This is a genomic window from Natronococcus occultus SP4, assembly GCF_000328685.1.
In the GTDB taxonomy this organism is placed as follows: Archaea; Halobacteriota; Halobacteria; order Halobacteriales; family Natrialbaceae; genus Natronococcus; species Natronococcus occultus.
Map to the genome: position 1 here is coordinate 1 of NC_019974.1, position 111,198 is coordinate 111,198.

A 111,198-nucleotide genomic window follows, 5' to 3' on the forward strand; every position below is an offset into this window, starting at 1 on the left:
GAAAGAAAGACACGGGTGAAGATAGCGTTTACCAAACATACGTTATCGGTCATATGTGAGTTATCAGTTAACGTGCCAGTTGTGACGGGACGATTTGCCGAGACGACTACCGACGTTGGAGACGACGGGACCAGTTGTGAGGACGTCGGGAACCAAGCGACGGTGGATCCGAGAGACGAACGGTACGGATCGGTCGAACGGCAGACAGGACTTCCGAGTAGTACCGAGTTGGAATCGTCCGAGAAGGAACCGTTCGAGACGGGACGGAGTGTACCACTCACCCGTAACCTACCAGCACCCAACCTACCAGCACCCCCCACCCCTTCGTTTCAACTGGAACTGTCGAAAGGTGGGGGGTGGGGGAGGGGGTTCTCTAGTAGGAGAGGTTTTATGTAGATAGGCTATAAACAGTAACCGTACTAGATCCCAAGCGTATAGTGTTGCTAGAGTTTACTAGTTTTGTTGTAACGTTCCTAGAGTGTTCCTGACATCTCGTCGCCGGTCACGGCTGTCCGAACTATCCAACCGATAACTCTCAAACCCTCGGAATCGTGTCCAAGCGGATTTCTCGCTCTGGTATTCGTCTATCGGCCGAACGCTCACGCCCCCTCCTCCCCCACCCACCCCTCGTCGATCTCCAGTTGAAACGAAGGGGTGGGGGAGGTGTGAGCGACGCCTCACCCCCGTTTCCACTCGAAACTGGTCCCACGATCATCAAATTACATCTCACAATTGGCAGAATATAACAAGATGCTACTTCCCATTCTTGCCATCTTGTTCACCCTTTCCGTTAAATACTGTCATCCTTTCTGTCATATATATTTATACTTTCTCCAACATCCCTTCATACCGTATGGCCTCCGTCCGAGACGATTGCTTCGAACGATCGACCACGATGACTTCGAGTGATCGACCACGAGACAGGATCATGCTTGTCGAACCCCGGGCGCGTCGGTCGGTCGGTCGTCGAAAGCTGGCATCCCCAACCCAACCATTGCGGGACAGACCCGGTATCCGAGGACGCGATCGACTACGGCCCCCCAGCCCGAACGAGAACGACATCCTGAACGAGAGATCGGCTTTCGGAACGTTCGGCTCACCGAGCGTCGATTCTCCCCACGATTCGATTCCGGTTCGGTCCACCCAAAAAGAATTCCATCCTACGTGAGTGAAAGGGAAGAATTTAATATCGCGGTCTTCCTCTATTTCGTTTGCATCAACTGGACCCGGTCCGGGTTCTCGCCGCGGTTAATCGGCCGCGCTGGCCGTTCAAACGCTGACTTCCCGATTCCGGGCTCGGGTCTCCACACGAAACCAGGGGGTATCCCAACGACGGATGTCAGACGACAACTCAGAGCCGACACGAACCGAGGACGTCGAGACCGACGAGACGGACGGGTTCTCGACGAGCCTCGAGGAGACGGCGATCGGCGACGAGGAACCGAGCCAGGGACTGTTCGACGACCTCCTCAGCGGGGAACCGATCTTCGAGAACAAGGAGGTCCTGCGTCCGTCCTACACGCCCCACGAACTCCCCCATCGGACCGACCAGATCAACAAGATGGCGACGATCCTCGTCGCCGCGTTGCGCGGAGAGACGCCATCGAACATCCTGATCTACGGAAAGACGGGGACCGGGAAGACCGCGAGCGCGAAGTTCGTCAGCAAGGAACTCGAGAGCACCTCCCAGAAGTACAGCGTCCCCTGTGACGTCGAGTACATCAACTGCGAGGTAACCGACACCCAGTACCGCGTCCTCGCGCAGCTCGCGAACAAGTTCATCGAGAAAAACGAGGCCCGGATCGATCGGAAGGTCGACGCGCTCGAGGACCGGCTCGAGGCCCTCGAGGAGTACCACGAGGACGGTCGTTCCGAGACGACCGACGGCTCTCCGGACGACGCCGATCCGACGGACGACGTTTCGTTTGCGACCGATACCGAGCCGCAGTCTACGGGTTCTCCAGTCGAAACAGAGGGGTCAACCCCCTCTGACGACGACACCGGATCGACACACCCGCTCGCGTCCACGCCGTTTTCCGACCGCGAGGCAGTCGAAGACCGGATCGACGCCCTCGAGGAGGACAAGGAGTCGTTCCAGGAGGTACCGATGACCGGCTGGCCGACCGATCGGGTCTACAGCGTCTTCTTCGACGCCGTCGACTACGACGAGCGGGTCGTCGTCATCATGCTAGACGAGATCGACAAGCTCGTCGAAAAGAGCGGCGACGACACGCTCTATAACCTCTCGCGGATGAACTCCGAGCTCGAGAACTCCCGGGTGTCGATCATCGGCATCTCGAACGATCTCAAGTTCACCGACTTCCTCGATCCCCGCGTCAAATCCAGCCTCGGCGAGGAGGAGATCGTCTTCCCGCCGTACGACGCCAACCAGCTGCGGGATATCCTCCAGCACCGGTCTGACGTCGCGTTCAAGGGTGACGCGCTGTCCGAGGACGTGATCCCGCTGTGTGCGGCCTTCGCGGCCCAGGAACACGGTGACGCGCGCCGGGCGCTGGATCTGCTGCGGACCGCAGGCGAACTCGCCGAGCGATCTCAGGCCGAGACGATCGTTGAGAAACACGTCCGCCAGGCCCAGGACAAGATCGAGCTCGACCGGGTCGTCGAAGTCGTTCGGACGCTGCCCACCCAGTCGAAGCTCGTCCTCTTCGCGATCATCTTGCTCGAGAAAAACGGCGTCCACAGCATCAACACCGGCGAAGTCTTCAACATCTACAAGCGGCTCTGTGAGGAGATCGACGCCGACGTCCTGACCCAGCGTCGCGTGACCGATCTCATCAGCGAACTCGACATGCTCGGGATCGTCAACGCGGTCGTCGTCTCGAAGGGACGCTACGGCCGCACCAAGGAGATCAGCCTCTCGGTGCCGATCGACGAGACCGAGGCAGTCTTGCTGTCTGACTCCCGGCTGAGCAACATCGACGACGTCCAGCCGTTCGTTCAGGCGCGGTTCGAGAACTGAGAGATCGAATTTCTCCTCCACACCCCAACCCCTCCGTTTCCACTCGAGCGACGCGACCGACTACTGCCGACGCCGTCCCGCGGCCATCGCGGCTCCCGCTCCGGTCGCGGCCAGTCCCGCCGCGCCCGTGCCGACCGCGCCGACGTTCGACAGCGGTGTCTCGGTTCCGGTCGCGCCCGCGACGGTTTCGAGCCCGGGCTGGGGCGCGAGGACGCCGCCGAGGATCGAGTCGAACGTGAGCCGGACGTAGCCGAGCCACGGGATTCGGAACGACGCCTTTCCGGTGATCCAGTCGGGCTGGACGACGTCGGTGTTCGCTCCGCCGCGCTGGTACTGGTCGTAGTAGGGGTTCGCGTCGCCTTTCGTGACGAAGCCGTCGTGGGCGGCCGGGCAGGTCTGGAGCTGATCACAGCTCGCTCCGTCGACGTACTCCGGTTCGGCCTTGGTGTCGACCCAGTTCTCCCCCTCCTCGACCCAGAAGTGTGCGCGGTGTATCACGGGTGTTTGATGGGCCTGTCCGTTGGGTTCGAAGACGACGACGTCGCCGGCCATGCCGAACTTCTCGTGGTCCTCGCCGTCCTCGTGAGTGACGACGCCGGTGTCGCCGGTGGCGCCGTCACCGACGAACCGGTCGTCGGCGACGACGAAGATGAGGTCGCCGACCTCCATGTTCGGCTCCATGCTCCCGCTCTCGACGGCGACCAGCGGGGGCCAGACGCCGCTGATTCCGAACAGCAAGAGCCCGATCACCGCGACGATGGCGACGCTGCTCAGGACGTCACGTACCAGCACGACCGAGTCGTCGTCCGTTTTGAAAAACCAGCGCACCACGCCGTCGTCCTCGATCGAGACGTCGTCGCTCTCGGAGCCCGATCCGCCGTGTTGAACGACCGATCGGTCGGCTCGGGAGTCGCGGTCGACTCCGGGCTGGTCGCTCGCTCCCGACCCCGGTTCGTCGGGTCCGTCCGACCGGGTCTCGCTCGGGTCGTGGCGGTGTGGCTCGCCGGTGTCGTCGGTTCTCTCGTCGCCGGAATCGGGGCCGCTCATCGTCCCGTGGTATTCCGGGCCCGGCCATCAAGTTTCTGTTCATCGGACCGACGCGAACGCCGACCATCCGCTACCCTTTTGACGCCGCTCACGAATGCGAGGCGTGTGCCACTCGAGGGGCCCGCCCGGATCGTCAGCGAACTCACGAGTCGCGGCTACAACGCCGAACGCGAGGCCGTAACCCGGATCGCGTCGACCGAGGACCCGGCGGCGACCCTCGAACGCGTCCTCGAGGGACTGCCCGACGACGCGCTGGTCGTCCGTGCCGACCACGTCGAGTCCGTCCTCGGGACCGAACCGGCCTCCGACGGCGGGCAAACCGCCGAACGGACGAGCGCTCCGACCGACGACACCCCCATTTCAACTGGACCTGAAAACGCGCTATCGTCTCCGGTGGATGGCGGTACTCCAGTCGAAACGAAGGGGGTTGAGGCGGGGCGTGAAAGTACTGACGACGGAAGCGGTCGGTCCGCGGATCCGCTCGAGCGCTCGCTCGAGATCGTCGGCGATATGACCGGCGAGAGCACGGGGACCGGCGAGTACGGCGACTTCGTCTCGGTGTTCCGGGATCGGCTCGAGCGACTCGGCTCGAAGCTCCGCGGGCGAGTCAACCACCGACCCGCGACGGCGATCCAGTCGATGCCCGGAGGCAGCGAAGCCGCGATGGTCGGGCTGGTCAACGACGTCCGATCGACCGCCAGCGGCCACTGGCTGATCGAGCTCGAGGACGCCACCGGAACCTTTCCGTGGCTCGTAATGAAGGACCGCGAGTACGCCGATCTGGTCGACGAGCTCCTCTACGACGAGGTGCTGGCGATGGAGGGAACCCTCGCGGACGACTCGGGGATCGCGTTCGTCGACGCGATGTACTTCCCCGACGTCCCCCGGACTCACGAGCCCTCGACGGCCGACCGCCACGTGCAGGCGGCGCTGATTAGCGACGTCCACGTCGGTAGCCAGGAGTTCATGAGCGCGGCCTGGAACCGCTTTGCGGACTGGCTCCACACGCCCCATGCCCAACACGTCGAGTACCTGCTGATCGCGGGCGACATGGTCGAGGGCGTCGGCGTCTATCCGAATCAGGACGAGGAGCTCGATATTATCGACATCTACGAGCAGTACGAAGTGTTCAACGAACGCCTGAAGCAGGTTCCCGGCGACATCGAGATCGTCATGATTCCTGGCAACCACGACGCGGTGCGGCTCGCTGAGCCCCAGCCCGGCTTCGACGACGAGCTCCGGGAGATCATGTCAGCCCACGACGCTCGGATCGTCAGCAACCCCTCGACCGTCACGATCGAGGGCGTCTCGGTGCTGATGTACCACGGGGTCAGCCTCGACGAGGTGATCGCCGAACTCCCCGAGAAGAAAGCGAGCTACGACGATCCCCACCGGGCGATGTACCAGCTGCTGAAAAAGCGCCACGTCGCCCCGCAGTTTGGGGGTCACACCCGGCTCGCGCCCGAGGAAAAAGATTACCTCATCATGGAGGAGGTGCCAGACATCTTCCACACCGGCCACGTCCACAAGCTCGGCTTCGGGAAGTACCACGACGTCCTCGCGATCAACTCCGGCTGCTGGCAGGCCCAGACCGACTTCCAGAAGAGCGTCAATATCCAACCTGACGCCGGCTACGCCCCGATCGTCGATCTGGACTCCCTCGACGTAACCGTCCAGAAGTTCAGCTGACGCCGAGCCCCTGGCCGTACTCTGTCTCCCGGAGACGCCGATCCGCCGCTCGACGATCGATCCGCCCTATTTCGTCCCGCTATCGACGCCCACACCCACGTCCTCCCCGAGCGGCTGCTGGTGGCTGTCCGACGGTCGCTGCGCCAGCAAGCCGGCTGGGAGTTCTCGTTGCCTACCACACCGGCAGCGATCGAGGACGTCCTCCGCTCGGCCGGTTCGACGCCGGCGCGCGCGGGCTGAAGAGCCACTGTCCGGTCCAGGAGTGTCGCCCCGCGGAGCCGCGCCTCGAGCCCACCGCCGAGTACGATCGGCCGATCACCTACTACGGCGGGACGGCGCCGATGTTCGAGGACAGCCCCTACGTGGGCGCGGACGTGTTCGCCGAACTGCTCGATTCGCACCCCGAACTCCGGCTCTGCTGTGCCCACACGGGGACGTGCGAGGTCGATCGGTTCCTCGCGTTCGCGCGGGAGTACGATGGCGTTTCCCTGGATACGACGGTTGCGATGGCGAGGACGGCCCGAACGTTCCCTCTCCCTACCGCGAGGAACGAGCTGGCTTACTCGAACGGGACTTCTCGGACGAGACGATTCGCGAGATGTTCTTCGAGACGGCTCTCGAGTACCTGGACCTCGAGGCCGACGCGGTCGTCGCTCGAGACTGAACGGCGGGCTGTGGATCAGGACTCGAGGCGAAACCGGACCGTCGAGGCGCCGTCGAACCGCGGCCCCGAACCGCGGCGATCGAACCCGAGCTCCCGGGCCGCGTCCTCGATCAGCTCGGCGTCGGTCCCGATCAGCACCTCGACGGCCATCCCCTCGCGCTCGGCGAACCGGACCGGTTCGGCGAGCAGCCGCTTGCAGGCTTCGGGGGTCCCGTCGAGCTGGGTGACGTGGACCGTGTCTTCGCGGGCGTCGAAGCTGATAAAGCCCAGTAGATCCTCCGGATCCGAGCCGGCGTACTGGGACTCCGAGACGTCGGCGTTCGGATCGTGGGTGCCGTCCTCGGCGACCCGGACCGTCCGGTCGTGGACCAGGTTTCGCATCACGTCAGTCGGGGAGTCGGCGATCGCCGCAAGCGCGTCAGCATCGGCCTCGAGTGCGTCCCGTACGTTCATTGGCGTGTGGTAATGATACCCACAAACATAAATCCAGTTGGAAGCCGCGCACACTCGAACGGCTCCATTTCGCGTCGAGGCGGGGGAGAGATCAGTGGGGGTAAAAATGCGGACGATGAGACACAGTTATCTGCCCGCCCTTGCAACGACCTCGCATGAGTCGATCCACCAGGTTACTATCGGACCGTGAGGTGTCAGTATGCGCGTCGTAGCGAAGTTCGGAGGGACGAGTCTGGGCAGCGGCGATCGGATCAACCGTGCCGCGGACTCGATCGCCGCGGCCGTCGAGGACGGCCACGAGATCGCCGTCGTCGCCAGCGCGATGGGGTCGACGACCGACGAACTGCTCGACGAGATCACCTTCGAGACCGACGAGGCCGACCGCGCCCAGATCGTCAGTATGGGCGAGCGGACCTCGGTCCGGATGCTCAAGGCCGCGTTGACGGCTCGGGGCGTCGACGCCGTGTTCCTCGAACCCGGCAGTGACAACTGGCCCGTCGTCACCGACGAGCACGGCGAGGTCGACGTCGCGGAGACCCAGCGGCGCGCCCGCGAGGTCGCCGCCGAGCTCGACGAAACGGTGCCGGTGCTCACCGGCTTCCTCGCGGAGGGGCCCGACGGCTCGGTGACGACGCTCGGCCGCGGCGGCAGCGACACGACCGCCGTGATGATGGGCAAGTACATGGACGCCGACGAGGTCGTCATCGTCACCGACGTCGAGGGCGTTATGACCGGCGACCCGAACGTCGTCGAGGGCGCCCGCAACGTCGGCGAGATCTCCGTCGACGAGCTCCGTAATCTCTCCTTCCGGGGTGCGGAGGTCGTCGCGCCGTCGGCACTTTCCTACAAGGACGGCACGCTGTCGGTTCGGGTCGTCCACTACCAGCACGGCGACCTGCTGTCTGGCGGCACCAGCATCGAGGGCGAGTTCGAGAACCTCGTCGATCTCCGGGAGCGGCCGCTGGCCTGCCTGACCGTCGCGGGTCGTGCGATCCGCAACCAGCCGGGCGTGTTCAACCACCTCTCGGAACCCCTTAGCGAGGCCGATATCAACGTCGACGCCGTCGCCAGCGGACTCGACAGCGTCACCTTCTACGTCGACGAGGACGACGCCGAACGGGCCGAGAACATCCTCCACCGTGAGGTGATCGCCCGCGACGAACTCTCGAGTGTCACCGTCGACGAGTCGCTGGCGGTCGTTCGGGTCACCGGCGGCGAACTCCCCAACCAGCCGGGGATCGTCGGCGAAATCGTCAACCCGCTTGCTGAAGCCCGCATCAACGTCCACGACATCATCACGAGCGCGACCAGCGTCGCGCTGTTCGTCGACTGGGACGACCGCGAGGAAACCCTCGAGCTGACTCAGGGGCTCTTCTAGGCGCTCGAACCATCACCGTTTGGCAGGATCATGCTCAATGCACTTCTAGTATCCTCTCGAAGAACGAGGTATGCTAGAACTGGCAATCGTGTTTTTCGTCATCGCACTGATCGCCGCGGCCCTCGGCGCGGGCGGCGTCGCAGGAATGTCCATGGCCATCGCGAAGTGGCTCGTCCTCGCGTTCCTGGTCCTGGCCGTCCTGTCGCTGCTGCTGTGACGGACGACGAGTCTAACCACGTATCGCCGCGACGACCAACCCTTTTCCGCCGCTTCCGCACTCGAGAGCCGACGGCCCGCCGCGTCGAGGACGGACGAGCTGGCGAGCCCAGAACGGTCAGTCGGACCGACGCCGACTCCCCGCCCGACCTGTGGCGCTACTCGTCGTCGAGCAGGGTTTCGGTCTCGTACTCCTCGCGGAGCGTCTTCTTGTCGAACTTCCCGGTCGCCGTCTTCGGCACCTCGTCGATGCGGACGACCGCGTCAGGGGTCCACCAGTCGGGGTAGTCCTCGGCGACGAGCGACTGGACCTCGTCGTGGAGTTCGTCCTCGCTCATCCCTGCCGCTTCGGTCGGGACGACGAACGCGACGGGCCGTTCCTGCCACTTCTCGTGGGGTGCGCCGATAACCGTCGCCTCGCTGACGGCGTCGTGGGCCATGATGGCGTTCTCGAGTTCGACCGAGGAGATCCACTCGCCGCCGCTTTTGATCACGTCCTTCGCGCGGTCGACGATCTTTACGTAGCCGTCCTCGTCGACGGTGACGATGTCGCCGGTCTTGAGCCACGACCCCTCGAAATCGGCCTCGTTCGCGTCGGGACGTTTGAAGTACGAGTCGGTGACCCACGGGCCACGAACGTAGAGCTCGCCGAACTCCTCGCCGTCCCATTCGACCTCTTCACCGTCGTCGTCGACGACCTTGAACTCGAGGCCGGGGACGACCAGTCCCTGTTTGGCCTGCTTTTCGTACTGCTCCTCTTCGGGCAGGTCCTCGAGGTCGGCCTTGAGGTGAGCGACGGTGCCAAGCGGGGACATCTCGGTCATCCCCCAGGCGTGGACGACCTCGACGCCGCGGTCGTCGAACTCCCGGATCAGACTCTTGGGCGCCGCGCTGCCGCCGATAACGATCCGGTCGAGTGAGGATAGGTCGGCGTCGTGCTCCTCGATGTACTCCAGAACGCCGAGCCACACCGTCGGTACGCCCGCGGTGATCGTGACGCCTTCCTCCTCGATGAGCTGTACCAGGTCCGCGGGGTCGGGCGAGGGGCCGGGGTAGACGTGTTTCGCGCCTGCGGCGGTTGTCGAGAACGGCAGCCCCCACGCGTTGACGTGGAACATCGGGACGACCGGCATGATGACGTCGTCCTCGGCGATGCCCAGTCCCTGGGGAGTCAGCGTCATCATCGTGTGGCTCCAGAGCATCTGCTGGGTGTACTCGACGCCTTTCGGCTTCCCCGTCGTCCCAGAGGTGTAACACATACCGGCGGGGGCGTCCTCGTCGAGCTCCGGCCAGTCGTAGTCGGTTGTCCGGGCGCCGATAAAGGACTCGTAGTCGGTGATCGGCTCGAGCCCGGTTTCGGGAACCGACTCGCCCATCACGACGAACTGTTCGACGCTCTCGAACGCGTCGGGATCGTAGGCGTTTTCGAGGGGCTCGAGCAGCGACGGATCGACGAACAGCAACCGATCCGCGGCGTTCTCGACGATATACTGGATGTGCTCGGCCGGCAACAGCGGGTTGATCGTGTGGAGCTGTCGGCCGCTGTTTGGCACCGCGAAGTACGCCTCCGCGTGGCGGTGATGGTTCCAGCAGAACGTGCCCACGCGGGCGCCCTCCTCGACGCCGACGTCCTCGAGGGCGTTCGCCAGCTGTCGCGTGCGGTCGCCGTACTCCGTGTAGGTGTTGCGAACGATCCCGTCGTGCGTTCGCGAGACGACCTCCTGGTCGGGGTGCAATCGCTCGGCGCGCCAGAGGAACGGTCGCAGCGTCTGGTCGTAGCCAGCCATATGCGACAATTATTATCTATGCTTAATAATGGTATGTCTATGGTATGGTTAATTTACATTGTTTCAGACAACGTCCGTGTCCGCGAACTCGTTCGCTGGTGACGGTCTTCGGACGCCGAACGCCGAATCGATCCGCCGACGATCGATCCGACCCGTTCGTGAGCACGTTCTTTCACTCGAATTGAACTGCACGGCCCGCGTACCGGTCCCTATGGTCGGATACAAGTCGAAGGTCGCCGAGCAGATCCACCTTCCCTCGAGAGCGAAACGCGAGCGCGCCCTCGAGGACGCCGGGTACAACGTCTTCAACCTCGATTCGAAGGACGTCTTCGTCGATCTGCTCACCGACAGCGGGACGGGCGCGATGAGCGACGAGCAATGGGCGGCGCTGTTCCGGGGCGACGAGGCCTACGCGGGCTCGCGCAGCTTCGGCGAACTCGAGGACGCCGTCGCCGACGTGATGGGCTTTTCGCACGTCGTCCCGGCCCACCAGGGCCGAGGTGCCGAGAACGTTCTCTACGGGAGCCTCGTCGAGGAGGGCGACGTCGTTCCGAACAACACCCACTTCGACACCACGCGGGCCCACATCGCAAACCAGGGTGCCGACCCCGTCGACTGCCCGGTCGACGACGCCCGCGACCCCGCGGCCGACGGGCCGTTCAAGGGGAACACCTCGCTCGAGCGCGCCCGAGCGGTCGTCGAGGAGTACGGTCCCGAGCGGGTGCCGGTCGTCGTCCAGACGATCACGAACAACTCCGCGGCGGGCCAGCCCGTTTCCGTCGAGAACACCCGACGTGTACGCGAGTTCGCCGACGAGATCGGCGCGACGTTCGTGATCGACGCCTGTCGGTTCGCCGAGAACGCCTACTTCGTCACCGAACGCGAAGCGGAGTTCGCCGACGCCTCGGTCGCCGACGTCGCCCGCGAACAGCTCGGACTGGCCGACGCCGTCGTGATGAGCGGGAAGAAAGACGGGCTCGCCAACGCCGGCGGGTTCGTCGCCACCGACAACGAGGCGCTGTACGAGCAGTGCAAACAGCGGGCGATCCTCTACGAGGGGTTCCCGACCTACGGCGGGATGGCAGGCCGGGACATCGCGGCGATGGCCGTTGGTCTCCGGGAGGCAGTCGAGGAGGCCTACGTCGCCGACCGCGTCGAACAGGTCCAGGAGTTAGCCGACGCCCTCGAGTCGGTCGGCGTCCCGATCTACACGCCCGCGGGCGGACACGCGGTCTACCTCGACGCCGGCGCCTTCCTTCCCCACCTCGAACCCGAGGCGTTCCCCGGTCAGGCGCTGGTCTGTGAACTCTACCGGGAGGGCGGCGTGCGCGGGGTCGAACTGGGAAGTTTCGCGTTCCCCGAGGCCGACCGTCCGGAGCTAGTTCGGCTGGCGCTGCCCCGCAGAACCTACCACCGCGAACACCTAGAGCACGTCGCCGAAACCGCCGCCGCGGTCCTCGAGCGACGCGAGGACGTCTCTGGACTCGAGATCGTCGACGAGCCGGAGATGGAAGAGATCCGCCACTTCACGGCGACGCTCGAGCCGACGTCCTCGTCGCTTTGACGGTTCCAGAGACGAACCGAAACCGCAGCTACCGCGAGATGGCCGCTCGAGCGCGGTCGCGGAACGTCGGCTCCGGCTCGGGTTCGGACTCCTCGCCGAGCTTGCGCTTGGCAACCGACCGGACGCCCCGTCTGGCGGCCTCGGACTGGGCGGCGCTTGCCAGCCAGTCGGGAATCTGCGACTCGATCTCTTCGCGTTTTTCGGCCTTGAGCTGGCTGTACTTCCGGAGCGTGATTCCAACGCCGAGAAAGAGCGCGGCGTCGATCAGCTCCCGCCGGAACCGATTGCGGTCCTTGTACACCACGATCGCTTTCGCGAGCGAGAGGAGGCCGATCCCGATGTACAGCTTCGAACTCTTCGCCGGGTCTCCGCTGAGCATCCGTTGGAGCGCCATGCGACGGATCGTACCACGCTCTCCGTGTTAAAGCTCCGCCGGCACGGGACGGGTCACCGCTCGCCGTCGATCGCGGCGACCCCCCGGTGTCGACGGTCGTCAACTGGCTCGATTTCGAAACCGAGCCGTTCGTAGAACGGCCGCACCCCCTCGTCGAACCGCGCGGTCAGCCGTCGCTCGCGCTCGAGGGCGCGTTCGACCAGCCGCCGACCGATCCCCCGACCGCGGTGGCGACGGCGGACGCCGACGGCCGCGACGTGGGCGCCACGCTCGCGGGGCTCGAGGACGAGCGCGCCCAGAAGCCGTTCGTCGGTTCCGTCGGCTCCCCCCCGTCGGTCGCCGGCGACGAGGACGTCGCCGTCCCCGATCCGGCCCTCGACGTCGCCGGGCTCGAGCATCGCGGCGTCGAGGATGCGTCTGACCGGAAGCGCGTCCTCGGAGTCTGCCGTCCGAACGTGCATCGCTCGACCGTTCGTCGCTGCAGGGCAACAGTCCGTCGGTCGTCGTCGATCGCGGCGATCAGCCGCCCTTGATCAGCCGCAGCACCGTCACGCGCTCGCTCTCGACGGGCTGGTCCTCGGGAACGGGTCTGCCCTCGACCAGCACGCTCACCTCGTGGGGACTCAACCCGACCGCCCGGAGCAGGTCGGCGTAGGTCGGCTCGGGAGCCTCGGTCGCCACGTCCTCGAGGTCGAGTTCGTGGCTGTCCTCGCCCTTGACGTCGACGGTGACGCGCATAGTCGTCCTTGCTCGAGGGCGGACTTGAGCGCGTCGACTGCTGGCGTGTCCTCCTCAGTCGCTGGCGGGCTCGTCGGGACCGATCCGATCCCGCCGTTCGGGCTCTCGCGTCCTCGCGGTTCGGCGCCGGGCGTACAGCCCCCAGGCCAGTGCACCCAGGCCGAGCAGGAGAACCAGGAAGTCGACCAGTCCACCCAGGTACGGCACCTGCGAGAGGACGGCCCCACCGATCAGTCCAACGACGAGCGCCAGCCACCGGTTCTCGAGGTCGGCGTAGCTAAGCAGCCAGGCCGCGACCGCAAATCGGCCGTAGACGATCCCGATCCAGACGACGAAGGCGAACGCGAATCCGCCGACGATCGAGAACGGGATGCCGACGATCGTGATCGCGACGGCGACGAGCAGGATCGGCACCCCGACCAGCACGCCGAGTCCGACCAGTCCCGTTCGCACAGGGTCGGTCGAGACACGGTCGGCGACGCCGTCCGAGAACCGCGGGAACAGCGCGAGCAGGGCGGCCCCCAGCAGCAGGTTCAGCGCGAGGACGTACACCGACGCCAGCCAGGAGGCCAGTGGCTGCAGCGTCGGCGCGATATCGACCCCGAGCGTCGAGTCCTCGGTGATCGAGCCCGCGACGGCGTCGGTGTTGCCCTGCAGGTCGCCGTCGTAGCGCAGATCGCCCGCGATCTCGGCGTCCGAACCCAGCGTGATCGTCTCTGCGCCGATCGCCGCGTCGCCCTCGAGGACGCCGTCGATGACGGCGTTGCCGGCGCCGACGGTGAACTCCCCGCCGACGGTCGCGTCCTCGCCGACCTCGACGTTGCCGGCTCCAACGCCGACGTCGCCGTCGACGGTTCCGTCGATCGTCACGCTCCCCGCGGCGCCCTCGAGGCTGCCCCCGACCTCGCCGGTCTCGGCGATTCGGACGTCCCCACCGGCGGCCGAGACGTCGCCCGTCACCGTCCCCTCGACGACGACGGTTCCGGCAACGGCCTCGAGCTCGTCGATCGTTTCGTCCTCGGCGACGACGGCCGTCCCGCCAACGGTCGATTCGGACTGTGCGACCACCCCTGTCGGCACCGCGCCGAGGAGGACGACGACGAGCAGGACGATCGCGAGTCGCTTCCGTACGGACGTTTCGGACGCCATAGCGCACCTCTCACCGTGGAGGATGAAAAACACGGGACCCGCTCTCACGAGTTCGAGAGGGTTCGGCTCGGGGACGTCCTCGGGTCGGACGGCGGGATCGTACTGGCGCCTTGAGAACGGCCACGGCCTTCGGGCGATTTATCTGGCGGCTCCCCCTCGTGGTGGGTATGAGCGAGGCCGACGCCGAGGCGGCGGAGCCGACTCCCGGCAAGACCGAGGTCTGGATCGAGAAGTATCGCCCGGAGCGGCTCGACGAGATCAAGGGCCACGAGGACATCGTGCCGCGCCTCCAGCGGTACGTCGAGCAAAACGACCTGCCCCACCTCCTGTTTGCAGGTCCTGCAGGGACGGGAAAGACTACTGCCGCACAGGCCATCGCCCGCGAGGTCTACGACGACGACTGGCGCGAGAACTTCCTCGAGCTGAACGCCTCCGACCAGCGCGGGATCGACGTCGTCCGGGATCGGATCAAGGACTTCGCGCGCTCTTCTTTCGGTGGATACGATCACCGAATTATCTTCCTCGACGAGGCTGACGCCCTCACCTCAGACGCTCAGTCGGCACTCCGTCGGACGATGGAGCAGTTCTCGAGCAACACCCGCTTTATCCTCTCGTGTAACTACTCGAGCCAGATCATCGACCCCATCCAGTCTCGCTGTGCCGTTTTCCGGTTTACCGAGCTCACCGAGGACGCCCTCGAGGCCCAGATCCGCGAGATCGCGACGGAGGAGGGGATCGAAGTCACCGACGACGGCGTCGACGCCCTGATCTACGCGGCCGACGGCGACATGCGCAAGGCGATCAACGGGCTTCAGGCCGCGGCCGTGATGGGCGAGGTCGTTGACGAGGAGACCGTCTTCGCGATCACCTCCACCGCTCGCCCCGAGGAGGTCGAGGCGATGGTCGACCAGGCTATCGACGGTGACTTCACGGCGGCCCGGGCCGCCCTCGAGGACTTGCTGACCGAGCGCGGGCTTGCGGGCGGAGACGTGATCGACCAGCTCCACCGCTCGGCCTGGCAGTTCGACATTTCTGAGACGGCAACGGTGCGACTGCTCGAGCGACTGGGGGAGGTCGACTACCGCATCACCGAAGGGGCCAACGAGCGGCTCCAGCTCGAGGCGATGCTGGCCTCGCTGGCGCTGGAGAACGAGAACTGAGCGCGACGGTTGCGATCCGGTCGACACCCGAAAGCAGGGCCGTGAGGCGATCTACCTCGAATAACGGTTGCGGAACTATTTTACCCGCTGCGGGGCCAACAACTGTGTAATGAGTGAACTGGAGGAGGAGTACCGCCTCGAGTACTTCGAGGAGGAAGGGTTCGAGCGCAAGGAGTGTCCCTCCTGTGGCGCGCAGTTCTGGACGCGGGACCACGAACGGGAGACGTGTGGCGAGCCACCCTGTGAGGAGTACGACTTCATCGGGAACCCCGGATTCGACGAGGAGTACAGTCTCGAGGAGATGCGAGAGACGTTCCTCTCCTTCTTCGAGGGCCACGACCACGAGCGGATCGAGCCGTACCCGGTCGCGGCCAACCGCTGGCGCGACGACGTCTTGCTGACCCAGGCGTCGATCTACGACTTCCAGCCGCTGGTGACCAGCGGCGAGACGCCGCCGCCGGCGAACCCGCTGACGATCTCCCAGCCCTGTATCCGGATGCAGGATATCGACAACGTCGGGAAGACGGGCCGCCACACGATGGCCTTCGAGATGATGGCCCACCACGCGTTCAACACGCGCGAGGACGTCGAGGAGGACGAGTACGCCTACCACGGCGAGGTCTACTGGAAGGACCGAACCGTCGAGCTCTGTGATGGGTTCTTCGACTCGATGGGCGTCGATCTCGAGGAGGTCATCTACATCGAGGACCCGTGGGTCGGTGGCGGCAACGCCGGGCCTGCGATCGAGGTCATCTACAGGGGCGTCGAGCTCGCGACGCTCGTCTTCATGTCGATGGAGCAGGATCCGGAGGGCGAGTACGAGATGAAAGACGGCAACCGCTACAGCCCGATGGACACCTACATCGTCGACACCGGGTACGGGCTCGAACGGTGGACCTGGGTATCCCAGGGGACGCCGACCGTCTACGAGGCGATCTACCCTGACATGATCGAGTTCCTGAAGGAGAACGCCGACCTCGATCACACCGACGACGAGAGCGAGCTCGTCCACCGCGCCGCCAAGCTGGCGGGCCACATGGACATCGACGAGGCCGAGGATATGGAGACCGCCCGCGGGGAGATCGCCGACGAGCTCGGGGTCGACGCCGACGAGCTCGCCGAGCTGATGGAACCGCTCGAGGACATCTACGCGATCGCCGACCACTGTCGCACCCTCGCGTACATGCTCGGCGACGGGATCGTCCCCTCGAACGTCGGGACGGGGTATCTCGCGCGGATGGTGCTGCGCCGCACCAAACGGCTCTGTGACAACGTCGGCGTCGACGCGCCGCTGGACGAACTCGTCGACATGCAGGCCGAACGGCTGGCGTACGAGAACCGCGACACGATCCGCGACATCGTCCGTACCGAGGTCGAGAAGTACCGCGAGACCCTCGAACGGGGCGGCCGTCGAGTCGAGAGCCTCGCCGCGGAGTACGCCAAGAAGGACGCCCCCATCCCGACCGAGGAGCTGATCGAGCTCTACGACTCCCACGGCATCCAGCCCGACATGGTCGAGGAGATCGCCGCCGAGGCCGGGGCCGAGGTCGACGTTCCCGACGACTTCTACAGCCTGGTCGCACAGCGCCACGACACCGTCGAGGCCCTCGAGGAGGCCGAAAGCGACACCGACGCCCGATTCGAGGACCTCCCCGAGACGGAGAAGCTGTACTACGACGACCAGCAACGCACCGAGTTCGAGGCGGTCGTGCTGGACGTCTTCGAGCGCGAGGACGGGTACGACGTCGTGCTCGACCAGACGATGTTCTACCCCGAGGGCGGAGGCCAGCCCGCCGACACCGGGACGCTCTCGACCGACGACGCCACCGTCGAGGTCGAGGACGTCCAGATCGAGGACGGCGTCGTTCTCCACCGGACCGACGCCCACCCGGGCAAGGGCGAGTTCGTGAAGGGATACCTCGACGTCGATCGGCGCCAGCAGCTGATGCGCCACCACACGGCGACCCACATCGTCATCCACGCGGCCCGTCAGGTACTGGGCGATCACGTCCGTCAGGCCGGCGCCCAGAAGGGCGTCGACTCCTCGCGGATCGACCTGCGCCACTACGATCGGATCTCCCGCGAGGACGTCAAGGCGATCGAACGGGAGGCAAACGAGATCGTGATGGACAACGCTCCGGTGACCCAGGAGTGGCCCGACCGCCACGACGCCGAGGCCGAACACGGGTTCGACCTCTACCAGGGCGGAATCCCGCCGGGCGAGCAGATCCGGCTGATCCACGTCGACGAGGACGTCCAGGCCTGCGGGGGGACCCACGTCGCTCGCACCGGCGAGATCGGCACGATCAAGATCCGCTCGAGCGAGCGGGTCCAGGACGGGGTCGAGCGGCTGACGTTCGCGGCCGGCGAGGCAGCGATCGAGGCGACCCAGGAGACCGAGGACGCCCTCTACGGGGCTGCCGACGTCCTCGACGTCTCCCCCGAGGAGGTTCCCGACACCGCCGAGCGGTTCTTCGAGGAGTGGAAGGCCCGCGGCAAGGAGATCGAGGACCTCAAAGAGCAGCTCGCTGCGGCCCGCGCTGGCGGCGGTGGCGACAGCGAGGAGATCGAAGTCGGCGAGACGACGGCGGTTATCGACCGGATCGACGCCGACATGGACGAGCTGCGCGCGACCGCGACCGCGATCAGCGACGAGGGGAAGATCGCGATCTTAGGGAGCGGCGAGAGCGGCGCGCAGTTCGTCGTTGCCGTCCCCGACGACGTCGGCGTCAACGCCGGCGAGGTCGTCGGCGAGCTCGCCGCGAAGGTCGGTGGCGGTGGAGGCGGCCCGCCGGACTTCGCTCAGGGTGGCGGTCCGAACGTCGACGAGCTCGAGGACGCGCTCGAGGACGCGCCCGACGTCGTTCGACAGATCCTCGACGCCTGATCGGCGCCGAATCGCTTCATACGGGTGGCTGGAAGTCGTTTCCGGCGCAACCGCTGTCCTGGATCGCGGTCGCGCCGGGAACTCGGTACAGCAATCCGTCTCAGTCGTCGTCGCCGTCCTCGTCCGGGAAGATGCTCTCGGGCAGGTACGCCGAGACGACCCAGTTCGGGGCGTCGACGACCTCGTTGATTTTCAGGTCGACCGCGGCCGAACAGAGGATGTACGCCTCCCCGCGGGTGAGCCCCCGCTCCTCGTGGAGGTGATCGATCATGTGTCGCACCGCGAGCCGCGTCGCCTCCATCAGGTCGTCGGCGATCCCGGTCGTCCCGTACATCCGCTCGTCGCGCCCGGTCGGGGTGAACGGGCCGTCGGTCTCGAACTGGGGCTGTTCGATCTCGGCGTCTTTTTTCAGGTCGAACCGGGCGGTGACGAACATCGGCGCCTCGATCCCCGTCACCGACACCTCGCCGTCACCCTGTGCGGCGTGACAGTCCCCGATCGAGAACAGGGCGTCCTCGACCTCGACGGGGAGATACACCGTCGAGCCCGCGGTCATGTGTTTGACGTCCATGTTGCCGCCGACGCGACGGGGCGGGAGCGTGTCGTGTTCGCCGTCCTCGGCGGGTGCGATCCCGATCGTCCCCGGGAACGGGTCCAGCGGTACCTCGATCCCGTTCACGAAGTGGCCCACGTCGTCCTCGAGGTCCCAGACGTGAACCCCGGCCTCGGGGAAGTCCTCGGGGAGCAGGCCGAGCCCCATCTCGCCGGGGAGGAAGCCGGTGTACCCCCACCCTTTGTGCTGGAGGCTGAGTAACTCGACGACGAGGACGTCGCCCGGTTCGGCACCCTCGACGGCGACGGGGCCGGTCAGCGGGTGGACCGGGTCGAAGCTGACGTCCGCGAACTCGTCGGGGCTACACTCGATCGTCACCTGGCCGTCGACGGCGTCCCGACACTCGAATCGGACGACGTCGCCCGGCTCGACGGTGACCGCGGGCTCTAAGCTGTTGTCCCAGACGTGGTGGACGTTGTGGTCGGCGTCACTGAGCGTGTAGTCGACGCGGTGGCCGTGGTGTTGTTTCGCCATCTCATCTCACGGTAGAACGGTCCGGTAAATAAACGAGACGCTACCGGGGGTATAATAGAACTATTCTCATGGGCTTATTTCATCTCTATTTCTGTGAACCAGCCGCTACATAGGAACGCGTATGGAACGGAGCGGGTCGGAGAAGCGTACGCCGAGCGAAGCGAGGCGTTTCACCGACGGCGAGCCCGACGGGCGAGCCGTCGGCCTTTTTTCATCGAAGTTTTTTGCCGGGGGTTGAGGCTGGTGTCGCAGACGCCAGCCGATGCCCTCGGTAAAAAAGTTCGCTGTACGTACCGTTCGTCGGGTAGCCAAAGATGGGTATGCGAACCGTTCTATGATACCCCTGAGACGTTATCGGGAGTTACTTCGCGAGCCCGCAGTAGTCGATCGCCGACGTCGCGAGCGTCTGGGCGGTCTCGACCAGCGACGTGAGGGTGGTGTACTCGTCGACGCCGTGGAGGTTCGGCCCGTAGGGACCCGCCGTGACGACCGGGACGTCGTAGTAGCGCTGATAGAACCGCTCGTCGAGCGCGGCGTTCCCGCCGACGAAGGTTCCCGACTCGCCGGTGATCGACTCGGCGTTGTTCTTGACGATCTCGACGATCTCGGCGTCCCGGGGAACCTCGTGAGGTGCCGCGTTCCAGCCCGTCCACTCCACCGTCGGCGGGTTCTCGGACAGCCACTCGTCCCCGTCGGCGACGTCGGCGATCGCTCCCTCGATCGCCTCGCGAACCTCGGCACGGGTCTCTCCGGGCGGCCACCCCACGCGTCCCTTCAGGGTCACCTCTGCGGGCACCGAGGCGGGCCAATCTCCGCCCTCGACGACGCCCAGATTGATGTTCGTCACGTGGCCCTCGAGGTCGGGATCGGCGCCGTAGGCGGGCGGGAAGTCGATGGCCGCCTGCCGCTCGTCGTTTAGCTCCTCGAGGGCCTTCCGAACGAGGCAGGCTTTGTCGAAGGCGCTGACGCCCTGGTGACCCCAGGCGGCGTGGGCCTTCTTCCCTGGTACGGTGACGTCGAAGAACATCACCCCAGCGCTGGCGATGCCGACGTTCGGCAGGCCGAACGGCTCCGGGACGATCGCCGCATCGGGAACGTACCCCCGCTCGAGGACGGAGAGGAGGCCGCCAACCCCGCCCGCCTCCTCCTCGATCGTGCTCTGAACGTAGAGGTCGCCGGCGAGTTCGACGTCCTCGTCTTGCAGGGCGTCGACGGCGACGAGCATCGCGGCGAGCCCGCCCTTCATATCGGAGACGCCGCGGCCGTAGAGCTCGTCACCCTCGCGGCGCAACGTCCAGGGGTCGGACTCCCAGGCCGATTCGGGGTCGGCGGGAACGACGTCGACGTGCCCGGAGAGCGCGAGCGTGGGTCCGTCGCCGGTTCCCGAGAGAGTCGCTACCGCGTTCTCCCGCCCCTCGTAGCCGTGCTCCTCGTACGAGGACGTCCGGAAGAAACCGGGGTGGTCGGCAAGCGCCTCGGCGCGTGGCTCCCAGGTATCGACCTCGAGGCCGAGGTCGTCGAACGCCTCGCAGATCACCGCCTGTCCCCGCGGTTCGTGTCCCGTCACCGACTTCGCCGCGACGAGATCCTCGAGCAGCGCCAGCAGCTCGTCTGCCCGGTCTGCGATCGCGTCCTCGACTCGCTTCGTCGCCGTTCGTTCGTCCATGCGAGACGGTCGGCGGGACGAACGATATATGTACGGGCGACTCGGCTGGCACTGGTGAAAGCAATATATTACTACCATGATATATAAGCCGGAACATGGGCTTCCTACTTGCCTCTCTGTCGCATAGCTTTCTCAACACGTCCTCGACCGGCCTTCGAGAGATTCGAAACTACTATATACTTCTGATTCATGCTCTTCGTTATCATGGACCGCCGAACGTTCGTCCAGACAACGGGTGCAGTTGGGGCTGTGGGATTGACCGGATTAGCTGGATGTCTCGGTGACGAGGGCAACGGGGACGACGACTTCCCGTCAGAGTCGCTCACCTGGATGATTCCGTGGGGAGAGGGCGGCGGAACCGACACGTACGCCCGCCAGATGGCACCGCTGATGGAGGACCCGCTCGATCAGTCGATCGAGATCGACAACCGGGAGGGAGCCGGCAGCATGCTCGGAAGCGAGTGGCTCGTTGATCAGGATCCGGACGGCTACACGTTCGGGACCGTCAACCCGCCAGGCTGGTCGTTCACCTGGCGAGCCCAGGATGTCGACGGCTGGCACCCCGACGATCTCGAACCGATCGCCCACTCGGGGGTGTTCGGCTACACGATCATCATCAACGACAGCTACGACATCGAGACGTACGGCGAACTCCGGGACGCCTACGCAGACGACGAGATCAGCGGCTTCGCGTACCAGGGAGCCGGTAGCGACAGCCACCTGGTGACGCTGTTGCTCCAGAACGAGTACGACCTCAACGCCGACAACATCGTCCCCTACGACGGCGGTGGGCCGGTGCAGGAAGCGGTCCTGAGCGACGAGGTCCCGGCCGGGATCGCGACGAACACGTCCGCGATCTCCGCCGTCGAGTCCGGCGAGGCACGCGCCATCGTCAACCTGATGGACATCGATCTCACGGACACGTTCCCGGATATCGATCCGATCACGGAGTACGGCGACAGCCTGGCCTGGATCACGGAGTTCTACCAGGTGCAGGTCGCGCCGCCGGACACTCCCGAGGAGGAACGCGAAATTCTCATGGAGGCGGTCCAGGAGGCGACCGAGCACGAGGACACCCAGGAGTGGGAGGAAGAGACCGGAAACATCGTCGAGTTCGGTGACATGGACGACGCGGCGGACCAGTACGTCGGCAGCGTCGACGAGATCGAATCGCAGGTCGACGACACGATCGGTGGCTTCGACGAGTTCCAGCAGCAGGTCGAGGAGGCGGAAGACGAGGAAGAGTAGTCGGCGCCGAACCGGAACGACGAAGCGGTTCCCGAATCGAGACGCAGACTACGTTGCTTTCGACGCTAGCAAAAAGAGAGATGTCACGGAACGAATCTACTGTTATCGACGCTGCTCGCGGTTCCCGCGGCCGCCGTCGTACCGGAACCGGTGCCGACCGAGACGCGACCCACGCCGTTAGACGGGATCAGCCATGGAACAGGACGACACCGTAGGCTCGGTCGCGGACCGCGTTCGGAACCCACTCGAGACGGTGCTCGGCGAGCGGCCGACGATGGAACACGTCCTGTTGCTGTTGTTCCTCGTCGTCGGCGTCTACATGTATCAGGGCGCCTCTGAGTTCGCGCCGGACGCCCAGACGTTTCCCCGGCTCATGGCCGGCGGAACGGCCGTCCTGGCCTTCCTCCTGCTCGCCCGGAACTATCTGACCGTCGTCGGCCCGCTGGTCGGCGCCGGTCTCGGCGCGTACCTCGTGTACGACGGTGCCACCGCGTTTCTCGCCGACGACGGCGGGCTCGCGTCGCTCGTCGCGGGCGGTGTGCTCCTGGTCGTGGTCATCGGGTTCCGCGAGCGGTTCGGCGAGGCCCTCGAGTCTTTCGTCGCCGAACCGATGCAGGTGATGGGCGACGCCGACGCGACGGAGACGCCGGACGAGGACGTCGAGGAACCCGCAACCGTCGACGCCGACGAAGCGACCGCCGCCGATGCGCCGTCGAGCGACGCGGAGAGCGACTCGGCCGGGATGTACACCTACGAGATCGACGACCCGAAGGGTCCGGTCGTCACCGGAGTGCTCTGTATCGGCTACATGCTGCTGACGTTTACGATCGGGATGCTGTACGCGACCCCGATCTTCGTCGCCGCATGGGCGCTCTGGGCCCGGATGGACGTCCTCAGAGCCGTTGCGCTCACCGTGCTCGGCTTCGCCAGCGCCTACCTCTTCTATGCCCTGATCCAGGACGACATCGCCGAGGGGTGGCTCACCGGGTGGGAGCTCCCGGCACCGGACGACCTGCTCGGACTGTGGATCCACGCCGGTGACCTGCTCCAGTGGGGCGTGGTGCTTGCATGACCGTCGAATCCTTCGTCGGCGCGGTCGAAGCGCTGTTGACCCTCGAGACGATGCTCTGGCTGCTTGCCGGCGTCCTCATCGGGATCGTCGTCGGCGGGCTCCCCGGGCTCGGACCGCCGCTGGGGATGGCGATCATCCTGCCGCTGACCCTGCCGCTCGACCCCGCCAACGCGATCATCCTGCTGGTCGGAGTCTACAGCGGCTCGATGTACGGCGGCTCGATCGCCGCGATCCTGATCAACACGCCGGGGGTGTCCTCTTCGGCGGCGACGATGTTCGACGGCTATCCGATGTCACAGCAAGGGCGGGCGGCGACGGCGCTGGCTATCTCCGCGACTGCCTCCGCGCTCGCCGGCCTCCTGACGATCACAGTGTTGATCCTGTTCTCGCCGGCGCTGATCGAGATGGTACTTGCGGTCGGGACGCCGGAGCGGTTCCTCGTGGCGATCCTCGGGCTGGCGATGATCACCGTCGTCACGCGAGGATCATTCGCGAAGGGGATCCTCGCGGGCGTGGCCGGACTGCTGGTCACGACCGTCGGGATCGCGCCGATGTCGCTCGACCAGCGCTACAGCGAGACGATGTATCTCTACGACGGCATCGACTTCGTCGCCGTCCTGATCGGGCTGTTCGCGATCGCGGAGATGATGAAACTCGCCGGCCAGGAAGGGGGCATCGCCAAGGGCGAGGTCACGATCGACAGAGCCGGCATCACCGAGGGGATCACCTCGACGATCAACCACCCGATCACGGTGTTCAAGTCCGCGAATATCGGAATGATCGTCGGCGCGATCCCCGGCGCTGGTGCGACGGTGTCGAACTTCGTCGCCTACTCCGAGGCAGTCCGATCATCGAGCGATCCCGACTCCTTCGGCTCGGGCAACGAGATCGGCGTCATCGCCTCCGAGGCCTCGAACAACGGCACCGTCGCGGGGTCGCTCGTCCCCGCGATCTCCTTCGGTATTCCGGGGAGCTCCTCGACGGCCGTCCTCATCGGCGGACTGTTGATGCACGACCTCCGACCGGGGCCAAGCATGTTTGATCCCAGCGGCGAGCTGACGCTCACGTACACGATGTTGCTGGCGCTTTTGGTCGGCAACGTCGTTATTCTGCTGTTCGGGCTGTCGATGGTGACTCGGCTCGGGTACCTGACGAAGATCGACACGGACTACATCATCCCGATGGTTGTCGTCCTCTCCTTTTTGGGTACCTACGCGCTGCGGATCAACCCGATTGACATCCTCACCGTGATCGTCTTCGGCGTGATCGGCTTCTACATGGTGCGGTACAACTACTCGGTGATCGCGTTCGTCCTCGGGGTGGTGCTGGGCGATATCGCCGAGGAGAACCTCTACACTGCGCTCCAGCTGTCGGACGGCTCCTATATGATCTTCATCAACCCGTTCGAGTACGGCCGCTGGCTCTCCCTTATCCTCTCGATCCTGATCGTCGCGTTGGTCTTCGGGCCGTTCGTCAAGCGCTGGTGGGAGAACAGGCAGTCTGCCTGATCCCGCTTCCGGGCACCCCCGCGCCACGCGGTATTTTGTAGGTGTGAACCCTCGCCTCGTGCATGGACTTCGCGACGGCGTGGGACGCCGACCTGCGATCGTTCGCCGACGAACTCTGCCGGTTCGAGACGACGGCCGGAAACGAAGCTCCCGCCCAGGAGTGGCTCCACGAACGGCTCGCGGAGTGGGGGTTCGAGACCTACCGCTGGGAGGCCGACGCCGAGACGCTCGCCGCTCATCCATCCTTCCCGAGCGATCCCGCCGAGATCGAGACCGCCGACAGGCCAAGCGTCGCCGGCGTCCTCGAGTTCGGGGACCCCGACGCGGGGCGAACGCTCGTCCTGAACGGCCACGTCGACGTCGTGCCGGCGGGAAGCGGCTGGGAGGGCGACCCGTTCGAGCCCAGACGGGCTGACGGTCGGCTCACGGCCCGCGGCGCGGCCGACATGAAGTGTGGACTGGCAGCCTGTCTCTTCGCGGCCCGACAGCTCGAGGACGTCGACCCGAACGTCGACGGGCGGATCGTCGTCGAGAGCGTCGCCGGCGAGGAGGAGGGCGGGATCGGCGCGGCCGCCGCGGCGCGTTCGAACCCCTACCCCTTCTCGCGGGACGCGGCAATCGTCGGCGAGCCGACCGACCGTCGGCCGGTGGTTGCGACCGAGGGAAGCCTCATGAAGCGGCTCCGGCTCGCGGGGCGATCGGCCCACGCGGCGACGCGCTGGCGCGGCGAGTCGGTGCTGCCGGCGTTCGAACGGGTCCGGCAGGCACTCGAGGAGCTCGAGGCCGAACGGGCCGAACTGGTCTCCCACCCGCTGTACGAGGCGTTCCCGATCCCGTGGCCGATCTGTATCGGCCGCCTCGAGGCGGGCCGCTGGGCGTCGTCGGTCGCCGACGAACTCACCGCGGAGATCCGCGTCGGGGTCGCGCCGGGCGAGACCGTCGACGTGGTCGAACGAGAGGTCGATCGTCGGATCACCGAGGCCGTCGCCGAGACCGACGTCGACTGCGAGTGCGAGCGGTTCTCGATTCAGTTCGAGCCCGCCGAGATCGAGCCCGACGAACCGGTAGTCCGGGCGGTGCAGTCGGCGATGACGGCCCGCGGCCACGAGCGGACCGATCCTCGGGGTGTGACCTACGGCGCCGACAGCCGCCACTACGTCGCGGCCGGGATTCCGACGGTGCTGTTCGGCCCCGGGAGCGTCGAACAGGCTCACTTCCCCGAGGAGACGATCGCGTGGGATGACGTCCTCGAGGCCGGCGAGACGCTCGCCACGGCGGCCGAGGCGTATCTCGCGAACTGACGCGTCCGTCCTCGGGAACCGAAACCGTCCTGGGCCGCGAACGCTATCCCTCGAGTATGTCCACCGTCTCGAACGACGGCGTCTCGCTGTACTACCACCGCGAGGGCGAGAGCGAGGACGCGGGCGACCCCGTCGTCTTCGTCCCCGAGGCCGGCCTCGGGGGCTGGTCGTGGGGGTGGCAACACGCCGCGCTGACCGGGCCCTCCGAGACCGTCGTCTGGGATCTCCGGGGGACCGGTCGGTCCGACGCGCCGCCCGGCCCCTACGAGCTGGCGACGCTCGTCGCGGACCTCGAGGCAGTCCTCGCCGCCGTCGACGCCCGAAATGCTCACCTCGTCGGCGCGGGACTCGGCGGCGCGGTCGCCCTCGCCGCGGCCCGCGACTCGACGCGGGTCGCGACGCTGTCCGTGCTCGGCACTGCGGCTCGGGGTGAGGCGTTCGCCCTCGAGCCCCTGCTGGCCTCGCCCGACGACCGCGAGGCACTTCGGGACTCGCTCGAGGCGGGCCTCTCGGCCGACTTTCGTGAGGGGCAGCCCGACGTCCTCGAGGGGATCGTCGACTGGCGGGCCGACGGCGACGCCACCAGGGAAGGGTGGGAAGCGCAATTGGTTGCCCTCGAGGGGTTCGACGCCCGTGACTGGCTCGTCGAGGTGACCCAGCCCGCACGTGTCATCCACGGCACCGCCGACGAACTCGTCTCGCCCGAGGCGGGTCGCGAGCTGGCTGCCGGACTACCCCGCGGCGAGTTCGTCCCGCTCGAGGACGCGGGTCACCTCGTCGGGATCGAGCGCTCGCGGACGGTCAACGATCGGCTGCTGGGCTTTCTCGAGGATCGCTCGGACGGCGATCGGTGACGGCCGAGCGGAGGCTTGCGCTTGTCTCCCCGTGCTACTACGGTGTCGGCGGTCGAAGACGCCGTCGTGACTCTCTCGCTGGCTCGTCGCGCCGAGCGCGTCCCGGACCGAACGGCGATCGTCGACGCGTCCGAGGACCGCCTCTACGCGCCGGCCGAAACCGTCCACGAGGACCGCGTCACTTACGAGGAGCTGTCGACGGCTTCGGGTCACCTCGCCGGCGCGCTCGAGGACCGCGGCGTCGATCCCGGTGACACCGTCTGTCTGGTCACCCGAAACCGGGTCGCCTCGCTGGCCTTGCTCTTCGCGTGTCGTCGACTCGGGGCGACGTTCGCCCCGATCTCCCACCGGCTGACGCCCGCGACCGTCACCCGACCGTTCGACGTCCTCGAGCCCGCCGTCGTCGTCGGCGAGCGCGCCCAGCGGGACCTCATGCGCTCGATCTCGTCCGATCGAACCGTCTTCCTCGAGGAGCTCGCAGAAACCGACACGCCGGCCGTCGACGCCGGAACGGAGCGGGCCGACGACGCCACACCGCTGCTCGCTGTCCACGGCGAGGGCGGGACGGCGATCGCGACTCTCTCTGCGGAGACCGTCGAGTGGAACTGCATCGACGCCGTCCTCGAGTGGGGACTCTCCTGCGAGGACTCGGGGTTCGTCCTTGACCCGCTCTCGACGGCCGACGGGCTGTTTCGGACCGCGCTTCCGTTGCTGTACGCTGGCGGCCGTCTCCTGCTCGACCGGGCGTTCGACCCCGGTGACACGCTGACGGCGATCGACGACGGCGAGGTGACGGTCGTCTCGGGTCGACAGGTGCCGATCCGCGAGCTCGCGGCCGACGAGAACGCCGCCGCGCTCGCGGCACTCGAGCGCGCGATCTGTGCCCACGCCGTCGAGGAAGAGTCCGTCGAAACGCTGCTCGAACACGGCGTCTCGGTCTCGCGGGCCTACGGCCGCCCGGCGTGTCCGACGGCGACGAGCCGAAGGGTGTCCGGACCGACCGACGCCGACGCCGTCGGCACGCCCGTCTTCGACTGCGACGCGCGACTGGTCGACGACGAGGGGGACGTCCTCGAAGGGGAGGCGACGGGACGAGTGTGGCTCTCCGGCCCGGTGGTCGCCGACGGGTACGCAACACCTGCCGACGACCGCGACGACGACGAGATGGAGTCGGGGTTCGTCGACGGCTGGTTCGACACCGGCGAGCGGTTCCACCGGAGCGGCGACGGGAACTATCGCCGGACGTGAGGGCACTACCGACCCGTGACGACTCGATTCCGCGGTGGGTTCGAGGTCCCGGCAACGCCCGTCCGTAGCAGAAGGTCTTTTTCTCCCGAGCCGCCAGAGAGTGTTGATGAGTCAGCTTCGTATCGCCGTCCTGAACGCGGCTCACGAGGACGCGAACACGACACGGAACTTTCGACGCGAACTCGACGCCTCGCTGGCGGAGTTCGACGTCACCGAGGGGGAACTACCCGAGACGTTCGGCTTCGATGGGGCCGTCGTCACCGGGTCTCGAACGTCGGTCTACTGGGAGGAAGAGTGGATCGCGGCTACCAAGGAGTGGGTCGAGGAGGCCGTCGCCCGCGATATCCCGTTTCTGGGGATCTGTTGGGGTCACCAGCTGCTCGCGGACGTCCTGGGTGGGACCGTCGAGGATATGGGTGCCTACGAGGTGGGCTACAGCGAGATCGAACGCACCGGGGAGTCACGGCTGTTCGAGGGGATCTCGAGCGAGTTCACCGCTTTCACGAGCCACGCCGACGAGGTGTCGGCGCTGCCCGACGGCGCCGAACCGCTCGCCGAGAACGACTACTCCAACCACGGCTTCCGCAAGGACCGGGTCTTCGGCGTGCAGTTCCACCCCGAGTACGACCAGAAAACGGCCCGCGAACTCGTCCACCGCAAGGGGCTGTCGGACGAACGGCGTGACGCAGTGCTCGCCGAGATCACCGACGAGAACTACCAACAGGCCTGCGAGGCGAAGCTCGTCTTCGAGAACTACCTCGAGTACGTGGCGGAACTGCAGTCGGCCGAGGCCACTTCGAGCGGAGCAACGTCGGTGAGGGCCAGCTCCTCGGACTGACTGGTACGGTTTTGGCGGTTCGCTCGGTCTGCATCAGTCAGGGGTGATGACCGTGAACGCTACTGAAGTAGCGTCCGACACTCCCGTGTCGGGAGAACGAGAGTCAACTGACAAGCCCATTCCTTTAGGAGTGGGTAGCTGACCGACACGTACCAGTCGAAGGAGGAACTGATCGAATCGTTTCGCGATGGTTTCGAGCCGTTGCCCGACGACGAGATCGATCAGTGACTCTCCGGAACGGTAAATTCGGGCGTCGAGAGTACCGAATACGAAATCGACGACGTACTGTACAGCGATCGATGGTTTTCATCGACATGGCCATTTTCGTCGCTGTCCGGAACGACCGTGATCGACACCGCGACGCTGCGACAGAGGAACTGGAACCGTTCTAGCTGCTGGATTCGGTGCTCTCGAATCGTTTCCGACGAATCTCTTTGGTGATTGCCGACCCCACTTTGAGTGGCCCTCACAAATAGTATATAAACTTACCAAAAGTTGTATACTATTCGACAGGAATAATGTGTTCGGTCGGCGTACCGGTGGATAGAAACATGACGGATGAAACATCTGACAACCTCTACGATACTGACGGTAGCGAACTCTACGGCGACGCATACGATAGCGCTGAGAAGCCGATTTTCTCCAACGTTTCGTCGTTTCGGAACCTCCCGGTAACGAGGGATGTAGACGGCCTCGAGGACACCGATCCGGATATTGCAATCGTCGGTGCCCCATTAGACACCGGAACGACGGCTCGGCCGGGTGCGCGGTACGGTCCGCAGGCGATTCGAGCGGGGTTTACCGAGCCATCGCCACCATACTGTCACTTCAACGTCGAAACCGGTGTCGATCCGTTCGATACGCTCAAAGTCGTCGACAACGGTGACGTTGCGATCACCCCCCGGGGATACGCGTGCGAGTTTGGACGAGATCGAGGACCGGATCGAAGCGATAGCCGAGCGCGGTATCTGTCCGTTCGTCCTCGGTGGTGATCATTCGATCACCTACCCGAACGTGAAGGGGTGGGCCGAGGCAAACGGCTACGAGAACGTCGGCCTGATCCACATCGATGCACACGCGGATACCGGTGATGGTGAGGGGTTCGAATACGATCACGCGACGTTCGTTACCAATCTCGTCGAGAGCGGTCTCGTCGACGGAGAGAATTACACGTTGATCGGTTCCCGGGGGTTCTGGCCGCCCGACGCCTACGAAGACATGCGTGAGGCTGGGATGAATTGGTACACCGCTTCCGAGGTCGCACAACAGGAGACCACGGCGATCGCAGCAGAGGCAGTTGAACGAGCACAGGACGGAACGGATGCCGTCTGGCTCAGTTTCGACGTCGACGCCCTCGATCCGGCTTATGCACCGGGAACCGGAACTCCGGTGACGGGTGGGCTGACCTCCCGTGAAGCGTTCGCACTCGTTCGGACGATGGCGACGGAGTTCGACGCTGATTCCTTTGGATTCGACGTCGTCGAAGTCGCACCACAACTCGATACGAGCACCAGCGAACTGAACGGCGGGATCACTGCCAACTTCGCCAATCGCCTCTGTCTGGAGGTGATGGGCGGACTCGCACTCAGCGAGATGGGACTCGACAGTGGATCACCAATCAAGCCGGCAGACAGAGACGAGAACCCGTCATAACGAGACGGCTGGGAAGAACAGCTCTCAAGGGTCAGAACTGCGTATCTCGAGGTCAGATCGGATCTCAGAGATATTCCCGGCGTGTCCGCCCATCGAAACACCCACCTGTTCGATATCAGCCGTCGGGTTGGAAACGAACCTCCTCGCAACACCCGATACAGCGGTGAGACGGGTGTACCGGACCCTGGTGAAGCGACCGCCCCTCATAGACACCAGCGAGATGGTCGAGTGGAAATCCAACCGACTCTACTTGGGAGAGATCAGGGTAGTGTTCCGTTCACCCGCTCACTTCTGGGTGATGCCGCCAAAACGGTGACGCCTCGGAACTCGATTACAGAGATACAGGAGAAAGCCCACGACTTCAGTCGTGGGAGTAGTCACTATCCAAACGACCCTCGAGATCAGTCCGCCGCGACCTCGAGGCCCGCTTTCTCCCGCGCGTCGATCGCCTCGACGAGCAGCTCGGCGACGTCGACGACCTCGATGTGGTCCTCGAAGCCGCCGGTTTTGCGGCCGTCCTCGTACATCGTCATACACATCGGGCAGGCGACGACGAACTTCTCGATCCCCGAGCCGGCGTCGGTGTCCTCGAGGGCCTCCCGGAGTCGTTCCTCGCTGGGTTTGGGATCTTCCTCGAAGTCCATCCAGAGCCCACCGCCGCCCCCGCCACAACAGAACGAGTCGTCGCGGTTACGGGGCATCTCGTCGAGCGTACAGCCAGTCGCTGTGATGATCTCGCGGGGCGCCTCGTACTCGTCGTTGTACCGCCCCAGGTGACAGGGGTCGTGGTAGGTGACCGTGTAGTCGAGCTCCGTCCCGTCGAGATCGAGTTTCCCGTCCTCGACGAGCTCCTCGACGGCCTGGGTCCAGTGGAGGACGTCGATCTCGCCGTCTTCGTTCCACTCGTCCTCGTAGTCGAACGGCATCATCGGATCGTCGGCGAACTCCTCGAAATCGAGTTCCGGATACTCGTTTTTGAACGTGTTGTAGGAGTGGGGGTCCGTACAGACGATCTTGTCGAACGCACAATCCTCCCAGGTCTCGACGTGGTGGCCGGCGAGCTCGATGTAGAGGAACTCCTCGCCGACCCGCCGGATGTCGTTGCCGTCGTACTTCTCGTCATCGAAGAGGATGCCGAAGCTGACGTCGGCCTCCTGGAGGATGGTCGCCAGCGAGCGGGCGACCTTCTTGTTGCGCTCGTCGTAGCTGGGGTAGTCGCCGACGTACCAGAGGTAGTCGACCTCCTCCTCGCGAGCGTCGGTAACGTCGAACTCGAGGTCGTCGGCCCAGTCGGCCCGGTTGCGCTGGCTGTCGCCGAAGGTGTTGCCGTCTTGCATGACGTTCTGGAAGACGTCCTGCATGCTGGGAGCGATGTCGCCCTGATCGGTCATCTGGCGGTTGAGCCGGGTAAACGACTGGAGGTGTTCGATCTCGACCGGGCAGGCGTCCATACAGGCCATACAGGCCATGCAGGACTCCATCGTCTCGGTGTCAATCACCGAGGTCCCGCCGTCGGCAATGATCGGTTGCTCCTCGCCGCCCTCCGCGCGCTGCTCGCGGTACTTTTTGAGATCGAGGATGACGTTGCGGGGATCGAGCGGACGATCCGAGGCCTTGGCGGGACAGACGGCCGAACAGCGCCCGCACTTGGTGCAGGCGTCCTGGTCGAGCATCTCCTTCCAGGTGAAGTCCTCGATGGACTCGGCGTTGGTCGCGTCCAGATCGGCGGGAACGTTCGGCAGCCGCGTGCCGGCCTTCTCGTCGCGGGTGACGACGTTCGCGAACGACGAAAGCATGTGGAACGGCTTGGCGTAGGGGATCCACGCGATGAAGAAAAAGGCGATCAGCGAGTGGGACCACCAGGCCAGCCAGTGGAAGGTTTCGGCGTTGAAGCCGAACACGGCCAGCGTGACGTGGTTCGGGTCGGTCCCCGTTCCGGCGATCGTCGGCAGACCGATCGTCTGGAACAGCAAGGCAAGCCCCCAGCCGACGAAGCTGACGATCTCGTGATCCGGCATCCCTGTCGCGTAGATGCGCAGCCCCTCGAGCAGGAAGCCGCCGACGCCGAGGGCAAACAGCGTCCAGATGAAGATGTCGTCCTCGTTGGAGGTGTGGCGATCCCAGAGCCGCTCGTTGCGAACCCAGTATCGGCGGTACATCGCCATCCCGATCCCGACGACGAAAAGCAGCCCCATCGCGTCGACCATGAACTGGTAGGCGAGATAGAAGTCGCCGACCCAGAACGAACCCTGGAACGGTTCCCAGAAGTAGCCGTCGACGAACAGGATCGTCGTTGCGATCAGCAGGGTCAGAAAGCCCCACATAATGAAGGCGTGCATCAGCCCGCCGTAGAGGTCCCTGTCGAACTGCTTCTCGTTCGAGAGCACGATCTTCGTGCTCGAGACGATCCGGCTCGCGAGGTCGTCCAGGCGGGCGAACGAATCGTCGTCGCCAGCCGTATACCGCGTGAATCGTGTGTACACTCCGTAGAGGAAGACGAGGATCGTCACGGTCGCCAGGAGATAAAACAGCGCGTACTCAGTGCTACTGAGCCCCCAGTACGTTTCCCTCGTCGCCTCCGTCTGCGCGAGGACGTTCGTATTCTTCATATTCATTTACGTGCGGAGCCGTGACTTAACTCTTGTCACGGTGTTGTCCATCCCACCCCGACGGCGTCCTGCGTAAATTATCTACCGATTCTGAGTTCATCGTGGAGATATCTTTGAGCCCGGTCGAATCGTCTCAGCTCCGGTCTCCGCGTCCGGTGACGGCGACTCGGCCTGCCAACAGGCTTATATGGCCGCCCCCCGCGAGTGTCCACCCATGAACGACAAAACCGAAGAGCTCCGGGACATCTTCACCGACGTTACCGACGGCGAGGAAACCGTCACCGAGGCCCAGGAGAACGACCGAGGCTCACTCGAGAAGGACGAGCGAACGGACCGGGAACGACTCGAAAGCGTCGTCACGCAGATGAAAGAGCGCTACGGGTTCGAGGGACCGTTCTCGACCGACGAGTACATCGAGATCGCCGAAGGGTTCTACGACGGCCGTTCGGACGCCGACCTCGCCGACGAACTCGGCGTCGACGAGGACGACGTCTTCGAGGCGCGACTCTCCCTGCATCTCGTCGACGAGAACGACGCCGACGAGGTCGACCTCGTCGCGATCCGCGAACGCGAGGAAAACGACGCGACGCTTGCCGAGGAGTACGGTGTCGACGAAGAACGGATCGAACGCTACCGTCGAGTCGCCGCGGCCCAGGACGAGTCCCGCGCAGCCAACGACCGCTACCGCGACGAGTTCGACAGCGTCCTCGCCGACGCCGACCTCTCGGAGCGGATGGCCACTGACGTCCGCGAGGACGGCCTCGAGGACGCAACGGAGGGGATGGAGACGGACGTCGAGTTCTGATCGGTCGAGATTTTTATACCAGGGAGCGGCCAGACGGCTCGTGTCCCGACCACACGTTCCGTTCAGCGACCTGCGGACGGCAGCCTACTGCCCGCGGAAGTGTTACTACCAGCGTCGCCTTGATTCCGACGAGCGCGAGCCCCCGCCGGAGGTCGCGACGATCCGTGACCTCGAGCGGCGCTACGAAACGTTGCTCGAGACTGACAGCGAGCTCACGGACGAACCGATCGGCGTTTCCCCGTCGGCCTACCGCGACCGACTCGCCGCCACACAGGAGCGACTCGTCGCGGACGGCCACTGGGAACGGCTCCGCGAGCCCGCTGCCAGGGACGTCCTCGCCACCGGACGGCACTGTCGGGGGATCGTCCACAAGGTCCTCGCGGATCCCCTCGAGCCCGTCCTCGTCTCCCCGGGAAAACCGCCGGAGTACGGCGTCTGGGAGTCCCAGTCGGTCCACGCTGTCGCAGCCGCGAAGGCGCTGGCCTGGGAGCACGAACGGTCGGTGGAGAACGCCTGGCTCGAGTACCCCGCCTACGGAACGGTCCGTCAAATTTCGCTGACGACCCGCCGGAAGGCCCGCTACCGCCGAGCGCTGCGGACGGTTCGGGAGCTCGATGGGCCGCCGGCCAGGACCGACAACCGCTCGAAGTGCGAAAGCTGCGAGTTCGCCCCGGAGTGTGGCGTCAGAACCCGAACGCTGCGGTCACTGCTCGGGTTCGGCTAGTGGCTCTCGAGCCAGCGCTCGATCTCGTCGGCCCGCGCACCCCGCCGGTGGATCGTTCCGCTCGCGACGTCGACGACGGTGCTTTCGGTCCCCGGCGTCTCGCCGCCGTCGATAACGGCTGCGGCGCGGTCGCGGATCGTCGGCGCGAGCTCGTCGAGGCGGCGGACGCTCCCGCTTCCGCTTTCGTTCGCGCTCGTTGCGGTGATCGGCGTTCCGGCCCGTTCACAGAGCCGGAGCGCGACGGCGTGATCGGGGATCCTGATGCCGACGCGGTCCTGCCCTGCGGTCAGCTCGTCGGGGACGTCCTCGCGGCGCCGACAGAGGACGGTCACGGGTCCGGGTAGAAACGTCGCCATGAACTCCCGCTCGCGGGAGTTCGCGCGCACGTAGTCGAGCGCCGACGGTACCGACGAGACGGCCATCGAGATCGGCTTCGATCGATCGCGGCCCTTCGTCTCGAACACCCGCTCGACGGCGTCGGCATCGAGGGCGTTCGCACCGAGGCCGTAGACGGTCTCGGTCGGGTAGACGACCAGCTCGCCGCCCCGGATCGCCGCAGCGGCGTCCTCGAGTTCGGTCATATCAGTTACTCGGCTCGGCGACGGCAAAAACGCACCGTCAGTCGAGTCCGAGTTCGCTCTCGAGTTCGTCGTAGTTAGGGAACTCCGGCCACTCGTCGGCGACCCAGATCGCCTCGACGGCTCGGTCGGCATCGAGGACGACGAACGCGAGGCGGGGTTCGCTGACGCCGGCCATCCCGTCGAGGTCGTGAGCGAGGCCGTAGTCGTCGGCGACCTCGTTTGCGGGGTCGGCAACGATCCCGACCGGGAGGTCGTTCTCGTCGAGAAAGCGGGAGACGCCGTAGGGTGTCGAGGCCGTCACGCCGACGAACCGCTCGTCGCGATCGAGCCACCCTCGGTCGGCCAGCTCGTCCCAGACGTACTTGGCGACGAACGAGCCGATCATCGGTGTGAACACGAGGACGGTTCGGCCGTCGACCAGGCCCGCGAGCGAGCGGTCCTCCCAGAACTCGTCGGTGACAAGCGGTCTGGTAAAGTCGGGCGCCGTCTCGCCGGGTTCGATGTGATCGGTCGGCTCGAGTTCGACGACGTCGAACTCTGGCATCAGTCCTCACCTCCGGCGTCGGCCGCGGCCCCGGCTGGGGTCGCCGAGTCGACGTCCTCGCCGCCGTAGGTCGACTCGAGGTAGTCGACGATGTTGGCGCTCTCGGCCATCGTCACGCCGGTTTTGTGATCGACGATCGCCGGAACGGTCCGAACGCCGGCGACACGCTTGACGACGTCGCGTCGGGAGTGAAGCGGTTCGACGAACCGCGAGCGGTACTCGAGTCCGTGTTCCTTGAGAGACCGGGTGACGCGTTCGCAGAACGGACACGCCTGGAGCCGGTAGAACGTGATCGTCGGCTCGCCGTCGGTACTCGGCTGCTCGCTCATAGCCGTTCGTTCGGTCACCGACGGGGTAAACGTGTCGTCGGAGGGGTGGGAAGAATGGTAAACGGTTAACCGATCGGGTGGTAAGTCAGTACATCATGGCGTTGTCTTCGTTGCTCGCTGTCTACGAGGTTCCAGTCGTCGGCCTCGAACTCGATCAGACGACAGTCACGATTCTGGGCGTTCTCGCCGTTAGCGTGCTCATCGTCCTATCCGGCTTCTTCTCCTCGTCGGAGATCGCGATGTTCAACCTGTCGAAACATCGCCTTGAGGGGATGGTCGACGAGGGTATCGAGGGTGCGGAACTGGTCAAAACCCTCAAGGACGACCCCCACCGGTTGCTCGTCACGATCCTCGTCGGGAACAACATCGTCAACATCGCGATGACCTCGATCACGACCGCGCTGCTGGGGCTGTACTTCGGCGGCCTTGCGGCCGTTTTGCTCTCGACGCTCGGGGTCACCGCGATCGTCCTCCTGTTCGGGGAGAGCGTTCCCAAGTCCTACGCCGTCGAGAACACCGAATCGTGGTCGGTTCGGATCTCGAAGCCGCTGAAGGCCACCGAGTATCTGCTGTACCCGCTGATCGCTCTCTTCGACTATCTGACCCGGCAGGTGAACAAGCTCACCGGCTCGACGGGCGCGATCGAGTCGCCCTACGTCACCCGCGACGAGATTCAGGAGATGATCGAATCTGGCGAGCGCGAGGGGGTTCTGGAGGAAGAAGAACACGAGATGCTCACCCGGATCTTCCGGTTCAACCAGACAATCGTCAAGGAGGTGATGACTCCGCGGCTCGACATGACGGCGGTTCCGAAAGACGCCAGTATCGACGAGGCAATCGAGACCTGTATCCAGAGCGGACACGCCCGGGTACCGGTCTACGAGGGGAGCCTCGACAACGTCCAGGGAGTCGTTCACATCCGGGATCTCGTTCGCGATCTCAACTACGGCGAGGCCGAGACCGACGACCTCGAGATCGCCGACCTCATTCAGCCGACCTTACACGTTCCCGAGTCGAAAAACGTCGACGAACTGCTGACCGAGATGCGCGAAAACCGGATGCATATGGCGATCGTCATCGACGAGTTTGGCACCACCGAGGGGCTGGTGACGATGGAGGACATGGTCGAGGAGATCATCGGCGAGATCCTCGAAGGTGGCGAGGAACAGCCTATCGAGGAGATCGACGACGAGACGGTACTGGTCCGGGGCGAGGTCAACATCGAGGACGTTAACGAGGCCCTCGAGATCGAGCTCCCGGAGGGCGAGGAGTTCGAAACCATCGCCGGCTTCATCTTCAACCGTGCGGGACGACTCGTCGAGGAGGGCGAGGAGATCGAGTTCGACGGCGTCCGGATCACGGTCGAGGCCGTCGAGAACACCCGTATCATGAAAGCGCGGCTGCAGAAACTCGGCCACTACGAGGACGCTGACGACGAGGCCGACGAAATCGAGGAGACCGACGCGAACTAGCGGGCGTCGACGGCGGCGACGACCTCGCTTGCGACCCGCGGCGGCAGGACGACCCGTCGGGGGCCCTGGACGTAGCGGCCGTCGGGCTGTGCGTAGTCGAAGTTGACGATAGCGACGTCCCCGATCCGCCGGACCGACGCCCCCTCGATCACGTCGAGATCGATCGCCTGATCGGGGTCGTAGAGGTAGATCGTCCGCTCGTCGGGGTCGTAGGCGCCGACCGAGCGCAGGAACGAGGCGAGCAACAGCGCGACGAGCGCCAGCGGGAGCGACAGTGCGGCCAGACCGGTAAACGGTCCGGCGCCGATGCCGTCCAGCAGCCCCTGCTGGGCGACGACCCGACCGGCGATCATCAGCGAGCCGATGGCGACGACCATCGCCGTCGTCCCCAGAATTGCGTCTTTCAGCCGGGCGAGCGAGACGTCCCGATCGACCGAGATCGGCAGTCGATCGGCGATGCGCTCGAACTGTCGATCGGCGTTGCTCGAGAGGGCGAACGCGACGGCTGTGACGAGCACGGCGGCCAGCGCGGCGACGACGATCGACTGACCGCCGATCTGTCCGGCCATGTCGAACAGGCGCCAGAAGACGATGATGATGCTCACGGCGAAGAAGGTCCCGACGCCGAGTGACCACAGTAGACGGACGGTACGGGAGGTGTCGGGATCCCGTCGCCACTGAAGCGGTTCGGACGCGTCCATACCCGATCCTCGCTGCCGGTCGTGTAAAGGCTGTTCGGTGTCGGGCGCACGGCGGGCCGTCGACTCCCCGCGTGTGCCTCGTGGGCCGGGACCCACCTCAGAGCAGAACGGCCTCGACGGCGAGATAGCCCCCGAACGCGATGACGATCGATCCCGCAAGCGAGAGGACCCAGGCGAGGACGGTGTACCCCATCTTGCGCGCGCTGACGCCGCCACCGGAGCCGGCGGCGTAGCCGCTACCGATGATCGAGCTGACGATGATCTCGTTGAACGAGACGGGGATGCCGAACAGCACTGCCACCTGCGCGATGACAAACGACGGGATCAGCGCGGCGATCGAGCGCCGGGGGCCGAGCGAGGAGTAGTCCTGCGAGATCGCCTTGATCATCCGTGGCGCGCCGGTCCAGGAGCCGAGCAACAGCCCGAATCCGCCGCCGACGAGCAGGGCGAGCAACGGCAGTCCGACGTCGCCCGACAGCGGGATCAGCGGGCCGATCGCGAGCCCGACCTGGCTACCGCCGGCGGAGAACGCGACGAGCGCGCCGAGGATGAGCAGGAAGTGTCGCTCGCCACGTTCGAGGCCAATCCGGAGATCGAAGCCGATGGCAAGCGCCCAGACGGCGGCCATAAGCGTCGTCACCGCGGCGGCGCCGACGAGTTCGGGCCCCGGAAGCCAGCCCCCCGCGCTCTGGGCGATCGAGGCCCCGCCGTCGGGCGGTCCAAGGACGGCGAACTCGATGTTGGCGACGATAACTCCGACCAGGGCCGCCAGTGCGACGATGAGGTACTCCTCGGCGATCGGTTCGGCCCGCAGCGTTCGCGCGATCGCGTAGGCGATCCCCCCGCCGACGAACGGCGTCAGGACCCAGAGCGTGACGATTTCGGCGTACTTCGGCCAGGCGGGGTCGCCGCCCATCGCGAGCCCGGCGCCGACGACGGCACCCGTGACGGTGAACGCGGTCGCGATCGGATACCCCGCGAAGACGCCGATCGCAACCAGTCCCGCGGCGATGATCAGGGCAATCGTCGCGGCCGCCGGCGACAGCGTCACGCCGCCGATCAGCTCCGTTCCGACCGCCTCGGAGACGTTCGCTCCCTGCAACACCGCCCCTGCGAACCCGAGAATCCCGACGAAGAAGCCGGCCCGCATCACCGAGATCGCGTTGGCTCCGACTGCGGGGGCGAACGGGGTCGATCCACTCGATCCGGCGCCGATCGCCCAGGCCATAAACAGACTGGCGACTGCGGCGATCAGAAACGTCGCAACCGTCACCAGTTCGACCATCCGTCGAACACTACTCGAACCCCGTACAAGTGTGTGCCGACCTGGATTCGCCGTCCTCGCCCCCGAGCGTCGCCGTCGATACCGTTAGATGTTAAGTGGCTGGCCACCGATCGAAGCGTATCCATGCGTGATCAGCAGCGGAGATTCGACAGGCGGGAGTACCTGACGCTGGCCGGGGGAGCCGGGGTCGCCACGACGATCGGGCTGGCCGGCTGTCTCGAGGATGCCGAGACCGGCGATGATGACGAGGGCAACGGTGACGACGCGGACGATGGCGTCGACGACGCGGACGATACGGACGACGGCGAGCTCGAGACGATCGTCGCCGGAACGAATCCGGGCTTCGAGCCGTTCCAGATGAACGTCGACGGCGAGCTCGTCGGCTTCGACGTCGACCTGCTGGAGGCCGTCGTCGCCGAGACCGACGGCTACGAGCTGGCAGACGACTGGGAGGAGCTCGAGTTCGACTCCCTGATCCCCGCCCTCGAGAACGAGAACATCGACGTCATCGCCGCGGCGATGACGATCACCGAGGAACGCGAGGAGTCGATCTCGTTCACGGAGTCGTACTACAGCGCCGACCAGTCCGTGCTGGTCCAGTCCGGCGGCGACGTCGATCCCGACGAACTCGAGGACCTCGAGGGGCTCGAGGTCGGCGCCCAGTCCGGCACCACGGGGGAGGGCATCGTCGAGGACGAACTCGGCGACGACGTCGACTACACCTCTTATGACAACTACGTCCTCGCAGTCGAGGAGTTAGAGCGGGGCACCTTAGACGCGATCGTCATCGACGAACCGGTCGCCGAGTCGTTCGCCGACGATCGGGACGTCGAGGTCGCCTTCACGTTCGAGACCGGCGAGGAGTACGGGTTCGGAGTTCGCCAGGACGACGACGACCTCCAGGAGGCGCTCAGCGAGGGGATCGCCGCCGTCGAGGAATCCAGCGAGTACGACGAGATTACCCAGGAGTGGTTCGGGGAGTAGTCTGACCGGCTATGGAAGGTCTCGTCGCGCTGACCGAGCTCGCGGCAGCGCTGCCGACGGGGCAGCTCCTGCCCGTTAGCGAGGAGCAGGTCGGCCAGTATCTCGGGGAGGACTGGGAGTTCGTCTACCGGAACAGCGACTACCTGCTGTGGGGGACCGTCGTCACGATCCTCCTCACGCTGACCAGCATCCTGCTTGGCTTTCTCGCCGGCTTCCCCGCCGGTGCGATCGAGGCCTACGGGAGCGGCTACTCGCGGGCGTTCGTCCGGAAGTTCGGCGTCCTGCTGCGGGGGACGCCGATCCTGGTCATCATGATCTTCACGTACTTCGTGTTGCCCATCGAGATCGTCCTCGACGCCGCCCAGTTCGGACTGCGCTCGATCGAGTACGTCCTCGGGCCGACGCCGTTTACCGTGCCGACGGACGTCCCAGACGCCTTCATCGCGGCGACGATCGCGCTCGGCTTCCGGAGCGCGGCCTACCAGTCCCAGATCTTCCGGGGGGCACTCGGGAGCATCGACGAGGGACAGATGGAGGCCGCCCGCTCGATCGGGATGAGCCGCCTATCGGCGATCCGTCACGTGATCGTCCCCCAGGCGATGCGTCGCAGCGTCCCGGGCTTTCAAAACGAGTTTACGATCGTCCTGAAAGACACCTCGATCGCGTTCGCGATCGGGCTCGGCGAGCTGCTCAAACGCAGTCACGACCTATTCACCCAGCAGACGACTGCGGTACTCGAGGTCATCCTCTTTATCAGCCTGATCTACTTCGTGTTGACGTTCGGAACCAATCGCACGCTCGACTACGTGAGCAATCGCTTCGCAATCCCAGGTGAATCGTCGTGAGTGATCGTTCGAAGACGACCGACGGAACCGTCCGTGAACGCGGCGCCGACGCCTCCGAGTCGGCCCGCGGGACCGAACCGCTGTTGCGCATCGAGGACGTCCACAAGTCCTACGGCGACGAGGAGGTGCTCCGGGGGATCGACCTCGAGATCGACCGCGGAGACGTCGAGGTGCTGGTCGGCCCCAGCGGGAGCGGGAAGTCCACGCTGTTGCGGTGTCTCAACCGTCTGACCGAGGTCGACAGCGGACACATCTACCTCGGGGAGACGGAGGTCACTGCCCCCGATACCGACCCCAACGCCGTCCGCCAGCAGATCGGGATGGTGTTCCAGGACATCAACCTCTTCGCCCACCTCACCGCGCGCAAAAACGTCACGCTCGGGCTGCGGAAGGTCCGCGGGCTGAGCGCGGCGGAGGCCCGCCAGCGCGCCGACAGCGAACTCGACCGGGTCGGGCTGGCCGACCAGGCCGACTCCTACCCGGCTCAGCTGTCGGGCGGCCAGAAACAGCGCGTCGGGATCGCCCGCGCGCTGGCGATGGATCCCGAAGTAATGCTGTTCGACGAGCCCACCAGCGCGCTCGACCCCGAACTCAGCAACGAGGTCCTCGAGGTGATGCAAGGGCTGGTGGCCGAGGGGATGACGATGGTCGTTGTCACCCACGAGATGCGTTTCGCCCGCGGGGGCGCAAGCGAGATCACGTTCCTCGCCGACGGCGAGATCGTCGAACGTGGGCCGCCGGAGACGCTGTTCGAGAACCCCGAGCACGAACGAACGAAGCAGTTCTTCGAGAGCATCCGCCATGAGTAGCGACGCAGACGCCGATCGCGGAGGGCACGCGCGAGCATGAGCGTCGCCGACGCCCTCGGGATCGACGTCGGCCGACTCCGCGAGTCGACCGACGACCTCGGTCGGGTGGCGATGGTCGTCGCCGGGATCGCCTTCTGGGGGTGGCTGGTCACGCGCTGGCTCTACGACTGGACGCTCGGCCGCTGGGGTATCGGTCCCGGAGCGGGCGAGAACGTCCTCTCGCCGGCTCCGTTCGAACAAGCCGCAGCGGCGCTCGAGGGCTCCGTCGTCGCCCTCGGTCCGGTTAGACTCCCCGTCGACTGGCTCGCCACCCTCGTCGACGGGGTCGCGCTGGCGATCGACATCGCGCCCGCGCTGGCGACCGGCGCGTGGTATACGGTCGTCCTGACGACGGTCGCGATCGTGCTCGGCTTCTTTATCGCCGTGCCGATGGCCGTCCTGCGGGTCTACGGCGGCCCGTTCCGGTGGATCGCGCTGACCTACACCGAGCTGATCCGGGGGACGCCGCTTTTGGCCCAGCTGTTCGTGCTCTACTACACGCCGTACCTGGCGCTGTGGCTCAACGACGCCTCCGTCGTCGGCCAGGGGTTCGTCCCCGACTACGCGTTCTGGATCGCCATCATCGGCTTCACGATCAACGGCTCGGCTTACCAGGCCGAGTACATCCGAGGGGCCTTAGAGAGCGTCGACGAGGGCCAGCTCACCGCGGCCCGCGCGATCGGGCTCTCCAAACTGGAGGGGATCCGCCACGTCGTGCTCCCCCAGACGCTGCGGTACGCGATCCCCGCCTGGACGAACGAGCTGGTCTACCTGATCAAGTACTCCTCGCTGGCGGGATTCATTACCGTTCCAGAACTGTACTACCGGGCCAGCCGGATCGCGTCCTCGACGTTCGAGTACACGCCGATCTTTACGCTGCTGGCGCTGGTCTATCTGGGCATCGTGCTGTCGGCGACGAACCTGATGGACCGCGTCGAACGTCGCTACGCTGTTCCGGGAATCGGCCAGGCCGAGGGCCGACAGCAGGGTTAGTTCGTCGTCGACTTCGAGTTGTCCTCGGCCTCCGGCGGCGGCTCGGCGCCCTCGATCGCTTCGGCGGCCTCGGTGTCTTTCTCGACCTCGACGTGCCAGCGGTCGATCGAGTCCTCGAACTCCGCGAGCTGACCGGAGACGTCCTCCTTCAGAACGTCGTCGTTGACGTTGACCTCGAAGATGAACTGCTCGCCCTCGCCGCGGGTCGACTGCTGGATGTTCGCGCTGATGAGCTCGTTGTCGAAGTAGTACGGCGCGAGCTGGGTCATCACGTTCTGGTAGACCGTGTCCTCGACCCGCCGGAGCGCCTTGCGGCTCGCGGAGTCGGCCGCACGCGCGACGTAATCGATCGACTCCTTCCAGTCGTCGACTGCGGCGTCGGCGTCGTCTTTCTCTAAGTGTTCGTACGACTCCGACAGCTTCTCGCCGGCGGTCTTGATGTCCTCGTCGGGTTCTTTGCCCGCTCGCTCACCTTTCCCCTCTTCGACGCTGGCCTGGTCGGCCGTCTTCTCGCTGACGTCCCGCTCGAGCGTTTCGTGGGCTTTCGGGCGCCACTCGTCCCACTCCTCGAAGGCGCGGGCGAAGCTGGCACCGTAGTCGTGGTCGGGATCGTGTACGCCGGCCTTTCGCAGCGCACGCGTGATGCGCTCGCCGTGCTCGACGACGTCTCCCCAGTCGCCGCGAACCTTGAATCCCGAGATGCTCTCTTCCATTCGGCTGCGCGCTGCTATGCGTTGGACCGACATAAGTTTCGTCGCTGCATGGGATCGTCATTCTCGTGAGGTGCTGGCATACGCCCCGATCGTCCGTCGAGACGGACCGACACCGTGAAAATCCCGGCGCCCGCCCATTCAGGTAATGACGATCGAAGACCGGGAGAACGCGCATCTGGTCACGCACGCACTCGCAAAACACACGCTCTCGCAGCTTCGGGACGTCGAGACCGAGCAGGTCAGCTTCCGGAAGGGGCTTGTCAAGCTCGGTCGGATCTGTGGCTACGAGATCATCGACGGCCGAATGGAGACCGAGTACGTCGAGATCGAGACGCCCCTGGAGCCGACGATGGGCGAGCGGGTCCGAGGACTCGACGACGTCGTCATCATCAACGTCTTGCGGGCGGCGACGCCGTTCGTCGAGGGACTGCTGAAGGCGTTCCCGCGTGCCCGCCAGGGCGTCATCAGCGCGAGCCGCGACGAGGACGCCGGTCGCGGGGACGACGGCTCGTTCCCGATCACGGTCGACTACGTCAAGCTCCCCGAGATCACCGAGGAGGATACGGTGATCATCGCCGACCCGATGCTCGCGACCGGGAGCACGATGTGTACCGTTCTGGACCACGTCATCGAGAACTCCCCCGAACCCGAGAACCTGATCGTTCTCTCGGCAGTTTCGGCACCGGAGGGGCTGCTCCGGGTCGACGAGACCCATCCCGAGGCCGACCTGCTGACGGTCTCGATCGACGATCGCCTCGACGAGGACGGGTTCATCGTGCCCGGGCTGGGCGACGCCGGCGACCGGGCGTTTCGGACGACCTAGCTACAGGTGTCGATTCCGAGGAGTTCGTTGGCGGGACAGCGCTGGACGATCGCGGTCGCGAAAACGTCGCTGCCGGCGACGAACGCCAGCGTCCCGAGCGTTCGGTCGCGGTTCCGGTAGCCGACGACGAGCAGGGCGATTCCGACGACGATCCGCAGTATGCGATCGAGTCCGCCGACGTTTGGATTCATACGCGAGGCCACGCGGGCCAGACCCGTCACTCTGTTCCCTGCACCCCTCCGTTTCCGGTCGAGTCGTCCTCCAGTACTGCGATTCGGCCCGTCAATCTCGAGTCGAAACGGTCCCAAAGTGTTTCCGGTCGAGTCGTTCGATTCGGCCGAGCCAACTCTTACTCGCGCCGGCGTCGCTCGAGCGTTCGCAGCCGTTCGATCCGCGCCGTCGCCGGCGGATGCGTGGCCGGGCGCCAGCCTAGCAGCCGACGTGCGCCGGCCGCTGCCGGCGCGAGGAGTCGGGCGTGGATCCGCGTGCCGATCCCGATCACTGCCCGCTCGAAGCGGTTCGGCTCCCCGATCAGTTCGAACGACACCGAGGGGAAGAATCGCTCGACCCAGCTCTCGTCGGTCCCGTCGTCCGCGGTCGCTTCGAGAGCCAGCGACCGCGGCACGATCCCGAGAGTCGCGCTGGCGTCTACCCGCGCGTCCGTTCGGGGACGAGCGCCCTCACCGAGCGCCTCCAGTGCGCTCGCGAGCGCCGCCGGATTCCCGGTGAGACGGCTCGCGCCACGGTCGGCGGCGTACTCGCGGGTCCGCGAAAAGAGCCCGAGGACGATCGCGTTCGCACCCAGTACCGTCCGGGCGACCGCGCTTACGGCGAGGTAGACGACGCCGAGGACCAGGATCGGCACCGCGAAGACGACGACGCCGATCCCCGTGACGAGGGCAATCAGCACCGTATTCTCGAGGACGCGCCGGAGCAGTCGCTCGCGTTCGAGCAGCCGATCGCCGATCGCGACGGTCGCGGCGACGGCGGTGACGACCGGCAGATCGCGGTTCGCGACGTGGGCGATCTCGTGGGCCAGCGCGGCCTCGAGTTCGTCGTCGTCGAGCTCCTCGAGCAGCCCCGTCGTGAGGACGATCGTCGGCGACCGCTGGCGCCCGACGGTCAGACAGCCCGGCTCGGGGCGGTCGGCGACGGCCACCGACGGAACGGGGACGTCGGCCTGGGTCGCCAGCCGTCGGACCCGGCTCGCGACGTTTCGCGGCCCGTCGCCGCCGCCGTCGACGTCCTCGAGGTCGAGCCCGGAGACGGCCCGCCGCGAGCCGTACCGCGCCTGGACGGCGACGAGACCGACCGCGCAGGCGAGAACCGTTCCGACCGCGGCCGGGAGCCCCGGCTCTATCGCCGAGCGACCGCTGGCCGAGAGGACGGTGGCCCCGCTCCAGGCGATCGCCGCGATGAGGACGGCGTTGAGCCCCACGACCAGCGCGAGCGCGCCGGCGATCCGGAGCTGCAGCCGTCGGTCGGGCGCGAGCGGCATATAGCGATATTTCGAGTCAAAGAACAAACCGTTTTCCGCCACGTTCCGCTACTCGTCGGCTTCGTCCGCCGTCGCCGCGCTCGAGAGCCCCGCGTCCCGCTCGCGTTCGAGTGCGGGCGGCGCGTCGCAATAGCTCGAGTAGCCGTCGAACCAGCGGGCGATGCGCTCGATGCGGTCGACGACGTGACCCGGCTCGCCGCTGCGGGAGAGCTCGTGGCCCTCGCGGGGGTAGCGGACGAGCCGCGTGTCGACGCCGTGTTTCTTGAGCCCGAGGTAGAACAGCTCGGCGGTGTTGGCGGGGGTCCGGTAGTCCTGATCGGAGTGGACCACGAGCGTCGGCGTCTCGACGTCGGGGACGTGGGCGACGGGTGAGCGCTTCCAGAGGAACTCGGGCTCCTCCCAGGGGGTCGTCCCGAAGTCGCCCTCGAGGAGCTTGAACGCGTCCGTCGAGCCGTAAAACCCGGCCAGATCGTAGACGCCACGCTGGGAGACCGCCGCCGTGAAGCGGTCGGTGTGGCCGACCGTCCAGGCGGTCATGAACCCGCCGAAGCTACCGCCGGTGACGAACAGCTCGTCCTCGTCGACGTACTCGCGTTCACAGACGGCGTCGATGCCGGCCAGAACGTCGGTCAGCGTGACATCGCCCCAGTCGCGTTCGATAGCGCTCATGTGGTCCTCGCCGTACCCCGTCGACCCACGTGGGTTCGACCAGAAGACGACGTAACCCCGCGCGGCAAGCGTCTGGAACTCGTGCCACATCGTCCCCGCGGTCGTCCACTGGGAGTGGGGCCCGCCGTGGATCTCGACGACCAGCGGGTACGTCTCGTCGGGGTCAAAGTCAGGCGGCGTGAGGACCCAGCCCTGAACCGCCGTCCTCTCGCTCTCGAACCACACCTCCTCGGGCTGACGGACGGCCCGGTCCGCGAGGAACCCGTCGTTGAGCCGGGTCAGTCTGACCGTCTCGGCACCCCCACGGGTCGTGAGAAAGAGATCGCCGGGGTGGTCCCACTCGCTTTGGACGACGGCGACGGCGTCGCGTCCGACCGAGAACGACTCGACGGTGACGTCCTCGCCGTAGACCCGCGTCGGCTCCTCGCTCCCGTCGGCGGGAACCGTCCAGAGAACTTTCGAGCCCGTGTCGGGCGTCGTGAAGTACAGTGACTCACCTTCCGGATCCCACTCGAAGGTCGACTTGTGATCGACCGTTCGGTCGAGCGGCACCGTCGGCGTGGTCTCGGTCCCCGTCTCGCGGTCGTGGACCCGCAGTTCGGTCTGGCCGAGTGTCAGCCGCTCCTCCGGCGTGTACTCGAAGGCGACTCGACCGTCCGCCGTCGCGTCGAGCCCGCCGATCCAGCCCGTCGTCCGCGTGAATTCTGTGCGCTCGTCGGTCTCGACGTCGTGCTCGACGAGATCGTAGATCACCGAATCGTCGGGTTGGTCGCCCGCTTTCGTCGCGTAGTAGACGGTTCCGGCGTCCCCCCACGTCGGGCCGACGTAGTCGTCGTCGCCGTCGGTAAGCCGGGTGATCGCCGCACCCGTGTCGTCGCCGTCCGCGGGATCGACGGCTCCTTCGAGGGCTGCCTCGACCTCGAGGACGTAGACGTGGCTCCGTCTTCCGTCGACGTACTCCGTCCCGGCGCGGTAGATCATGCGGTCGATCACCCGCGGATCGGGCGTCTCGGGTTCGTAGTCGGGATCGACCGTGCGGTCGCGTCCGTCCTCGCGGTCGGCCGCAGTGACTCGCTGGGTGAAAAGCAGCCGCTCGCCGTTGGGGCTCCACTCGAGGTCGTCGATCCCGCCGACGACGCCGGTAAGCCGTCGAGCTTCGCCGCCGTCGGTCGGCAGGAGCCACAGCTGCTGGCGGTCGTCCTCGCCGCGGGTGCTGGCGAACGCGAGGAACTCGCCGTCGGGGCTCCAGCGGGGCTGGCCGTCGACGCCGTCGGCCGCGGTGAACTGTCGCGGCTCGCCGCCGCCGACGGGAACGACGTGGATCGTCGCCGCGGTGGTCTCCTCGTCCTCGGGGGTTCGGCGAACGAACGCGACCCGCTCGCCGTCCGGCGCGAGTCGCGGCTCCGTCGCGTGTACGATCTCGTGGTAGTCGGCCGCCTCGATCCGGTTCATGCCAACAGGCGCCGTGGAATCGGCGAAAGTATTTCGATTCGTAGGCGGCTCGACCGTCTGCCGAGGACGACGTCCTCGACGCTCGTCCGCTCCAAGCGAATACTGTTGTGGTTCTCAATCGTTCCGAACGTCGCGAGTGTACTTTCCGTCACCCTGGTCGTTCGGGCGCGAACGAACGGGAAAAATCCGAAGCAGCTATTAACGTATTCCTCATTATATATCCCGTATGGTTCGAGACATCAAGCGGCGCAAGTTCATTGCGCTCGGTGGGGCTGCTGGAATCGTGGGAGTTGCCGGTTGTATCGGCGAGGACGCCGAGGAGGCGGAGAACGGAGACGACGAAAATGGCGACAACGGCGAGGACGACCTCGAGGAGGCCCAGCCCGAGGAAGGCGGGGAAACGCTCTCGCTGCACGCCGGGGGGACCGAAGGGACCTACTACCCGCTCGCGGGTGACATGAAGTCGATCGTCGAGGATCAGACGCCACACGGCATTCAGGTGCAGTCGACGGGAGCGAGCGTCGAGAACGCGGCCAGCCTCGGCCGCGAGGACACCGAGCTCGCACTGGTTCAGAACGACATCACCTACTTCGCGTACAACGGCGTCGAGCTCGACGAGTTCGAGGATGAACCGCTCGAGAACATCCGCGGCATCGCCTCGCTGTACCCGGAGACGATCCACATCGTCACTCAGGAGGACTCGGATATCGAGACCGTCGAGGATCTCGAGGGCGCGTCGGTCAACACCGGTGACGCCGGCAGCGGGACGCAGGTCAACGCCCTGCAGATCCTCGAGTCGGCGGGCGTCGAGGAGTTCGACGAACAGAACACCGACTTCGGGACCGCGGCCGACCAGATCGGCGACGGCGACGTCGACGCCGCAATCACCGTGGGCGGCTACCCGCTGGGTGCGATCGAGGACCTCTCGGCGACCCAGGACATCTCGTTCGTCGAGATCACCGACGAGGCCCGCGACAACCTGCTCGACGACGCGGAGTGGCTCGCCGAGGACGAGATCCCCGGCGGCACGTACGACGGCGTCGACGACGACGTCGAGACGGTCTCGGTGCAGGCGATGCTGGCGACCCACGAGGGCGTCGACGCGGAGGTCGTCGAGGAGGTCACGGCGGCGATGTTCGACAACGTCGACGACTTCACGACCCAGTCCGAGTTCATCGACGTCGAGACCTCCCAGGAGGCGATGCCGATCGACCTCCACGAGGGCGCTGAAGCGTACTTCGACGAGCAGGACGTCGACGACGAGGACGCCGACGACGAGGACGCCGACGACGAAGACGAGGAGTAACGGCTCACAACGACGCACTCGGCCGACCGTCGGCACACCACCGTGGATCACCCGACCCGACGAACCGTCCTCGTTTCCGCGGTCGCGCTGTTCGGAGCGACGGCCGTTACGACCGCCTCGGTCGCCGACAGGACGCTGGTCGTCGCCGACGCCGAGTCGGGTGATCGACTGTTCGAGATCCCCGTCGATCAGGGCGATGCGGTGACGATCGCCTACACTCACAGCGTCGAGAAGACGCCGATCGAGGACGTCTACGTCGTCGAGGACTCGTCCCTGCGGGCCGATCGGTCGGTGTTTCATTCCTTCGGCGCGGGGTTGCCGACGAGCGACGTCGAGCGAACCGAGGAGGGGTACGTGGTCGAGGGCACCGAAACCCACGACGAGCTTCGGCTCGCACCCGGCGAGATCGCCGGCCACGAACTGCGTGTCGGGGAACGACGGTATCCGCTTGCGGAGGCTGCCGATGGTCGGGTCGTCCTGTTTCTGACCGACCGGGGGATCGGCGACGCCGTCACCGACGGTAACTCGAGCGAACGAACCGAAAGGATAACATCACCGACGGCGGCAAAAATCACTGGGACGAATTTATGAGCGTAGATAGGGGCGACGAAGCGGGACTCAGCGACGAGGAACAACAGGAACTCATGGAGGAGGTCCAGCGGCGCCGATCCCACCGGGGGCTGGCGGTCGTGGTCGTCGCCCTGATCGCGATCGCGTTCTCGACGTTCCAGATATGGATCGCCGCACGCGGGTACGCGTTCGGCGCCGAGCTGCCGGTGATCGGGGAGGTCCAGCTCGCTGCCCTCCAGCAGCTCCAGGTCAACGCGATCCACGTCGCGTTCGGGCTGGTGCTCGCGTTCCTGCTGTTCCCGACGAGTCGCGGCGAGGGGTTCCTCGCCCGACAGCTCGGCCGGATCGAACCGGCCGTCAGGAGCCGATTCGGCGACGACCACCCGCTCACGCGAGGCACCGCGAACGCCGCGGGCGCGACCAGGTGGGCGTTCCTCGATCCCGACATGGACCGGGTCGCCCCGGCCGACGTCGTCCTGGCCGTCCTCGCGATGATGCCGGCGTACTACACCGCGACGAACTACGACGAGATCCAACAGATCGCGGTCCACCGCTTCGAGGACACCCAGTCGCTGGGCGAGGTCTTCGCTCCCCTCGCCCCGATCGAGGCGGGGCTGACCGCGATCGGTATCCCGATGGCCGACGTCTCGGCCGCGTTCGTGCTGAGCGTCCTCGGGATGTTGCTCGTCCTCGAGGCGACCCGCCGGGCGCTGGGCCTCCTCCTGACGTCGCTCGTCGCCCTGTTTATCGTCTACGCCCGCTGGGGATACCACATTCCCGGAGATTCGGCGATCGGCGCGCTGTCGATCCAGCCCGACACGTGGGCTAACATCATGTACAACCTCTGGTATACGGTCGAGGCGGGGGTCCACAGCCAGCCGGTTTCCGTCAGCGTTCGCTTCATCTACATCTTCATCCTGTTCGGCGCCTTCCTCGAGATGAGCGGGGCCGGCCGCTGGTTCATCGATATGGCTTACTCCGCGACCGGGACTCGCAAGGGTGGTCCCGCGAAGGCGAGTGTCGTCTCAAGCGGGTTCATGGGGATGCTCAGCGGCTCGTCGATCGCCAACACGGTGACGACGGGGGCCTTTACGATCCCGCTGATGAAACGGTCGGGCTACTCGCCGGAGTTCTCCGGAGCAGTCGAGTCCTCGTCGTCCTCGGGCGGGCAGATGCTTCCGCCCGTGATGGGTGCTGCGGCCTTCCTCATCGTCGAGTTCACGGGGACCCCCTACGCCGACGTGATCATCGCCGCGACGCTGCCCGCACTGGCATTCTTCTTTGGGATGTGGGTGATGGTCCACTTCGAGGCGGTCCGGGGCGGAATCGGCGGGCTCCCTCGCTCCGAGCTGCCTGACGTCCGTTCGGCGCTGCGCAGCGGCTGGTTTTACTTCATTCCGCTCGTCCTGTTGCTGTACTTCCTGGTGATCGCCAGATACTCGATCAACCGCGCCGGCTGGCTCACGATCGTCGCCGTCGTCGCCCTGCTGGCGATCGTCGCCGCCTACGACGAACGCACCCGGGTTCCGCTACTGGCGACGCTCGCAGCGGCGTATCTCGCCCAGGCCGGCTCCTACGTGGTCTTCGGCGGCGGGCTCCTGGATACCGTCCAGGCGCTTGCCGGCCTCGAACCCGCCGGTGAACCGCTTGCGATCACCGACGCTGCGGTGGCCGCGATCGGCGACTTCGGCGTGATCGCGATCCTGGTCAGCGCCGTCTTTATCCTCCTGCGGCCCCGCGCCGACGCGCCGTTGCTCGATTTCGACCCCGAGGTCGACGCGGCGGCCGAGCGAAGCGCGAAGACGTTCAACCGGCCGTCTCTGGCGGGCAACCGGGGCTACCGGTTCGGTGCCTTCGTTCTGAAGTCGATGGATTCGGGGGCCCGAACCGCGACCACCGTCGTCGTCGCCGTCGCCGCCGCGGGGGTCGTCCCCGGCGTCATCAGCGTCTCCGGGCTGGGGCCGAACCTGGCCGCGCTCATCAGCGAGGTCAGCGGCGACTCGATGCTCATCCTGCTGACCCTGACCGGTGTCGCCGCGATCATCTTCGGGATGGGGATGCCGACGACGGCGATGTACATCATCCTGGTCGCGATGCTCGAGGCGCCGCTGGTCGAAGCCGGCGTTATCGTCCTCGCGGCACACCTGTTCGTCCTCTACTGGGGACTGATGGCCGACGTCACCCCGCCGGTCGCCGTCGCCGCCTTCGCCGGCGCTGGTGTCGCGAAAGCCGAGGAGATGAAGACCGCGGCGATCGCGTTCCTGCTGTCGCTGAACAAGGTGTTAGTGCCGTTCGCGTTCGTCTTCTCGCCGGGCATCCTGTTGTTGCGTGACGGCGAAATCATGGGCTGGGGAGACCTCACTGACCTGGGCTACGTCGTTCCGGATGTCGTGATTCCGGTCGTAGGGATGTTCCTCGGGGTCTACGCGCTCGGCGTGACGATCATCGGCTACCAGTACACCGAGGTCACACAGGTAAACCGCGCGCTGTACTCGATCGCCTCGATCCTGCTGATGGTCCCCGAGATTCCGCTGTTGCTCGTCGAGGGAATCCTCACGCTCGCGGGCGTCCCCTCGGCGCTGACGATCTTCGAAATTACCGCCTCGCTGCGCGGTATCGGCCTTGCGATGCTCGTGGGACTGAGCTATCGGAACCGCTCGCGGGCCGACCTCGAGGACGCCGACGCCGACACGGCCACCTCCGCGCCGGCAGCCGGCGACGCCTGAGCCGCGATCCCATCATTATTTCAACCAGTCCGGCGTAGTGGGTGGCATGTCCGACGCCAGCAAGCAGCCCGCCGATTCTTCGAGTCGCGGGTTCCGGACCGTTCTCGGTCTCTACCTCGGCGTCCTCGTCGCCGGCGTCGCCGCCTCGGTGGCGGCGACCCAGTCGGTTTCGGAGGCCGTCCTCGTCGCGGTCTTCGCCGGCGGCCTCGCGACCGGGGCGATCCTCGGGGTCGTCGCCGCGCGACTCGATGACGATCTCGCGATCCGTCTCGGACGGAGCCGACGCCGTCGCGCGCTGTTGTACCTGCCCGGGATCCCGGGCCTGCTCGGCGCGGCGGCCGTCGCCACGTCCTGGTCCCCGATCGCCTCGACGTTCGTCGCGACCGGGTCCTCGCTCTCCGTTCTCGTGGTCGGGTACGTCCTCGGCGGTATCGCCCGAAGCGAGTACGTGGAGGCAGTCACCGCGGGCGAGCCGACAGCCACCTGGAGCTGGACCCCGCCGGGCGGTGGCAAGGTCGATACGTTCGTCGCCCTCGCCTGGCTGTTCATCGCGTTCGCCAACGCCGTCGGTGGCAACTGGGCCGCCGCCGTCGTCTGGCTGCTGATCGCGGTCGGCTGGATCGTCGCCGGCGCTATCGAAGGTCGCTGGCAGACACGATGGGGAACCCACCCCGAAATTCGGGTTCACGATGACGGGCTCGTCAAGCGTCGTCCGTTCACGAAGACGTTCGTCCCCTGGGACGAGGTCTCTCACGTTCGGCTCCACGAGGACGAACTCGTCCTCGATCGCGGGCTGTTCGACGTCCGCCTCGAGCGCTCGGAGCTCGCCGAGCTCGAGGCTGCTCGGGAGACGATCGAACGGTGTATCGAGACCGCAGGCGCGGACGCACGGTCCGTACCGTAGCTACGCGAGGTCGGCTCGTCCGCTGGTCGCACTTTGGAGCCGATCCCGCAGCGCGTCGGCCTCCGCGACCGGAACCCGAACCTCGAACGTGACCTCGGCCTCGTAGTCGGCCTCGAACTCGAGGGCCTCGCTCTCGAGGACGCTGCGGACGGTCCCCGAGTCGTCGTACGCGACGGTGATCGTCACCCGCTCGTGGGGGCGCTGTTCGACGATCCCCGCGTCCTCGACGGCTTCTTTCACCGCCCGGGAGTAGGCCCGCACGAGCCCGCCGACGCCGAGGTTCGTCCCGCCATAGTAGCGGGTGACGACGACCACGCAGTTCTCGAGTTCTTGCTGGGCGAGGACGTTCAGCGCCGGCTTGCCCGCCGAGCCGGAGGGTTCGCCGTCGTCGCTCGAGTACTCCCGGAGAAACTCCCCGTCGGAGTCCGCCCGCACCCGGTAGGCGGGGACGTTGTGGGTCGCGTCCTCGTACTCCGTGGCGACGCGGTCGATGAACGCCTCGGCGTCGGCGACGGCGTCGACGGGCCGGACGTGGCCGAGAAACTCCGACCCCTGAACGACGAACCGCGCCGTCGCGGCGTCGGCGACGGTTCGGTACGTCTCGCTCACCCGGGTTCACCCCGGCTCCCTCCCGGATCGATCATGGAGGTCGTACTCCCGCTATCGAAAAGAGCTCGTCGGTCGCCGCGGGGCCGGTTCCGGATCCGCTACGTTATTGACCCTCGGTACGGTCTGTCACCGCATGGACGACGCGATCATCGACGAGACGCTCGTCGACGAACTCCGTAGCGCCTGTCGAACCACCGTCGGCGACGAGCTTCGCAGCATCACGTATCTCACCGAGGACGACGTCGAGCAGGTGTACCTGCGGTCGGATCTCGACCGGACCGCCGATCTGGTTGGGTTCGCCGAACACGAGCGACGCGGGTTCCACTCCCAGTCGGCCTACCGCAACACTCAGCTCGGCGAGTACCAGGCGACGATTCGGATGTTCGAGAACGGCTACCTGTCCCGCGTGATCCGTGGATCACACGGCGTCTGGGTGACGACGGACAACATGTCGATGGAGCGGTTCGAGGAGCTGACGAGCGCGCTCAGCGCCATCCTCGAGGACCACGAGCCGGCACCCTGACCTCACTGCAGTTCGATCTTGCGGACGAACTCGAGGTCGCGGATCTCGGTGATCACCGCACCCGGCAGATCCTGGTCCGTGACGAGATAGAGCCGGGGCTCGTCGGTAAACTCGGGGTCCTCGCTGATCGTCTGGCGGATCGAGATCCCGTTGTCGGCAAGCGTCCCCGTAATCCGGGCGACGATCCCCTCCTGGTCGGCGTCGTCGACCGCGATCGACAGCACCGTCAGATCGAGGACGGGCGCCAGATCCATCAGGCTGGGGACCTGCGAGATGTTCTGGAAGATCCGCCGAAGCTCGGGGTCCTCGAGAATAACGTCGGTCGTCGAGTCGACGACCCGTCGATCGACGCCGATCTCGCGTGCGATCCCCGTGTTCGGGATCTCGATGCCCCCGGAGACGACCCGGCCGTCGTCGTTGACGGAGAACCCGCGCTCGAGCAGCAGGCGGATCACCGCCTGCTGGCTCGGCGATCCCTCGAACTTCTCCATGATCTCGTCGAACATGTCCGTGCAGTACGCGGGCCGAGGTATAAGGATCGGTGATCGACGCCTGTCCGTGCTCGGAACGGGACCACCGCGGCCGCTACAGGGTTCCCTTCGTGCTCGGGGTTCCCTCCCGGCGGTCGTCGATCCGGGTCGCGTCGTCGAGGGTGCGCGCGAGCGCCTTGAACAGCGCCTCGACCTCGTGGTGGGCGTTCTCACCGTCGACCTCGAGATGCAGTGTCAGCCCGGCGTTCATCGCCAGCGATTCGCCGAAGTGGCGAGCCATGTCGCTCGTGAACTCGCCGATCGCGTCCTGAGAGAACTCCCCGTCGAAGTAAAACCGTGGTCGGCCGCTAACGTCGACGACGGCACCCGCGACGGCCTCGTCCAGGGGAACGCGGCGATCGGCGTAACGGACGATCCCCGTGCGATCGCCAAGCGCCTCGTCGAACGCCGTTCCCAGCACGATCGCGACGTCCTCGACGGTGTGGTGGTCGTCGATCTCGAGGTCGCCGTCGCAGCTGATCTCGAGGTCGAACAGCCCGTGTTTGGCCAGCGCCGTCAGCATGTGATCGAAGAAGCCGATCCCCGTCTCGACGTCGGCCACGCCGGTTCCGTCGACAGCGACGGAACAGTCGATGGTCGTCTCGCTGGTCTCGCGGCTCGCTGTCGCCGTTCGATCGCTCATGGTGAACCGATACCGCCGCCGGTACAAGGTGGTTCCGCTCGGCCCGGCGGCGCGGAACCGCCGCCGACGGGCACTCACTGAGAACGGGCCATAAAATCTCTAACTAGTTCTGGGCCGGTTTCGAAACGTCCGTTACGACACGGTGACACGATAAAATAGCGCTAATCAGCCCTAGTATTCTATTGTTTATATGACGGCTGTAGTGAATGTGTTGGGTACAAAGAGGTCGGTCACGCTCCCATGTCGAACCACTCCCCGCTCTCGAACGAATCGGTCGCCCCCTCCAACCCGGACGCCGGAGCGGAGCGGTACCACCGCCGGCTCGCCCGCTCGATCAAAGGCCCCGCCCAGTTCCTCGCGTTCTGGGCCGCGATCGCCCTGCCGTTCGTCCACCTCCCGCTGCTCGCACGCGGCCTCGGCGACCCCGACGCCGTACTGGCGTTCTCGTTGCTGCTTGGCTGTAACGTCGTCGCGCTCTACGTCGGTCACGACCACAACCGTGAGTGACCGCCAGCGACCGTCGCCGCCTCCGGAGCGGTTCCCGACCCTTGCGTTCGCGTTCCGAACTCATTATCTACCCGCCACCCACACCGTCGGACACGCGTGACCGTTCGTGTCGACTGGCGCTCGAGCTGTAGCCTCACCGGGACGGTACTCAAGTGGCTCGCCGTCCCCCTAGCCGCGCCGCTGGCGCTTGCGGTCTTCGACGGCGACGACCCCCTGCCGTTTCTCGTTGCGATCGTTCTTACCGGGGTGGTTGGAATCGCGCTCGAGACCCTCTCCGAGGAGCGCTCGCTCGGCCAGCGGGAGGCGTTTCTGATGGTCGCGATCACCTGGCTCGGGGTCGCCGCGGTCGGTGCCGTCCCGTTCGTCCTCGCCGGGCTCGCGGCCGGGCCCCAGTCGGCGTTCTACGGCGGCCTCGGCGGACCGGTCAACGCTCTCTTCGAGAGTATGAGCGGGCTGACGACGACGGGTGCGACCGTAATGAGCGGCTGGGACTTCGCGAACCAGTCGCGAGCGATCCTGCTCTGGCGCCAGCTGATCCAGTGGCTCGGCGGGCTTGGGATCCTGATCGTCGCGATCGGTCTGCTCTCGAGTCTGATGGTCGGTGGCGCCCAGCTGATGGAAACCGAGACCCAGACCCGGAACGTCCGCAAGCTCCGGCCCCACATCAGCGATACGGCCCGGCTCATCTGGGGGCTGTACGTCGGTATCACCGTCTTGGCGGCCGCGACGTTCTACGCGCTTCACCTGGCCGGGCTCGGACCGAACATGGATCCGTTCAATGCTGTCTCCCACGCGTTGACCAGCGTCGCTACCGCCGGCTTCTCGCCGGAACCCGGCAGCGCCGGCGCCTTCTCCCCGGCCGTCCAGTGGGCGATCATTCCGTTCATGATCCTGGGGTCGACCAACTTCGTCCTGCTGTACTACGTCACGCAGGGCGGCTACCGCCGTCCGTTCGAGTCCCAGGAGTTTCGCTTCTACATCGGCGCGCTCGGGGTTTTCTCTGCGCTGGTCGTGGCGATCCTCCTGCTCGATCCCGACGTGAATACGGGTCTCGAATCGACGATCCGACACGGACTGTTTAACGTCACGTCGCTGGTGACGACGACGGGCTACGCCTCGACGGACTTCGATCTGTGGGGGCCCGGCGCGAAACACCTCCTGTTTCTGTGTATGTTCATCGGCGGGATGGCCGGCTCGACGACCTGCTCGATCAAGTCGCTGCGCTGGCTGGTGACGCTGAAGGCGTTTCGCAGAAGCCTCTTCACGTCGGTCCACCCCGAGGCGATCCGCCCGCTCCGGCTCGGCGACGAGGTCGTCGACGAGGAGACGGTCCGGGACATCTACGCCTACATCCTGCTCACGCTCGTGATCTTCTTCCTGCTGACGATCTTCGTGGTCGTCGATGCGGCCCGCACCAGCGACCCCGTCGGCGAATTCGAGGCGATGGGCGCCTCGGCGTCGATCTTCCTCAATATCGGCCCCGCCTTCGAACGCGCCGGCCCGATGGACAACTACGCCGGCTTCTCGGTTACCTCTCGGAGCGTGATGGTGATCATGATGTGGATCGGTCGCATCGAGATCATCCCGGTGCTCGTACTACTGACACCAGCGTTCTGGAAATCGTAGCCGTCGACGGACGCGGTTCAGTCGTCGACCGCGGCCGTCGCTTCCTCGAGCGTAAACCGTCCCTCGTACAGCGCGCTCCCGACCACGACCGCGGCTGCGCCCGTCTCCTCGATCGCCCGTACGTCCTCGAGGGTCGCGACGCCCCCGCTCGCGATCACCGGGATCTCGGTCGCCGTGACCAGCTCCGCGACGGGCTCGGTCGCGACGCCCTCGAGCTGCCCCTCGACGTCAACGTTCGTAAAGAGGATCGCCGCGGCACCCAGCTCGGCGTAGCGTTCGGCGGCCTCGACGGGCGTGACGCCGGCGCCCTCCGTCCAGCCCTCGACGACGACCTCGCCGTCCTTGGCGTCGAGGCTGACGACCACGCTGTTGGGGTATTCCTCGCTGATCTCGGCGACGATCTCGGGGTTTTCGACGGCCGCGGTGCCGAGGACAACCCGGTCGACGCCGCGCTCGAGCAGGTCGGCAGCGTCGGCTGCGGTTCGGATCCCCCCGCCCAGCTGGGTGGGGACGTCGACGGCGTCGATCACGGCGTCGATCGCGTCGGCGTTCGCGCGCTCGCCCTCGAAGGCGCCGTCCAGATCGACCAGGTGGAGCGTCTCCGCGCCGGCGTCGACCCAGCGCTCGGCGGCCTCGACGGGCTCGCCGTAGCTCTTTTCGGTACCGCGCTCGCCCTGAACCAGCTGGACGACCTCACCGTCCTGGACGTCTACCGCAGGAATCACCTCGAACCCGTCGTCGCTCGCGTCGGCGGTCATACTCGAGTGCGCGGGGCCGAGGCGAGTAAAGGCGACGGTTCCGGCGACTGCCACCGACCGTCGATCCGCCGGCGTCGCTTCTCGCTTCAGTGACTCCTTTCGAGTCGGTGTGTCACCGCAGTCGTTCCTGTCGACGTCGCTGTTAGGGTAACCCCGAAGCTCCCGTCCGTTTCAGTATCACCGTGGCGTACAAAGAGAGTTCAACATCTACTTGAAGATACCACTCGCAGTACTCAACAATGGTCGAGACTCTTCTACTGATCGGGGTAATCGCATCGATCTTCGTCGGCTTCAACATCGGTGGCTCCTCGACCGGGATCACGTGGGGACCGTCGGTTGGCGCCGGAATCGTGACAAAGTCGACTGCGGCGGCGATCATGACGGTTTTCGTCTTTCTCGGCGGGATCACCGTCGGACAGAACGTCATGGAGACGCTCAGTGAGGGGATCATTACGATCGATCTCACGCTATCGGCGGGGGTCGCCGTCCTCTTCTTTATCGGACTGGGCATTCTCGTCGCCAACGTCTTCGGCGTCCCTGTTCCGACCTCGATGACGACCGTCGGCGCGATCGCCGGACTCGGACTGGCGACCGGGACGCTCAACTACACGACGATCGCCGAGATCATCTCGTGGTGGGTCGTGACGCCGATCATCGGCTTCTGGATCGGCGGGATCATCGGCCGGTACATCTATCCGGAGGTCAACCGTCGCGTACAGATCGAAAAGACCGACGGACCGCTGCTCACGCTCGAACGGGACGGAGCGATCCCGAAACCGGTACTCGGGCCGAACACGACCCCGTCGGAGGTCGCTACCACCGCCGTCGTCCTCGTTATCGGCTGTTACATGGCGTTTAGCGCCGGTGCGAGCAACGTCCCGAACGCCGCCGCACCGCTTGTCGGCGAGGCCGGACTGGAGGTAAACACCGCGGTCGTCATCGCCACCCTCGCGATCGGGATCGGTGCGTTCACCATCGCTCGCCGAACGATGGACTCGGTCGGCGGGGAACTGAGCGATATCCCGCTGCTTGCAGCGCTTTTCGTTATGGTGACGGCGTCGACGATCACGACGATCCTCTCCTATATCGGGATCCCGATCAGCCTCGTGATGGCGACGGTGATGACGATCGTCGGGATCGGCTGGGGTCGGGCGACCCGACCGATCACGTTCCGCGAGGCGGTCACTCGCGACACCGAGGCCCAGGAGCGCGATATCAAACTGGGCGCGATCGTCACCGAGGAAGAGAAGGATAAACCGGCGCCCCCGATCGGCGAAGCGGAGACCGAAGAGGTGCTTCACGGGAGCGACCTGTTTAACCCGCGAGCGGTGATCAAGTACGTCTCGATGTGGATCATCGGCCCCTCCATGTCGACGTTGCTTGCCTACGGTTTCTTTACGCTTCTTCCGGGTGTCGCCTAATCGACAGGAGACTTACATCATCGGCTGTCGTATCTCGGCCCATGCTCTCGCAAATTCTCGTTCCGATGGACGACTCTGACCCTGCCAGCCACGCCCTCGAGTACGCGCTCGATAACCATCCCGACGCCGAGGTCACCGTCTTGCACGTCGTCGGCGTTCCGTCGATGATGATGGGCGATGCGGTAGGGCTGACCCTCGAGGGCGACATCAGCGAGGGCGCTGCCGACCGCGCCGAGCCGGTGTTCGACCGCGCCCACGAAGTCGCCGACGAACGGGATCGAGAGATCCGGACGATCGTCGGCGTCGGGCATCCGGCTCGGAACATCATCGACCGCGCCGACGACTACGAGACGATCGTGCTCGGAGCTCACGGGAAGGATTGGAACCGTGCGACGCGTCGCTTTCTCGTTGGAAACGTCGCCGAGACGGTCTCGAAGCGGTCTCCGGTACCCGTGACGATCGTCCGCTAACGCGCGAAGCCGGTTCCTACTGGTTCGAGTCGTCCTCGACGGACTCCTCGACGATCTCTTCGACTTCTTCCTCTCTGGGACGCCGATCGACGCGTTCGTCGACGGCCTCGACCTGTGCTTGCACTTCGTCGACCTGTTTCTTGACAGTATCACCGACGGTCTCTTCGACCGTCTCCTCGACGGTCTGCTCGACCTGGGCCTGTACCTCGTCGACCTGTTTCTCGACGGTCTCGCCGACAGTTTGCTCGACAGTCTCGCCGACAGTCTGTTCGACGGTTTCGCCAACCTGTTTCTCGACGGTTTCGCCGACCTGTTTCTCGACGGTCTCACCGACGGTTTCTTCGACCGCCTGAGTCATCCAGTCGGGGTCGAACCGGGCCATCTTCCAGACGACGTGGACGACGTAGGAGGCAAAGACGCCAACGCCGAACGCGATCCCGATGTTGGTATCTAGTGTCGCGATCAGAACGATCGAGAGCGCGATCAATGCCCCGTAGGCGAGATCGATGGCTGCGTCGACTCGAATCGGATTCAGCATCGTCGACCGTCACCCGCCCACTCCAACCCGGCACCTTCCGATCGTGCGATGCCGCGATCGCATCGCTCGCGTCCCACCCAACGTTCGATCGATCGCCGATCCCTCGACTGCAGCCGGTTCCGGACGGTGGTCATACGCCCGGGGTTCGGCGCGCGAGCGGTTGAATCCTTTGGGATTCGGCGGCGAATCGGTCTTGGAACAGGCGCACTTTTAGGCTTCCTCTGAAAAGTATATCTGTGAGCGAATTACTGCTCGTTGTCGGGCTCCTCGTCGCAGCCTTCGTCGGTTACAACATCGGCGGCGCGACGACGGGACCCGCGTTCGGACCGGCCGTCGGCGCGAACGTGATCACGAAGCTCATGGCGGCTGCGCTGATGGCGGTCTTTTTCTTCCTCGGCGCGATCACCATCGGTCCGAACGTCGTCGACACGCTCGGCGAGGAACTGGTCACCGATACGGCGATCTTCACGATGCGGTCGAACGTCGCCGTCCTCTTTTTCATCGGCGGCGCGCTGTTCGTCGGCAACTACGCCGGCGTGCCCGCCTCGACGTCGATGACCGCCGTCGGGGCAATCGCTGCGCTCGGTCTCGCGACCGGCGAGCTCGACTTCGCCGTCCTCGGGGAGATCGTCGTCTGGTGGATCGTCGCTCCGATCATCGGATTCTGGGTCGCGGGCGTTGTCGGCCGGTACTTCTATCCGCGAATCAACGAGCGGATCGCCATCGAAGGCAACCGCGAAGGTCGCGAGATGATCACGCTCGATCGTTCGAGAACGGTCCCCCGTCTACAGTTCGGTGAGGGGGCCAACCGCCGCGAGATCACCGGCGCGTTCGTCGTCGTCGGGATCGGCTGTCTGATGGGCTTTTCCTCTGGGACGAGCAACATCGCGAACGCAATCGCCCCGATCTACGGTACCGGTGACGTCGACATGATCCCGCTGATCCTGATCGGGTCGGCTGCCGTCGCGGTCGGCTGTTTTACCATCGCCCGACGAACGCTCGACACGCTCGGCAACGACATCACCAACCTGCCGCTGACGGCCGCGATCGTGGTCGCGGTCATCAGCTCAACGATCGTCGTCGGCCTCTCCTGGATCGGTATCCCCGCTAGCTTCGTCGTCATCGCGACGATGAGTATTATCGGGCTCGGATGGGGCCGAGCCTCACGGACGACGACGATTTCGGACGCACGAGAGGGCGAAGAGACCCACGTCTCGGTTGGTGCACTCGCCGCAGAAGAGGAAGGCGAACAGTCACCAGAGATCGGCGAGGAAAACCCTGAGGATATCCCGAAAGCGTCGGATCTGTTCGACCCCTCGACGACAGCGCGAGTGATCCTCATGCAAAACGTCGTCCCGATCATCTCGACGGTCGGTGCCTACCTCACGTTTCGGTTTATTCCCGTGTTCGGGCTGTGATGGGTTTCGATCGCTCGCCCGCGCCCGAGAACCGCCGATTTTGGTAACTGAGGGTACAGGATCCGGCGCTGAGACCCCGTTAGTCAGTAAGACGCCTGCAGTAGCCGGCAGCGGGTCGGAACGAACAGCAAGCTATACCAAGGCGGGCCTCGAATCGCCGTGTGATGCCCACGGTAGAATACCTCAACTACGAAGTGCTAGACGACCAGGGCTGGGAAATGGACGACGACGACCTCTTCGAGCAGGCCGCAGACGCCGGCCTCGACGAGGAGGACTACGGTACGCTCGACGTCGCCGAGGGCGAGTACATCCTCGAGGCCGCTGAGGCACAGGGCTACGACTGGCCCTTCTCCTGCCGTGCCGGCGCCTGCGCGAACTGCGCAGCGATCGTCTACGAGGGCGAGATCGACATGGACATGCAGCAGATCCTCTCGGACGAGGAGGTCGAGGACAAGAACGTCCGTCTGACCTGTATCGGCTCCGCCGAGACCGACGAGGTGCAGATCGTCTACAACGCGAAGCACCTCGACTACCTGCAGAACCGCGTCATTTAACGACTCGGCCTCCGACTTTCCGTTTTGCTGTACGTGCCCGTAGCGGTGGTGCTCTCGTTCGACGAACCGGTCCCCTATACTTTCCTATGGGGAGAGTTTGGAAGCAACCTCTTCCGCGGCCGAAAAGATAACGCCGGAGCGCTCGAGAGTGGCGACCCGTGACACCGCTCGACGCCGCGACGGCTCCGGATCTGCTCAGGCTGTGTGCCGTTCCCGTCCTCGGCTGGGCCGCCGTGCGCGACGTCAGAACCAGGCGGATCCCGAGTACGCTCTGGATCCCGCTCGCGCTGCTAGGAGCCGTGCTGTTGGTCTGGGACGGACTGCTAGCTCGCGGCGTTAGTTCAACGATCTGGCAGTACGAGTTTCTCGTCCCGGCGGCGATCAGCCTCGGGTTCGTCGTCCCCTTCGCGTACCTGTGCTGGTGGGTCGGCGGGTTCGGCGCCGCCGACGGGAAGGCGCTGCTGGTGCTCGCCTTGCTGTTCCCGACGGTACCGCAGTACGCGGTCGGCACCTGGTCGCTCCCGGTCGCGACGGCACCCCTCGGGGCGTTTTCGTTTACCGTTCTGACCAACGCCGTCCTCGTCGCGCTTGTGATTCCGCTCGTGCTTGCGGTCCACAACGCGGCTTCCGGACGGTTCACGCGGCTCATGTTCGTCGGCAGACCCGTCGCCTGGGACCGCGTACCGACGACCCACGGCAAGCTGCTGTCGGCGCCCGACGAGGACGCGGGTGGCGGCCTCGACCTCGACGCCCTGCGGATGTACCTGCGCTGGCGCGGCCTGACGCTGGCCCAGCTTCGCGAGCGAGCCGACCGCGCCCGCGATCCCGCGACGCTGCCCGCGGAGCCGAATTCGCCGACCGACGGTGCCGTCGGCGCTCGTCCCCGCACCGACGGCGCCGGTGGGCTCGAGGACGCGGCCGACTCTCACGAGTACGACGACCCCTGGGGCGCGGCGGCGTTTCTTGACGATATCGACGGAACGGCGTACGGAACGACCCCGGCGGAGCTGCGAGAGGGACTCGAGACGCTCGCCGTCCGGGATCGGGTCTGGATTTCGCCGGGACTGCCCTTCCTCGTCCCGCTGTTTCTCGGGCTCGTGATCGCGCTCGTCTACGGCGACGTGTTGCTGGGAACCCTACTGTAGGGACCGTTCGTAGACCGGGACGAGGACGGTCCAGAACAGAACGATCCCTGCTCCGATCACGACGACCGACAGCCAGGGCCACTCGGCGCCGATCGGGAGCCCGCCGAACAGGAGGGCGACGGTTCCGACGAGCAACAGCGCCGAGAGGAGGACGCTCGCGAGTTCGATCGTCGCCGCGACGGGGTTCGCTCGCAGGCGAGCGCCGACGTCGGGAACTGTCATACCCGTAGCTCACACGGCAGGCCCAAAACCCTCACGGCGGTTCCGGATCAGATTCGGGACTCGATGTCGTCGGCGATCCCGTCGAGTTCGTCGTCCGCGAGGTCGGGCGCCTCGCCCGCGACGCCGTGGATCGGGCCGCCGCCGTCGCCCTCGAAGCGGGGGACGATGTGGCAGTGGACGTGTGGCACCTCCTGACCCGCGGCCTCGCCGTTGTTGAAGGCGACTGTCGAGGCGTCGGCGTCGACGCTCTCCTCGACGGCCGGCACCAGCCGGTGGATCGTCGCGTACAGATCCGTCGCGACGTCCCCGGGGACGTCGTTGAGCCGCTCGTACTCGTCTTTCGGGATCACCAGGGTGTGGCCCGGCGCCAGCGGGTTAGCGTCGAGGAAGGCGACGGTGGTCTCGTCCTCGTAGACGATGCGGGCGGGGATCTCTCCCTCGACGATCTGCGTGAAGATCGTGCTCATACGCCAGTGTGTGTCGGCTCGCCGTAAGAAGGTTACCGCTGAACAGCGTGAAAGCCCACGACTTCGGTCGTGGGAGGACGTCAGGATCCGTTGGTCGACACGGAGCGTATTCAACCCTGATTCTTATCACCCTGTGTTTGTTCCTTCCCGACACCGATCGCGACCGCCGAAGTGGGTTCCGTTCTATCCCTCGATCGCCGTCTCGCAGCACGGACCCCGTCGAACCGCCGATAGACGCCGTCGTCGAACGCACCATGAGCCACTTACCTAATCATGCGGACGATCTGGGGCTCGAGGACGGCCTCGAGGCGCTCCGTGCGGAGTCGGATTTCTCGGGCCCGATCGATCCGGCAGACGAGCACGACTCGTACGACCACCTCGCGCTCGTCCACGAGTCCCGCACCGAACAGCTCTCGACGGTGATCCCGTTCGTCGAACGCGGCCTCGAGCGCGGGGAGCGGTGTGTGTACGTCGCGGACGAAACCGAACCCACGGCGATTCTCGAGGGACTCCGGGACGCGGGCGTCGACGTCGACGCCGCGCTGGAATCGGGTGCACTGGCGGTCCACACCGCGGCGGACTCGTTTCTCCGAAACGGGTCGTTCGAGCCGGACGACGCGATCGCCGTTCTCGAGGACGCCATCGCGAACGCCACCGAGGAGTACGACGGGCTCCGGATCGCCAGCGAGATGACCTGGGCGCTGCACGACGCGTCCGTCGAGGCGCTCGTCGAGTACGAGAGTAAACTCAACCGTCTCCTGCCGAACGAGAACGGGATCGCGCTCTGTCAGTACGACCGCGAGCGGTTCCCGCCGTCGGTCCTTCGCGAGATCATCGAGACCCACCCTCATCTGATCTACGACGGAACGGTCTGTCAGAACTTCTACTACGCGCCGCCCGCGGAGGTTTTCGGCTCCGACGAGCCGGAGCGCGAGCTCGATCGAATGATGGGGACGCTGGTCGACCGCACCGAAGCCAGGGCCGAACTCCAGAAACGCCATCGACACCTCGTGCGCCAGAACGAGATCACGGCCGATCCCGACGCCTCGTTCGGCGAGCAGCTCCAGCGGCTGTTCGACCTCGGCTGCGAGCGGTTCGACCTCGAACTCGGCGCGATGGCCCGCGTCGATACCGAGCGCGACCGGTTCGAGGTCGAGTACGCCAGCGACGACCACGAGTATCTCGAGCCCGGCGTCGAGCTACCGCTCTCGGAGACGTTCTGTGCCGGCACCACCGGCGTCGAACCGTCGGAGTGTGTCGACGATCCGGAATCGGACGGGTACGGCGACGCGCGCGTCTACGAGGAGTTCGGGCTGCAGTCGTATCTGGGCACCTACGTCGAAACCGACGCCGGCGCCGACCGCACGTTCTTTTTCGTCTCGTCGGACTCGCGGGACCGTCCGTTCTCGGACGCGGAGCGGACGTTCCACCACCTGATGGCCCAGTGGATCGCCTACGAACTCGAGTACGAGGAGCGCGAGCGTGCACTCCAGGCGTCGAACGAACGGCTCGAGCAGTTCGCCTACGCGGCCTCTCACGACCTGCAAGAACCCCTGCGAATGATCACGAGCTATCTGCAGCTACTCGATCGCCGGTACGGCGACGACCTCGACGAGGACGCCGAGGAGTTCCTCGCGTACGCGGTCGACGGCGCCGACCGAATGCGCGACATGATCGAGGGGCTACTCGCGTACTCCCGGATCGAAACCAAGGGCGACCCCTTCGAACCCGTCGACTTGAACGCGGTGCTCGAGGACGTTCGCGAGGATCTCCAGCTCGCGGTCCGGGAGAGCGACGCCGAGATCACGGCCGAGGAGCTGCCCCGCGTCGAGGCCGATCCGGGTCAGCTGCGCCAGGTCTTCCAGAACCTGCTGGACAACGCGATCACCTACAGCGGCGACGATCCGCCGCGGGTCCACGTCGACGCGAGACGGCGGGGTGAGCGGTGGGTCGTCTCGGTCCACGACGATGGGATCGGGATCGAGTCCGAGAACAGCGAGCGGGTGTTCACCGTTTTCGACCGCCTGCACAGCCACGAGCAGTACGAGGGAACGGGGATCGGGCTCGCGCTCTGTCAGCGGATCGCCGAACGCCACGGCGGCGAGATCTGGGTCGATTCGGAACCCGGCGAGGGGGCGACGTTCTCGGTCGCGCTGCCCGCTGTCGGGGAGTCGCCGACCCCGTCGCGCTGATCGGCGCCGACTAGAACTGGATGTGGGAGCTCGAGCTCGGCCCCTCGTCGCCGTCGTCGTCGCTCGTCCCGCCCTCCCGGAGGAAGCTGACGTCGTCGTCGGTTAGATACACCGCTCCGTCCTCGACGGCGATCTCGACGTCGACCAGCGTCGTGTCCGCCGCCTCCCCGTTGTCGCAGTAACCCGAGCAGGTCTCGAACATCGAGCCGTGTTTCGGGCAGACGATCTCCCCGTCGCGGATCACGGCGCCGACGTCCTCGCGGTGGAGTCGCTGGTCCTCGTGGGTACACCGGTTGATCCACGCCTCGACGGGCTCGCGGTCGTCGTCGTGACAGGGGACGAGGATTACTTCTTCCTCGTCGCCCCGACCGTCCCGCACCGTAAACAGCCAGGAGCCGTCTTCGAGAACCGTTTCGACGCTCGTCAGTCGGTGGCGAACCGCCATACCCTCGCTTGGACGGCGGGTGGCTTAGGCGTCGGGGCCGCTCTCGACGAGTTCCTCGAGCGTCGCGCCGATTTCGGCGAGATACTCCTCGGGCTCGTACCCCATACGGACGATCCAGACGTCCTGATAGGACGGGTGGAGGATCGGAACGAGCCAGGTGTCGAGGGTCTCGCAGCGAACGGGCTCGAGGACGGCGTCGATGAACCCGTCGAGCACCCGGCCCTCGGCCGCCAGCACGGATTTCGTCGCGTGTTTGCCCGTCGCGAGGACGACGTCGGGCTCGAGGGTCTCGACCTCGGTCACCAGGTGGGCCCGGCAGTTCGCCCGCTCCTCGTCGGTCGGCTCGCGGTTGCTGGCCGAGGCGTCCTCGCTCGCGGTTTCACCGCTTTCAGTCGAGGAGCGTGGCTCCTCGCTCGCGGGAAAACACTTCACGGCGTTCGTGTAGTAGGCGTCCTCGTCGTAGCCGACCGTCTCGAGCATCCGTCGGATCCGTCGGCCGGAGTGACGGGAGGTGTAGGCCTTGCCCGTCCAGTTGCCGCCCTTCCAGCGGTCGGCGTCGGGGTTTCCGGAGCCGGGTGCCTCCCCGACGACCAACACGTCGGCGTCGAGCGGTCCCGTTCCCCACGAGATGCAGTTGCGGTTCTCCGCGAGGGCGGGACACCGCCGACAGCCGGGCTCGATGACGTTTCTCGAGTCGGGAAACGGCGGCTCGACTGGTCCGGAGTCGTCGTTCGAAGCTGGCACGGGTTCGCTCGGCGCTCGAGGGGGATAGGCGAGTCGGATCGGAACGGGCGAGGGACAAGCTTACCTTCGTCAGGCGGCTCTCGGAGGATAATGGCTTCCGAACTCGTTGCAGAATCGCTTTCGTTGCTACTGTACACCCTTGTTGCCGTCGTGCTCACCGCGGGCGGGCTCGCCGCCGAGTACGCGAGCGCCCAGCACTTCGGCTCCGGGGAGGCGATGGTCGCGGTCTGGCTCGCTGCCATCGGCGCGATCATGCTGTACGCCGGCGTCTACGGTATCGGCTATCAGAAGGTCCTGGCGTCGCTTCGTTCGAGCTAGGCGGTGTTGGCGAGCGCGGCCGCGTCGTGGACGAGTTTTCCCAACAGCGCGAGTCCGCTCCCGTAGTAACAGATCGTACCGGCGACGACGGTGAGCGTGCCGATCCCGTCGGAGAGCGCACTCAGCAGGCCCGGCGACGCGACGCCTCCGCTCGCCGTCGTTCCCGTTTCGATCAGCCACCACCCCAGCACGACGAGGACGACGAGTTGCACCACCGCCCGATCGACCAGCAGGCCGATCGCGTCCCGTGCCGCGAGCGATCGGGGGGTCGGTTCAGTCGCCATCGGATCGCTCCCCCGGGACGTCCTCGTGGCTGGATCCCCAAATCGCGGCGTCCCGCATCGCGAGCCGGGTACCGACGTACGACGCCGCCGTCAGAACGGCGAAGACGAACGTGAGCCCGATCAAACTGTTAATCGCCATGCGGAGTACAACAGTAATCCAACAGATAATATTTGTTCTACGTTCGGATGGCGAACGGAAAACCGACAGGGTCCGGAACGGACGCTTTCGCACCTCGCGTCGACGGTGACTGCGGGATCCGTCCTCGAGCTGGACCTGCAATATCGATTCCTCTTTACCGTCCCGTGCAATTACGTCTGGTATGAGCAGGTTCGACGAGGTCGACGACCAGTACGACCCCCACACCCTGGAACAGCGGGTGTTCGACTACTGGGACGACGTCGACGCCTACGAACAGACGGTCGAGCACCGATCCGACGGCGAATCCTTCTTCTTCGTCGACGGCCCGCCGTACACGTCGGGGTCGGCCCACATGGGTACGACCTGGAACAAGACCCTGAAGGACGTCTACATCCGCTTCCTGCGGATGCAGGGGTACGACGTCACCGACCGTCCGGGCTACGACATGCACGGACTGCCGATCGAGACCCGCGTCGAGGAACGGCTCGGCTTCGAGAACAAGAAGGACATCGAGGAGTTCGGCGAGGAGAACTTCATCCAGGAGTGTAAGGACTACGCCGACGAACAGCTCGAGGGACTCCAGCAGGACTTCCAGGACTTCGGCGTCTGGATGGACTGGGACGATCCCTACCGGACCGTCGAGCCCGAGTACATGGAGGCGGCCTGGTGGGGGTTCTCGAAGGCCGCCGAGCGCGGCTTAGTCGAGAAGGGCCACCGCTCGATCTCGCAGTGTCCCCGTTGTGAGACCGCTATCGCGAACAACGAGGTCGAGTACGAGGACGTCGAGGACCCCTCGGTCTACGTGAAATTCGACCTCACCGACCGGGAGGGGTCGGTCGTCATCTGGACGACGACCCCGTGGACGATCCCGGCGAACACGTTCGTCGCGGTCGACCCCGATCTGACCTACCAGGGCGTACGCGCCGAGAAAGACGGCGAGGAGGAGGTCATCTACGTCGCCGAGGACTGCGTCGAGGGCGTCCTCAAGGAGGGCCGCTACGACGACTACGAGGTCGTCGAGGAGTGCTCGGGTGAGGAGATGATCGGCTGGGAGTACGAACACCCCCTCGCCGAGGAGGTTCCCGGCCACGTCGACGTCGACGACGCCCTCCAGATCTACGACGCGGAGTACGTCGAGGCCGACCGCACCGGGCTCGTCCACTCCGCGCCCGGCCACGGTGAGGAGGACTTCCAGCGGGGACGCGAGCTCGGCTTGCCGATCTTCTGTCCGGTCGCCGGCGACGGCGTCTACACCGAGGACGCCGGCAAGTACGAGGACCAGTTCGTCAAAGAGGCCGACGAGGAGATCATCGCCGACCTCGAGGACAACGGGGCGATGCTCTCGGCCGACACCGTCCACCACAGCTACGGCCACTGCTGGCGCTGCGATACGGGGATCGTCCAGATCGTCACCGACCAGTGGTTCATCACGATCACCGACGTCAAAGAGGAGCTGCTTTCCAACATCGAGGACAGCGAGTGGCACCCCCAGTGGGCACGGGACAACCGGTTCCGGGACTTCGTCGAGGACGCCCCCGACTGGAACGTCTCCCGCCAGCGCTACTGGGGGATTCCCCTCCCCGTCTGGACGCCCGAGGACCGGGACGACGACGAGGACATGCTCGTCATCAGCGACCGCGAGGAGCTCGTCGAGCGGGTCGACCAGGAGATCGAGTACGATTCGGTCGACCTCCACAAGGACACCGTCGACGACCTGACGATCACCGAGGACGGCAAGACCTACACCCGCGTTCCCGACGTCTTCGACGTCTGGCTGGACTCCTCGGTAGCCTCCTGGGGAACGCTGAACTATCCCTCGGACGACAGCCGGTTCGACGAGCTCTGGCCTGCCGACCTCATCCTGGAGGCTCACGACCAGACCCGGGGCTGGTTCTGGTCCCAGCTCGGGATGGGCACCGCGGCGATCGGTGAGAGCCCCTACCAGGAAGTGCTGATGCACGGCCACGCGCTGATGCCCGACGGCCGCGCGATGAGCAAGTCCAAGGACATCCTGATCGACCCCCACGAGGCGATCGACAGCCACGGCCGGGACGTGATGCGACTGTTCTTGCTGTCGAACAACCCGCAGGGCGACGACATGCGCTTCTCCTGGGACGGGATGCAGACGATGGAGGACAACCTCCGGACGCTGTGGAACGTCTTCCGGTTCCCGCTGCCGTACATGCGTCTCGACGGGTTCGATCCCGGCGTTGCGACGGAGTCGCAACGAGGCGAAGGCGGCGAAGCCGCCGGAGCGACGACCCTCGAGGACGTCGACGACGACCTCGAGCTGATCGACGAGTGGGTGTTGGCCCGGCTGCAGTCGACGAAAGCCGAGATGACCGAGAGCTTCGAGGTGTACCGCCAGGACAAGGCCCTCGACGCGCTCCTCGAGTTCGTCGTCGAGGACGTCTCCCGCTTTTACGTCCAGGCGGTCCGCGAACGGATGTGGGAGGAAGACGACAGCGCCTCCAAAGAGGCCGCTTACGCGACGATCTATCGGGTCCTGCGGGAGACGGTCGCGCTGCTCGCCCCCTACGCCCCCTTCGTCAGCGACGAGATCTACGGCACCCTCACGGGCGAGGCCGAGCACGACACCGTCCACATGTGCGACTGGCCCGCCGTCGAGGAGTACTGGGTCGACGACCAGCTCGAGGACGACGTCGCCTTCCTGCGGGCGATCGAGGAGGCCGGCGCCAACGCTCGCCAGCAGGCCGGCCGCAAGCTGCGCTGGCCCGTCCCGCGGGTCGTCGTCGCTGCCGACGACGAGCGCGTCCTCGAGGCCGTCGAGCGCCACGCCGGCCTGCTCGAGGACCGGCTCAACGCCCGCGAGATCGAGCTCGTCTCGCCCGACGACCGCTGGGGTGAGCTGAACTACAGCGCCCAGGCCGACATGAGCGAGCTGGGTCCCGCCTTCGGTGACCGCGCGGGCCAGGTGATGAACGCGCTCAACGAGGCCCGGATCGACGAGCCCGACCTCGAGGCCCTCGAGGCAGCCGTGAACGACGTCCTCGAGGACGACGAATCGATCACCGAGGAGATGGTTTCGTTCGTCACCGAGACCCCCGAGGGCGTCGCGGGCACCGCGTTCTCGCTGAACGGCGACGACCGCGGGGTGGCCTACGTCGACGCCTCGCTGACCGACGACATCGAAAGCGAGGGGTACGCCCGCGAGGTCATCCGCCGGGTCCAGGAGATGCGCAAGGAGCTCGATCTGGACGTCGAGGAGCGGATCGTCCTCGACGTTGAGATCGACGACGACCGCGTCGCCGACCTCGTCGCCGAGCGCGAGGGCCTGCTCCGCGAGGAGGTTCGGGCAGACGAGCTCCGGACCGTCGAGGACGGCCACCGCAAGGAGTGGGAGGTCGAGGGCGTGACGATGGAGATCGCCGTCGAACCGGTTGCGGCGGCGGAAGCCTCGGGCTGATCGCCGTCGGAGACCGGTGTGAGAGGATAGCTACACCGCGTTTTTTCCGTCCGCGTTCGTCGTCGAAGCCGTTCGAGAAACCCTACAGCTCGGCCGCAATCGAGGGCGCGACCGAGACGGCGCTGTACTGGCGCTCGATCGTGTCGGTGCCGTAGATCGACTCGACGCCGGCCCGGGAGAGCTTCGTGACGGCGTTGCGAGCGAGCAGCGGGTGGACGCAGGTGACGAACACCCGGCCGACCCCCCGGTCGCCCAGCACGCCGACCGCCTCGCTCATCGTCGACCCCGTCGCGATGATGTCGTCGGCGACGACGACGTCCCGGTCGGCGACGGTGACGTCGCTGGGCGAAATCTCGACCTCGGTGCCCGAGAGGCGGTTCTTCTCGAAGTAGTCCACCTCGCCGGTTCCGTAGGCGTCCCGGACCGTCTCGGCGAGCTCGATCGCGCCGGCGTCGGGCGAGAGGAAGACGGGATCCGTAAGATCCTCGGGAAGGGGTTCGGCCAGCCGATCGGCGGCGTCGACGGCGGTCGCAGCGGGCTCGAAAAAGTCACAGATCGCGTCCTCATGTGGGTTGACGGTGAGCACGCGATCCGCTCCGGTCGAGACGGCGCGGGCGACCGCCCGCGCGGAGACCGGGTGGCCGGGTTCGAACGCCTCGTCCTGGCGGCCGTAGCCCATGTACGGCAGGACGGTTACGACCTCGTCGGCGCCGGCCTCCTGGACGGCGTCCTGGAGCTGGAGCACCTCGAGATGGGCGTCGCTCGAGGTCGTCGAGGCGACGACGATCGCCCGGTCGATGTCGCGGTCGGCGACGTCGGGAGCGGCCGCGAGCAGTTCGCCGTCGGGAAACCGGTCGTACTCGACGGTAGCGAGCGGTTCCTCGAGTTCGCGAGCGAGGACGCCGGCGAGCGCCTGTGAGGTGGATCCGCTGACGATCATACGTATCGCCACAGTGCGGCGGGTAAACCCGTTTTCGTTCTCCGTGTCGAATCCACCGATGGCGCGGCAGGATCCGAACGGCTACGGACGGGCCCGTCGTAGCCCCCCGTATGGCATCCGACGCGGTCGCCCGCATCGTCGAGGACGCCCTCGGTGCCGAACTGCGCGCGAGCAGCCGTCCCGACCAGGGGTCGGTCGCCGAGACGGTCGTTCTCGAACTCGCCGACGAGCCCGGGCGCGCGGTCTGCAAGCGCGGCGGCGCCAGCGTCTGGACGGGTGACGTGATCGAGCCGTCCGTCGTCGCTCGTGTCGGTCGCGAGACCCCGCTCCCGGTCCCCGACGTCCTCGCGTCGGGGACGCTCGCGGGCGGCCCCGACGAGCCGACGAACCGGTGGGCCCTCTACGAGTTCCTGCCGGGACGGAATCCGGGACTCGAGTACGCGACCCTCGAGCCCGCCGTTCGCCGACGCCTCGTCCGGGAGGCCGGCGAGCTGCTCGGCCGACTCCACGCGACGTCCTCGCTCGCGTTCGACCGCGTCTGCGGGCTCGCCCGCGAGGACGGGCGGCTTCGACCGCGCGAGCCCACAGGTTGGCACGCGATGGATCCGGGACCGGTGCTCGACGGGCTCCCGGTTCCACTCGCCGGGGATCCGGACTGTCGCCCGGTGTTGACCCACGGCGACTACCAGCCCTCGAACCTGCTGGTCGAGGACGACGGATCGATCGTCGGCGTCCTCGACTGGGGGAACGCCCACGTCACCCACGCCGAGTACGCGCTGGCCCGCGCCGAGGCCCGGTTTGTCGACGTGCACGCCCGAGCTCTCGATCGCGACGAACGCGCGCGACTCCGGACTGCGTTCCGGACCGGATACGCTCGCGAGGCTCGCCTCGAACCGGACGCGACGCGTCGACTCCGAACCTACAAGCTGCTCTGGCTCGCCCAGTCGGCGGCGAACTACGGGCGAATCGCTCGCGACGCCCGGGGGCGACGACAGCTGCGACGCCAGTGGCGGCGGCTGCTCGAAGGGTAGCTCTGTCGGCGGATTTATCCGTAATTTGCCCGAAGGGAGAGGTATGAACGATCGACGGACCGACGACCAAACGGTCGAGTCGACCGACACCGAGCGGTCGGCGCGGACCGAGGAGTCGGCCACCGAGCGACGCGCTCCACGCGAGTCCGAGGCCGAGGACGTCCCCTCGAGCCAGCCGCCGGATCGCGACCCCCAGCCGTCAGGGTCGGGGCCAGGACCGAGCGCCGATCCGGGTCGGGGGTGGGCGACCCTCGCGTTCGCGCTGGCGCTGGTCTCGCTGGTGACGGCGGGAGCGACGGCCGCGATCCACGAGCTGACCGTCGCCGCGACCGGCGCCGCCGTCCTCGGGATCGCGTTCGCCGCACTGGGGGCGGTTGCGCTGACCGACGGCAGCGGCGTGGCCGCGGGGCTGTCGGAGGGGTGGGCCGAACACCGGCTCTACGTCTGGTTCGCGACGGCGCTGTTCGGCGGGGGTGCCCTCCTCGGGGCCGCCCTCGTCGCCGCGGGGATCGACCTCTCGGAGCTGTTCCTCGAGCTCCTGACCGAGGAGTTCGGCGAGGAAGAGTTCGTCGACGACGAGCTCGCCGAGGGCGGCGGGATCGAGCTCTCGGCGACGTTCTTCCTCGTCCAGAACACGCCGCCGTTTCTGGCGGCGATCTTCGGCGCGCTCACGCTCGGGCTGGTGACGACGATCATCATGGTGTTTAACGGGATCATCGTCGGCAACATCGCGGTCGTCACCGGGCTCGAGGTCGGGTTCGGCCCCATCGTTGCCCTGCTTGCCCCCCACGGGATCTTCGAGCTGCCCGCGCTGTTTATCGCCGCCGGCGTCGGCTTCCGGTTTCTCCACCGGGCCGGCCAGCGGCTCGTCGGCTCGCGCGAGTCGCTGTTCACGAAGGCGTACGTCTACCGGACGACGCTGCTGGTCGCGTTCGGCTGGCTGTTGCTCGCGCTGGCGGCGTTCGTCGAGGCGTACCTGACGATCGTCATCGCGGAGGCGCTGTTCCCGGAGCTGGCCGAACCGTAGCCGTCGCTCGGCGGACGAAGATCGGCCTCGAGGACGGAACCGAGAACTGGGTCGAAAACGAACGGTTAGTCGACGAACTCGATCGCGTCGCCGAACTCGAGCGGGACCGACCCCTTCCGGTAGCCCTCGACGTAACCGTCGGGACGGGCGCGGTAGACGACTGCGGGACGGTGACGGAGGTCGGGCCGTTCGCCTCGCACGGCGGCCCAGGCGTCGTCCCGGAAGCTCGAACAGTCGACGAACAGGACGGCACCGCCGCCGTGTTCGGCGAGCTGGCCGTCGGTCTTCGTCTCGGCGGTGTCGCGGACGGCGGCGACGGGACCGGCCGCGACCCGGTTGGCCGGCGGCTGGGGACGGGTCACCTCGACGAGGCGGTTCGTCTCCTCGTCTTCGGCCCGGTAATCGAGCGAGTGTCCGGTCGTCACCTCGATCTCCGGAGTGACCTCGTAGCCCGCGTCGGTGAGGATCTTCGCGGCGATGAACTCACCCATCGCGGCGCTCATCCGAACGCGGTCGACGTGGTCGCTGGTACCGAGCTTCCCCGCCATGACGGACCGATACTCGTCTAACACGCCGGTCTTGAGAAACTCCTCGAAGAATCGCGTCGTCTCGCGACGGCCGGCGTCGGGGAAACCGGCGCCGTGTTCGCGGAAAAAGGCCCGCGTCGACTCGCGGCCGTCCTTGGACATGAAAACGGGCAGGAAGAACCACGAGAGGTACGGGTAGTCCTCGAGCCAGGGGTCGGTCTCGTGTAAGGTTGCGAGCAGCTCCCGCTGGCTCCACCGGGCGACGTGGTAGGGAATTTCCTGCCAGCCGAACTTGTCTGTCTTCCACAGCGCCGAGGGAGTCTCAGTGTTGCCCATCCAGTAGGCTTCCTCGCCGTTGCGAGCAAACAGTGCGAGGTCGCCGTTTTGCATCTCGAAGCGGTGTGTCTCCCAGTCCGCACCGATGTCGAATCGCGGGGCGACCGCCCGAGCACCGATGTTCGAGCGAAGCGGCCCCAGTATCTCCTGTCGAACTCGTTGCTCGCTCCAGCGGGCGGGCGAGTAACGAAAGCGAAGCGGCCGTGCCACGTCGATAGGTTGTGGCCGGGTGGGTATATACTGTTCGCTGACGGGACGACCGGGGTGTGGGTCACCGTTACATTGATAAGCGTCAGCTGCCTACAATGTGTATACTTACCATGTCAATGGGTGCCTATGATGAGGACGAACACGAGCGGCGCGAGGAGCAGGCCTCGCGGGTGGACGCGGATTTCGACGACGAGCGGACGATCTACCACGGAAAAGTCGAGTACGACGCCGGCGAATCCGCCGAGGAGCTGCTGAACAAGTTCGAGGAGATCAAGTCGGATTAGCGGATCGACCGGTCGCTCTCCTTCCTGGACCGTCGCTGGAGCAGTACCGACAGCGTCGCCACCGCGACGACGGCGATCACGTGGCCGACCAGCGCGGCGACCAGGATCGGGTGGTCGAGCACGAACGGGACGAACAGGAGCTGGACGCCCGCGAACGCCACATTGAGTCCGTCGATGCGGGCGTACTCCCGAGTCGTTTCGGGGCCGAACTCGTAGACGACCGCCCGCCAGAGTCCGGCGACCGTCGCCCACCAGCAGGTACCGATCCGGTAGACGACGTCCCACAGGATCAGCAGTAACAGGGCGACCGCCAGCGACGGCGGCTCGGGACCGAGGATCTCCGTCAGCAACGGCTGGTCGCTGGTCCGGGGGTCGGTGACGAACAGGTACGTAACCAGGAGCACGAACGATACCACCCCGAGGACGACCTCAATGTTCGAGCCGAACAGCACGCGCCGGTAGCCGTCGGGCGAGCGAAGCGCCCGAACCGAGCGGCTGTACCGGAGCATGAGCCAGCTGCCGACCGCCGCGACGAGGACGGCGACGGTCCCCGGAACGACCGCGTCCCACAGCCCATAGACGGCCGCGACGGCCAGCAGGGCGCCCTCGAAGACGGTAAACTGAATCCCGATCGCGAGCCGGTCCGAGAGCTCGACGCCCGGCAGCGCACCGACGATGCTCTCGTAGACCCACGTCTCCCCGTACTCCGGAGTCCGGCTCATTCCTCGAGCGGGCGCCCCTCGTCGGGCAGCCCGCTCTTGAGAGTGTCCCCGTCGAGGGTTCCCTCCTCGGCGAGCGCGCTGCGGACGGCGTCTTCGAACGGCGTCGGATCGACGCCGACGAGCTCCCGCAGCCGGTCGTCCTCGACGACCACCGGGTTGACCATCCCCTCGATCAGCCGGTGGGCGACCTTCGGGTCGACGTCCGTCACGAGGTCGACCCAGTACGCCGACAGCGTCGGCGTCAGTACCGGGACCGGGACGATCACCGGCTCCCAGCCCCTCGTGATCCTCGCGGTCGTCCGGAGCATCTCCCCGTAGGTGAGGACGTCCGGGCCGCCGATCTCGTAGGTCTCGCCCGCGGTCTCGGGACGCTCGAGGACGGCGAGCAGGTACGCGATCACGTCGTCGATGGCGATCGGCTGGCAGTCGACGTGGACCCACCGCGGGGTCACCATCACCGGGAGCCGCTTTGCGAGCTGGCGGACGATTCGGAAGCTCGCGCTCTCGGCACCGATGATGATCGCCGCCCGGAGCACGGTCACGTCGGCGCTGCCGGACTCGAGCTCGGACTCGACGAGTCGCCGGGAGGCCAGGTGTTCCGAGAGCGCCTCGTCCTCGTCGCCCAGCCCGCTGAGGTAGACGATCCGATCGAGGGCGGCGTTGGTCGCCGCCCGTTCGAAGTTCCGTGCGGCGCGGCGGTCCTGCCCGATGAGATCATCGTCGCCGCTCCCCATCGTGTGGATCAGGTAGTAGGCGGCGTCGATCCCCTCGAGGGCGTCCTCGAAACTCCCCTTCTCGAGGACGTCGCCCTCTGCGACGGTGATCCCGTCGTCGGGCGGATCGTACTCCGCGGCGTCCCGAACGAGTACCGTCACGTCGTGGTCGGTCAGCGTACGCAACGCGGCGACGAGCCGACTGCCGACGAAGCCGGTCGCGCCCGTTACGAGGACGTTCATACTGGTTCTACGATCGATCGCTTCTTAACCGATCGCGTTGCAGGCCCGTCGGCGTGCGGGAGGGGACTCACTCGAGGCCATCCCAGCCCGGCGTCCCGGGGGCGCCCCGCTGCTCTTCGATTCCGTGAGCGATCGACGGCGACGGCACCGAGCCGTCGGCGTTCGCTCGCCGACGTTCCCAGGCCTCGATCGCGGGGCCGACCCAGGCGTCCTCGCCGCCGTCATCCGCGCTTTCACCGTCGCTTTCGCCGGAGAGGGACTCGAGGGCTCGTTCGTACCCCCACTCGTAGTGGTGGTCCGACGTCGCGAGGGTGCCCGGACTGGAGGCAGCGGCGACGGCCAGACACTCCGCGCGGTCTGTCGCCCGCAGCTCGCCCGTGGCGAGCCGATCGAGGACGTCCGCGAGCTCCTCCGGGCGCGGGTGACAGAACAGCTTCGCGCCGACCGCCTGGGGGCCAAACAGGAGCTTGTCGGCGTCGCGGTGGGCCCGATCGAGCAGACGCTCGCCGTCGAACGCCGACTCGACGCGCTCACACTCCGTTTCCGCCCCGAGCGCGAGGTTACGCTCGGGGTAGACGCCGCACTCGTCGGGGTACCGGTCGGTACCGTGGATCCGACACTGCAGCGTCGTCGGATCGAGGAAGACGCAGGTCGGCAGCCAGGTCGCGTCCTCGCGACCGAAGGGCGCGACGGGTTTGGGCGGCTTCCGGAGCCCGACGAAGAAGGCGGGTCGACCAGCGACCGCGGCGACCCGGTGGTCCCCGACCGCGACGCCCTCGTCCTCGCCGACCGTCCAGAACCGCGGCGTCAGCGCCGCAGCTGCGCCACGCTCGAGGAAGGTTCGGACCTCGTCGCGGGTGAGCGCGGCGAAGTTGTAGCCGTCGTCGATCGGGCTGGGGTCGACGGCGGACCCCGCGTCGGGACCCGACCTGGCCGCTTGGCGTCCGTGGTCCGGATCGCTCCCGACGTTCTCGTCGAGCAGCGATCGCCAGTCGAGACAGCAGCTGGCACAGTCCTCGCAGTGCACCTCCATAGCCCCGGTACCGTCGGCGCGCCAATAACGGCTGTGCCGAGGGGAACGACTTTCACCGCGCGGGACCGATCGTCACGTATGGCGCGGGATACCTGCGACGGCTGCGGCCGAACGGTGACGGTCGCCGGCGGCATCGCCAACCTCTGGACGTTCGGCGAGGACGACGGCAGCGAGGGGACTGCGATGACCCTGGAGTTCGAGAACGGCTCGGACCATCTGTTGTGTTACCCGTGTATCGCGGCGTTGCCCGACGAGCCGACCGACGCGGACGTCGCGCGGCTGGAACAGGTCGACGAGGAAACGTCGCGACTCGAGTCGAGTTGAGTTGAGGCGGCGCCGGAGGACGAGGGGAAGCGAGCGTGTGACACACCACCACGACCGCGATCGTTCGTGCCGGCGCCGCGAGCGGAAGGGGTGGGAATTGAACGCCACGAGGCACGATGGCCGCCGCGGGCCTGGCGGCGCCGCGGTGCTCTACCGCTGAGCGACCCTTCCGCACTCGAGGTCGACGGGCGGATCCGTATTCGTAACCGACCCACTACTGGTTCCGTATCGCCTGCCTACGCCCCGATAGGCGGCGCCTTCTCGGGTTGTGGATCGCGAAACCGACGGCGGCTGCGGCATGCGAGACGGTTCGTAGCCTTTAGGACGCGACCGACCCGTGGGACGAACGGTGAACCCCGAGCGGATCTTCGAGGCTTTCCCCGCCCCGAGCTACCGCGGTGCCCAGGAGCAGGCGCTTCGCGACATCCGGGACGCGTTCGCGGCCGACAACGACGTCGTGCTGGTGCGGGCGCCGACGGGCAGCGGCAAGTCCCTGCTTGCCCGCGCGGTCGCCGGCTGCGCGCGGACCGTCGACGAGGCCGAGCCCAGCGAGGCCGCGGGCGCGTACTACACGACCCCGCAGGTCTCCCAGCTCGACGACGTCGCGGCCGACGACCTGCTCGCGGACCTGAACGTCATCCGCGGGAAGTCCAACTACACCTGTATCCTCCCTGAGGAGCGCGACACGCCGGTCAACCAGGCCCCCTGCGTCCGCGAGCGGGGGTACGACTGCTCGGTCAAACACCGGTGTCCGTACTTCTCCGACCGGGCGATCGCCTCGAACCGGAAGATTGCGGCGATGACGCTCGCCTATTTCATGCAGACCGCCGGCAGCGAGGTCTTCCGGCAACGCGACGTCGTCGTGGTCGACGAGGCCCACGGGCTCGCCGAGTGGGCCGAGATGTACGCGACGATCCAGCTGGGGCCACGGACGGTGCCGTTCTGGGACGAGCTGCGCGTCCCGGAGATCGACGGGCTCGACCGCGCCGCCAGGTACGCCGAGAACGTCGCCCAGATCTGCACCCGACGAAAGGACGAGCTGCTCGCCGAGGAGTCGCTCACCCCGCGGGAAGTCCGTCAGCGCGACCGACTCCAGGAGCTGATCGGCGAACTGGACTGGTTCGTCTCGGACTACCGGGATCCCGAGAGTCCGACGACGTGGCTGGTCGACCAGTCGGAGCCGCGTTCCGACACAAACGGACGCAACGGCGACGATTCCGGCAAGAAGCTCGGCGGCCCCCTGACGATCAAACCGATGAACCCCGAGCGGTACCTCCGCCACACGGTCTGGGACCGCGGGAACAAGTTCGCCCTGCTGTCGGCGACCATCCTGAACAAGGCGGCGTTCTGTCGGCAAGTCGGCCTCGATCCCGCCGATGTCGCGCTGGTCGACGTCCCTCACACCTTCCCCGTCGAGAACCGCCCGCTGTACGACGTCACGCAGGGAAAGATGACCTACGAACACCGATCGGAGACGACGCCGAAGCTCGCCCGGACGATCGTCCGGCTCATGCAGAAACACCCCGACGAGAAGGGATTAGTCCACGCCCACTCGTACGCTATCCAGGAGCGGCTGGTCGACCTGCTCCGGGATTTCGGCGTCGGCGAGCGGATCCGCGTCCACGACCGGGACGACCGCGACGCCATCTTGGAGGAGTGGAAAGCGAGCGACGACCCGGAGCTCTTCCTCTCGGTGAAGATGGAGGAGGCGCTGGATCTGAAAGGCGAGCTGTGTCGCTGGCAAGTGCTGTGTAAGGCGCCGTTCCTCAACACCGGCGACTCGCGGGTCGCCCACCGCCTCGAGGACGGCCAGTGGGCGTGGTACTACCGGACCGCCCTGCGGACGATCATCCAGGCCTGCGGTCGGGTCGTCCGCGCGCCCGACGACCACGGCGCGACCTATCTGGCGGACGCGAGCCTCCTCGATGTGTTCGACCGCGCCCGAACCGACATGCCTGATTGGTTCGCGGCCCAGGTCGATCGGATGGAGCGCCCGGTGCTGCCGGCGTTCGACCCGAACGCGGCCGTCGACGGCACGGGCTCGGGCGGTCACTCCTCGAGGACTCGATCCGGCGATGGCTCGAGCGCCCGTTCGAACGGCAACCGCGGCAGTTCACGGTCGCGATCCCGACGAGCGTCGGGATCGAGCCCGCTGGCGGACGTCTGGGAGACGGACGGGTAACGGTAGTTGGGTTGGAACCGGATCACGGAGCGGGAGCGGAGAGCGGCGTTTGGCTGATCGCTAGCTCGCCGCTGCATTAGCTTCCCGGCACGTGTTTGTTGGCAGGTCAGGGCAAGTATCAGCATGAGCATCGTCGCCGAGTTTTCGATAAAATCCGACGACTTCGCGCTGTGTCATTCCCTCACGGAAGCCCCGCAGATGATCGTCGAAATCGAGCAAGTCGTGGCGACGATGGAAGACAGAGTGATGCCGTACTTCTGGGTGAGCGGCGGCGACCACGCGGAGTTCGAGGACGCGTTCCAAAACGACGATTCGGTGACCGATATCGCCCGTATCGATCGAGCGGACGACGCCATCCTGTATCGCGCCGAATGGACGGAAAACGTCGAAACGATCGTGTACGCGTACGTCGAGCTCGGAGCGTCGATCCTGCAAGCGGTCGCGAGGGACAGAAACTGGGAGATACGGATGCGGTTCGACGACCGAGAGGGTCTCTCGCAGTTCGAAGACTACTGCGAGGAGAACGACATCTCGTTCGAACTGAACCAGCTGCAAGAGCAAGAACAGCCGATGGCGAGCGCACAGTACGATCTCACGACGAAACAGCGCGAAACCCTGGTAACCGCACTCGAGGAAGGCTACTACGAGGTTCCACAAGAGATCTCGATGCGCGAACTGGCGGACGATATGGGCGTCTCTCAGCAGGCCCTCTCGAAGCGCTTTCACGCTGCGCACAAGAACCTCATCACGAGTACGTTGACCTTCACCCATCCGGACGATCAGTAGTCCGTTCTGCGATTCGAGAACGACGTGGTCAATACAACCTGCGATGCTTTCCGTCAGAGATATCTCTATACTCGTGTGACTACTCCCCGGCAAACGCAGGAAACCGACGCCGACGGGACCGAGAGTCGGACGAAAGTAGCCGCACGGTGTAGCGAGTGCGGGAGCGTCTACTCGGCATGGATGTTTTCCGATAACACGGTCCAACCCATCGGTCTGCCGAGCGGCTGTGAGTGTGGCGCCTCCGAGTTTGAACCGATTTCGAAGTCAGCTACCCACGAGTAAACTCGCGGGCTTCAGCGTGGGACTCCCAGTGGAGCGGTGCGGGGAGTGAGCAGGGGAGTTCTCACGCCACACGAGGTGGCTTCAGTACCAGTTGTACCCTGTCTCGCGGACAGGTTCGGAACGTCCCTCCTTTCGTCCCGTCACGTCACACCGTGGTACCGTCCTCGCTGTTCTGGGCGACTGACACTACCCCTCCACGCCCTCCGTTTGTGGCTGGCGTGGAGCTACCGACAATGGTGACTGGAAATAACGTCACTATTGGGGAGTCGGCCTGCCACTGTAGCGTGGTTTGGTTCAGCAGTGACGGATTCATCCCACGGCTAACGCCGTGGGTCTTCTCCTGCATTTCGTATAAGGGCCACAATCGCCCGGAACGAGACGATCGGTTCGACAAGGATCCCGTATTCGGGAGGTAGCTTTCGAGCGGTACAGGACGGATCAGTGTACTCCCCTGTTCCCCGCACCGACCGCGAGTTTCATGGGTATCGCTGAACGGCGAAATTTCATTCCCGTCCCGAGAGCGGTTCGCCGTGAACCGTTCCGTGGGTTCGATCCGCGCTGGAAGGGTTCACGCCGACAGCCGCGCGCGGCCGTCAGAACGCCGCCGTCGCGCCCCAGGCGACCATCGAGGTCACCATGAGGACGACAAACAGGAGCGCGATAATCTGGTTTCGGTCCATACGTACGCGCAGTCAGCCCGACAGTAAGAATGTCACGCCCGGCTCACTCGCCGAACCGCGTTGACTCACGCCTCGTCGCCGAACCGCGCGTCGACGACGACGTGGGCGACGCCCGCGCTGTGACTCTTGACGCGTCGCGTGTCGAGCACCTCGAGCTCCCGGCCTGCGTCCTCGGCGGCCCCCTCCAGGCGCTCGAGCGGGCGCTCCCACAGCCGCGATTCGGGGGTCGCTTCGTGGTAGTGGACAACCCCACCGGGTACGAGCGCCTCGAGGGCGTCGGGGAGGAACTCGTGGGCCTCGTCGGCCCTGGCGCCGTTACCGTCGTCCGCCTCGGCGTCGTCAGCCGCGCGTCCGTAGTACCCCATCACAACCCTGTCGGCCTCGATCTCGCTCGCGACGTCCCGGCAGTCGGCCATGTAGGCGTCGACCCGGTCGTCGACGTCGTTCAACACGGCGTTTTCGAGGAGGTAACGGAAAGCGGTCGGGTTCAGCTCGGTCGCGGTCACCCGCGCGCCGGAGCGGGCCATCGGGAGCGTGAAGTAGCCGATGCCGGCGAACATGTCGAACACGTGCTCGTCGGGTGACCCGTTCGACTCGTCCGCTGATCGTCGATCCGCGCTCACGACCTCGCCCATCCGGACTCGTTCGGCCTGGTTACCCGGCGAGAACATCACCCTCGAGGGGTCGAGTCCGTAGCGGGTGCCGTGCTCGGTGTGTACCGTCTCGGTGTCCGTCTCGCCCGCGAGCAACCGAGTCCGGGGTTCGCGGTAGGTGCCCGCCGTCCCCTCGTTGGCGATCCCCTCGTCGGCCAGTACGCTGTCGGCCTCGCCGTGAAGCTCGAGCAAGGCCTCCGCGACGTCGGTCTCGTCGGGGCACTCGGTCGGGATCGTCACGAGGACGACCGAGCCGATCACAGCCCAGGAGCCGGGCGCGGCCTCGAGGTCGGCGTCGCTCCAGCCCCGCTCGGCCAGCAGGTCCTCGAGGTCCCGGCTCCGGAACTCGGGCTCGAGCTGGCGGACGACCTCGAGGACGCGGGTGTCGGTCGGTGGGTCGGTGATCGGGAGCGCGATCCGCTCGGGGACGTCGTCGTCGGCCGTCTCGCCCGCAGTGGAAGCCGTCTCGCTCCCGGTCCGACCCCTCTCGGCCGCATCGTCGACGCGCTCACCGTGGTCTCGGACCACGCCGCTGACCTCCTGGACGCGCCGGGAGTCGTCGTAGACCCCCTCCGCGCGCAGCGACTCGATGGCCGTCTCCGCCCGCTCTTTCTCGACGACGGCTGCCAGTGGCGCGTCGACACGCTCGAGCGACTCCGCCGCCGCGGTCGCGTCCGGGTCCTCAGGCATCGTCCTCGTAGGGATCGTAGTATCCGTCGTCGTCCTCGTCGCCCGTGTCGGGGTCGGGATCGGGCAGGATGTGAACCCCCTCGCGGCTCTTCAGGACGGGGACGGTCTCGGCCGCCGGCTCGAAGTACTCCGGCCGAGCGACGGTCTTGGCCTGGAAGGTGTCGGGATCGAGGACCTGGACGGCGTTGTCGTCCTCGACGGTGACGACGGTCGTCTCGACGGCCTCGCTGCGCTCGCCGAGCTTGCGGGCCTCCGGGGAGGCGCCCTCCTCGTAGTCGGCCTCGTAGCGCTCGCCCGTGGTCACGCGGATCCCCTTGAGGTTCCCGTGGGCGCTGCGGACGAGGACGGGTCCGCCATCGTCGTTCGCGAGGTCGATGATGTCGCCCGGCCTGTACGGCGGGAGTCGGATGGCGAAGGTGACCCGATACACCTCGTTGCCGTCCTCGTCCTCGGTGACCAGCGTCTCGGCGTCGTTGACGGTGCCCCCGAACTCCTCGACGGCCTTGTTGGCGATCTTCTTGCCGATCTTGTTGGTCGAGACCTTGATGTCGAGCCCGTCGTCGGTCTCGCTCATTTCGGTGACGAAGGCGTTGCGGTCGCCCGTCGCCTCCATGTCGGCGACGACCACGTTCGCGATCTCCTTGACCCGCTCGATCTCCTCGTCGGTCGGAGTCCGGTCCTCGGCGCGCAGCTGGACGATGCTGGCGTAGTAGTCGCCGGCGATCCGACCGCAGCGCTTGCAGGTCTGGCGGGCGATCTTCACCGGCACCATCACCTGCTCCTCGACGGGGGTCCCGCGGACGACCCCCGTGAAGTAGGCGTGCATCCGAATCGTGTTCTCGCCGACCTGCTCGGGGTCGACCTGCCAGGCGACGTCCTCGACGTCGACGTGGACCGCCAGCGCCTCGCTGACCTCCTCGATGGCGATGTCGGTGTAATCCTTCGCGCCGACGTCGACCCAGCGGTTCCCCCGGTGGACGGCGCCACAGCGGGCACAGACCTGCACGTCGATCCGGTCGGGTGCGTCGATGAACTCGAAGTCCTCGAAGTAACAACTATCGCAGAGCTCCACGTCGGCCCCGGGGCGGAGCGGATCGGTCGCCGCCTCGGCGTCGCTCGCCGATCGGTCGGGAACCGGATCCCCGCAGCGGGGACAGAACGCACGCGACTCACTCATTGTCCCCGCTTGGGGAGTGAGGATGTTAAGCGGTCCGCTCTTCGTACGGTCGCTGCTACTCCTGCTCTCGCTCCGAGACGGACTCGTCGACGGCGGTTCGTCGCAGCCACTCGAGGACGACGGCACCGCCGGCGATCCCCGCGCCCGTCGTGAAACCGGGTATCTCCTCGTCGTCGTCGTCGCCGAGCACCTCGTCGACGTCCTCGGGTTCGCCGTTGCCGTTTCCGTCGTCGGTGTCGTTCCCGCCGTCATCGCCCACGTCCTCGGGATCCCGGGTTTCGAACGTGTCGTTGCCGTTCTCGGGCTGGGTGACGTTGTCGCCGTCGGTCTCGTTTGCGTCGACGTCGTCGAACGCCGACTCGGCCCGGATCGCGAGCAGCCCGTCGGCGACGGCATAGAGGGTGTCGTCGGCGATCGCGAGATCGTGCGGGTGGGCCTCGGTCTCGATAGACCACTCGAGGATCCCGTCCTCGAGATCGAGCGCGACGATCCCGGCGTCCCCGTCCGGACTCCGGATGCCGACATACAGCTTCTCGTCGTCGGCGACGGGGGGACCGTAGATCGCCGACTCGAGCCCGGGGCGCCACTGCTCGTCGCCGCTTTCCCGATCGTAGCCGACGACGGCGTTCTCGGCCAGCGTGTAGATCCGGTCGTCGGTCGCGAGCGCCGGGGCGTACCCGTCGCCGATCCAGCGAAGGTCGCCGGTTTCGGTCTCGTAGACCGCGACCTCGTCGAGACCACCGACCTGGACCGCGACGGCGTCGTCGGTCGCGACGATGACCTGGTCGCGGAACCCGCCGTCGGCGGTAGCCCACCGGTCGGTACCGTCGTTGGCCTCGAGTGCGTACAGCGACCGCCCGTCGGTCGTGAAGACGGCACCGTCGGCGACAGCGACCGATTGGCTCACCAGCTTCCGTTCGTCGGGGCTGCGGCTCCACAGCCGCGCCCCTCCCTCGGTGTCGACTGCGTGGAGCGCGCCCTCGGAGACGACGAACGCCCGCCCGTCCGCGACGATCGGCTCCGAAACGTCGCCGTCGAACCCCTGTTGCCAGACGGTTCCGACCTCCCCCTCTCCGTCGACGAACTCGTCGCTTTCGAAGGCCAGGAGGTTCTCGCCGCCGACGTAAATCCGCCCATCGGCGATCGCCGGCGCCCCGGCCGCACCGACGTCGTCGCTCTCCGCGATCGGGTCGCCGTCCTCGGTGCTGAACGCATGGACAGCGCCGTCGATCGTCCGGTAGATAACGCCGTCGGCCACCGCGATCGACCCGCCGGCACCGGCCTGCTCCCAGTCGACGACGGCGGGGTCTTGCGGACCGCTCGTTCCGGCACTGTACCCGGTGTTTCCGGGGGTTCCGCGGCGAGCGGTCCAGCCTCGATCCGTCGACTCGCCTCGGTGCGTCCTCGTCCTGTCGTCGGCGGTTGCCGATCCCGACGCGAGGACGCCGGCGGCGACGAACCCGCCCGCCTGCAGCACCCGTCGTCTCCCATACCCCGTCATACGTGACAGTTAGTATCGATGCTCCGTCCCTATAAACCCGATCGCATCGATTCCGGGAAGACACCGTCCTCGGATCGATCGTTCGGGGACGGCGGGCGTCTGACGCCGCCGAACCGTCGCTCGGCGACGTCGGCGACGAGCCCGGCTCGTCGGAACGACCACGACGCCGCCTGGTGGTTTCCACGCGAAACGGAGGGGTTGGGACGGCGACCCGTGAGGATCGTCGACGCGTGCCGACTACTGACATCGGTGATACTTATTTCGCCGGAGGCCCTCGGATCGGGTATGGACTGGCAGCCGGACTGGGGGCTCCGCGCGCGGATGTTCGTGACGATGTTCTTACTGTTCGCGCTGTACATCGTCTTCGCCGGGGTGCTCACCGCCTACATGCAGGGCGGAATCGTGCTGTTCGCCCTCTTCTTCGGCGGGTTTTCGCTCGTACAGTACTACTTCAGCGACACTCTCACCTTGAAGAGTATGGGTGCGAAGACGGTCTCGGCCGACGAGTACCCGCAGCTCCACTCGTCGGTCGAACGGCTCTCCCAACAGGCCGATCTCCCGAAACCGAAGGTGGCGGTCGTCGACTCGAAGGTACCGAACGCCTTCGCGACGGGTCGGAACCAGAAAAACGCCGCCGTCGCGGTCACGTCGGGACTGCTGAACAGCCTGAACCAGGAGGAGCTCGACGGCGTCCTCGCCCACGAACTGGCCCACGTCAAGAACCGCGACATGATGGTGATGACGATCGCCTCCTTCCTCTCGACGATCGCGTTCATGATCGTCCGCTGGGGAGCCTTCTTCGGAGGCGGGGGACGAAACAAAAATCAGGGCGGGGTCATGGTCGCCATCCTCGTCTCGCTGGTCGTCTGGATCATCAGCTACCTCCTGATCCGGGCGCTGTCGCGGTACCGCGAGTTCGCGGCCGATCGGGGCGCCGCGGCGATTACCGGCAACCCCTCGGCGCTGGCCTCCGCACTGATGAAAATTTCGGGCGAGGTCGACAAGGTGCCCGACAAGGACCTCCGGGAGGAGGCCGAGATGAACGCCTTCTTCATCATCCCGATCAAGTCCGGGATCGTCGGCCAGCTGTTCAGCACCCACCCATCGACGGAGCGCCGAGTCGAGCAGCTCCGTGACCTCGAGCGCGAGATGGAGGGATTCTAAGAGGGCGCGCCCCTCACTCCGGGTATGGGACTACTGGACGGGATCCGCTCGCTGCTGGGCACGCGCGCCGAGTCCGACGCGAAACGCGACGCCGATCCCGACGATCTCTTCGGGATGAGCACCGCCTACCTCACGATGGAGGCCGACCTGGGCTACGACTCCGCGGACGTCGGCGCGCTCTGTTTCTCCGGCGTCGACTCGACCAGCTTCCGCGAGGCCGTCGACGAGGTCGAGGCCATCCTCGAGGCGGGCCAGGCGGACACCGGCACCGAGTTCTCCGTCTCGGCGGACGACCACGGCTACCACTGGGTCGTCCTCGAGGACTCGGATCCGGAGGATCTGATCACCAGCCTCCACTTCGCCGCGGATACGTTCATCGAACACGGCTACGGCTCGCGGCTGCTCGCGGCAGTGTTCGCCTACCGAAACGAGGACGGCCCGGCCTACTGGATCTACTCGTTCCGCCGGGGTCGGTTCTACCCGTTCGCACCCCGTCCCGGTCGGGAGCGGGATTCGAACGCGGAGTTCAAACTCGAGGCAACCCTCGACGGTGAACTCGAGATCGAACGCGAGAAAGAGTACTGGTACCCGCTCTGGCCCAGCGAGGGCGGGACCCACCCCTGGGAGTGAGTCCGTGGCGCCCGCTCCCCAAATTTGTTTGGGGTCAACGGTATTGCGTTCTCTCCCGTATCCGTGAGTACGGCAGGACGCCACGCCAACTGCGCCATACACCAGTTGTCGTCTCCACTGCGCCATACACGTCCTGTCGCACTCCCCCTCTTCCGCTTCCGTTCCCCCCTTTCCCGTGTCGAACCAGTTATAGGACCGGAATCGATACGCTCGATCCGTGAGCGACTGGAACCAGTTCAAACGGGATCCACAACACTCGGGTGTCCGACGCGACCTCGAGAGTCCTGACCGCGTCACGACGTCGTGGACGGTCGAACTCGCCGGGATGGCGGGCTCGCCCGTCCTCGACACCGACACCGTCTTCGTCGGGAGCGAGCGCGGTAACCTGTACGCGTTCGACCGCGAGACGGGACGCCGACGGTGGGTCTTCGAGGCGACCGACAGTATCGACGCGACGCCGGTCGTCACCTACGGCGGCGTCTACGCTGCGACCGACGACGGAACCGTTCACGCGCTCGATCCCGGCACCGGCGACCCGATCTGGCGAACCGAACTCCCCGCCGCGCTCGAGTCCGCCCTCGCGTTCGCGGACGGCCGTCTCTACGTTGCCCACGACGCGGGACTGTCGGCCGTCGACGGCGAAACGGGTGCCCTCGCCTGGACCCACGACACCGACTCGGTCGCGGCTGCACCGGCGATCGACCCCGATCGGCGGCGGGTGTACGTCGGGACCGACGACGGGCAGGTGTGCTGTCTCGAGGACGCGGGTGGCGAGGCCGAAGAGGCCTGGACCGCGCCGACCGACGGCGTCGTCGCGGCGCCCCCGACGATCGCCGACGGCCGCGTCTACACCGTCGACGACGACGGGACGCTGCTCGCGCTCGATACCGAAACCGGCCAGACCTGGTTCAGCTACGAGATCCGCGCGACGTTTACGTCCTCGGCGACAGTCCTCCCCGAGGAAGGGACCACCTTCGTCGGCGCCGACGACGGCTACCTCCACGTCACCGACACCCGCTTCGGTCGGCGCAAGGTTCGCGGCTGGCTGTTCTCGAAGAAGGGGATCGAACTCGACGGCGACGTCCTCGCGAGCCCGGTCGTCGCGGGCGACACCGTCTGCGTCGCCGACGCGACGGGATCAGTGTACGGCGTCTCAGCGACCGACTACGACCTCCTGTGGTACGTCGACGTCGAGGACCAGGTCGCGAGGACGCCCGCGCTGGCCCCGAACCGGCTGTACGTTCCCGCCGACGATCGACTGCTCTGTCTCGAGTGGTCGACCGACGAGTCGCGCTAACACACTCCGTGCGTCCTGTCGTCCCGTCCTCGTAGCCTGTTGCCTTCGCTTCTAAACTTTCACCCGGACTGTCCAGTCGACCCGGCGCCCGCCGGCACTTTCACTTTCACTTCCCTGTTAACGAGGCTTTATGGGGCGTCCGCCACAACGGGTGAGTAATGCCAGACGCAGACCTAGAGTCCCTCCCTGGTGTCGGACCGGCAACCGCAGACAAGCTCCACGAAGCGGGCTTCGATTCCTTCCAGAGCCTGGCCGTCGCCTCTCCCTCCGAGCTCTCGAACACGGCTGACGTCGGCGAGTCGACCTCGGCCGATATCGTCCGCGCGGCCCGCGACGCCGCCGACATCGGCGGCTTCGAAACCGGTTCGGCCGTCCTCGAGCGGCGCAACGAGATCGGCAAGCTGAGTTGGCACATTGACGAGGTCGACGACCTGCTCGGCGGCGGGATCGAAACTCAGTCGATCACCGAAGTGTACGGTGAGTTCGGCTCCGGGAAGTCCCAGGTCACCCACCAGATGGCCGTCAACGTCCAGCTTCCCAAGGAGGTCGGCGGCCTCCACGGGAGCGCGATGTTTATCGACAGCGAGGATACGTTCCGTCCCGAGCGGATCGACGACATGGTTCGGGGGCTGCCCGACGACGTCCTCCAGGCGACGATGGACGACCGCGAGATCGAAGGGACGCCCAGCGACGAGGACGCGATGGAAGAACTCGTCAACGACATCCTCGACAAGATCCACGTCGCGAAGGCGTTCAACTCCAATCACCAGATGCTGCTGGCCGAGAAGGCAAAGGAGCTCGCGGCCGAACACGAGGAGGCCGACTACCCCGTCCGCCTGCTCTGTGTGGACTCGCTGACCGCCCACTTCCGTGCGGAGTACGTGGGCCGTGGTGAGCTCGCCGAGCGCCAGCAGAAGCTCAACAAACACCTCCACGACCTCGACAAGGTCGGGAACCTCTACAACACGGCCGTCATCGTCACCAACCAGGTCGCCTCGAACCCCGACTCGTTCTTCGGTGACCCGACCCAGCCAATCGGTGGCAACATCCTCGGCCACAAGTCGACGTTCCGGATCTACCTCCGGAAATCCAAGGCCAACAAGCGGATCGTCCGCCTGGTCGACGCGCCGAACCTCGCCGACGGCGAGGCGGTTATGCGCGTCGAGGACGGCGGTCTGAAGCCCGAGTAGCGACTCCGAACGATCCTTCCGTCGACGTTCCGTAGAGCGCACAGGGAGCTTTCAGCTCCCCCGAATCACGCAGCTCCTGTCTCCGGAGCGAACGACCGATTTCAGTAGTCGGTCGGACGATTCGGTAGTTATCGAGGAACGCGGTCAGAAATTCCCTGAGGTGGCTCCGGAGGTTCTGTCGGGCGGTCGGTGCCGGGAAGTGTGATCCGTTGTTCCCCGCTTTTCGAACGACAGATTCCTCCCCTACTCATACGAACTGGTCGGTATCGGGCGCAAAACCGCTCAGTAACCGGATTGCGTACTGCCTCTTGCACGCTGCTTCTGACGACGGTTCGGGAGGTTGTCGCGTTGCGATACAGGGCAGGTGTTACGAGGACCCGGAAGCGCTGTTACGCCTCGGCTGTGCTGGATCGGTGACGGGTCCGAGCGAGGCCCTCGGGCGAGAAGCGAGCTTCAGTCCTCGGTCGAGGTCTTCTCCTTGTCGAGCTCGCCCCGGTAGATCTCCGCGCCGTCCTGGGCGACCTTCTCGGCCAGCACGGCGCATTTGACCCGCATCGGGGAGATGTCGACGCCGAGCATGTCGATGACGTCGTCCCGATCCATCTCCAGCAACTCGTCGACGGTCTTCCCCTGGAGTTCCTTCGAGAGCATGCTCGCGGAGGCCTGGCTGATCGCACAGCCGTCCCCGGAGAAGGCGACGTACTCGATCGTCTCCTCGTCGTCCTTGAGCCTGACGTCCATCCGGATCTCGTCGCCACACATCGGATTCTCGCCGACGTGCGTGAAGGTCGGATCCTCGAGCTCCCCGTAGTTGCGGGGGTTCTTGTAGTGATCGAGGATCTGCTGTCGGTACATATCGGAGCCCAGTCCCATCGTTGGAAACGCGTACGGCTGTGGGTTGTAAAAGGGTTCCGGGGAGTCGAGAGCTGCCGCTACGGAACTCGAGGACGTCGAAAACCGGATCGGATGCGAGAACATCCGGATCGTTCGGTCAGTTCGTCGGCGACCGTTCGTCGGGACCGTCGGTCGACCCCTGGTCGATCGGCGGGTTCAGGTAACAGACGTCGACGATGACGCCGACGCCGACGATCGCCGCGGCCGCGAGCGCGTACGGCACCGAAATGCCGAGTACGTTCGCGGCGACCAGCGCGATCACGAACGCGATCGGAATTCCACCGAGCGCGAGATCGTACCGGTTCGCCGCGGCGAGAACGTCGACCAGGGCGTCGAACGGATCCCGTCCGGGACGGCCGATAGTACTCTCGTGCATTCGTTCTCACCTCGGCACCTTCCCGTACGTAATCCACTCTAAAAACACTTGGTGTGTTTTTTGTTGTTTCGTACCGTCACGCCTCGCCGACCGTTTCGGCCTCGAAGCGTTCGAGATACTCGCGAACGAACGCTGCTCGCTCGGCGGCGAGCTCCCGTCCCGCGTCGGTGTACATCCGCTCGGGAAGCTCGAGGATCTTCTTGTGGAAGTGGTTGTACTGGCTCCGGCCGGCCGTCGTCTCGTCCTCGGCGGGGGGGACGGCAGGATCGTAGAGCGGACTTCCGATCACCGACCCGTGAGCGAACGCGCGGGCGATCCCGACCGCACCGAGGGCGTCGAGGTTGTCCGCGTCGGAGACGATCTCTGCCTCGATCGTCTCGGGCTCGACGTCGTTCGAGTACCGGTGAGCGCGGATGCAGTGTTTGGTGCGGTCGATCGTCTCCTCGCTTGCACCGACGTCCTCGAGAATCGCTTCTCCCTTTCGTGCGCCCCAGCGGGCGTGATCCTCGATCTCGCCGCGATCCTCGCGCTCGCGGCCGATGTCGTGGAGGGCGATGGCCAGCTGGACGCTGCGTTCGTCGACGGAAGCGGACTCCTCCGCGACGAGGGTTTCGGCCAGCGCCGCGACCCGCTGGACGTGGTGCCAGTCGTGGGCTGGCGGCGCGTCCTCGAAGTACGGGCGGGCGCGGTCGCGGACGGTCTCGAGCATACCGTCGCCTTTCGCTGACGCCGTGATAAGATCGACGACCCGCTCCCGTCCGATCCGCGGGGACGAGGACGCACTCCGCCGTCAGAACGTCTTCGGGCGGGGGTTCTCCAGCGGATACTCGACGTCGTCGGGGTAGGCGCTCTCGTCGGTTGGCTGGAGTTCGAGAGCGATACAGAATCGATCGAGCCCGATCTCGAGGCTCCCGAACAGGAGGAGTTCGACGACCTCCTGCTCGGTGAACTCCTCGCCCAGCTCCGCGAAAAAGTCGTCGGAGAGCCTGTGGGGGTCCGTCGAGAGTCCTTCGGCCAGCGAGACCGCGAGATACTCCCGGCGGGAGAGCCCCTCGGGATCGATCTCGCCGAAGACGGCGTCCTCCTTCGGTGCGACCGCGTCGCGTACCTCGAGGGTCCGAACCGTCGCACAGTAGGCACACTGGTGGGTTTCGGCGACCTTGATCCGCATCAGCTCAAGCAGCTCGGTGTCGACGTTCGCTCCCTGCCCGAACGACTCGAACGCCGCCACGATGTGGTCGAACAGCTCCGGGCAGTGGGCCATCGCGCCGAAGAACGCACTGTCGCCGTACCAGCCCGTCTCGGCGTCCTCGAGCAGTTCTCGGGTCCGGTCGTCGTCGACGTCCGCCGGCTCGCGCGGCTCGGGTCGGAGTGGCATAGCCCGGAGTTACCTGCGTGTCACGTTATATCTTATCGTGGACAGCACACCTCTCCCCACCCGGCGAACGACGTGAACCACTAAGGGGGTCGCGGCAGTGGCGTCTACCGATGACGTCCTCTCAACCCGACGGTTCGGCGGACGAGAACTCGCTTGCGCCCGCCGAGATCACGGAGCGGTTCGACGAACTCGAGCCCGGCGACGCGGTGACGGTGAACAACCGCGACCTGATCTACGAGGTGGTCGAGACCGACGACTACGCCGTCGTCGCGGAGGCCCCCGACGGCCACCGGGTGACGTTCTCCCAAAACCTCCAGTCGGGCGGCTGGACGGTCAACGAACCCGTCTTCGCCGTCGAACCCGTCGAGGAGTGAGGGAACCGCTCACGCCCGCTCGAGAAAGAGTTGGAACTCGAGCTCGTCCTTGTCGGCGCCGACGACGTCCGTCGACTCCTTCCGGAACGGCCTCTCGAGCGAGGTCTCGTCGGTGACCGACGACTCGCAGAGCCGATCCGCGAGTCGCTGGACGGCGCTTGCGCGCTCGCCGGGCGAGCGGAGGGCGACCCCGGCGTACTCCTCGAGCGGGAGCGCCGCGAGGCGTTCGCCGACCGCTTCGACCGTCGGGTCCTCGTCGACGGCGACACTCGCGAACTGCCGCGAGTCGTGGGTCAGCGTCTCGACTCCGTCCTCGGCGTGATCGGTCCCGCTCGTTCGGTCGAGCGCTGCCGCGCGGAGCCGCTCTGCGCGGTCGATCGCGTCCGATCGCCACTCCTCGATCGGTGCGTCGGGCTCGGCCCGTACCGCGTAGGCGCCGCGGTCGCCGTCGAACTCGAACAGTCCGTACGCGATCCCTAGTTCGAGCAGCCTCGAGGACGCCTCGCTCGACAGCTCCCGCTGTGCTTGCCCGAGGGTGAACGGCTCGCTCCCGTACCGATCGAGAGCCGCCGCGTAGAGCTCGAGGACGTCCTCGAGTCCCGGTAGCGTCCCCGTCATCAGTGTCCCATCGAGTGACCGACCGCCCACGGGTATCCCTCGGTGCTCCGTACCAGTCCGCCGGGGCCGTGATCGTGGTCGTGGTCGTGACCCGCGTCCTCGACCTGTGTGGCCATCGGAACGGCGTCGTCGATGCGGACGATCATGCTCGCGGCCTCGCCCGCGCAGGCGAGCGCCTGGCGCTTGACGTACAGCGGCTCGAGGACACCCTGGTCGGCCGCGTCGACGACGGACCCGGTCTCGAGGTCCAGCCCGGCCGTGTGGTTGCCGTCGTGGTGGGCGGTTCGCAGCTCCAGCAACGCGTCGGTCGGACGGATCCCGCTCGTCTCCGCCAGCGTCCGCGGGACCGTCTCGAGGACGTCGGCGAACGCCTCGACGGCGAGCTGTTCGGTTCCGTCGCGTCCGGCCGCGAACGACCGCAGCTCGCGGGCCAGCGCCACCTCGATGGCGCCGGCGCCGGGGACGACCGCCTCGTCCTCGACGGCGAGTTTGAGCGCGTAGAAGCAGGTGTCGAGGACGCGTTTCGTCTCGTCGGCGACGTGCTGGGTGCCGCCGCGGAACACGGCCGAGACCTGGCCGAGCTCCTCGAGGCCCGAGACGACCGTGACGTCGGTCGGTCCGAGCGAACGGCGCTCGACGCTCGCGGCCGTCCCGGTCGTCGCCCGCGTTAGGCTCCCGACGGGAACCGGTTTCCCGCCGGTGGCCCGCGCCAGCCGGTGGAGCTCGTCGCGCTGGGTTCGCTCGACCGCGAGGACGCCCTCCTCGGCGAGGCGGTACCGAACGGGGTCGTCGATCGCCTGCTGGCAGAAGACGACGTCGGCGCCAACACCGACGACGGTATCGACGTACTCCTCGTAGACGTCGCGTTCGTACTCCCTGAGCCGTTCGTACTCCTCGTAGGACTCGAGGTCGACGCGGCCGACGCCCTGCGGGGTGTCGATCGAGAGCGCCTCGTCGATCAGCGCGACCGTCGCGTCCCGGTAGCGGTTCGGGAGCGCTCCCTCGGGGGAGACGACGTCCGTCGAGGACGTCCCCATGTCGATCACGAGTCCGTCGATCACCGCCGAGTCGTAGAACGAACCACCCGGAATCGTCTTCCTGGTGAGTCGCTCGAAGCCGACGCGGCCGTCGCGCTCGATCGCCCGCACGGCCTTGACGGCCCGGTCGGCGACGAACGCGGTGCCCGACTCGTCCCACTTGCCCGTGACGGTCGTGCTGGCGATATCGCGCAGTCGCTCGTCGTTCTCGAGGTCGACGGAAACGGTCAGCTCCGACAGAGTCTCGACAGCCCGGGAGACCGCGAGGTGGTAGCCTTCGGTGATCTTCGCCGGCGAGACGCCCCGCTCGAGCAGCGACTCGGCCTCGTCGAGCAGCCCGCCTGCGAGGACGACCGCCGTCGTCGTTCCGTCCCCGACCGTGGTGTCCTGGCCCTGCGCAACCTCCAGAACGAGTGTGGCCGCGGGATGAGAGAGCGTCATCCGTTCGAGGATGCTCGCGCCGTCGTTCGTGATCGCTACCGTCCCGTCGTCGGTGATGAGCATCTTGTCCAGCCCGTTCGGTCCGAGCGTCGTCCGAACGATCTCCGCGAGGCGTTTCCCGGCCTCGAGGTTCTCCGCTCGGCTCGGGACGTCCTCGCGTTCACCCACCGCGAGTCGGTCGTGTGCCGCGTTACTCCCCGACATATCGTATCCGATCGTGAGTACTGACCGAACCGTAATAAATGAACCCGCACCCGTTCCGGATCGCCGCAATCTCCGCGTCGCAATGCGACGCCGTCGTCCGACCCGGACCTATCAACGACGCTGAATCAGCTATAACTGCGACCGAGACAATGGTGAACTCGTATCATGCCGGAAACCGTCTTCGAGGTCGATACCGAGTCACCGCCGGACGAACAGCCCGATCCGATCGTCAACCGCTGGCATCCCGACGTACCGCCGGTGTCGTCGATCGAACCCGGCGAGAAGGTTCGCGTCGAATGTCTCGACTGGACCGGCGGACAGGTGAACAACGACGACAGCGCCAACGACATCCGCGACATGGAGCTGGACCCGAACCACCACCTGAGCGGCCCCTTCGAGGTCGAGGGGGCCGAGCCGGGCGATATGCTCGTCGTCGACATCCTCGATCTGGGCGCCTTCCCCGACCACGAGTGGGGGTTCAACGCGATCTTCGACCGGGAGAACGGCGGCGGCTTTCTCACCGACCACTTCCCGGAGGCCCGCAAGAGCATCTGGGAACTCGACGGCGTCATGGCCAGCACGCGCCACATCGAGGACGTCCGGTTCCCCGGCTGTGCCCACCCCGGTATCCTCGGAACGGCGCCCTCCCACGAGCTGCTCGAGGAGTGGAACGAGCGCGAGCGGGCGCTCATCGAGCGCGGTCCAGACGACCCCACCGCGGTCAATCACGAGACCGGCGAGGCGGAACCGCCGCTTGCACTCCCGCCCGAACCCAACGACGTCCTGCTGGGCGATATGGACGACGAGCAGGTCGACGAAGCGGCGGAGAAGGCCGCGCGCACGATCCCGCCCCGCGAGAACGCGGGTAACTGCGACATCAAGAACCTCGGTCGCGGCTCGCGGGTCTACCTCCCGGTGTTCGTCGAGGGGGCGAACTTCATCGTCGGCGACCTGCACTTCTCGCAGGGCGACGGCGAGATCACCTTCTGTGGCGCGATCGAGTTCCCCGGCTGGATCGACCTCAAGGTCGACGTCATCAAGGACGGAATGGAGAAGATGGGCACCGACTACGCCATGTTCAAGCCCGGCTACATGGATCCGGACTTCTCGAACTACGTCGTCTTCGAGGGCTACTCCGTCGACGAGGACGGCACCCAGCACTACAAGAACGCCAACGTCGGGATGCGCCGGGCCTGCCTCGACGCCATCGACTACCTGACGAACTTCGGCTACTCCCCCGAGCAGGCCTACATGCTGCTGAGCACGGCGCCCGTCGAGAGTCGGATCGCCGGCATCGTCGATCTGCCAAACACCTGCGTCACGGTGTCGGTCCCCCAGGAGATCTTCGAGTTCGACGTCGACCCCGATCGGCTGGCCGACGGCGGCCCCGACGAGAGCCGTGGCGACGTCGCGAAGACGTCGTAGCCGCGCCGTCCTCGGCGTTTCGATCGATTCCGCCGAGTAGATTGGGTGGGGCCCGTCTGTTCGTCGTCTAGCGCTCGCGTCTTCGGAAATCCGTTCGGGAGCGGCGATCGAAGCAGCCCCTACTTAAACGAGTCACACGTGCAGCCGAAGAGTCGTGACCGTCCCGACCGACGTACCGAACGGCCGGCGGCGATCCACGCACTTCCGTGACACCGGACCCAGTGGTGAGTCGATCGCGCCGGCCCAACGACCACCATCGTTGTACTACCAGAGTCGTGGGTTGGACCCTCCAACCTACTCACTTTCTCGCGTCCGGAGCGTTCTCCTCGTCGAGGCCGGGATCGCCGGCGTCGTCGCGCGCGTCGACCCGGTGAGTGCGGCGACCGTCTGGACGGCCGTTCACTCCGATTCGCGCTCGAAGAGCTTGTCGGAGAGCCGTCGAATATCGTCGACGATCTCGTCGTCCTCGTCGAGCTTGTAGGTCACTCGGTCCTCGAGTTCGTCCGTCTCGACGACGACACCGTACGCGACGAGATCCGCCACGTGATCCTCGACCGAATCGGTCTCGACGCCCGCGATCCGGCTGATCTCGTTCACACTGAAGTGGGTGGTGGGGTCTTCCTCCTCGGTCAGCAGCGTTCCGATGATCTTGGTCTTCGGGTGGGATCCGAACACGTCGGTTAGCGGGATGTTCGTAACGATCGACTCGGGATCGCTGGAGTTCGTCTCCATAGTCGGTGTGATGACAGATCGATGGTTAAAGGTTGAGCGAGCGACTGCCGTCTCTGCTGGCATCCCCAGGTCGCAACCCTCCCGTGAGATCGGTGGATATCTGGGCTTTGTCCGCAGTCCGGTATCGCCCGACTTCGTCGGACGGAAAGGAGCTCCGTCTCTCGTTGCGCGAACTACCGTCTGGCCGTCGCTCGTTCACGTTGTTCGCTCGCGAGGACGTCGCTGAGGGCCGCGATCAGCTTGTCGACCTCCTCGCGGGCGAAGCGACCGGTGATCCTACGCGAACAGCTGTCGGGCGTCGTCGAGGGCCGCGACCAGCTTGTCGACCTCCTCGCGGGTGTTGTAGACGTAGAACGAGGCCCGGGCCGAGGCTGCGACGCCGAGCTTGTCGTGGAGCGGCTGGGTACAGTGGTCGCCCGCCCGGATCGCGACCGTGTGGTCGTTCAGGATCGAGGTGAGGTCGTGGGCGTGGACGCCCTCGACGTTGAAGCTGACGAGTCCGCCGCGGTCCTCGCCGGGCTCGGGACCGTAGATCTCGACGTCGCCCTCGTCCTCGAGCTGCTCGTAGGCGTAGCGGGCCAGCTCCTGTTCGTGGTCCCGAATCCGGTCCATCCCGATCTCCTCGAGCCAGTCGACGGCGGCGTGGAGGCCGACGGCCTCGGCGATCGGCGGCGTCCCGGGCTCGAACTTCCAGGGGAGCTCGCCCCAGGTCGAGTCCTCGAAGGTGACCTTCCGGATCATCCCGCCGCCGTAGAGATACGGCTCCATCGCCTCGAGCAGTTCCTTCTTGCCGTAGAGGACGCCGATCCCGGTCGGACCGGCCATCTTGTGACCCGAGAAGGCGTAGAAGTCGGCGCCGATCTCCTCGACGTCGACGGGCTGGTTCGGAACCGCCTGGGCGCCGTCGATAAAGGAGAGCGCGTCGTGTGTGTGGGCCAGCTCGGTCAGCTCGGAGACGGGGTTGATCGTCCCCAGCGTGTTCGAGACGTGGACCGCCGAGACGATGGCGGTGTCGTCGGTGATCAGCTCGCGGGCGTGGTCCATGTCGAGGCGACCGTTCTCGTCGACGCGGATGTACTCGACGCTGGCGCCCGTTCGCTTGGCGATCTGCTGCCAGGTCACCAGCGAGGCGTGGTGTTCCATCTCCGTGAGGACGACCTCGTCGCCGGGGCCGAGCTCGTTCAGCCCCCACGAGTAGGCGATCAGGTTTTCGCTTTCGGTCGTGTTCTTCGTGAAGATGACCTCCTCGCGGCCGCCGCTGGCGCCGATGAACTCCGCGACCCGGTCGTGAGCCGTCTCGTAGGCCTCGGAGGCCTCCTGGCTCAGGTGGTGGATTCCGCGGTGGACGTTCGCGTTGGACTCGCGGTAGTAGTCGCTCATCGCGTCGACGACCGGGTCCGGCGTCTGGGTCGTCGCCGCGTTGTCGAGATAGACGACCTGCTGGTCGTCGAACTCCCGCTGGAGAATGGGGAACTCGTCGCGGATGGCCTCGACGTCGAGCGCGAGGTTCTGGTGACTCATTACCTGTAGACTGGGTTCCCAGACAAAACACTCCTTCGGTCCGCCGACGCGACGGCGCGGCCGCTGGTCGGTTCTGGGTTCGAAGGGAAAGGGTGGGTGGTGGGTGGTGTGTCACGACAGGGAACGACTCTGGTGTGTGACTCTGGTGTGGTGGTAGGGCCCTGTCGTATTTCCACGTAGGACCGCCCCGTAAATACCGCTGACCCCAACACAGTTTGGTATCGGCCCGAACCGGTATCTGCTTGGCGCGTCGCGATCCCCCATCGAGAAGCCGTCAGCGGGTTCTTCGAGCCGATCGCTACATCCGCAGCAGCTGCGCGTGTCTGGTCTCGCCGACCTCGAGGACGTTCGCCTCGTCGATAAACCCCTCCTCGAGGGCGAGTTCGACGGCCCGCGTGCCGACGATGTTGGCGACGGTCGCCCGCGAGAGGCTGTCGACGGCCGCCGTCTCGTCGACGGCGTCGCCGCCGTAGAACTTCTCGGTGACTGTCAGGGTGATCTCGTCGCTCTCGAAGGTCTCGCCGAGGACGTCGGCGTCACAGACCGTCACGAGCAGCCCCTCCTGGGTCTCGCGTTCGTTGACGATCATGCCTCACTCGAGTTGCCACTCGTCGTCGGCCTCCGGCGCTCGACCGGGGTCGGTGACCTCGACGTCGTCTCGCTCGGGTGGACGGCGGCCACCCGCCTGCTGGCCGGTCATCTCCTCGCGCTCCTCCATCACGCGCTGTTCGGCCCGCTCGCGCATCTCGTTTGCCTCCTCGGCGATCTCCTCGGCCTCGTCGTACTCGCCGAGCTCCTCCAGGATCTCGGCCTTTTCTTCGAGGACCCGGGAGTTGCGCATCCCCAGTCGGATCGCGTTGTCGATACAGTGCAGGGCGTCCTCGGACAGCCCGCGCTCGGAGAGGAAAAAGGCGCGGTTGTACCACCCTTCGGCGAACCGCTCGTCGATCTCGACGGCGCGTTCGGCGTGTTCTAAGGCCTGGGCGGTCTCGCCGAACTCCCAGAGCGCGTAGGCAAGGTTCGTCTCGGCGGTGGCGGCGTGTTCGCTCTCTTCCTCGATCGACAGCCCCTCGCGGTAGGCGCCTATCGCCTCGTCGTACTCCTCGAGTTCGGCGTGGGCGACGCCCTTGTTCGTCCACGCCTCCTGCTCGATACGGTCGTCCTCGGCGAAGCGAGCAGCCCGCTCGAAGGCCTCGGTGGCCTGCTCGAAGCGGTTGATCTGCATGTAGTTGAGCCCGACGTCGAGCAGCTCGCTCGCGTCGACCTCGTCGCTGTCGACGCTGTGGCGGTCGAGCGTGTCGGTGACGACCCGGGAGTCGACGGGATCGACCTTCGCGGGGTCGACGCCCAGTTCGGGCGGGTCGAGGTCGAACTCGTCGTAGGCGTCGTCGAACCCCTCGCCTTCGGAGAACGGATGGTCGCGCTCGCCCTCTCGATCAGTCATTAGTTGAACCAGGCGGCGACGACTGTTAAGGCCTGCGACCCGGCGACGGCCCCGCTCGGGCCCGCTCGCTCCCGGCTACCGGAGCGACCCCGACAGCACTTTCGCCGCGACGAGGACGGGATCCCATGTCGTGTTAAACGGCGGTGCGTACGCCAGGTCGTAGTTCTCGAGGTCCTCGACCGCGGCGGCCTCGTGGATGGCCGCGACGACGGCGTGGCTGCGGTGGACCGCCCCCTCACCGTACTCGCTGACGAGGCTCGCCCCGAGCACTCGCCCGGTGTCGCGGTCGGCGGTCAACGTGACGGTGACGGTGCCGTCCTCGGGGTAGTAGCCCGCCCGCGAGTTCGCGTCGATCGTCTCCGTGACGGGGTCGAACCCGGCCGCACGGGCTGTCTCGTGGTCGAGGATTCCGGTTCGAGCCGCCTCGACGTCGAAGGCCTTGATCGCTGCCGTCCCCGCGACGGCCCCGCCAGTCGCCGGCTGTCCGGCGACGGTCTGGCCGACCGCACGACCGTGACGGTTCGCGGTCAGCGCCAGCGGGACGTACGTCGGCTCGCCGGTGACGGCGTGGGTTGCCTCGGCACAGTCGCCCGCCGCGTAGACGTCGGCGGCGCTGGTCTCGCGGTAGGGGTCGGTCGCGATCGCACCCGTCGGTCCGAGCTCGATCCCCGCGTCCTCGGCCAGCTCCGTCCGCGGGCGAACCCCCGTCCCGAGCAGCGCCATCTCGACGTCGATCCGTTCGTCGGCGGCGACGACCGTCTCGATCGCGTCCTCGCCCTCGAGTTCCTCGACTTCGCTACCGAGGTGGACGCGGACGTCCTGCTCGCGGAGATGGTCGGCGACGGCCTCGCTGGTCGCCTCGCTGAACGTCGGTAACAGGCGCTCGCCGCGCTGGAAGAGGTTGACCTCGAACCCGTTGGCAGCAAGCGCTTCGGCCATCTCGATGCCGACGTACCCGCCCCCGACGACCGCGACGGGACCCGTGCAGTCCTCGAGGTACCGGCATGCCGGCCCACGGTCGGGCTGCTGGAGCGTCTCGTCCTCGCGGGCTCTGGCGACGTACTCCCGGAGCTCCTCCCCGTCGCTCATCGACCCCAGCGTGTAGACGCCCTCGAGATCGGTGCCCTCGACCGGGGGTTCGGTCGCCGCGGCACCCGTCGCGAGCAACAGGGCGTCGTACGACTGCGTGACGGTGCCGTCCTCGCTCTCGGCGGTGACGGTTCGCTCGTCGGGATCGATCGCGACGACCTCGTGGCCCGTTCGCAGGTCGATGTCCCGCTCCTCGCGGAACTGCTCGGGCGTGACCGAGACCAGGTCCTCGAGCGACTGGATCTCCCCCTTAACGTAGTAGGGGAGCCCGCAGGCGCCGTAGGAGACCCACTCGCCCTTCTCGAAGACGACGACCTCCAGGTCGGGATCGTCGCGTTTGGCCTTGCTCGCCGCTGCCATCCCGGCGGCGTCGCCGCCGACGACGACGAAGGTATCGGACATGGCTCCCTGTTTCTCGCGCAGCCGCTTAAGTAAGGACCAGTCGCGGAATCTCGCCGCCTTCGGGGTGACCAGTAGCGTTGAGTACTGCCCCATCCAAACAGTGAGTATGCGACTGTTCGTCAGCGTCGATCTCCCGGACGACCTCGCGGCACCGGTCGCCGACCTCCAGGCGGAGTTCGCCGAGGCGAGCGGACTGAACTTCACCGACCCCGACCAGGCCCACCTCACGCTGAAGTTCCTCGGCGAAGTCGCGGAGGACCGCGTCCCCACGCTCTCGCGGGAGCTGCGGGCCGCAGTCGACGAGGCCGACGTCTCCCCCTTTACCGTTCGGTTCGACGGGCTCGGCGTCTTCCCCGATCTCGAGTACATCAGCGTCGTCTGGTTCGGTACCGAGGCCGGCGGGGCGGAGCTCACCCGACTCCACGAGGCGATCGAACAGCGAACGACGGCGATGGGGTTCGACGAGGAGTCCCACGACTTCACGCCCCACGTCACCCTCGCGCGGATGGAACACGCCGGCGGCAAGGAGCTGGTCCAGGAGCTCGTCAGCGAGCGCGACCCGACGATCGGCGAGATGCGCGTCGACGAGGTCCGGCTCACCGAAAGTACCCTGACCGAGGGCGGCCCCGAGTACGCGACCGTCGAGCGGTTTCCCCTCGAGTGAGCCGGGACGGCGCCGCGTCCGGCGAGATGGACAACATTTTAAGCCACCGCGGGCTACGTCCGGCTACTATGGGTAAGAAATCGAAGGGCCAGAAGAAACGCCTCGCCAAGCTCGAGAACCAGAACAGCCGCGTGCCGGTCTGGGTCATGATGAAGACCGACATGGAAGTCACCCGGAACCCGAAGCGACGCAACTGGCGGCGCAACGACACTGACGAGTAACCATGAGTGCAAGCGATTTCGAGGAGCGGGTCGTCACCGTCCCGCTGCGTGACGTCAAGAAGGGCGCCAACCACGAGGCCGCGGACCTGGCGATGCGACTGGTCCGAGAGCACCTCGCGAAGCACTTCGCGGTCGACGAGGACGCCATCCGACTGGATCCCTCGATCAACGAGGAGGTGTGGTCGCGCGGTCGATCGAACCCGCCACGGAAGCTCCGCGTCCGTGCGGCTCGCTTCGACGAGGAGGGCGAAGCGGTCGTTGAAGCCGAGGTCGCCGAGTAAACTTGCAACGACTCGCCTTCGCCGGATCGGCCTACGTCGGGGTCTTCGCCCGCGCGACCGACTCCTGTGTCCTCGTTCGCCCCGACGTCGACGACGACACCGTCGCCGACCTGACCGACGAGCTCGAGGTCCCGGCGGTCCAGACGACCGTCGGCGGCTCCTCGACGGTCGGCGTCCTCGCGACGGGCAACGAGAACGGGCTGCTGGTCAGCTCGCGGATCCTGGAGTACGAGCGCGACCGGCTCGAGGACGAGATCGAGCTCCCCGTCGCCGAGCTGCCGGGTAACCTCAACGCAGCCGGGAACGTCGTGCTTGCCAACGACCACGGCGCCTACGTCCACCCGGATCTGACCCGGGAGGCGATCCAGGTCGTCAAAGACACCCTCGAGGTCCCCGTCGAGCGGGGCGACCTCGCCGGCGTGCGAACCGTCGGGACCGCCGCCGTCGCGACCAACAGCGGGGTGCTCTGTCACCCCAAGGCGACCGACGAGGAGCTCGACGTCCTCGAGGACGTCCTCGACGTCCGGGCCGACGTCGGCACCGTCAACTACGGCGCGCCGCTGGTCGGCTCGGGACTGCTGGCCAACGAGGCCGGCTACGTCGTCGGCGAGGAGACGACCGGACCGGAGCTCGGTCGGATCGAGGACGCCCTGGGCTATCTCGACTGACGGCGACTCAGCTCGTTTTGTCGTACCACCGATATATCCAGCCCGTCAGCGTGAGCGCCACGATACCACCGACCGCGACGGCGCCGCCGAACAGCCACTGTCCGGTAAAGATCACGAGCAACAGCCCGACGCCGGTCGCCAACAGCCCGACGTGGGCGAAAAGGAGCGCACTCACGAACGCGAGCAGCGTCTCCGATGACATGTCGCTGAACGCCTCCTGAAGCTCCTCGCTCTCGTCGTCGTCCGAGTCGGTCTCGAACGGCGACGGATCGTCCTCTTCGAACGGCGACGGATCGTCCTCTTCGAGTTTCTCGAGTGGGTTGATCATGGTACGTTGACCGACAGCCACGCGCACAGGGTTGCGTCGCTCATTCGACCGGCTCGAACTGATGACGAACGACCTCGCTGTCGTCGTCCCACTCGAAGTCGTCGTGGGCCCGTTCGAGCAGCTTCCGGTAGGCCTCGAGATCGTCCATCCCCTCCGCGCGGGCGTCCTCGTCGGTGAGATCGCCCAGCGTCCGCTCGGTGACCTCCGTTACCTCGAAGGTCGTCTCCTCGATCGTGAACGTATCGCCGTCCTCGGCGTACTGGTGACCGCGGTGGATCTGGGTCACCTCGCCCTCGAGGGCTTGCTCTTGCATCCGTTCGTTGGGCAACAGCTCGCCGGGATCGAGTTCTGTCATGGTCGGGCGTACGCGAGCTCGAGTGAAACCGTTTGGCCCTTCGGAACCGTTGTCAGTATGAACAGTCTCCCTCAAGAACTATACTGCTGGCCGAACGATCGTTCAGTATGTTCGGCTCCGTTATCGACCGTGTTCGAACCGGCCTTCGGGTCGCGACGGCCTCGTTCGGCGTGCTCCGACGCGAGTACTGGCTACTCGTCTTTCCGGTGTTGTACGGACTCGCCTGGCTGATCGGTCTGGTCGGCCTGGTCGGCGGTCTCGTCGCCGCGCTGTTCGGGGTCGGCTACGGAATGGCGCTCGTCGAGGGGTTCGCGACCGTCTCGGAGGGCGAGGCAGAGACGATCCTTACCGGCGTCCTCGTCGCCGTCTCCGTGCTGTTCATGTTCGTCGCGACGTCCGTGGCGACGTTTTTCAGCGCGGCGCTGGTCCACTCGGTCGGCAGCCTCTTCGCGGGCGAATCGACGAGCGTTCGGGACGGGATCGCGGGTGCGTGGGACGCCAAGCGGACGATCCTCGCGTGGGGTGCCGTCGGAACGGTCGTCGGGCTGGTCTTTCGGGCCCTCGAGAGCCAGGAGGGGAAGCTCGCCCAGCTGGTCAGAGGGGTCGCGGGCTTCGCCTGGTTTGCGATGACGTTTTTCATCGTTCCCGTGATCGTCTTCCAGGAGGGTGGGGTCCGGGAGTCGACGCGAAACAGCGTCGAGCTCTTCCGTGAGACGTGGGGCGAGGTCGGCGGAACGACGCTCGGGATCGGGCTCGTGATCCTCCCGCTTGCGGCGCTTGTCGCCGGGCTCGGGATCGGTGCTCCGCTGATCGCCCTCGAGGAGCCTGGCGGGGTGTTGCAGTACACGATCGTTCCGACGCTGCTGGCGATCGGCGCGCTCCTGGTGGTTCACAACGCCGCGACGGCAGTCGCGAAGACGGCGCTGTACGAATACGCGACCGACGGCGAGCTCCCGCCGGAGTTCGACGGCATCGACCCCGACCAGCTCGTCAAGCCAAAACGCGGCTCGCGGACGTCGATGACGGGACCGTCGGGGCGGGAGCCCGGACAGATCTAGTCGCGGTCAGCGGACACGTAGCGCGCCGCTCCCCCCGCTGTTCCCGCTGCTCCGTGTTCATGGACTGCTTTCGACGGAAGGGAAGATTCTTCCGACTGCCCGCCGCAAAGAGAGGCATGGGACAACAGCAACTTCAGCAGCTCTCACAGGAACTTCAGGAGATCGAAGAACAGATCGAGACGCTCCAGGAGAACGTCCAGGAGCTCCAGCAGGAGAAACACGACGTCGACGAGGCCATCGAGGCGCTCGACACCCTCGAGAGCGACGCGACCGTGCAGGTTCCCCTCGGCGGCGGCGCCTACCTGCGGGCGACGATCGAGGACATCGACGAAGTGATCGTCGACCTGGGCGCCGACTACGCCGCGGAGTTCGAGGAGGACGACGCCGTCGACGCACTCGAGAACCGCAAGGACCGTCTCGACGACCAGATCGAGGACGTCAACGAGGAGATCTCGGAGCTCGAGGCCGAGAGCAGCGAGCTCGAACAGCAGGCCCAGCAGCTCCAGCAGCAGGCGATGCAACAGCAGATGCAGCAGATGGGACAGGGGCAGGGCCCGGACGAGTAGTTTAGCGGGTCGTACCCATGTTCGACAATCTGAAGGAGAAACTCGGAAGCTTCCGCAAGGACGCCGAGGAAGCCGCCGAAGAGAGCGTCGAGGACGTCGAAACGGCCGAAGACGCCGAGGACCTCGAGACGGAGACCGACGCCGACCGGGACGGGACCGAGGCGCCGTCCGACGCAACCAGCGAGGCCACCGAACCGGAGTCGACGAGCGACGTCTCCGAACTCGAGGAGGAGCCATCCGAGAACGGCTCCGAGCCAGCCGCGGCCGACACTGACGTCGAGAGCGTCGAAACGGGTGCCCCTGCCGAGATCGACGACGCCGATACCGTCGCGGCCGACGCGGGCACCGACGGAACGGCGACCGCGGATGTGGACGCCGAGCCGGACGACAGTGGCCTCGGGTTCGGTGCCAAGGCCCGGTCGCTGGTGAAAGGCGAGTTCATGATCGCCGAGGAGGTCCTCGAGGAGTCGCTCGAGGAACTCGAGATGGCGCTGCTCACGAGCGACGTCGAGATGGAGGTCGCCCAGGAGATCATCGACAACATCCGCAACGAACTGGTCAACGAGACCCGATCGTTTACCTCCTCGACCGAGGACGTCGTCGAGCAGGCACTTCAGGACGCGATCCGGGACGTGATCAGTGTCGGACAGTTCGACTTCGACGAACGGATCGCCGCCGAGGACAAACCCGCCGTCTTACTGTTTACGGGGGTCAACGGCGTCGGGAAGACGACGACGATCGCGAAGATGAGTCGCTACCTCGAACAGCGGGGGTACTCGACGGTGCTTGCCAACGGCGACACCTACCGTGCGGGCGCGAACCAGCAGATCCAGGAACACGCCGACGCGCTCGATCGGAAGTGTATCAGTCACGAGCAGGGTGGCGATCCCGCCGCAGTGCTGTACGACGCGGTCGAGTACGCCGAGGCCAACGACACCGACATCGTGTTGGCGGATACGGCCGGGCGGCTCCACACGGACGAGGGGCTGATGGATCAACTCGAGAAGATCGATCGGGTCGTCGATCCGGATCTGACGCTGTTCGTCGACGAGGCCGTCGCGGGCCAGGACGCGGTCAATCGGGCACGCGAGTTCAACGAGGCCGCCGAGATCGACGGCGCGATCCTCACGAAGGCCGACGCCGACTCCAACGGCGGTGCGGCGATCTCGATCGCCCACGTCACCGGAAAGCCGATTCTGTTCCTCGGTGTCGGACAGGGGTACGACGATCTGGAGCGGTTCGACCCCGACGAGATGGTCGAGCGGCTCCTCGAGGACGAGTAATCCGTCCTCGGCGCTGTCGTTTCTGGGGCCGTCGTGATCGCTTCTCGTATCCATCCTCCCAGAAACGATTGCCGGCATCTCCGACCCAGTTCGTCGCCCGGCGATCGAAAACTGCGACACTGGCTCCATACGTCAGGGACTCTCACACGTAGGTTGTCCTTCGGGGCAATCGTTGCCGGATCGAGCTAGCTCCGTCAGGGTTCGCCTGTTCGCGGAGCCGTATACGTATGGGATGTTACTACACGCCAAAGAATGGTTCCTCACGAGAGTCGAATCCGATCGCCGACTGGCGACACGTTCGTTCGAGGGTGGTCCGGATGAACACGACCGAGCGGTACAAACAGCAGAAACATCCGCTGGATGTCGTCGACGACGTCTACGAGTACGCCGCAGACGGACTGACGTTCGAGGAAATCGAGGATCGTGGCGGCGACGGCGAGTGGGAGCGTCTGAAGTGGGCCGGAATGTACGCCCAGAAGCAGGAGGGCTACTTCATGATCCGGACCAAGGTCCCGGGTGGCCACCTCACGCCCGAGCAGGCCGAGGTGATCGGCGAGTGTGCCACCGACTACGCCGTCGCGCCCGAGGCGTACGGCGGCACGGAGCAGAACGAGCTCTGGGGCGACGCCTACGTCGACATCACGACCCGCCAGGACATCCAGAAACACTGGATCCGGGTCGAGGACGTTCCCGAGATGTGGGACCGGTACGACGAGGTCGGCTTGACGACGATCCAGGGCTGTGGGGACTCCGCCCGGAACGTCCTGGGCTGTCCGGCCGCGGGGATCAGCGACCACGAGTGTTTCGACGCCCAACCGGTCGTCGACGCCGTCTCGGACTTTTTCACTGAGAACCGCGAGTACGCGAACCTCCCGCGGAAGTTCAAGCTCACGATCACGGGCTGTGCTCACGACTGCGCGCAGTCCCAGATCAACGATGTCGGGCTCGTACCCGCCAAGAAGGAACTGGGCGGCCAGCAGCTCTACGGCTTCCACGCCCGCGTCGGCGGGGGTCTCTCGGACGGTCCACGGATGGCCTCGGAGCTCGACGTCTTCGTTCGCCCCGAGGACGCCGTCGAGTTCTGTCGCGCGATCGCACAGACGTTCAAGGAGCTGGGCGACCGGACGAATCGGGGCGTCTGCCGGATGCGGTATCTCGTCGAACAGCTGGGGGCCGAAACGTTCGAGGAGGCGGTCCGGGACCGCTGTACGGTCGACTTGCCCGATGGCGGCCAGAGCCTCACCGTCGGCTATCAGGGCGACCACGTCGGCGTCC

Annotated in this window: 111 protein-coding genes and 1 tRNA gene (1 of these 112 only partly in view); 60 read left to right on the top strand and 52 right to left on the bottom strand. The window is 66.3% G+C overall.

The annotated features are described in order from the left end of the window. Positions 1-1,336 precede the first annotated feature (1,336 nt). The gene (locus tag NATOC_RS00005) at positions 1,337-2,980 is read left to right on the top strand and encodes a Cdc6/Cdc18 family protein (protein ID WP_015319344.1); all 1,644 of its coding nucleotides are present in this window, start codon (positions 1,337-1,339) and stop codon (positions 2,978-2,980) included. A gap of 60 nt (positions 2,981-3,040) precedes the next feature. Here NATOC_RS00005 and NATOC_RS00010 read toward each other — a convergent pair whose 3' ends face one another. Continuing rightward, a complete protein-coding gene (locus NATOC_RS00010) occupies positions 3,041-4,027 on the bottom strand; it encodes a S24/S26 family peptidase (RefSeq protein ID WP_015319345.1) in 987 nt (328 codons plus the stop codon). Positions 4,028-4,132: 105 nt separating this feature from the next. Here NATOC_RS00010 and NATOC_RS00015 point away from each other — a divergent pair, with 105 nt between their 5' ends. Both NATOC_RS00015 and NATOC_RS22705 read left to right on the top strand, forming a co-directional pair. Beyond that, entirely contained in the window at positions 4,133-5,716 is a 1,584-nt protein-coding gene (locus NATOC_RS00015; RefSeq protein WP_015319346.1) for a DNA-directed DNA polymerase II small subunit, read from the top strand. 436 nt (positions 5,717-6,152) lie between these two features. Further along, positions 6,153-6,380, top strand: coding sequence for a hypothetical protein (locus NATOC_RS22705; RefSeq protein ID WP_049888607.1), 228 nt, complete (start codon positions 6,153-6,155; stop codon positions 6,378-6,380). A gap of 15 nt (positions 6,381-6,395) precedes the next feature. Here NATOC_RS22705 and NATOC_RS00025 read toward each other — a convergent pair whose 3' ends face one another. Further along, the gene (locus NATOC_RS00025) at positions 6,396-6,833 is read right to left on the bottom strand and encodes a hypothetical protein (protein WP_015319347.1); all 438 of its coding nucleotides are present in this window, start codon (positions 6,831-6,833) and stop codon (positions 6,396-6,398) included. Positions 6,834-7,032: 199 nt separating this feature from the next. On the opposite strand from NATOC_RS00025, the gene NATOC_RS00030 reads away from it, so the two are divergent. Both NATOC_RS00030 and NATOC_RS20820 read left to right on the top strand, forming a co-directional pair. Next, complete coding sequence (locus NATOC_RS00030; protein ID WP_015319348.1) at positions 7,033-8,211, top strand: aspartate kinase; 1,179 nt, start codon at positions 7,033-7,035, stop codon at positions 8,209-8,211. A 70-nt stretch (positions 8,212-8,281) separates the two neighbouring features. Next, positions 8,282-8,428 (top strand): DUF1328 family protein, encoded by a 147-nt coding sequence (locus tag NATOC_RS20820; protein ID WP_005554807.1) that lies wholly within the window; start codon positions 8,282-8,284, stop codon positions 8,426-8,428. A gap of 157 nt (positions 8,429-8,585) precedes the next feature. Here the strand turns inward: NATOC_RS20820 and NATOC_RS00035 are convergent, their stop codons facing one another. After that, entirely contained in the window at positions 8,586-10,214 is a 1,629-nt protein-coding gene (locus NATOC_RS00035) for a long-chain fatty acid--CoA ligase (protein WP_015319349.1), read from the bottom strand. 211 nt (positions 10,215-10,425) lie between these two features. On the opposite strand from NATOC_RS00035, the gene NATOC_RS00040 reads away from it, so the two are divergent. Then, entirely contained in the window at positions 10,426-11,778 is a 1,353-nt protein-coding gene (locus NATOC_RS00040) for a tryptophanase (protein ID WP_015319350.1), read from the top strand. 28 nt (positions 11,779-11,806) lie between these two features. On the opposite strand, the gene NATOC_RS00045 is transcribed toward NATOC_RS00040, so the two are convergent. From NATOC_RS00045 to NATOC_RS00060, 4 genes are read right to left on the bottom strand one after another with little or no spacing between them, the layout of a single operon-like run. Then, entirely contained in the window at positions 11,807-12,172 is a 366-nt protein-coding gene (locus tag NATOC_RS00045) for a hypothetical protein (RefSeq protein ID WP_015319351.1), read from the bottom strand. A 53-nt stretch (positions 12,173-12,225) separates the two neighbouring features. Further along, complete coding sequence (locus NATOC_RS00050) at positions 12,226-12,633, bottom strand: GNAT family N-acetyltransferase (protein WP_015319352.1); 408 nt, start codon at positions 12,631-12,633, stop codon at positions 12,226-12,228. A 58-nt stretch (positions 12,634-12,691) separates the two neighbouring features. Beyond that, positions 12,692-12,910 (bottom strand): ubiquitin-like small modifier protein SAMP2, encoded by a 219-nt coding sequence (gene samp2 / locus NATOC_RS00055; RefSeq protein ID WP_015319353.1) that lies wholly within the window; start codon positions 12,908-12,910, stop codon positions 12,692-12,694. A gap of 54 nt (positions 12,911-12,964) precedes the next feature. Then, positions 12,965-14,059, bottom strand: a complete 1,095-nt coding sequence (locus NATOC_RS00060) for a bactofilin family protein (RefSeq protein ID WP_015319354.1) — start codon at positions 14,057-14,059, stop codon at positions 12,965-12,967. A 167-nt stretch (positions 14,060-14,226) separates the two neighbouring features. Here NATOC_RS00060 and NATOC_RS00065 point away from each other — a divergent pair, with 167 nt between their 5' ends. Together NATOC_RS00065 and alaS are read left to right on the top strand one after the other, a co-directional pair. Beyond that, a complete protein-coding gene (locus NATOC_RS00065; RefSeq protein ID WP_015319355.1) occupies positions 14,227-15,219 on the top strand; it encodes a replication factor C small subunit in 993 nt (330 codons plus the stop codon). 109 nt (positions 15,220-15,328) lie between these two features. After that, positions 15,329-18,106 carry an alanine--tRNA ligase gene (gene alaS, locus NATOC_RS00070; RefSeq protein ID WP_015319356.1) on the top strand — a complete coding sequence of 926 codons (2,778 nt, stop codon included), beginning with the start codon at positions 15,329-15,331 and terminating at the stop codon, positions 18,104-18,106. Between the two features lie 100 nt (positions 18,107-18,206). Here alaS and NATOC_RS00075 read toward each other — a convergent pair whose 3' ends face one another. Together NATOC_RS00075 and NATOC_RS00080 are read right to left on the bottom strand one after the other, a co-directional pair. Then, the gene (locus NATOC_RS00075) at positions 18,207-19,193 is read right to left on the bottom strand and encodes an acetamidase/formamidase family protein (protein ID WP_015319357.1); all 987 of its coding nucleotides are present in this window, start codon (positions 19,191-19,193) and stop codon (positions 18,207-18,209) included. A 361-nt stretch (positions 19,194-19,554) separates the two neighbouring features. Continuing rightward, positions 19,555-20,859, bottom strand: a complete 1,305-nt coding sequence (locus NATOC_RS00080; protein ID WP_015319358.1) for an ArgE/DapE family deacylase — start codon at positions 20,857-20,859, stop codon at positions 19,555-19,557. A 204-nt stretch (positions 20,860-21,063) separates the two neighbouring features. Here NATOC_RS00080 and NATOC_RS00085 point away from each other — a divergent pair, with 204 nt between their 5' ends. The 9 genes from NATOC_RS00085 (at position 21,064) to NATOC_RS00120 (ending at position 30,581) form a co-directional block, all read left to right on the top strand. Next, entirely contained in the window at positions 21,064-22,107 is a 1,044-nt protein-coding gene (locus tag NATOC_RS00085) for a Bug family tripartite tricarboxylate transporter substrate binding protein (protein ID WP_174299191.1), read from the top strand. Positions 22,108-22,300: 193 nt separating this feature from the next. Continuing rightward, positions 22,301-23,179: a hypothetical protein gene (locus tag NATOC_RS00090; protein ID WP_015319360.1), complete on the top strand. Its 879-nt coding sequence runs from the start codon at positions 22,301-22,303 to the stop codon at positions 23,177-23,179. Further along, complete coding sequence (locus tag NATOC_RS00095; protein WP_015319361.1) at positions 23,176-24,687, top strand: tripartite tricarboxylate transporter permease; 1,512 nt, start codon at positions 23,176-23,178, stop codon at positions 24,685-24,687. Before NATOC_RS00090 ends, NATOC_RS00095 begins: the two co-directional genes overlap by 4 nt. Positions 24,688-24,749: 62 nt before the next feature. Next, positions 24,750-25,988, top strand: a complete 1,239-nt coding sequence (locus NATOC_RS00100) for an ArgE/DapE family deacylase (RefSeq protein ID WP_015319362.1) — start codon at positions 24,750-24,752, stop codon at positions 25,986-25,988. Between the two features lie 56 nt (positions 25,989-26,044). Continuing rightward, positions 26,045-26,842, top strand: a complete 798-nt coding sequence (locus tag NATOC_RS00105; protein ID WP_015319363.1) for an alpha/beta fold hydrolase — start codon at positions 26,045-26,047, stop codon at positions 26,840-26,842. A gap of 42 nt (positions 26,843-26,884) precedes the next feature. Beyond that, positions 26,885-28,090, top strand: a complete 1,206-nt coding sequence (locus NATOC_RS00110) for an AMP-binding protein (RefSeq protein WP_015319364.1) — start codon at positions 26,885-26,887, stop codon at positions 28,088-28,090. Positions 28,091-28,196: 106 nt separating this feature from the next. Beyond that, positions 28,197-28,928 (top strand): type 1 glutamine amidotransferase, encoded by a 732-nt coding sequence (locus NATOC_RS00115; protein WP_015319365.1) that lies wholly within the window; start codon positions 28,197-28,199, stop codon positions 28,926-28,928. A gap of 551 nt (positions 28,929-29,479) precedes the next feature. Beyond that, positions 29,480-29,920 carry an arginase family protein gene (locus NATOC_RS23230; RefSeq protein WP_394296429.1) on the top strand — a complete coding sequence of 147 codons (441 nt, stop codon included), beginning with the start codon at positions 29,480-29,482 and terminating at the stop codon, positions 29,918-29,920. After that, positions 29,850-30,581, top strand: coding sequence for an agmatinase family protein (locus tag NATOC_RS00120; protein ID WP_281170476.1), 732 nt, complete (start codon positions 29,850-29,852; stop codon positions 30,579-30,581). The genes NATOC_RS23230 and NATOC_RS00120 overlap by 71 nt, the downstream gene beginning before the upstream one ends. Before the next feature lie 401 nt (positions 30,582-30,982). On the opposite strand, the gene NATOC_RS00125 is transcribed toward NATOC_RS00120, so the two are convergent. After that, a complete protein-coding gene (locus NATOC_RS00125; protein WP_015319367.1) occupies positions 30,983-33,190 on the bottom strand; it encodes a heterodisulfide reductase-related iron-sulfur binding cluster in 2,208 nt (735 codons plus the stop codon). Between the two features lie 214 nt (positions 33,191-33,404). Here NATOC_RS00125 and NATOC_RS00130 point away from each other — a divergent pair, with 214 nt between their 5' ends. Both NATOC_RS00130 and NATOC_RS00135 read left to right on the top strand, forming a co-directional pair. Then, positions 33,405-33,995: a hypothetical protein gene (locus NATOC_RS00130; RefSeq protein ID WP_015319368.1), complete on the top strand. Its 591-nt coding sequence runs from the start codon at positions 33,405-33,407 to the stop codon at positions 33,993-33,995. A 40-nt stretch (positions 33,996-34,035) separates the two neighbouring features. Next, on the top strand, positions 34,036-34,719 hold the full coding sequence (locus NATOC_RS00135) for a CRISPR-associated protein Cas4 (protein ID WP_015319369.1): 684 nt from the start codon (positions 34,036-34,038) through the stop codon (positions 34,717-34,719). On the opposite strand, the gene NATOC_RS00140 is transcribed toward NATOC_RS00135, so the two are convergent. From NATOC_RS00140 to NATOC_RS00150, 3 genes are read right to left on the bottom strand one after another with little or no spacing between them, the layout of a single operon-like run. Beyond that, positions 34,716-35,300: an L-threonylcarbamoyladenylate synthase gene (locus NATOC_RS00140; RefSeq protein ID WP_015319370.1), complete on the bottom strand. Its 585-nt coding sequence runs from the start codon at positions 35,298-35,300 to the stop codon at positions 34,716-34,718. The genes NATOC_RS00135 and NATOC_RS00140 overlap by 4 nt on opposite strands. Positions 35,301-35,337: 37 nt before the next feature. Beyond that, positions 35,338-35,844 carry a redoxin domain-containing protein gene (locus tag NATOC_RS00145; protein ID WP_015319371.1) on the bottom strand — a complete coding sequence of 169 codons (507 nt, stop codon included), beginning with the start codon at positions 35,842-35,844 and terminating at the stop codon, positions 35,338-35,340. Then, a complete protein-coding gene (locus NATOC_RS00150) occupies positions 35,844-36,173 on the bottom strand; it encodes a glutaredoxin family protein (RefSeq protein ID WP_015319372.1) in 330 nt (109 codons plus the stop codon). Before NATOC_RS00150 ends, NATOC_RS00145 begins: the two co-directional genes overlap by 1 nt. 95 nt (positions 36,174-36,268) lie before the next feature. Between NATOC_RS00150 and NATOC_RS00155 the strand changes: the two genes are divergently transcribed. Further along, positions 36,269-37,645 carry a hemolysin family protein gene (locus NATOC_RS00155; protein ID WP_015319373.1) on the top strand — a complete coding sequence of 459 codons (1,377 nt, stop codon included), beginning with the start codon at positions 36,269-36,271 and terminating at the stop codon, positions 37,643-37,645. Here the strand turns inward: NATOC_RS00155 and NATOC_RS00160 are convergent. Together NATOC_RS00160 and NATOC_RS00165 are read right to left on the bottom strand one after the other, a co-directional pair. Continuing rightward, complete coding sequence (locus tag NATOC_RS00160) at positions 37,642-38,346, bottom strand: hypothetical protein (RefSeq protein ID WP_015319374.1); 705 nt, start codon at positions 38,344-38,346, stop codon at positions 37,642-37,644. The genes NATOC_RS00155 and NATOC_RS00160 overlap by 4 nt on opposite strands. Before the next feature lie 97 nt (positions 38,347-38,443). Next, entirely contained in the window at positions 38,444-39,631 is a 1,188-nt protein-coding gene (locus NATOC_RS00165) for an inorganic phosphate transporter (RefSeq protein ID WP_015319375.1), read from the bottom strand. A gap of 123 nt (positions 39,632-39,754) precedes the next feature. Between NATOC_RS00165 and NATOC_RS00170 the strand changes: the two genes are divergently transcribed. The 4 genes from NATOC_RS00170 (at position 39,755) to NATOC_RS00185 (ending at position 43,301) form a co-directional block, all read left to right on the top strand. Next, a complete protein-coding gene (locus tag NATOC_RS00170; RefSeq protein ID WP_015319376.1) occupies positions 39,755-40,615 on the top strand; it encodes a transporter substrate-binding domain-containing protein in 861 nt (286 codons plus the stop codon). An 11-nt stretch (positions 40,616-40,626) separates the two neighbouring features. After that, on the top strand, positions 40,627-41,460 hold the full coding sequence (locus tag NATOC_RS00175; protein ID WP_015319377.1) for an amino acid ABC transporter permease: 834 nt from the start codon (positions 40,627-40,629) through the stop codon (positions 41,458-41,460). 80 nt (positions 41,461-41,540) lie between these two features. Further along, the gene (locus NATOC_RS00180; RefSeq protein WP_157224660.1) at positions 41,541-42,269 is read left to right on the top strand and encodes an ATP-binding cassette domain-containing protein; all 729 of its coding nucleotides are present in this window, start codon (positions 41,541-41,543) and stop codon (positions 42,267-42,269) included. 36 nt (positions 42,270-42,305) lie between these two features. After that, a complete protein-coding gene (locus NATOC_RS00185; protein WP_015319379.1) occupies positions 42,306-43,301 on the top strand; it encodes an amino acid ABC transporter permease in 996 nt (331 codons plus the stop codon). Here NATOC_RS00185 and NATOC_RS00190 read toward each other — a convergent pair. Further along, positions 43,298-44,014, bottom strand: a complete 717-nt coding sequence (locus NATOC_RS00190) for a DUF5828 family protein (RefSeq protein ID WP_049888608.1) — start codon at positions 44,012-44,014, stop codon at positions 43,298-43,300. The genes NATOC_RS00185 and NATOC_RS00190 overlap by 4 nt on opposite strands. Before the next feature lie 145 nt (positions 44,015-44,159). Here NATOC_RS00190 and upp point away from each other — a divergent pair, with 145 nt between their 5' ends. Further along, positions 44,160-44,837 (top strand): uracil phosphoribosyltransferase, encoded by a 678-nt coding sequence (upp, locus tag NATOC_RS00195; protein ID WP_015319381.1) that lies wholly within the window; start codon positions 44,160-44,162, stop codon positions 44,835-44,837. Here upp and NATOC_RS00200 read toward each other — a convergent pair. The 3 genes from NATOC_RS00200 to NATOC_RS00210 form a co-directional block, all read right to left on the bottom strand. Next, positions 44,834-45,028: a YgaP family membrane protein gene (locus NATOC_RS00200; RefSeq protein ID WP_015319382.1), complete on the bottom strand. Its 195-nt coding sequence runs from the start codon at positions 45,026-45,028 to the stop codon at positions 44,834-44,836. The genes upp and NATOC_RS00200 overlap by 4 nt on opposite strands. A 158-nt stretch (positions 45,029-45,186) precedes the next feature. Continuing rightward, complete coding sequence (locus NATOC_RS00205; RefSeq protein WP_015319383.1) at positions 45,187-46,335, bottom strand: M48 family metallopeptidase; 1,149 nt, start codon at positions 46,333-46,335, stop codon at positions 45,187-45,189. Positions 46,336-46,383: 48 nt separating this feature from the next. Then, a complete protein-coding gene (locus tag NATOC_RS00210; RefSeq protein ID WP_015319384.1) occupies positions 46,384-48,456 on the bottom strand; it encodes a S9 family peptidase in 2,073 nt (690 codons plus the stop codon). A gap of 226 nt (positions 48,457-48,682) precedes the next feature. Between NATOC_RS00210 and NATOC_RS00215 the strand changes: the two genes are divergently transcribed. From NATOC_RS00215 to NATOC_RS00230, 4 genes are read left to right on the top strand one after another with little or no spacing between them, the layout of a single operon-like run. Next, on the top strand, positions 48,683-49,762 hold the full coding sequence (locus NATOC_RS00215; protein WP_015319385.1) for a TAXI family TRAP transporter solute-binding subunit: 1,080 nt from the start codon (positions 48,683-48,685) through the stop codon (positions 49,760-49,762). 42 nt (positions 49,763-49,804) lie between these two features. Further along, positions 49,805-50,353 carry a DUF1850 domain-containing protein gene (locus NATOC_RS00220; protein WP_015319386.1) on the top strand — a complete coding sequence of 183 codons (549 nt, stop codon included), beginning with the start codon at positions 49,805-49,807 and terminating at the stop codon, positions 50,351-50,353. Continuing rightward, positions 50,350-53,058 carry a TRAP transporter permease gene (locus NATOC_RS00225; RefSeq protein ID WP_015319387.1) on the top strand — a complete coding sequence of 903 codons (2,709 nt, stop codon included), beginning with the start codon at positions 50,350-50,352 and terminating at the stop codon, positions 53,056-53,058. Before NATOC_RS00220 ends, NATOC_RS00225 begins: the two co-directional genes overlap by 4 nt. Before the next feature lie 46 nt (positions 53,059-53,104). Next, positions 53,105-53,962, top strand: coding sequence for a PH domain-containing protein (locus tag NATOC_RS00230; RefSeq protein ID WP_015319388.1), 858 nt, complete (start codon positions 53,105-53,107; stop codon positions 53,960-53,962). Here NATOC_RS00230 and NATOC_RS00235 read toward each other — a convergent pair whose 3' ends face one another. Beyond that, positions 53,963-54,571: an IMPACT family protein gene (locus NATOC_RS00235; RefSeq protein ID WP_015319389.1), complete on the bottom strand. Its 609-nt coding sequence runs from the start codon at positions 54,569-54,571 to the stop codon at positions 53,963-53,965. It abuts the gene before it with no gap. 133 nt (positions 54,572-54,704) lie between these two features. Between NATOC_RS00235 and NATOC_RS00240 the strand changes: the two genes are divergently transcribed. Continuing rightward, on the top strand, positions 54,705-55,094 hold the full coding sequence (locus tag NATOC_RS00240) for a DUF7522 family protein (protein WP_015319390.1): 390 nt from the start codon (positions 54,705-54,707) through the stop codon (positions 55,092-55,094). Positions 55,095-55,096: 2 nt separating this feature from the next. Here the strand turns inward: NATOC_RS00240 and NATOC_RS00245 are convergent, their stop codons facing one another. Beyond that, on the bottom strand, positions 55,097-55,600 hold the full coding sequence (locus NATOC_RS00245) for a regulator of amino acid metabolism, contains ACT domain (protein ID WP_015319391.1): 504 nt from the start codon (positions 55,598-55,600) through the stop codon (positions 55,097-55,099). Between the two features lie 79 nt (positions 55,601-55,679). After that, the gene (gene hisB / locus NATOC_RS00250; protein ID WP_015319392.1) at positions 55,680-56,267 is read right to left on the bottom strand and encodes an imidazoleglycerol-phosphate dehydratase HisB; all 588 of its coding nucleotides are present in this window, start codon (positions 56,265-56,267) and stop codon (positions 55,680-55,682) included. A gap of 240 nt (positions 56,268-56,507) precedes the next feature. Between hisB and NATOC_RS00255 the strand changes: the two genes are divergently transcribed. Together NATOC_RS00255 and NATOC_RS00260 are read left to right on the top strand one after the other, a co-directional pair. Beyond that, entirely contained in the window at positions 56,508-56,774 is a 267-nt protein-coding gene (locus NATOC_RS00255; protein WP_015319393.1) for a hypothetical protein, read from the top strand. A gap of 96 nt (positions 56,775-56,870) precedes the next feature. After that, positions 56,871-58,400 (top strand): TrkH family potassium uptake protein, encoded by a 1,530-nt coding sequence (locus NATOC_RS00260; protein WP_015319394.1) that lies wholly within the window; start codon positions 56,871-56,873, stop codon positions 58,398-58,400. Positions 58,401-58,417: 17 nt separating this feature from the next. On the opposite strand, the gene hisA is transcribed toward NATOC_RS00260, so the two are convergent. Next, positions 58,418-59,158 carry a 1-(5-phosphoribosyl)-5-[(5-phosphoribosylamino)methylideneamino]imidazole-4-carboxamide isomerase gene (hisA, locus tag NATOC_RS00265; protein WP_015319395.1) on the bottom strand — a complete coding sequence of 247 codons (741 nt, stop codon included), beginning with the start codon at positions 59,156-59,158 and terminating at the stop codon, positions 58,418-58,420. 239 nt (positions 59,159-59,397) lie between these two features. Between hisA and NATOC_RS00270 the strand changes: the two genes are divergently transcribed. Both NATOC_RS00270 and NATOC_RS00275 read left to right on the top strand, forming a co-directional pair. Further along, complete coding sequence (locus NATOC_RS00270; protein WP_015319396.1) at positions 59,398-60,579, top strand: inorganic phosphate transporter; 1,182 nt, start codon at positions 59,398-59,400, stop codon at positions 60,577-60,579. Positions 60,580-60,620: 41 nt separating this feature from the next. Further along, entirely contained in the window at positions 60,621-61,049 is a 429-nt protein-coding gene (locus NATOC_RS00275; protein ID WP_015319397.1) for a universal stress protein, read from the top strand. A 16-nt stretch (positions 61,050-61,065) separates the two neighbouring features. Here NATOC_RS00275 and NATOC_RS00280 read toward each other — a convergent pair whose 3' ends face one another. Beyond that, entirely contained in the window at positions 61,066-61,587 is a 522-nt protein-coding gene (locus NATOC_RS00280; RefSeq protein WP_015319398.1) for a hypothetical protein, read from the bottom strand. 236 nt (positions 61,588-61,823) lie between these two features. On the opposite strand from NATOC_RS00280, the gene NATOC_RS00285 reads away from it, so the two are divergent. The 3 genes from NATOC_RS00285 (at position 61,824) to NATOC_RS00295 (ending at position 64,704) form a co-directional block, all read left to right on the top strand. Beyond that, positions 61,824-63,005: an inorganic phosphate transporter gene (locus NATOC_RS00285; RefSeq protein ID WP_015319399.1), complete on the top strand. Its 1,182-nt coding sequence runs from the start codon at positions 61,824-61,826 to the stop codon at positions 63,003-63,005. Positions 63,006-63,169: 164 nt separating this feature from the next. Then, complete coding sequence (gene fer, locus NATOC_RS00290) at positions 63,170-63,559, top strand: ferredoxin Fer (protein WP_015319400.1); 390 nt, start codon at positions 63,170-63,172, stop codon at positions 63,557-63,559. 158 nt (positions 63,560-63,717) lie between these two features. After that, a complete protein-coding gene (locus NATOC_RS00295) occupies positions 63,718-64,704 on the top strand; it encodes an A24 family peptidase (RefSeq protein ID WP_015319401.1) in 987 nt (328 codons plus the stop codon). On the opposite strand, the gene NATOC_RS00300 is transcribed toward NATOC_RS00295, so the two are convergent. Beyond that, entirely contained in the window at positions 64,696-64,926 is a 231-nt protein-coding gene (locus NATOC_RS00300; protein ID WP_015319402.1) for a hypothetical protein, read from the bottom strand. The genes NATOC_RS00295 and NATOC_RS00300 overlap by 9 nt on opposite strands. A 47-nt stretch (positions 64,927-64,973) precedes the next feature. Further along, the gene (locus NATOC_RS00305; RefSeq protein WP_015319403.1) at positions 64,974-65,393 is read right to left on the bottom strand and encodes an HIT family protein; all 420 of its coding nucleotides are present in this window, start codon (positions 65,391-65,393) and stop codon (positions 64,974-64,976) included. 254 nt (positions 65,394-65,647) lie between these two features. Between NATOC_RS00305 and NATOC_RS00310 the strand changes: the two genes are divergently transcribed. Continuing rightward, on the top strand, positions 65,648-67,585 hold the full coding sequence (locus NATOC_RS00310) for an MEDS domain-containing protein (protein WP_015319404.1): 1,938 nt from the start codon (positions 65,648-65,650) through the stop codon (positions 67,583-67,585). Positions 67,586-67,595: 10 nt separating this feature from the next. Here NATOC_RS00310 and NATOC_RS00315 read toward each other — a convergent pair whose 3' ends face one another. Both NATOC_RS00315 and NATOC_RS00320 read right to left on the bottom strand, forming a co-directional pair. Beyond that, on the bottom strand, positions 67,596-68,030 hold the full coding sequence (locus tag NATOC_RS00315; RefSeq protein WP_015319405.1) for a Rieske (2Fe-2S) protein: 435 nt from the start codon (positions 68,028-68,030) through the stop codon (positions 67,596-67,598). Between the two features lie 24 nt (positions 68,031-68,054). Next, positions 68,055-68,774: a uracil-DNA glycosylase gene (locus NATOC_RS00320; protein ID WP_015319406.1), complete on the bottom strand. Its 720-nt coding sequence runs from the start codon at positions 68,772-68,774 to the stop codon at positions 68,055-68,057. A 90-nt stretch (positions 68,775-68,864) separates the two neighbouring features. Between NATOC_RS00320 and NATOC_RS00325 the strand changes: the two genes are divergently transcribed. Continuing rightward, complete coding sequence (locus NATOC_RS00325) at positions 68,865-69,092, top strand: hypothetical protein (RefSeq protein ID WP_015319407.1); 228 nt, start codon at positions 68,865-68,867, stop codon at positions 69,090-69,092. On the opposite strand, the gene NATOC_RS00330 is transcribed toward NATOC_RS00325, so the two are convergent. Together NATOC_RS00330 and NATOC_RS21630 are read right to left on the bottom strand one after the other, a co-directional pair. Then, a complete protein-coding gene (locus NATOC_RS00330) occupies positions 69,089-69,376 on the bottom strand; it encodes a hypothetical protein (RefSeq protein ID WP_015319408.1) in 288 nt (95 codons plus the stop codon). The genes NATOC_RS00325 and NATOC_RS00330 overlap by 4 nt on opposite strands. Beyond that, positions 69,366-69,515: a hypothetical protein gene (locus NATOC_RS21630; RefSeq protein ID WP_015319409.1), complete on the bottom strand. Its 150-nt coding sequence runs from the start codon at positions 69,513-69,515 to the stop codon at positions 69,366-69,368. The genes NATOC_RS00330 and NATOC_RS21630 overlap by 11 nt, the downstream gene beginning before the upstream one ends. A 181-nt stretch (positions 69,516-69,696) precedes the next feature. Here NATOC_RS21630 and ileS point away from each other — a divergent pair, with 181 nt between their 5' ends. Further along, the gene (gene ileS, locus NATOC_RS00335; RefSeq protein WP_015319410.1) at positions 69,697-72,942 is read left to right on the top strand and encodes an isoleucine--tRNA ligase; all 3,246 of its coding nucleotides are present in this window, start codon (positions 69,697-69,699) and stop codon (positions 72,940-72,942) included. A gap of 82 nt (positions 72,943-73,024) precedes the next feature. Here the strand turns inward: ileS and NATOC_RS00340 are convergent, their stop codons facing one another. After that, positions 73,025-73,882 carry a ribose-phosphate diphosphokinase gene (locus tag NATOC_RS00340; RefSeq protein WP_015319411.1) on the bottom strand — a complete coding sequence of 286 codons (858 nt, stop codon included), beginning with the start codon at positions 73,880-73,882 and terminating at the stop codon, positions 73,025-73,027. Between the two features lie 110 nt (positions 73,883-73,992). Between NATOC_RS00340 and NATOC_RS00345 the strand changes: the two genes are divergently transcribed. Together NATOC_RS00345 and NATOC_RS00350 are read left to right on the top strand one after the other, a co-directional pair. Further along, on the top strand, positions 73,993-74,913 hold the full coding sequence (locus NATOC_RS00345) for a phosphotransferase family protein (protein WP_015319412.1): 921 nt from the start codon (positions 73,993-73,995) through the stop codon (positions 74,911-74,913). A 43-nt stretch (positions 74,914-74,956) separates the two neighbouring features. After that, a complete protein-coding gene (locus tag NATOC_RS00350; protein ID WP_015319413.1) occupies positions 74,957-75,940 on the top strand; it encodes a stage II sporulation protein M in 984 nt (327 codons plus the stop codon). 65 nt (positions 75,941-76,005) lie between these two features. Here the strand turns inward: NATOC_RS00350 and NATOC_RS00355 are convergent, their stop codons facing one another. Continuing rightward, positions 76,006-77,013: a DUF5784 family protein gene (locus tag NATOC_RS00355; RefSeq protein ID WP_015319414.1), complete on the bottom strand. Its 1,008-nt coding sequence runs from the start codon at positions 77,011-77,013 to the stop codon at positions 76,006-76,008. A gap of 110 nt (positions 77,014-77,123) precedes the next feature. On the opposite strand from NATOC_RS00355, the gene NATOC_RS22120 reads away from it, so the two are divergent. Beyond that, positions 77,124-77,297 carry a DUF5786 family protein gene (locus NATOC_RS22120; protein WP_245549669.1) on the top strand — a complete coding sequence of 58 codons (174 nt, stop codon included), beginning with the start codon at positions 77,124-77,126 and terminating at the stop codon, positions 77,295-77,297. Here NATOC_RS22120 and NATOC_RS00360 read toward each other — a convergent pair. From NATOC_RS00360 to NATOC_RS00370, 3 genes are all read right to left on the bottom strand, one after another. Continuing rightward, positions 77,294-78,019 carry a DUF7530 family protein gene (locus NATOC_RS00360; RefSeq protein ID WP_015319416.1) on the bottom strand — a complete coding sequence of 242 codons (726 nt, stop codon included), beginning with the start codon at positions 78,017-78,019 and terminating at the stop codon, positions 77,294-77,296. The two genes, NATOC_RS22120 and NATOC_RS00360, sit on opposite strands and share 4 nt — an antisense overlap. Then, positions 78,016-78,975, bottom strand: coding sequence for an NAD(P)H-binding protein (locus NATOC_RS00365; RefSeq protein ID WP_015319417.1), 960 nt, complete (start codon positions 78,973-78,975; stop codon positions 78,016-78,018). Before NATOC_RS00365 ends, NATOC_RS00360 begins: the two co-directional genes overlap by 4 nt. A gap of 67 nt (positions 78,976-79,042) precedes the next feature. Next, positions 79,043-80,008 carry a zinc/iron-chelating domain-containing protein gene (locus NATOC_RS00370; RefSeq protein ID WP_015319418.1) on the bottom strand — a complete coding sequence of 322 codons (966 nt, stop codon included), beginning with the start codon at positions 80,006-80,008 and terminating at the stop codon, positions 79,043-79,045. Between the two features lie 78 nt (positions 80,009-80,086). On the opposite strand from NATOC_RS00370, the gene NATOC_RS00375 reads away from it, so the two are divergent. Next, positions 80,087-80,332, top strand: coding sequence for a DUF7561 family protein (locus NATOC_RS00375; protein WP_015319419.1), 246 nt, complete (start codon positions 80,087-80,089; stop codon positions 80,330-80,332). Between the two features lie 82 nt (positions 80,333-80,414). Here NATOC_RS00375 and NATOC_RS00380 read toward each other — a convergent pair. Then, positions 80,415-80,503, bottom strand: a tRNA-OTHER gene (locus NATOC_RS00380). 178 nt (positions 80,504-80,681) lie between these two features. Between NATOC_RS00380 and NATOC_RS00385 the strand changes: the two genes are divergently transcribed. Next, positions 80,682-82,514 carry a helicase C-terminal domain-containing protein gene (locus tag NATOC_RS00385; RefSeq protein WP_015319420.1) on the top strand — a complete coding sequence of 611 codons (1,833 nt, stop codon included), beginning with the start codon at positions 80,682-80,684 and terminating at the stop codon, positions 82,512-82,514. A 123-nt stretch (positions 82,515-82,637) separates the two neighbouring features. Next, positions 82,638-83,300 (top strand): helix-turn-helix domain-containing protein, encoded by a 663-nt coding sequence (locus NATOC_RS00390; RefSeq protein WP_015319421.1) that lies wholly within the window; start codon positions 82,638-82,640, stop codon positions 83,298-83,300. Between the two features lie 1,027 nt (positions 83,301-84,327). On the opposite strand, the gene NATOC_RS00395 is transcribed toward NATOC_RS00390, so the two are convergent. The 3 genes from NATOC_RS00395 to NATOC_RS00405 are packed head-to-tail and all read right to left on the bottom strand — an operon-like array spanning position 84,328 to position 88,283. Beyond that, positions 84,328-85,605: a class I SAM-dependent methyltransferase gene (locus NATOC_RS00395; RefSeq protein ID WP_015319423.1), complete on the bottom strand. Its 1,278-nt coding sequence runs from the start codon at positions 85,603-85,605 to the stop codon at positions 84,328-84,330. Beyond that, complete coding sequence (locus NATOC_RS00400) at positions 85,598-86,782, bottom strand: 60S ribosomal export protein NMD3 (RefSeq protein WP_015319424.1); 1,185 nt, start codon at positions 86,780-86,782, stop codon at positions 85,598-85,600. The genes NATOC_RS00395 and NATOC_RS00400 overlap by 8 nt, the downstream gene beginning before the upstream one ends. A gap of 55 nt (positions 86,783-86,837) precedes the next feature. After that, positions 86,838-88,283 carry an outer membrane protein assembly factor BamB family protein gene (locus tag NATOC_RS00405; RefSeq protein ID WP_015319425.1) on the bottom strand — a complete coding sequence of 482 codons (1,446 nt, stop codon included), beginning with the start codon at positions 88,281-88,283 and terminating at the stop codon, positions 86,838-86,840. Positions 88,284-88,568: 285 nt separating this feature from the next. On the opposite strand from NATOC_RS00405, the gene htpX reads away from it, so the two are divergent. The 4 genes from htpX (at position 88,569) to radA (ending at position 92,564) form a co-directional block, all read left to right on the top strand. Continuing rightward, positions 88,569-89,447 carry a zinc metalloprotease HtpX gene (gene htpX / locus NATOC_RS00410; RefSeq protein WP_015319426.1) on the top strand — a complete coding sequence of 293 codons (879 nt, stop codon included), beginning with the start codon at positions 88,569-88,571 and terminating at the stop codon, positions 89,445-89,447. 24 nt (positions 89,448-89,471) lie between these two features. Next, positions 89,472-90,077, top strand: coding sequence for a PspA-associated protein PspAB (gene pspAB, locus NATOC_RS00415; protein ID WP_015319427.1), 606 nt, complete (start codon positions 89,472-89,474; stop codon positions 90,075-90,077). A gap of 217 nt (positions 90,078-90,294) precedes the next feature. Continuing rightward, on the top strand, positions 90,295-91,374 hold the full coding sequence (locus NATOC_RS00420; protein WP_015319428.1) for an outer membrane protein assembly factor BamB family protein: 1,080 nt from the start codon (positions 90,295-90,297) through the stop codon (positions 91,372-91,374). 158 nt (positions 91,375-91,532) lie between these two features. Continuing rightward, positions 91,533-92,564, top strand: a complete 1,032-nt coding sequence (radA, locus tag NATOC_RS00425) for a DNA repair and recombination protein RadA (RefSeq protein ID WP_015319429.1) — start codon at positions 91,533-91,535, stop codon at positions 92,562-92,564. 453 nt (positions 92,565-93,017) lie between these two features. On the opposite strand, the gene sufU is transcribed toward radA, so the two are convergent. From sufU to NATOC_RS00445, 4 genes are all read right to left on the bottom strand, one after another. Then, the gene (sufU, locus tag NATOC_RS00430) at positions 93,018-93,437 is read right to left on the bottom strand and encodes a Fe-S cluster assembly sulfur transfer protein SufU (RefSeq protein ID WP_015319430.1); all 420 of its coding nucleotides are present in this window, start codon (positions 93,435-93,437) and stop codon (positions 93,018-93,020) included. Between the two features lie 118 nt (positions 93,438-93,555). Continuing rightward, positions 93,556-93,834: a hypothetical protein gene (locus NATOC_RS00435; protein WP_015319431.1), complete on the bottom strand. Its 279-nt coding sequence runs from the start codon at positions 93,832-93,834 to the stop codon at positions 93,556-93,558. A gap of 76 nt (positions 93,835-93,910) precedes the next feature. After that, positions 93,911-94,543 (bottom strand): HD domain-containing protein, encoded by a 633-nt coding sequence (locus NATOC_RS00440; RefSeq protein WP_015319432.1) that lies wholly within the window; start codon positions 94,541-94,543, stop codon positions 93,911-93,913. Positions 94,544-94,624: 81 nt separating this feature from the next. Beyond that, complete coding sequence (locus NATOC_RS00445; protein ID WP_015319433.1) at positions 94,625-95,212, bottom strand: carboxymuconolactone decarboxylase family protein; 588 nt, start codon at positions 95,210-95,212, stop codon at positions 94,625-94,627. A gap of 110 nt (positions 95,213-95,322) precedes the next feature. On the opposite strand from NATOC_RS00445, the gene NATOC_RS00450 reads away from it, so the two are divergent. Further along, positions 95,323-95,586: a hypothetical protein gene (locus tag NATOC_RS00450; RefSeq protein ID WP_015319434.1), complete on the top strand. Its 264-nt coding sequence runs from the start codon at positions 95,323-95,325 to the stop codon at positions 95,584-95,586. A gap of 9 nt (positions 95,587-95,595) precedes the next feature. Here NATOC_RS00450 and NATOC_RS00455 read toward each other — a convergent pair whose 3' ends face one another. Both NATOC_RS00455 and thsA read right to left on the bottom strand, forming a co-directional pair. Further along, on the bottom strand, positions 95,596-96,204 hold the full coding sequence (locus NATOC_RS00455) for a hypothetical protein (protein WP_015319435.1): 609 nt from the start codon (positions 96,202-96,204) through the stop codon (positions 95,596-95,598). Beyond that, entirely contained in the window at positions 96,204-97,886 is a 1,683-nt protein-coding gene (gene thsA / locus NATOC_RS00460; protein WP_015319436.1) for a thermosome subunit alpha, read from the bottom strand. Before thsA ends, NATOC_RS00455 begins: the two co-directional genes overlap by 1 nt. A 165-nt stretch (positions 97,887-98,051) precedes the next feature. Between thsA and fmdA the strand changes: the two genes are divergently transcribed. Beyond that, the gene (fmdA, locus tag NATOC_RS00465) at positions 98,052-99,311 is read left to right on the top strand and encodes a formamidase (RefSeq protein ID WP_015319437.1); all 1,260 of its coding nucleotides are present in this window, start codon (positions 98,052-98,054) and stop codon (positions 99,309-99,311) included. 399 nt (positions 99,312-99,710) lie between these two features. Here fmdA and NATOC_RS00470 read toward each other — a convergent pair whose 3' ends face one another. From NATOC_RS00470 to NATOC_RS00490, 5 genes are all read right to left on the bottom strand, one after another. Next, complete coding sequence (locus NATOC_RS00470) at positions 99,711-100,043, bottom strand: hypothetical protein (protein ID WP_015319438.1); 333 nt, start codon at positions 100,041-100,043, stop codon at positions 99,711-99,713. A gap of 276 nt (positions 100,044-100,319) precedes the next feature. Then, positions 100,320-101,564, bottom strand: coding sequence for an aminotransferase class V-fold PLP-dependent enzyme (locus tag NATOC_RS00475; RefSeq protein WP_015319439.1), 1,245 nt, complete (start codon positions 101,562-101,564; stop codon positions 100,320-100,322). A 298-nt stretch (positions 101,565-101,862) separates the two neighbouring features. Continuing rightward, complete coding sequence (locus NATOC_RS00480) at positions 101,863-102,153, bottom strand: DUF424 domain-containing protein (RefSeq protein WP_015319440.1); 291 nt, start codon at positions 102,151-102,153, stop codon at positions 101,863-101,865. Between the two features lie 3 nt (positions 102,154-102,156). Then, on the bottom strand, positions 102,157-103,008 hold the full coding sequence (locus NATOC_RS00485; RefSeq protein WP_015319441.1) for a tetratricopeptide repeat protein: 852 nt from the start codon (positions 103,006-103,008) through the stop codon (positions 102,157-102,159). A gap of 75 nt (positions 103,009-103,083) precedes the next feature. Next, positions 103,084-104,499 carry an FAD-dependent oxidoreductase gene (locus tag NATOC_RS00490; RefSeq protein ID WP_049888863.1) on the bottom strand — a complete coding sequence of 472 codons (1,416 nt, stop codon included), beginning with the start codon at positions 104,497-104,499 and terminating at the stop codon, positions 103,084-103,086. Between the two features lie 106 nt (positions 104,500-104,605). On the opposite strand from NATOC_RS00490, the gene thpR reads away from it, so the two are divergent. The 4 genes from thpR (at position 104,606) to NATOC_RS00510 (ending at position 106,333) form a co-directional block, all read left to right on the top strand. Then, the gene (gene thpR, locus NATOC_RS00495) at positions 104,606-105,163 is read left to right on the top strand and encodes an RNA 2',3'-cyclic phosphodiesterase (protein WP_015319443.1); all 558 of its coding nucleotides are present in this window, start codon (positions 104,606-104,608) and stop codon (positions 105,161-105,163) included. Positions 105,164-105,231: 68 nt separating this feature from the next. After that, on the top strand, positions 105,232-105,384 hold the full coding sequence (locus NATOC_RS00500) for a 50S ribosomal protein L39e (RefSeq protein WP_015319444.1): 153 nt from the start codon (positions 105,232-105,234) through the stop codon (positions 105,382-105,384). A gap of 2 nt (positions 105,385-105,386) precedes the next feature. Further along, entirely contained in the window at positions 105,387-105,665 is a 279-nt protein-coding gene (locus tag NATOC_RS00505; RefSeq protein WP_015319445.1) for a 50S ribosomal protein L31e, read from the top strand. A gap of 2 nt (positions 105,666-105,667) precedes the next feature. Then, positions 105,668-106,333, top strand: coding sequence for a translation initiation factor IF-6 (locus tag NATOC_RS00510; protein ID WP_015319446.1), 666 nt, complete (start codon positions 105,668-105,670; stop codon positions 106,331-106,333). A gap of 7 nt (positions 106,334-106,340) precedes the next feature. On the opposite strand, the gene NATOC_RS00515 is transcribed toward NATOC_RS00510, so the two are convergent. Then, positions 106,341-106,661: a DUF7322 domain-containing protein gene (locus NATOC_RS00515; RefSeq protein WP_015319447.1), complete on the bottom strand. Its 321-nt coding sequence runs from the start codon at positions 106,659-106,661 to the stop codon at positions 106,341-106,343. Between the two features lie 40 nt (positions 106,662-106,701). Beyond that, a complete protein-coding gene (locus tag NATOC_RS00520) occupies positions 106,702-107,016 on the bottom strand; it encodes an ASCH domain-containing protein (protein ID WP_015319448.1) in 315 nt (104 codons plus the stop codon). Positions 107,017-107,123: 107 nt separating this feature from the next. On the opposite strand from NATOC_RS00520, the gene NATOC_RS00525 reads away from it, so the two are divergent. The 4 genes from NATOC_RS00525 to NATOC_RS00540 all read left to right on the top strand — a co-directional run. Then, positions 107,124-108,074, top strand: coding sequence for a DUF6159 family protein (locus tag NATOC_RS00525; RefSeq protein ID WP_015319449.1), 951 nt, complete (start codon positions 107,124-107,126; stop codon positions 108,072-108,074). 116 nt (positions 108,075-108,190) lie between these two features. Next, on the top strand, positions 108,191-108,640 hold the full coding sequence (pfdA, locus tag NATOC_RS00530) for a prefoldin subunit alpha (RefSeq protein ID WP_015319450.1): 450 nt from the start codon (positions 108,191-108,193) through the stop codon (positions 108,638-108,640). 17 nt (positions 108,641-108,657) lie between these two features. Beyond that, complete coding sequence (gene ftsY / locus NATOC_RS00535) at positions 108,658-109,923, top strand: signal recognition particle-docking protein FtsY (RefSeq protein WP_015319451.1); 1,266 nt, start codon at positions 108,658-108,660, stop codon at positions 109,921-109,923. 317 nt (positions 109,924-110,240) lie between these two features. After that, positions 110,241-111,198, top strand: the 5' portion of a protein-coding gene (locus tag NATOC_RS00540) for a nitrite/sulfite reductase (RefSeq protein ID WP_049888609.1). 728 nt of this gene lie beyond the right edge of the window; the window shows 958 of its 1,686 coding nt (coding positions 1-958); the start codon lies at positions 110,241-110,243; its stop codon lies off the right edge, out of view.

What these genes read in the sequence shown, in the direction of transcription:
- NATOC_RS00005 (WP_015319344.1), top strand. Translation starts at nt 1,337, where the DNA reads ATGTCAGACGACAACTCAGAGCCGACACGAACCGAGGACGTCGAGACC.
- NATOC_RS00010 (WP_015319345.1), bottom strand. Translation starts at nt 4,027, where the DNA reads ATGAGCGGCCCCGATTCCGGCGACGAGAGAACCGACGACACCGGCGAG.
- NATOC_RS00025 (WP_015319347.1), bottom strand. Translation starts at nt 6,833, where the DNA reads ATGAACGTACGGGACGCACTCGAGGCCGATGCTGACGCGCTTGCGGCG.
- NATOC_RS00030 (WP_015319348.1), top strand. Translation starts at nt 7,033, where the DNA reads ATGCGCGTCGTAGCGAAGTTCGGAGGGACGAGTCTGGGCAGCGGCGAT.
- NATOC_RS20820 (WP_005554807.1), top strand. Translation starts at nt 8,282, where the DNA reads ATGCTAGAACTGGCAATCGTGTTTTTCGTCATCGCACTGATCGCCGCG.
- NATOC_RS00035 (WP_015319349.1), bottom strand. Translation starts at nt 10,214, where the DNA reads ATGGCTGGCTACGACCAGACGCTGCGACCGTTCCTCTGGCGCGCCGAG.
- NATOC_RS00040 (WP_015319350.1), top strand. Translation starts at nt 10,426, where the DNA reads ATGGTCGGATACAAGTCGAAGGTCGCCGAGCAGATCCACCTTCCCTCG.
- NATOC_RS00045 (WP_015319351.1), bottom strand. Translation starts at nt 12,172, where the DNA reads ATGGCGCTCCAACGGATGCTCAGCGGAGACCCGGCGAAGAGTTCGAAG.
- NATOC_RS00050 (WP_015319352.1), bottom strand. Translation starts at nt 12,633, where the DNA reads ATGCACGTTCGGACGGCAGACTCCGAGGACGCGCTTCCGGTCAGACGC.
- samp2 (WP_015319353.1), bottom strand. Translation starts at nt 12,910, where the DNA reads ATGCGCGTCACCGTCGACGTCAAGGGCGAGGACAGCCACGAACTCGAC.
- NATOC_RS00060 (WP_015319354.1), bottom strand. Translation starts at nt 14,059, where the DNA reads ATGGCGTCCGAAACGTCCGTACGGAAGCGACTCGCGATCGTCCTGCTC.
- NATOC_RS00065 (WP_015319355.1), top strand. Translation starts at nt 14,227, where the DNA reads ATGAGCGAGGCCGACGCCGAGGCGGCGGAGCCGACTCCCGGCAAGACC.
- alaS (WP_015319356.1), top strand. Translation starts at nt 15,329, where the DNA reads ATGAGTGAACTGGAGGAGGAGTACCGCCTCGAGTACTTCGAGGAGGAA.
- NATOC_RS00075 (WP_015319357.1), bottom strand. Translation starts at nt 19,193, where the DNA reads ATGGCGAAACAACACCACGGCCACCGCGTCGACTACACGCTCAGTGAC.
- NATOC_RS00080 (WP_015319358.1), bottom strand. Translation starts at nt 20,859, where the DNA reads ATGGACGAACGAACGGCGACGAAGCGAGTCGAGGACGCGATCGCAGAC.
- NATOC_RS00085 (WP_174299191.1), top strand. Translation starts at nt 21,064, where the DNA reads ATGGACCGCCGAACGTTCGTCCAGACAACGGGTGCAGTTGGGGCTGTG.
- NATOC_RS00090 (WP_015319360.1), top strand. Translation starts at nt 22,301, where the DNA reads ATGGAACAGGACGACACCGTAGGCTCGGTCGCGGACCGCGTTCGGAAC.
- NATOC_RS00095 (WP_015319361.1), top strand. Translation starts at nt 23,176, where the DNA reads ATGACCGTCGAATCCTTCGTCGGCGCGGTCGAAGCGCTGTTGACCCTC.
- NATOC_RS00100 (WP_015319362.1), top strand. Translation starts at nt 24,750, where the DNA reads ATGGACTTCGCGACGGCGTGGGACGCCGACCTGCGATCGTTCGCCGAC.
- NATOC_RS00105 (WP_015319363.1), top strand. Translation starts at nt 26,045, where the DNA reads ATGTCCACCGTCTCGAACGACGGCGTCTCGCTGTACTACCACCGCGAG.
- NATOC_RS00115 (WP_015319365.1), top strand. Translation starts at nt 28,197, where the DNA reads ATGAGTCAGCTTCGTATCGCCGTCCTGAACGCGGCTCACGAGGACGCG.
- NATOC_RS23230 (WP_394296429.1), top strand. Translation starts at nt 29,480, where the DNA reads ATGACGGATGAAACATCTGACAACCTCTACGATACTGACGGTAGCGAA.
- NATOC_RS00125 (WP_015319367.1), bottom strand. Translation starts at nt 33,190, where the DNA reads ATGAAGAATACGAACGTCCTCGCGCAGACGGAGGCGACGAGGGAAACG.
- NATOC_RS00130 (WP_015319368.1), top strand. Translation starts at nt 33,405, where the DNA reads ATGAACGACAAAACCGAAGAGCTCCGGGACATCTTCACCGACGTTACC.
- NATOC_RS00140 (WP_015319370.1), bottom strand. Translation starts at nt 35,300, where the DNA reads ATGACCGAACTCGAGGACGCCGCTGCGGCGATCCGGGGCGGCGAGCTG.
- NATOC_RS00145 (WP_015319371.1), bottom strand. Translation starts at nt 35,844, where the DNA reads ATGCCAGAGTTCGACGTCGTCGAACTCGAGCCGACCGATCACATCGAA.
- NATOC_RS00150 (WP_015319372.1), bottom strand. Translation starts at nt 36,173, where the DNA reads ATGAGCGAGCAGCCGAGTACCGACGGCGAGCCGACGATCACGTTCTAC.
- NATOC_RS00155 (WP_015319373.1), top strand. Translation starts at nt 36,269, where the DNA reads ATGGCGTTGTCTTCGTTGCTCGCTGTCTACGAGGTTCCAGTCGTCGGC.
- NATOC_RS00160 (WP_015319374.1), bottom strand. Translation starts at nt 38,346, where the DNA reads ATGGACGCGTCCGAACCGCTTCAGTGGCGACGGGATCCCGACACCTCC.
- NATOC_RS00165 (WP_015319375.1), bottom strand. Translation starts at nt 39,631, where the DNA reads ATGGTCGAACTGGTGACGGTTGCGACGTTTCTGATCGCCGCAGTCGCC.
- NATOC_RS00170 (WP_015319376.1), top strand. Translation starts at nt 39,755, where the DNA reads ATGCGTGATCAGCAGCGGAGATTCGACAGGCGGGAGTACCTGACGCTG.
- NATOC_RS00175 (WP_015319377.1), top strand. Translation starts at nt 40,627, where the DNA reads ATGGAAGGTCTCGTCGCGCTGACCGAGCTCGCGGCAGCGCTGCCGACG.
- NATOC_RS00185 (WP_015319379.1), top strand. Translation starts at nt 42,306, where the DNA reads ATGAGCGTCGCCGACGCCCTCGGGATCGACGTCGGCCGACTCCGCGAG.
- NATOC_RS00190 (WP_049888608.1), bottom strand. Translation starts at nt 44,014, where the DNA reads ATGGAAGAGAGCATCTCGGGATTCAAGGTTCGCGGCGACTGGGGAGAC.
- upp (WP_015319381.1), top strand. Translation starts at nt 44,160, where the DNA reads ATGACGATCGAAGACCGGGAGAACGCGCATCTGGTCACGCACGCACTC.
- NATOC_RS00200 (WP_015319382.1), bottom strand. Translation starts at nt 45,028, where the DNA reads ATGAATCCAAACGTCGGCGGACTCGATCGCATACTGCGGATCGTCGTC.
- NATOC_RS00205 (WP_015319383.1), bottom strand. Translation starts at nt 46,335, where the DNA reads ATGCCGCTCGCGCCCGACCGACGGCTGCAGCTCCGGATCGCCGGCGCG.
- NATOC_RS00210 (WP_015319384.1), bottom strand. Translation starts at nt 48,456, where the DNA reads ATGAACCGGATCGAGGCGGCCGACTACCACGAGATCGTACACGCGACG.
- NATOC_RS00215 (WP_015319385.1), top strand. Translation starts at nt 48,683, where the DNA reads ATGGTTCGAGACATCAAGCGGCGCAAGTTCATTGCGCTCGGTGGGGCT.
- NATOC_RS00225 (WP_015319387.1), top strand. Translation starts at nt 50,350, where the DNA reads ATGAGCGTAGATAGGGGCGACGAAGCGGGACTCAGCGACGAGGAACAA.
- NATOC_RS00230 (WP_015319388.1), top strand. Translation starts at nt 53,105, where the DNA reads ATGTCCGACGCCAGCAAGCAGCCCGCCGATTCTTCGAGTCGCGGGTTC.
- NATOC_RS00240 (WP_015319390.1), top strand. Translation starts at nt 54,705, where the DNA reads ATGGACGACGCGATCATCGACGAGACGCTCGTCGACGAACTCCGTAGC.
- NATOC_RS00245 (WP_015319391.1), bottom strand. Translation starts at nt 55,600, where the DNA reads ATGTTCGACGAGATCATGGAGAAGTTCGAGGGATCGCCGAGCCAGCAG.
- hisB (WP_015319392.1), bottom strand. Translation starts at nt 56,267, where the DNA reads ATGAGCGATCGAACGGCGACAGCGAGCCGCGAGACCAGCGAGACGACC.
- NATOC_RS00255 (WP_015319393.1), top strand. Translation starts at nt 56,508, where the DNA reads ATGTCGAACCACTCCCCGCTCTCGAACGAATCGGTCGCCCCCTCCAAC.
- hisA (WP_015319395.1), bottom strand. Translation starts at nt 59,158, where the DNA reads ATGACCGCCGACGCGAGCGACGACGGGTTCGAGGTGATTCCTGCGGTA.
- NATOC_RS00270 (WP_015319396.1), top strand. Translation starts at nt 59,398, where the DNA reads ATGGTCGAGACTCTTCTACTGATCGGGGTAATCGCATCGATCTTCGTC.
- NATOC_RS00275 (WP_015319397.1), top strand. Translation starts at nt 60,621, where the DNA reads ATGCTCTCGCAAATTCTCGTTCCGATGGACGACTCTGACCCTGCCAGC.
- NATOC_RS00280 (WP_015319398.1), bottom strand. Translation starts at nt 61,587, where the DNA reads ATGCTGAATCCGATTCGAGTCGACGCAGCCATCGATCTCGCCTACGGG.
- fer (WP_015319400.1), top strand. Translation starts at nt 63,170, where the DNA reads ATGCCCACGGTAGAATACCTCAACTACGAAGTGCTAGACGACCAGGGC.
- NATOC_RS00300 (WP_015319402.1), bottom strand. Translation starts at nt 64,926, where the DNA reads ATGACAGTTCCCGACGTCGGCGCTCGCCTGCGAGCGAACCCCGTCGCG.
- NATOC_RS00305 (WP_015319403.1), bottom strand. Translation starts at nt 65,393, where the DNA reads ATGAGCACGATCTTCACGCAGATCGTCGAGGGAGAGATCCCCGCCCGC.
- NATOC_RS00310 (WP_015319404.1), top strand. Translation starts at nt 65,648, where the DNA reads ATGAGCCACTTACCTAATCATGCGGACGATCTGGGGCTCGAGGACGGC.
- NATOC_RS00315 (WP_015319405.1), bottom strand. Translation starts at nt 68,030, where the DNA reads ATGGCGGTTCGCCACCGACTGACGAGCGTCGAAACGGTTCTCGAAGAC.
- NATOC_RS00325 (WP_015319407.1), top strand. Translation starts at nt 68,865, where the DNA reads ATGGCTTCCGAACTCGTTGCAGAATCGCTTTCGTTGCTACTGTACACC.
- NATOC_RS00330 (WP_015319408.1), bottom strand. Translation starts at nt 69,376, where the DNA reads ATGGCGACTGAACCGACCCCCCGATCGCTCGCGGCACGGGACGCGATC.
- NATOC_RS21630 (WP_015319409.1), bottom strand. Translation starts at nt 69,515, where the DNA reads ATGGCGATTAACAGTTTGATCGGGCTCACGTTCGTCTTCGCCGTTCTG.
- ileS (WP_015319410.1), top strand. Translation starts at nt 69,697, where the DNA reads ATGAGCAGGTTCGACGAGGTCGACGACCAGTACGACCCCCACACCCTG.
- NATOC_RS00340 (WP_015319411.1), bottom strand. Translation starts at nt 73,882, where the DNA reads ATGATCGTCAGCGGATCCACCTCACAGGCGCTCGCCGGCGTCCTCGCT.
- NATOC_RS00345 (WP_015319412.1), top strand. Translation starts at nt 73,993, where the DNA reads ATGGCATCCGACGCGGTCGCCCGCATCGTCGAGGACGCCCTCGGTGCC.
- NATOC_RS00350 (WP_015319413.1), top strand. Translation starts at nt 74,957, where the DNA reads ATGAACGATCGACGGACCGACGACCAAACGGTCGAGTCGACCGACACC.
- NATOC_RS22120 (WP_245549669.1), top strand. Translation starts at nt 77,124, where the DNA reads ATGTCAATGGGTGCCTATGATGAGGACGAACACGAGCGGCGCGAGGAG.
- NATOC_RS00360 (WP_015319416.1), bottom strand. Translation starts at nt 78,019, where the DNA reads ATGAGCCGGACTCCGGAGTACGGGGAGACGTGGGTCTACGAGAGCATC.
- NATOC_RS00365 (WP_015319417.1), bottom strand. Translation starts at nt 78,975, where the DNA reads ATGAACGTCCTCGTAACGGGCGCGACCGGCTTCGTCGGCAGTCGGCTC.
- NATOC_RS00370 (WP_015319418.1), bottom strand. Translation starts at nt 80,008, where the DNA reads ATGGAGGTGCACTGCGAGGACTGTGCCAGCTGCTGTCTCGACTGGCGA.
- NATOC_RS00375 (WP_015319419.1), top strand. Translation starts at nt 80,087, where the DNA reads ATGGCGCGGGATACCTGCGACGGCTGCGGCCGAACGGTGACGGTCGCC.
- NATOC_RS00390 (WP_015319421.1), top strand. Translation starts at nt 82,638, where the DNA reads ATGAGCATCGTCGCCGAGTTTTCGATAAAATCCGACGACTTCGCGCTG.
- NATOC_RS00395 (WP_015319423.1), bottom strand. Translation starts at nt 85,605, where the DNA reads ATGCCTGAGGACCCGGACGCGACCGCGGCGGCGGAGTCGCTCGAGCGT.
- NATOC_RS00400 (WP_015319424.1), bottom strand. Translation starts at nt 86,782, where the DNA reads ATGAGTGAGTCGCGTGCGTTCTGTCCCCGCTGCGGGGATCCGGTTCCC.
- NATOC_RS00405 (WP_015319425.1), bottom strand. Translation starts at nt 88,283, where the DNA reads ATGACGGGGTATGGGAGACGACGGGTGCTGCAGGCGGGCGGGTTCGTC.
- htpX (WP_015319426.1), top strand. Translation starts at nt 88,569, where the DNA reads ATGGACTGGCAGCCGGACTGGGGGCTCCGCGCGCGGATGTTCGTGACG.
- pspAB (WP_015319427.1), top strand. Translation starts at nt 89,472, where the DNA reads ATGGGACTACTGGACGGGATCCGCTCGCTGCTGGGCACGCGCGCCGAG.
- radA (WP_015319429.1), top strand. Translation starts at nt 91,533, where the DNA reads ATGCCAGACGCAGACCTAGAGTCCCTCCCTGGTGTCGGACCGGCAACC.
- sufU (WP_015319430.1), bottom strand. Translation starts at nt 93,437, where the DNA reads ATGGGACTGGGCTCCGATATGTACCGACAGCAGATCCTCGATCACTAC.
- NATOC_RS00435 (WP_015319431.1), bottom strand. Translation starts at nt 93,834, where the DNA reads ATGCACGAGAGTACTATCGGCCGTCCCGGACGGGATCCGTTCGACGCC.
- NATOC_RS00440 (WP_015319432.1), bottom strand. Translation starts at nt 94,543, where the DNA reads ATGCTCGAGACCGTCCGCGACCGCGCCCGCCCGTACTTCGAGGACGCG.
- NATOC_RS00445 (WP_015319433.1), bottom strand. Translation starts at nt 95,212, where the DNA reads ATGCCACTCCGACCCGAGCCGCGCGAGCCGGCGGACGTCGACGACGAC.
- NATOC_RS00450 (WP_015319434.1), top strand. Translation starts at nt 95,323, where the DNA reads ATGACGTCCTCTCAACCCGACGGTTCGGCGGACGAGAACTCGCTTGCG.
- NATOC_RS00455 (WP_015319435.1), bottom strand. Translation starts at nt 96,204, where the DNA reads ATGACGGGGACGCTACCGGGACTCGAGGACGTCCTCGAGCTCTACGCG.
- thsA (WP_015319436.1), bottom strand. Translation starts at nt 97,886, where the DNA reads ATGTCGGGGAGTAACGCGGCACACGACCGACTCGCGGTGGGTGAACGC.
- fmdA (WP_015319437.1), top strand. Translation starts at nt 98,052, where the DNA reads ATGCCGGAAACCGTCTTCGAGGTCGATACCGAGTCACCGCCGGACGAA.
- NATOC_RS00470 (WP_015319438.1), bottom strand. Translation starts at nt 100,043, where the DNA reads ATGGAGACGAACTCCAGCGATCCCGAGTCGATCGTTACGAACATCCCG.
- NATOC_RS00475 (WP_015319439.1), bottom strand. Translation starts at nt 101,564, where the DNA reads ATGAGTCACCAGAACCTCGCGCTCGACGTCGAGGCCATCCGCGACGAG.
- NATOC_RS00480 (WP_015319440.1), bottom strand. Translation starts at nt 102,153, where the DNA reads ATGATCGTCAACGAACGCGAGACCCAGGAGGGGCTGCTCGTGACGGTC.
- NATOC_RS00485 (WP_015319441.1), bottom strand. Translation starts at nt 103,008, where the DNA reads ATGACTGATCGAGAGGGCGAGCGCGACCATCCGTTCTCCGAAGGCGAG.
- NATOC_RS00490 (WP_049888863.1), bottom strand. Translation starts at nt 104,499, where the DNA reads ATGTCCGATACCTTCGTCGTCGTCGGCGGCGACGCCGCCGGGATGGCA.
- thpR (WP_015319443.1), top strand. Translation starts at nt 104,606, where the DNA reads ATGCGACTGTTCGTCAGCGTCGATCTCCCGGACGACCTCGCGGCACCG.
- NATOC_RS00500 (WP_015319444.1), top strand. Translation starts at nt 105,232, where the DNA reads ATGGGTAAGAAATCGAAGGGCCAGAAGAAACGCCTCGCCAAGCTCGAG.
- NATOC_RS00505 (WP_015319445.1), top strand. Translation starts at nt 105,387, where the DNA reads ATGAGTGCAAGCGATTTCGAGGAGCGGGTCGTCACCGTCCCGCTGCGT.
- NATOC_RS00515 (WP_015319447.1), bottom strand. Translation starts at nt 106,661, where the DNA reads ATGATCAACCCACTCGAGAAACTCGAAGAGGACGATCCGTCGCCGTTC.
- NATOC_RS00520 (WP_015319448.1), bottom strand. Translation starts at nt 107,016, where the DNA reads ATGACAGAACTCGATCCCGGCGAGCTGTTGCCCAACGAACGGATGCAA.
- NATOC_RS00525 (WP_015319449.1), top strand. Translation starts at nt 107,124, where the DNA reads ATGTTCGGCTCCGTTATCGACCGTGTTCGAACCGGCCTTCGGGTCGCG.
- pfdA (WP_015319450.1), top strand. Translation starts at nt 108,191, where the DNA reads ATGGGACAACAGCAACTTCAGCAGCTCTCACAGGAACTTCAGGAGATC.
- ftsY (WP_015319451.1), top strand. Translation starts at nt 108,658, where the DNA reads ATGTTCGACAATCTGAAGGAGAAACTCGGAAGCTTCCGCAAGGACGCC.